The organism is Streptomyces lusitanus (assembly GCF_042647945.1).
In the GTDB taxonomy this organism is placed as follows: Bacteria; Actinomycetota; Actinomycetes; order Streptomycetales; family Streptomycetaceae; genus Streptomyces; species Streptomyces pseudogriseolus.
Window position 1 is genome coordinate 223,641 of sequence record NZ_JBHRWL010000019.1, and the last position, 90,795, is coordinate 314,435.

The 90,795-nt window shown below is 72.5% G+C and carries 85 protein-coding genes (1 of these 85 cut by a window edge); 18 read left to right on the plus strand and 67 right to left on the minus strand.

What is annotated here, in order from left to right:
- The 16 genes from ACFOSY_RS26490 to ACFOSY_RS26565 all read right to left on the minus strand — a co-directional run.
- Window positions 1–591, minus strand: the 5' portion of a protein-coding gene (locus ACFOSY_RS26490; RefSeq protein ID WP_394311302.1) for a 3-deoxy-7-phosphoheptulonate synthase. It extends 630 nt beyond the left edge of the window; the window shows 591 of its 1,221 coding nt (coding positions 1–591); its start codon is at window positions 589–591; its stop codon lies off the left edge, out of view.
- Entirely contained in the window at window positions 588–1,079 is a 492-nt protein-coding gene (locus tag ACFOSY_RS26495; RefSeq protein WP_394311304.1) for a PhzA/PhzB family protein, read from the minus strand. Before ACFOSY_RS26495 ends, ACFOSY_RS26490 begins: the two co-directional genes overlap by 4 nt.
- A complete protein-coding gene (locus ACFOSY_RS26500; RefSeq protein WP_394311306.1) occupies window positions 1,076–2,632 on the minus strand; it encodes a class I SAM-dependent methyltransferase in 1,557 nt (518 codons plus the stop codon). Before ACFOSY_RS26500 ends, ACFOSY_RS26495 begins: the two co-directional genes overlap by 4 nt.
- 44 nt (window positions 2,633–2,676) lie before the next feature.
- Complete coding sequence (locus ACFOSY_RS26505) at window positions 2,677–4,062, minus strand: aldehyde dehydrogenase family protein (RefSeq protein WP_394311308.1); 1,386 nt, start codon at window positions 4,060–4,062, stop codon at window positions 2,677–2,679.
- Window positions 4,062–5,168, minus strand: a complete 1,107-nt coding sequence (locus ACFOSY_RS26510) for a phenazine antibiotic biosynthesis protein (protein ID WP_394311310.1) — start codon at window positions 5,166–5,168, stop codon at window positions 4,062–4,064. The genes ACFOSY_RS26505 and ACFOSY_RS26510 overlap by 1 nt, the downstream gene beginning before the upstream one ends.
- Before the next feature lie 11 nt (window positions 5,169–5,179).
- A complete protein-coding gene (locus tag ACFOSY_RS26515; RefSeq protein WP_394311313.1) occupies window positions 5,180–6,208 on the minus strand; it encodes a 3-oxoacyl-ACP synthase III family protein in 1,029 nt (342 codons plus the stop codon).
- Window positions 6,205–6,486 carry a phosphopantetheine-binding protein gene (locus ACFOSY_RS26520; RefSeq protein WP_394311315.1) on the minus strand — a complete coding sequence of 94 codons (282 nt, stop codon included), beginning with the start codon at window positions 6,484–6,486 and terminating at the stop codon, window positions 6,205–6,207. The genes ACFOSY_RS26515 and ACFOSY_RS26520 overlap by 4 nt, the downstream gene beginning before the upstream one ends.
- Window positions 6,483–8,063: an amino acid adenylation domain-containing protein gene (locus ACFOSY_RS26525; protein ID WP_394311317.1), complete on the minus strand. Its 1,581-nt coding sequence runs from the start codon at window positions 8,061–8,063 to the stop codon at window positions 6,483–6,485. Before ACFOSY_RS26525 ends, ACFOSY_RS26520 begins: the two co-directional genes overlap by 4 nt.
- Window positions 8,063–8,695 carry a flavodoxin family protein gene (locus ACFOSY_RS26530; RefSeq protein ID WP_394311319.1) on the minus strand — a complete coding sequence of 211 codons (633 nt, stop codon included), beginning with the start codon at window positions 8,693–8,695 and terminating at the stop codon, window positions 8,063–8,065. The genes ACFOSY_RS26525 and ACFOSY_RS26530 overlap by 1 nt, the downstream gene beginning before the upstream one ends.
- A gap of 97 nt (window positions 8,696–8,792) precedes the next feature.
- A complete protein-coding gene (phzG, locus tag ACFOSY_RS26535; RefSeq protein ID WP_394311321.1) occupies window positions 8,793–9,446 on the minus strand; it encodes a phenazine biosynthesis FMN-dependent oxidase PhzG in 654 nt (217 codons plus the stop codon).
- Between the two features lie 13 nt (window positions 9,447–9,459).
- Complete coding sequence (locus tag ACFOSY_RS26540; protein WP_394311324.1) at window positions 9,460–10,299, minus strand: PhzF family phenazine biosynthesis protein; 840 nt, start codon at window positions 10,297–10,299, stop codon at window positions 9,460–9,462.
- Window positions 10,300–10,362: 63 nt separating this feature from the next.
- Window positions 10,363–10,692 carry a hypothetical protein gene (locus ACFOSY_RS26545; protein ID WP_394311326.1) on the minus strand — a complete coding sequence of 110 codons (330 nt, stop codon included), beginning with the start codon at window positions 10,690–10,692 and terminating at the stop codon, window positions 10,363–10,365.
- Window positions 10,689–12,578 (minus strand): anthranilate synthase family protein, encoded by a 1,890-nt coding sequence (locus ACFOSY_RS26550; protein ID WP_394311329.1) that lies wholly within the window; start codon window positions 12,576–12,578, stop codon window positions 10,689–10,691. Before ACFOSY_RS26550 ends, ACFOSY_RS26545 begins: the two co-directional genes overlap by 4 nt.
- Complete coding sequence (locus ACFOSY_RS26555) at window positions 12,575–13,198, minus strand: isochorismatase family protein (RefSeq protein ID WP_394311331.1); 624 nt, start codon at window positions 13,196–13,198, stop codon at window positions 12,575–12,577. Before ACFOSY_RS26555 ends, ACFOSY_RS26550 begins: the two co-directional genes overlap by 4 nt.
- A 34-nt stretch (window positions 13,199–13,232) precedes the next feature.
- Window positions 13,233–14,441 (minus strand): acyl-CoA dehydrogenase family protein, encoded by a 1,209-nt coding sequence (locus ACFOSY_RS26560; RefSeq protein WP_394311333.1) that lies wholly within the window; start codon window positions 14,439–14,441, stop codon window positions 13,233–13,235.
- 13 nt (window positions 14,442–14,454) lie between these two features.
- Window positions 14,455–15,267, minus strand: coding sequence for an SDR family NAD(P)-dependent oxidoreductase (locus ACFOSY_RS26565; RefSeq protein ID WP_394311335.1), 813 nt, complete (start codon window positions 15,265–15,267; stop codon window positions 14,455–14,457).
- 290 nt (window positions 15,268–15,557) lie between these two features.
- Here ACFOSY_RS26565 and ACFOSY_RS26570 point away from each other — a divergent pair, with 290 nt between their 5' ends.
- The 3 genes from ACFOSY_RS26570 (at window position 15,558) to ACFOSY_RS26580 (ending at window position 17,822) form a co-directional block, all read left to right on the plus strand.
- The gene (locus tag ACFOSY_RS26570; RefSeq protein ID WP_394311337.1) at window positions 15,558–16,262 is read left to right on the plus strand and encodes a class I SAM-dependent methyltransferase; all 705 of its coding nucleotides are present in this window, start codon (window positions 15,558–15,560) and stop codon (window positions 16,260–16,262) included.
- Entirely contained in the window at window positions 16,259–16,633 is a 375-nt protein-coding gene (locus tag ACFOSY_RS26575; protein WP_394311340.1) for a VOC family protein, read from the plus strand. The genes ACFOSY_RS26570 and ACFOSY_RS26575 overlap by 4 nt, the downstream gene beginning before the upstream one ends.
- A 223-nt stretch (window positions 16,634–16,856) precedes the next feature.
- A complete protein-coding gene (locus tag ACFOSY_RS26580) occupies window positions 16,857–17,822 on the plus strand; it encodes a ParB N-terminal domain-containing protein (RefSeq protein WP_394311342.1) in 966 nt (321 codons plus the stop codon).
- Window positions 17,823–17,914: 92 nt separating this feature from the next.
- Here the strand turns inward: ACFOSY_RS26580 and ACFOSY_RS26585 are convergent, their stop codons facing one another.
- The 3 genes from ACFOSY_RS26585 to ACFOSY_RS26595 form a co-directional block, all read right to left on the minus strand.
- Window positions 17,915–19,294: an FAD-binding oxidoreductase gene (locus ACFOSY_RS26585; RefSeq protein WP_394311344.1), complete on the minus strand. Its 1,380-nt coding sequence runs from the start codon at window positions 19,292–19,294 to the stop codon at window positions 17,915–17,917.
- A gap of 125 nt (window positions 19,295–19,419) precedes the next feature.
- Entirely contained in the window at window positions 19,420–20,961 is a 1,542-nt protein-coding gene (locus tag ACFOSY_RS26590) for a DHA2 family efflux MFS transporter permease subunit (RefSeq protein ID WP_394311346.1), read from the minus strand.
- A 448-nt stretch (window positions 20,962–21,409) separates the two neighbouring features.
- Complete coding sequence (locus ACFOSY_RS26595) at window positions 21,410–22,285, minus strand: LysR family transcriptional regulator (RefSeq protein ID WP_394311348.1); 876 nt, start codon at window positions 22,283–22,285, stop codon at window positions 21,410–21,412.
- A gap of 96 nt (window positions 22,286–22,381) precedes the next feature.
- Between ACFOSY_RS26595 and ACFOSY_RS26600 the strand changes: the two genes are divergently transcribed.
- Window positions 22,382–22,744 carry a YybH family protein gene (locus tag ACFOSY_RS26600; protein WP_394311350.1) on the plus strand — a complete coding sequence of 121 codons (363 nt, stop codon included), beginning with the start codon at window positions 22,382–22,384 and terminating at the stop codon, window positions 22,742–22,744.
- Between the two features lie 7 nt (window positions 22,745–22,751).
- On the opposite strand, the gene ACFOSY_RS26605 is transcribed toward ACFOSY_RS26600, so the two are convergent.
- The 10 genes from ACFOSY_RS26605 to infC all read right to left on the minus strand — a co-directional run bounded on the left by ACFOSY_RS26605 (window position 22,752) and on the right by infC (window position 34,108).
- Window positions 22,752–23,291 (minus strand): NUDIX hydrolase, encoded by a 540-nt coding sequence (locus ACFOSY_RS26605; protein ID WP_394311352.1) that lies wholly within the window; start codon window positions 23,289–23,291, stop codon window positions 22,752–22,754.
- A gap of 178 nt (window positions 23,292–23,469) precedes the next feature.
- Window positions 23,470–24,810 (minus strand): transcriptional regulator, encoded by a 1,341-nt coding sequence (locus ACFOSY_RS26610; protein WP_394311355.1) that lies wholly within the window; start codon window positions 24,808–24,810, stop codon window positions 23,470–23,472.
- A 278-nt stretch (window positions 24,811–25,088) separates the two neighbouring features.
- Window positions 25,089–26,153 (minus strand): PP2C family protein-serine/threonine phosphatase, encoded by a 1,065-nt coding sequence (locus tag ACFOSY_RS26615; protein WP_394311357.1) that lies wholly within the window; start codon window positions 26,151–26,153, stop codon window positions 25,089–25,091.
- 452 nt (window positions 26,154–26,605) lie between these two features.
- Window positions 26,606–29,128, minus strand: coding sequence for a phenylalanine--tRNA ligase subunit beta (pheT, locus tag ACFOSY_RS26620; RefSeq protein ID WP_394311359.1), 2,523 nt, complete (start codon window positions 29,126–29,128; stop codon window positions 26,606–26,608).
- On the minus strand, window positions 29,128–30,249 hold the full coding sequence (pheS, locus tag ACFOSY_RS26625) for a phenylalanine--tRNA ligase subunit alpha (RefSeq protein WP_031065138.1): 1,122 nt from the start codon (window positions 30,247–30,249) through the stop codon (window positions 29,128–29,130). The genes pheT and pheS overlap by 1 nt, the downstream gene beginning before the upstream one ends.
- A 175-nt stretch (window positions 30,250–30,424) precedes the next feature.
- Complete coding sequence (locus ACFOSY_RS26630; protein WP_394311367.1) at window positions 30,425–31,570, minus strand: sensor histidine kinase; 1,146 nt, start codon at window positions 31,568–31,570, stop codon at window positions 30,425–30,427.
- Between the two features lie 91 nt (window positions 31,571–31,661).
- Window positions 31,662–32,510 carry a TrmH family RNA methyltransferase gene (locus ACFOSY_RS26635; protein ID WP_394311369.1) on the minus strand — a complete coding sequence of 283 codons (849 nt, stop codon included), beginning with the start codon at window positions 32,508–32,510 and terminating at the stop codon, window positions 31,662–31,664.
- Window positions 32,511–32,674: 164 nt separating this feature from the next.
- A complete protein-coding gene (rplT, locus tag ACFOSY_RS26640) occupies window positions 32,675–33,058 on the minus strand; it encodes a 50S ribosomal protein L20 (protein ID WP_004933571.1) in 384 nt (127 codons plus the stop codon).
- 100 nt (window positions 33,059–33,158) lie between these two features.
- Window positions 33,159–33,353 carry a 50S ribosomal protein L35 gene (gene rpmI, locus ACFOSY_RS26645; protein ID WP_003977225.1) on the minus strand — a complete coding sequence of 65 codons (195 nt, stop codon included), beginning with the start codon at window positions 33,351–33,353 and terminating at the stop codon, window positions 33,159–33,161.
- A gap of 110 nt (window positions 33,354–33,463) precedes the next feature.
- Entirely contained in the window at window positions 33,464–34,108 is a 645-nt protein-coding gene (gene infC / locus ACFOSY_RS26650) for a translation initiation factor IF-3 (RefSeq protein WP_078540917.1), read from the minus strand.
- A 398-nt stretch (window positions 34,109–34,506) separates the two neighbouring features.
- Here infC and ACFOSY_RS26655 point away from each other — a divergent pair, with 398 nt between their 5' ends.
- Window positions 34,507–34,884, plus strand: coding sequence for a DUF1844 domain-containing protein (locus ACFOSY_RS26655; RefSeq protein ID WP_093765827.1), 378 nt, complete (start codon window positions 34,507–34,509; stop codon window positions 34,882–34,884).
- Window positions 34,885–34,915: 31 nt separating this feature from the next.
- Here the strand turns inward: ACFOSY_RS26655 and ACFOSY_RS26660 are convergent, their stop codons facing one another.
- The gene (locus tag ACFOSY_RS26660; RefSeq protein WP_394311381.1) at window positions 34,916–35,695 is read right to left on the minus strand and encodes an SseB family protein; all 780 of its coding nucleotides are present in this window, start codon (window positions 35,693–35,695) and stop codon (window positions 34,916–34,918) included.
- Window positions 35,696–35,755: 60 nt separating this feature from the next.
- On the opposite strand from ACFOSY_RS26660, the gene ACFOSY_RS26665 reads away from it, so the two are divergent.
- On the plus strand, window positions 35,756–36,439 hold the full coding sequence (locus ACFOSY_RS26665; RefSeq protein WP_394311383.1) for a serine hydrolase: 684 nt from the start codon (window positions 35,756–35,758) through the stop codon (window positions 36,437–36,439).
- On the opposite strand, the gene mycP is transcribed toward ACFOSY_RS26665, so the two are convergent.
- Window positions 36,436–37,602, minus strand: coding sequence for a type VII secretion-associated serine protease mycosin (gene mycP, locus ACFOSY_RS26670; RefSeq protein WP_394311386.1), 1,167 nt, complete (start codon window positions 37,600–37,602; stop codon window positions 36,436–36,438). The genes ACFOSY_RS26665 and mycP overlap by 4 nt on opposite strands.
- Window positions 37,599–38,630, minus strand: coding sequence for a hypothetical protein (locus ACFOSY_RS26675; RefSeq protein WP_394311388.1), 1,032 nt, complete (start codon window positions 38,628–38,630; stop codon window positions 37,599–37,601). Before ACFOSY_RS26675 ends, mycP begins: the two co-directional genes overlap by 4 nt.
- 1,212 nt (window positions 38,631–39,842) lie before the next feature.
- On the opposite strand from ACFOSY_RS26675, the gene ACFOSY_RS26680 reads away from it, so the two are divergent.
- The gene (locus ACFOSY_RS26680; protein WP_394311390.1) at window positions 39,843–41,045 is read left to right on the plus strand and encodes an amino acid deaminase/aldolase; all 1,203 of its coding nucleotides are present in this window, start codon (window positions 39,843–39,845) and stop codon (window positions 41,043–41,045) included.
- A gap of 29 nt (window positions 41,046–41,074) precedes the next feature.
- Here the strand turns inward: ACFOSY_RS26680 and ACFOSY_RS26685 are convergent, their stop codons facing one another.
- From ACFOSY_RS26685 to ACFOSY_RS26700, 4 genes are read right to left on the minus strand one after another with little or no spacing between them, the layout of a single operon-like run.
- Complete coding sequence (locus ACFOSY_RS26685) at window positions 41,075–42,100, minus strand: DUF2510 domain-containing protein (protein ID WP_394311521.1); 1,026 nt, start codon at window positions 42,098–42,100, stop codon at window positions 41,075–41,077.
- A gap of 49 nt (window positions 42,101–42,149) precedes the next feature.
- Window positions 42,150–42,932: a 3-oxoacyl-ACP reductase gene (locus ACFOSY_RS26690; protein ID WP_394311392.1), complete on the minus strand. Its 783-nt coding sequence runs from the start codon at window positions 42,930–42,932 to the stop codon at window positions 42,150–42,152.
- 6 nt (window positions 42,933–42,938) lie between these two features.
- Window positions 42,939–44,324: an aldehyde dehydrogenase family protein gene (locus ACFOSY_RS26695; protein ID WP_394311395.1), complete on the minus strand. Its 1,386-nt coding sequence runs from the start codon at window positions 44,322–44,324 to the stop codon at window positions 42,939–42,941.
- A gap of 8 nt (window positions 44,325–44,332) precedes the next feature.
- The gene (locus tag ACFOSY_RS26700; protein WP_394311397.1) at window positions 44,333–45,703 is read right to left on the minus strand and encodes a glutamine synthetase family protein; all 1,371 of its coding nucleotides are present in this window, start codon (window positions 45,701–45,703) and stop codon (window positions 44,333–44,335) included.
- A gap of 85 nt (window positions 45,704–45,788) precedes the next feature.
- Here ACFOSY_RS26700 and ACFOSY_RS26705 point away from each other — a divergent pair, with 85 nt between their 5' ends.
- The 3 genes from ACFOSY_RS26705 to ACFOSY_RS26715 all read left to right on the plus strand — a co-directional run bounded on the left by ACFOSY_RS26705 (window position 45,789) and on the right by ACFOSY_RS26715 (window position 48,875).
- Window positions 45,789–46,550, plus strand: a complete 762-nt coding sequence (locus ACFOSY_RS26705) for a FadR/GntR family transcriptional regulator (RefSeq protein WP_394311399.1) — start codon at window positions 45,789–45,791, stop codon at window positions 46,548–46,550.
- 179 nt (window positions 46,551–46,729) lie between these two features.
- Window positions 46,730–48,175 (plus strand): ethanolamine permease, encoded by a 1,446-nt coding sequence (eat, locus tag ACFOSY_RS26710; RefSeq protein ID WP_394311401.1) that lies wholly within the window; start codon window positions 46,730–46,732, stop codon window positions 48,173–48,175.
- 19 nt (window positions 48,176–48,194) lie between these two features.
- Window positions 48,195–48,875 carry a gamma-glutamyl-gamma-aminobutyrate hydrolase family protein gene (locus tag ACFOSY_RS26715; RefSeq protein WP_394311404.1) on the plus strand — a complete coding sequence of 227 codons (681 nt, stop codon included), beginning with the start codon at window positions 48,195–48,197 and terminating at the stop codon, window positions 48,873–48,875.
- A gap of 765 nt (window positions 48,876–49,640) precedes the next feature.
- Here the strand turns inward: ACFOSY_RS26715 and ACFOSY_RS26720 are convergent.
- Window positions 49,641–50,582, minus strand: coding sequence for a LysR family transcriptional regulator (locus ACFOSY_RS26720; RefSeq protein ID WP_394311407.1), 942 nt, complete (start codon window positions 50,580–50,582; stop codon window positions 49,641–49,643).
- 70 nt (window positions 50,583–50,652) lie between these two features.
- Between ACFOSY_RS26720 and ACFOSY_RS26725 the strand changes: the two genes are divergently transcribed.
- A complete protein-coding gene (locus tag ACFOSY_RS26725) occupies window positions 50,653–51,834 on the plus strand; it encodes a TDT family transporter (RefSeq protein ID WP_394311409.1) in 1,182 nt (393 codons plus the stop codon).
- Here the strand turns inward: ACFOSY_RS26725 and ACFOSY_RS26730 are convergent.
- The 4 genes from ACFOSY_RS26730 to ACFOSY_RS26745 all read right to left on the minus strand — a co-directional run bounded on the left by ACFOSY_RS26730 (window position 51,746) and on the right by ACFOSY_RS26745 (window position 57,135).
- Window positions 51,746–52,474 (minus strand): helical backbone metal receptor, encoded by a 729-nt coding sequence (locus ACFOSY_RS26730; protein WP_394311411.1) that lies wholly within the window; start codon window positions 52,472–52,474, stop codon window positions 51,746–51,748. The two genes, ACFOSY_RS26725 and ACFOSY_RS26730, sit on opposite strands and share 89 nt — an antisense overlap.
- Complete coding sequence (locus ACFOSY_RS26735; protein ID WP_394311413.1) at window positions 52,471–53,043, minus strand: helix-turn-helix domain-containing protein; 573 nt, start codon at window positions 53,041–53,043, stop codon at window positions 52,471–52,473. The genes ACFOSY_RS26730 and ACFOSY_RS26735 overlap by 4 nt, the downstream gene beginning before the upstream one ends.
- Before the next feature lie 398 nt (window positions 53,044–53,441).
- Window positions 53,442–56,057, minus strand: coding sequence for an ABC transporter permease/substrate binding protein (locus ACFOSY_RS26740; protein ID WP_394311416.1), 2,616 nt, complete (start codon window positions 56,055–56,057; stop codon window positions 53,442–53,444).
- Window positions 56,050–57,135 (minus strand): quaternary amine ABC transporter ATP-binding protein, encoded by a 1,086-nt coding sequence (locus tag ACFOSY_RS26745; protein ID WP_394311418.1) that lies wholly within the window; start codon window positions 57,133–57,135, stop codon window positions 56,050–56,052. Before ACFOSY_RS26745 ends, ACFOSY_RS26740 begins: the two co-directional genes overlap by 8 nt.
- Window positions 57,136–57,363: 228 nt before the next feature.
- Between ACFOSY_RS26745 and ACFOSY_RS26750 the strand changes: the two genes are divergently transcribed.
- From ACFOSY_RS26750 to ACFOSY_RS26760, 3 genes are all read left to right on the plus strand, one after another.
- The gene (locus ACFOSY_RS26750; RefSeq protein WP_394311523.1) at window positions 57,364–58,293 is read left to right on the plus strand and encodes a 5'-3' exonuclease; all 930 of its coding nucleotides are present in this window, start codon (window positions 57,364–57,366) and stop codon (window positions 58,291–58,293) included.
- 43 nt (window positions 58,294–58,336) lie between these two features.
- Window positions 58,337–59,179 carry a siderophore-interacting protein gene (locus ACFOSY_RS26755; protein ID WP_394311421.1) on the plus strand — a complete coding sequence of 281 codons (843 nt, stop codon included), beginning with the start codon at window positions 58,337–58,339 and terminating at the stop codon, window positions 59,177–59,179.
- A 394-nt stretch (window positions 59,180–59,573) separates the two neighbouring features.
- A complete protein-coding gene (locus tag ACFOSY_RS26760) occupies window positions 59,574–60,527 on the plus strand; it encodes an RluA family pseudouridine synthase (protein WP_394311423.1) in 954 nt (317 codons plus the stop codon).
- Here ACFOSY_RS26760 and ACFOSY_RS26765 read toward each other — a convergent pair.
- From ACFOSY_RS26765 to ACFOSY_RS26845, 17 genes are all read right to left on the minus strand, one after another.
- Entirely contained in the window at window positions 60,521–62,122 is a 1,602-nt protein-coding gene (locus ACFOSY_RS26765; RefSeq protein ID WP_394311425.1) for a cytochrome P450, read from the minus strand. The two genes, ACFOSY_RS26760 and ACFOSY_RS26765, sit on opposite strands and share 7 nt — an antisense overlap.
- Window positions 62,123–62,180: 58 nt before the next feature.
- A complete protein-coding gene (locus ACFOSY_RS26770) occupies window positions 62,181–62,801 on the minus strand; it encodes a GTP-binding protein (protein WP_189409163.1) in 621 nt (206 codons plus the stop codon).
- Complete coding sequence (locus ACFOSY_RS26775) at window positions 62,782–63,195, minus strand: DUF742 domain-containing protein (protein ID WP_394311428.1); 414 nt, start codon at window positions 63,193–63,195, stop codon at window positions 62,782–62,784. The genes ACFOSY_RS26770 and ACFOSY_RS26775 overlap by 20 nt, the downstream gene beginning before the upstream one ends.
- Window positions 63,192–63,599, minus strand: coding sequence for a roadblock/LC7 domain-containing protein (locus ACFOSY_RS26780; protein WP_006132309.1), 408 nt, complete (start codon window positions 63,597–63,599; stop codon window positions 63,192–63,194). The genes ACFOSY_RS26775 and ACFOSY_RS26780 overlap by 4 nt, the downstream gene beginning before the upstream one ends.
- Window positions 63,596–65,152: a sensor histidine kinase gene (locus ACFOSY_RS26785; RefSeq protein WP_394311430.1), complete on the minus strand. Its 1,557-nt coding sequence runs from the start codon at window positions 65,150–65,152 to the stop codon at window positions 63,596–63,598. Before ACFOSY_RS26785 ends, ACFOSY_RS26780 begins: the two co-directional genes overlap by 4 nt.
- A gap of 482 nt (window positions 65,153–65,634) precedes the next feature.
- On the minus strand, window positions 65,635–68,493 hold the full coding sequence (locus ACFOSY_RS26790) for a DEAD/DEAH box helicase (protein WP_394311432.1): 2,859 nt from the start codon (window positions 68,491–68,493) through the stop codon (window positions 65,635–65,637).
- Window positions 68,494–68,539: 46 nt separating this feature from the next.
- Window positions 68,540–69,430: a diacylglycerol kinase gene (locus ACFOSY_RS26795; RefSeq protein WP_394311438.1), complete on the minus strand. Its 891-nt coding sequence runs from the start codon at window positions 69,428–69,430 to the stop codon at window positions 68,540–68,542.
- Window positions 69,431–69,461: 31 nt separating this feature from the next.
- On the minus strand, window positions 69,462–70,331 hold the full coding sequence (gene tatC / locus ACFOSY_RS26800) for a twin-arginine translocase subunit TatC (RefSeq protein WP_394311440.1): 870 nt from the start codon (window positions 70,329–70,331) through the stop codon (window positions 69,462–69,464).
- A gap of 92 nt (window positions 70,332–70,423) precedes the next feature.
- Window positions 70,424–70,705, minus strand: coding sequence for a Sec-independent protein translocase subunit TatA (tatA, locus tag ACFOSY_RS26805; protein WP_019521613.1), 282 nt, complete (start codon window positions 70,703–70,705; stop codon window positions 70,424–70,426).
- Between the two features lie 258 nt (window positions 70,706–70,963).
- Window positions 70,964–71,158: a hypothetical protein gene (locus ACFOSY_RS26810; protein ID WP_006132303.1), complete on the minus strand. Its 195-nt coding sequence runs from the start codon at window positions 71,156–71,158 to the stop codon at window positions 70,964–70,966.
- Window positions 71,159–71,168: 10 nt separating this feature from the next.
- Window positions 71,169–71,429 (minus strand): phage terminase large subunit family protein, encoded by a 261-nt coding sequence (locus ACFOSY_RS26815; protein WP_225655776.1) that lies wholly within the window; start codon window positions 71,427–71,429, stop codon window positions 71,169–71,171.
- Window positions 71,430–71,493: 64 nt separating this feature from the next.
- Entirely contained in the window at window positions 71,494–72,489 is a 996-nt protein-coding gene (locus tag ACFOSY_RS26820; protein WP_394311444.1) for a helix-turn-helix transcriptional regulator, read from the minus strand.
- Window positions 72,490–72,507: 18 nt separating this feature from the next.
- The gene (locus ACFOSY_RS26825; RefSeq protein ID WP_394311446.1) at window positions 72,508–73,461 is read right to left on the minus strand and encodes a helix-turn-helix transcriptional regulator; all 954 of its coding nucleotides are present in this window, start codon (window positions 73,459–73,461) and stop codon (window positions 72,508–72,510) included.
- A 123-nt stretch (window positions 73,462–73,584) separates the two neighbouring features.
- A complete protein-coding gene (locus tag ACFOSY_RS26830; RefSeq protein WP_006132299.1) occupies window positions 73,585–73,956 on the minus strand; it encodes an FKBP-type peptidyl-prolyl cis-trans isomerase in 372 nt (123 codons plus the stop codon).
- Window positions 73,957–74,018: 62 nt separating this feature from the next.
- Window positions 74,019–75,020 carry an FKBP-type peptidyl-prolyl cis-trans isomerase gene (locus tag ACFOSY_RS26835; RefSeq protein WP_394311448.1) on the minus strand — a complete coding sequence of 334 codons (1,002 nt, stop codon included), beginning with the start codon at window positions 75,018–75,020 and terminating at the stop codon, window positions 74,019–74,021.
- A 138-nt stretch (window positions 75,021–75,158) separates the two neighbouring features.
- On the minus strand, window positions 75,159–76,520 hold the full coding sequence (gene pafA, locus ACFOSY_RS26840) for a Pup--protein ligase (RefSeq protein WP_006132297.1): 1,362 nt from the start codon (window positions 76,518–76,520) through the stop codon (window positions 75,159–75,161).
- 9 nt (window positions 76,521–76,529) lie between these two features.
- Window positions 76,530–77,789 carry an MFS transporter gene (locus ACFOSY_RS26845; protein ID WP_394311451.1) on the minus strand — a complete coding sequence of 420 codons (1,260 nt, stop codon included), beginning with the start codon at window positions 77,787–77,789 and terminating at the stop codon, window positions 76,530–76,532.
- Window positions 77,790–77,877: 88 nt separating this feature from the next.
- Between ACFOSY_RS26845 and ACFOSY_RS26850 the strand changes: the two genes are divergently transcribed.
- On the plus strand, window positions 77,878–78,876 hold the full coding sequence (locus ACFOSY_RS26850) for a LacI family DNA-binding transcriptional regulator (protein ID WP_394311454.1): 999 nt from the start codon (window positions 77,878–77,880) through the stop codon (window positions 78,874–78,876).
- A gap of 329 nt (window positions 78,877–79,205) precedes the next feature.
- On the opposite strand, the gene prcA is transcribed toward ACFOSY_RS26850, so the two are convergent.
- The 6 genes from prcA to arc form a co-directional block, all read right to left on the minus strand.
- Window positions 79,206–79,946 carry a proteasome subunit alpha gene (prcA, locus tag ACFOSY_RS26855; protein ID WP_031023357.1) on the minus strand — a complete coding sequence of 247 codons (741 nt, stop codon included), beginning with the start codon at window positions 79,944–79,946 and terminating at the stop codon, window positions 79,206–79,208.
- A 43-nt stretch (window positions 79,947–79,989) separates the two neighbouring features.
- Window positions 79,990–80,835, minus strand: a complete 846-nt coding sequence (gene prcB, locus ACFOSY_RS26860; protein ID WP_006132293.1) for a proteasome subunit beta — start codon at window positions 80,833–80,835, stop codon at window positions 79,990–79,992.
- Window positions 80,787–81,023 carry an endonuclease domain-containing protein gene (locus ACFOSY_RS26865; RefSeq protein WP_394311458.1) on the minus strand — a complete coding sequence of 79 codons (237 nt, stop codon included), beginning with the start codon at window positions 81,021–81,023 and terminating at the stop codon, window positions 80,787–80,789. The genes prcB and ACFOSY_RS26865 overlap by 49 nt, the downstream gene beginning before the upstream one ends.
- 132 nt (window positions 81,024–81,155) lie before the next feature.
- Entirely contained in the window at window positions 81,156–81,374 is a 219-nt protein-coding gene (locus tag ACFOSY_RS26870) for a ubiquitin-like protein Pup (protein ID WP_006132292.1), read from the minus strand.
- A 200-nt stretch (window positions 81,375–81,574) separates the two neighbouring features.
- A complete protein-coding gene (gene dop, locus ACFOSY_RS26875; protein WP_369155170.1) occupies window positions 81,575–83,086 on the minus strand; it encodes a depupylase/deamidase Dop in 1,512 nt (503 codons plus the stop codon).
- Window positions 83,087–83,319: 233 nt separating this feature from the next.
- The gene (gene arc, locus ACFOSY_RS26880) at window positions 83,320–85,086 is read right to left on the minus strand and encodes a proteasome ATPase (protein WP_394311461.1); all 1,767 of its coding nucleotides are present in this window, start codon (window positions 85,084–85,086) and stop codon (window positions 83,320–83,322) included.
- Window positions 85,087–85,337: 251 nt separating this feature from the next.
- Between arc and ACFOSY_RS26885 the strand changes: the two genes are divergently transcribed.
- Window positions 85,338–85,637: a ferredoxin gene (locus ACFOSY_RS26885; RefSeq protein WP_394311463.1), complete on the plus strand. Its 300-nt coding sequence runs from the start codon at window positions 85,338–85,340 to the stop codon at window positions 85,635–85,637.
- Window positions 85,638–85,717: 80 nt separating this feature from the next.
- On the opposite strand, the gene ACFOSY_RS26890 is transcribed toward ACFOSY_RS26885, so the two are convergent.
- From ACFOSY_RS26890 to ACFOSY_RS26900, 3 genes are all read right to left on the minus strand, one after another.
- Window positions 85,718–86,296 carry a hypothetical protein gene (locus tag ACFOSY_RS26890; RefSeq protein ID WP_394311465.1) on the minus strand — a complete coding sequence of 193 codons (579 nt, stop codon included), beginning with the start codon at window positions 86,294–86,296 and terminating at the stop codon, window positions 85,718–85,720.
- A gap of 219 nt (window positions 86,297–86,515) precedes the next feature.
- Window positions 86,516–87,418 (minus strand): tRNA (adenine-N1)-methyltransferase, encoded by a 903-nt coding sequence (locus ACFOSY_RS26895; RefSeq protein WP_006132287.1) that lies wholly within the window; start codon window positions 87,416–87,418, stop codon window positions 86,516–86,518.
- Window positions 87,419–87,479: 61 nt separating this feature from the next.
- Window positions 87,480–88,967 (minus strand): site-2 protease family protein, encoded by a 1,488-nt coding sequence (locus ACFOSY_RS26900; RefSeq protein ID WP_394311468.1) that lies wholly within the window; start codon window positions 88,965–88,967, stop codon window positions 87,480–87,482.
- A 163-nt stretch (window positions 88,968–89,130) separates the two neighbouring features.
- On the opposite strand from ACFOSY_RS26900, the gene ACFOSY_RS26905 reads away from it, so the two are divergent.
- Both ACFOSY_RS26905 and ACFOSY_RS26910 read left to right on the plus strand, forming a co-directional pair.
- Window positions 89,131–90,075, plus strand: coding sequence for a RecB family exonuclease (locus ACFOSY_RS26905; RefSeq protein ID WP_394311470.1), 945 nt, complete (start codon window positions 89,131–89,133; stop codon window positions 90,073–90,075).
- A 14-nt stretch (window positions 90,076–90,089) separates the two neighbouring features.
- Window positions 90,090–90,761, plus strand: a complete 672-nt coding sequence (locus ACFOSY_RS26910; protein WP_006132284.1) for a response regulator — start codon at window positions 90,090–90,092, stop codon at window positions 90,759–90,761.
- Window positions 90,762–90,795: the final 34 nt, after the last annotated feature.

Below are 90,795 nucleotides of genomic sequence, written 5' to 3' on the forward strand. Positions count from 1 at the left end.
CTCCTCGTAGTCGAGGAGCAGCGCCTCGTGGCTGGTCCACACCGTGCGGTGTGCGGCGTCGGCCCGGCGTCGTGCGACGTGCCTCATCGCCTCCCGGGCCGCGAGGTAGCCCATCACCACCCGGAGAGGGTCGGGCCGGCGGCTCTCCGGGTCCGGGGCGGGGCCGTTGACCATGTGCCCCCGGTAAACGGGGAGGGTCAGCCCGCCCACCTGCTCGGCGGGGTTCGAGCGCGGCTTGGCGAACTGACCGGCCATCCGGCCGACGGTCAGCGCCGGCACGCCGGTGGCGGTTTCCGCCGCCTCCGCCAGCCGGTCGAGCAACGCGGTCTTGCGGTCGATGTGCTCCCGGGTGCACTCGGCCGGGTCCTCGGCGCAGTCACCCGCCTGGACGACGCAGGACCGGCCTGCGGCGACCCTGGCCAGCAGTCCGCGCAGTGCGAGGACCTCCTCCACGTCCACCAGGTGCGGCTGACGTGCGAGGAGTGCGCGCACCGTGCGGGCCTGACCGGGGTCTTCCCACCGCGGCTGCTGCCGGGCGGCGGGGCCCGCGGTGTCCGCCGCGGGCCCCGCCTTCAGGGGCGAAGTGGTCATGTCGGTATGCCCTCGCGCCTGATCTGCGGGACGGGGATGCCCAGGGCCTCGAACTGCCGGCACGGGTTCATGAACTCCCGCTGCCGCTTGATCTTCCCGTTCTCGAAGAGGAACGAGTGGATGAAGTGGTTCCGGTAGTGGCCCTCCGGATACCCCGGGAAGAGGATCTTTCCTTCCCCGTTGCACTCGACCCAGAACTGGTCGGGGTCCTGGGTGTCGAAGATTTCGACGTCCGTCCACACCCAGTCGGGGAAGCAGCGCAGGGACCACACCGCGTGCTCTCCGAGCCGGTCGCGGCCCCGGATGACGATCGGGGCGCCGCTGTCGGAGGTCCACAGACCCCCGATCCCGTCCTCGGTGAAGAGCAGATGCCGCTTGAGCCGGTCCTGGCCGCGGGTGTTCATGTACTGGGCGACGACGGCCCGGTTGCGGGCGCGCCGCTGTGCCTCGTCGGTGGGGACCTCGGTGTGCGTGGTGTCTGCGGTCATGGCGCCGTTTCCCTTTCGTGCGTCGTGGACGGATGAACCGCGGAGCGGGTGGCCGCGGGAGCGGGCAGGGGCAGCGCGGCCACGTCGGTGGTGCCGTCGGGGCGCGTCGGCATCCTGTCGAGGACGACCACGGCGGCGGGCCGGGCGTGGCCGGGGAGCCGCTCGTCGAGCCAGGCGCGCAGGTTCGCGGCGAACCGGCCGGCCCGGTGGGCGACCGCCGGGATCTCGGTGAGCGCGGGCGCCGGGTCGTCGACGGCGTACCGGTGCACACCGTCGAGAGCGGTGTCCCCGGGAGGTACGAAGACCGCCTCGAAGGCGCCCGGGTCGTCAGGGGCGGGGGTCAGCGCGAGGCGCAGCCCCGCGTCGCCCGCGAGGCGGGTCAGCGTCTCGGGGTCCACCGCTGCCGGGTCCTGTCGGGTCAGCGCCGAGCGAGCGGCTGGGGCGTCGCCCTCGGTGAGGGCCCTGCGGGCGGCGATCTCGCCCGTGAGGCGGGCGTTGGGGATGCCGGTGACCCGGAGCGGCAGGGGGGAGGTCGCCAGCCGTTCGGCCAGTGTCTCCGGTCCGGTGACGTCCTTGCCCCAGGCCAGCGATGGGCAGCCGGACACCTCGGTCACCTCGGCGGGGGCCTTGCGGAGCACCACGTCGTACCGATGCCGCGACATCTCGTTGTGGAAGGGGGTTCGCTGGAGTTGGACGTCGACCGCCGCGACGCCGAGGCCGGCCTCGGCCAGTCGTGCGAAGAAGCCGGGGTGTACGAGGAGTTCCTCGTCACGGACGCGGCTCTTGTCCGCCGAGGCGGCCAGGGCGGCGGCATCGGTCCCCTTGCGGCGGTGCAGGGTGACAGCCGTGTGGAAGTACTCGACGGTCCGCAGGTCGCGCACGTCGCCGACGAAGAGGGCGCCGCCCGGCGCGAGCAGTCCCAGAGCCCCGCGCACAACCTTCTCGAGGTACTCGCCGCTGGGGAAGCACTGGCTGACGGAGTTGAGGACGACGGTGTCGAAGTAGGCCTCGGGCAGCCCGTCGACGACATCGGCGGCCTGGGTGCGCAGGGTGACGCGGTCGGCGAGTTCGCGGCGCTCCTCCACGTGCCGGGCGAGTTCGTCGACGGCCGGGCCGGAGAAGTCCGTGCCCCAGTAGCTTTCGCAGTCGGCGGCGAGCCGGGCGAGGAGCAGTCCGCTGCCCACACCGATCTCCAGGACACGCCGTGGCCTCAGTTCGCGGATGCGGTCGACGGTCGCCGCGCGCCACCGCGTCATCTGCTCCACGCCGATCGGGCGGCCGTCGTAACTGCTGTTCCAGCCCGAGAAGTTCTCACCGAAGGGCTGGGCGGGACCTGAGGTGTAGACCCGGTCGAAGATCTGTTGCCACTCCTCGACCTGGGCGGCCTCCCGCTCCTTGTCGCCGGCCGATGCCGGCACCGCGTAGGCGACGAGCTCGGTCTCCTCCGGACGGCCGGGGCGGGGGCGTGCCACTACGGCCGCCCGAGCCACCGCCTCGTGCCGGGCGAGGACGTCCTCGACCTGGCTCGGTGGGAAGTACGGTGTCGCGGTCATGCCTCTCGCTTTCCTGTGTGCGGGCCCCTGCCGGCGCCCCGTGGTCAGTCGCGGACGACGGACTTGCTGCGCATGAGGAACTCCCCGAGGTACCCGTCGTGGGGAAGGCCGGGGTCCATGAAGTAGGTACGGTGGCTGCCCACGTGAACGTTGGCGATACCGGGCTCCGCCAGCAGCCGGTCGACCAGCGTGTCGTCCCGCGTGATCGCCGTGACGACGAGACTGTCCCGCAGAGGGGCGATGCCGTCCTCGGGGGTCCACGGCGCGACCCAGACGCACGGGAAGGGCAGCTCCACGGCGGCCTGCGGGGCGTCGGGCCGGACCAGCTGATGCACGGCGGGGAGCAGGGCAGCACTGCCGTCGCCCAGATCGTGGACGATGCCGTTCCCCCCGAGCCACGACCGGGTGCCGACCGCCGTGCGGAGCAGGTGCGCCTCGATCGCCCGTGCGGTGCGGAGGGGCTGGACCGGCAGTACCGCCCCGTCGTCCTCGGGCGGCAGGCCGGTCAGCGAGCCGAGCCGCTCGGCGAGGGCGGCGCAGAGCGCGGAGGGGTCCCCCTCGACCAGCACGGCGGTGGCATTGACGCACCCGGCGCCGCCGTGCGCGCTCACCGAGTCGACGATGGTGTCGAGGTGTTCGCGCCAGTCCGTGTCGGCGGTCACCACGATCTTCGTGCGGCCGGGTCCCTGGAGGAGCACGGTCGGACGGCCCGCGTACCGGCGGACCACGTCCGCCCCGCCGTACACCAGGCCGCGGTCCGCGTTCCGCAGCAGGCTGTCCGCCGTGTCGTGCCCGGTGGGGAGGAGGGTGACCTGGTCGAGCCCGAAGCCGGCCAGGTGCAGGGCGGTGACCAGCCGCTGCGGGGTGAAGGGGTCACGGCGGGAGGGACGCACCGCGACCCGGTAGCCGAGGGCCAGGGCCTGGGGCCAGAGGCTGTGCGTGCCGGGGTGGTTGCCGGGCGCGTGGACGGCGAGAACCTCCCCGCGTCGGGCCCACACGGCGGCCCCGGTCAGGGCACGGGGATCGTGCCAGTCGTCGACGGTGCCGGCAGGCCGGGACGCGCGGACGGATTCGTCGACCCGGGCCAGCCGTTCGGCCGTGGAGCGCAGCGCCGCGCGGACCACGGCGACCGGCGTGCCGGCCACCCGGCTGACCGCGTGAGCGTAGGCCTCGGGCGGGAGCCCGGCGACGGTGTCCTCCGCGAAGATGCGGGCCGCCCGCACGATCGCGGCGATCCGCTCGTCGGCGGGCAAGGGCTCCGCCCGGCGCATCGCCCGCAGCGTGCGGTCGGCGAACAGGGCCGGGATCAGGCTCAGTTCGGCCACCTCCCGGCCGCTGACATCGGTGACCGGGCTGCGGTGCAAGGAGCGGTAGGGCCCTCGCGTGCCGAGTGCGTCGATGCCGATCGGCGCGGAGAGCGGAGCGCCCATCAGTAGACCCCCTCGATGACGGTCTCCTGCTCGAACACCTTGACGGGGGCCAGGTCCGCGACCGAGTCGCCGGCGGTGCCCTCCGGAGCGGCGACGCGGGTGGCCAGGTCGCGCTCGAGGTTGTTGGGGAGCAGGAAAGACTTGCTGACGTGGTGGACGACGATCTGCCCGCGCCGGCCGTACTCGACCGGGGACAGTGTGTCCGGGTCGACCACCGAGAAGGTCACCTCGGGTCCGGCGGCATCGAAGACGCAGGGCTCGTCGGGGGCGAGACCAGGGCGTTCGCCTGCCGTTCCCAGCATCATGGTGCTGCCGTAGTTGCCGACGAGGACGGTCCCGGGGAAGACCTCGGTGCGGTAGAGGAACCGCGAGTCCGGGTCGAGCTGGGTACCGCCCCAGCGGATGGCGCGCACCTTCTCGTTGACGAGGGCCACCAGGTCGTCCCGCCGGGCGAGGCGTTCGAGCAGGGGCGGGGTGACGGTGAGCACGCCGATGTCCTGCGTGCGCAGCACGTGAGCGGCCTGGTCGAGAAGGTGTTCGACGTAGGCGTCCGCCTCCTCGTGCGCGCCTCGCGCGATGAGCCGCTTCACCCAGCGCGGGTCCAGGTCGACGGCGAAGCCGTGACGGCCGTGGGAGGTGGCCTGCCGCCGGAAGAACTCGCCGACCAGGTGCGGCCCGCCGGGCACGATGCCCAGCCAGTTGGCGCCGCGGGGGAACCCGTGGGCGTCCAGTTCGGCGTCGCTCGTGGCGAGCGCGCGCTCGAGCCGGTCGCGCAACAGCACCACCCGCTTCGGCGCCCCCGTGGTGCCCCCGCTCTCGAAGACGCCGGCCACGTCCGGGCGCGTGCCGTAGCCCCGCGGGATCAGGTCCTCGACCCGGACGTGCCGCAGTTCGGCGGCCACGTTGGGGAACAGGGCGAGGTCCTCGAGGGTGCGCACGTCCTCGCGTGGATCGAAGTCGAGCCTCTTGGCCCGGTCCAGCCAGAAGGGGCTCCCGGTCTCCTCCCCGAAGTGCCACTCCATCGCCGCCCTGACGAAGGTGCCGGTGTCGGGGCGCTCGTCGCCCGTGGCGTCCAGGATGTGTGCGGCGTCCGTCGCCGTGGTCATGCCCGTCCCTCTCAGATCTGGAAGATGGTGGCGCCCCAGCGCCCGGCGGAGATGCCGCAGAGGACGACCACGTCGCCGGACCGGACCTCGCCGCGTTCGAGCTGGAGGCCCAGGGACAGCAACTGGTCCGCGGCTCCCATGTGCCCGTGGTCGGGGGCGAGCTCCGCGTTGGTGCGCTCCAGGGGTATGCCGAGCGGTTCCGCGATGGCGGCGATGCTCGCCGCGCTGTCGTTGAGGTAGATCAGGTGTGCAAGGTCCTCGCGTCCTATCCCGGCCCTGGCGCAGGCCGCGTCAATCACCTCGGCGAGCAGGGCGTACCGGTCCTCGATGAAACGGTGCAGCTTCTCCGGCCGGTCGGCGAACTGTTCGCGGATGCGGTCGTGTCCTCCGGGGGCTTTCCGGCTGGACCAGCCGGAAGGCGGGAGCGGGGAGGCGGCGCCGCCGAAGTCGACGCGCAGGATGTCGCAGTGCTCCGGATCGGTGAACTGCTCGGTCCCCAGCCACCGGTTGGCCGGGTGGCCGCGCCTGATCACGACGGCCACGGCGGCGTCGCTGAGCACGGTGTTGACCAGGTTCATGCGGTTGCGGTGGAACTCGCTGGTCCGGTTGACCGCGACGAACAGCGCGGTGCGCGTCTCGGGTTGCAGCGCCAGCGTGGACGCCACGTAGTGCAGGCCGTGCACTCCGGCCCCGCATCCCTCGTGAAGCACCAGCGTCTGGGTGCGGGTGATCTTCAGCTCGCGCGCGAGCGCCGCGGCACCGTCCCAGGCCAGATACTCGGGGATGTCCGGCCCGGCCAGCACGAGGAGGTCGATGTCGTCGGGGGTCAGGTCCGCCTGCTCCAGGGCCTGCCGGGCAGCGCCGGCGGCCAGGTCGGTGGCCTGGACATCATGCGGCGCCCGGTGGAAGCTCCGGTAGCCCCAGTGGAGGACGCGGGAGGGGTTGTCGACGTACTCATGGGCGACGGCCGCCACCTCGGTTTCTTCGCCGAACGCGTAGCCGAAGGCGGCGATGCCCATGTCGACGGCGGGCCCGGTCATCGTGCGCCCTCCTCGTTGCCGGCGGCGGACACACGGGAGGCCAGCTCGGCCGCGGCGGTGGCGAGGTCCTCCTCGAAAAGGATCATCAGGTCGTAGTCGGCGCCCAGGAGGTCCATGGCCTTCCGGGTCAGCCTGACCGCGAGGATGGAGTGCCCCCCGAGGTCGATGAAGTTGTCCTCCGGAGTGACGTCCGGCTCGTCGAGGATCTCGGAGACCCATTGCAGGGTCAGCTTCTGGACGACGTCGGTCATCCGGTCGGCGGTCGGTCGTCCGCTCATCGGTCTCGTCCTCTTCTCTCTTCCCACAGCCGGGCGGTCTCCGCCCGGTCAACCTTTCCGTTGGTGGTCCGCGGCAGCCGCTCTACGGCCTCGAATCCGGTGGGCTGCATGTAGCTGGGCAGCAGCTGTCTGACGTGCCGCCGCAGGTCCCGCGGGTCGCACGAGGACTCCCCCGCGGCCGGGACGTAGGCGCACACCAGCCGGTCGTCACCGGGTCCGAAGCTGCGGACCCACACCACCGCGTTCGCGACCTGGGGGTGCGACTGGACGGTCGCCTCGATGTCGCTGAGCTCGATCCGGTAGCCGCGCACCTTGACCTGGAGGTCCGCCCGCCCGTGGGAGACCAGGTCGCCCGCCGCGTCGAGGCTCACAAGGTCGCCGGAGCGGTAGTAGCGCAGGGCCGCGCGGCCGTCGGGGGCTGGACCGTCGACGAACCGTTCCGCGGTCAACTCGGGCCGGTTCAGGTAACCGCGGCTGAGCTGGGGGCCGGACAGCCACAACTCGCCCTGCCGGCCGCGCGGTACGTCGCTCCCGTCGTCGGCGACGACGCGGAAGGTGAAGCCGGGCAGCGGGCGGCCGATGACGGACCGTCCCCGGTCGACGTCGTCCTGGGTCACCTCGTGGTACGTGGAGTGCACGGTCGTCTCGGTGATCCCGTACATGTTGACCAGCGTCGGCCGGGCGAGCCCGTGGAGTTCGACCCACGGCCGCAGAGAGGCGGGCTGGAGCTTCTCGCCGCCGAACACCACGTAGCGCAGGTCCCGCAGGCGCACCCCCTTCTCGCAGGCCACGGCGGACAGCTCGCTGAAGGCGGTGGGGGTCTGGCTCAGCACGGTGATGCCGTGACCGGCGATCCACCGCAGGCACTCCTCGGGCGAGCGCGCCGTCCAGTGCGGCATGACCACCAGACGGGCGCCCGTGGACAGCGCGCCCCAGATCTCCCAGACGGAGACGTCGAAGGCGAGGGAGTGGAACAGCAGCCAACGGTCGTCGGGAAGGAACGCGAACCGCTGCCCGGCGCCCGCGAGCAGTGCCAGCACCGCCCCGTGGTGGACGGGCACCCCCTTCGGCCGGCCGGTGGTGCCGGAGGTGTAGATGACGTACGCCTCGTCGTCCCGCCCCGGCCGCGGCAGGCCGTCACCCGGCACGCCCGGCGCCGGTGTGCCGGACAGCGCGGTGATCTCCCGCGCGCCGACGACCGGCACGTCCCCGTCGGCGCAGCCCTCGGGGTCGCCCACGAACGCGACCACGCCGGCGTCACGCACCAGGAACTCGTTGCGGGCACGCGGGTTGCGGATGTCGAGGGGCACGTAGGCGGCGCCGGTCCGCAGGATCCCGAGCACCGCCGCCACGGCCGCGGCGGTCGGCGGCATCCGCAGGGCGACACGGTCGCCGGGGCGCACCCCGCGGGACCGCAGCAGGGCGGCGATCGAACGGGTCCACTCCTCGAGCCGCCGGTAGGTGAGGCTTCCGTCCTCGGCCACCAGGGCCGTCTCGCGGGCACGGGTGGCGGCGCTGTGCTCGAAGGCCTCGGTGAGGCTCGCCCACCCGTCGTACGCGGTGGCGTCCCGGCCCATCACCGCACCTCCTCGAGCGCGGCGGCCCGCACGGCCGCGGCGAGCCGGACCACTCGCCGCGCCTGGACCCGGGCCGCGTCCCTGGTGACCGCGTCCACCGGGCGGGTGCGTCCCTCGGTGCTGTGCGCCGTTCCGTACGGGTTGCCGTCGACGAACTTCTCCGGACTGGTGTAGCCGGGAGCCACGACGATCCCGCCGAAATGGTGGAAGGAAGTGATCAGGGCGAGCAGAGTGGCCTCCTGGCCACCGTGACGGCTGCTCGTCGCGGTGAAGGCGCTGTACACCTTGTCGGCGAGCAGTCCCTTGCGCCAGGGCTCTCCGAGGCTGTCGAGGAAGTGCTTGAGCTGCGCGGAGACGTTCCCGAACCGCGTCGGGGAGCCCAGGATGACCGCGTCGGCCCACAGCACATCGTCCACCGCCGCCTGAGGTACGCCGAGCGCTGTCCCTGAGGGGGCGGCGGCCGGCGCGGGGCGGGCGACACCGGGCACCGGTAGCTCCCCGATGCCCGCGACCTTCCGCAGCCGGACCTCGGCGCCGGCCTTCTCCGCCGACTCCGCCAGTTCGCGGGCCATTTCTTCCACGGTCCCGGTGGCCGAGTGGTACACGACCGCCAGGCGCACGGGCCTGATCATGTGGTGACTCCGATCGAAGGGAAGGGCGGCCGCCGGGACGTACGGGCGGACGGTCGCCGAAGGCAGGGCCTCCGGGGCCGCGGCGGCCGGAGGAGGGTCAGGGCTGGAGCCGTGTGACCTGCCAGACGCCTGCCTGCTTCCGGTAGCTCAGCCGCCGGTGCAGCCGGTCGGGGGCGGGCGCCCAGAACTCGGTCTCGGCCGGGCGCAGCAGGTAACCGGCGAAGCCCTGCGGGCGGGGCAGCGCTCGTCCGGTACGGGCGAGCCGTAGTGCCTCCAGCCGGAGTCGGGACACGTCCGCGAGCGGTTCGCTCTGGCGCGACGCGGTCGACATGGCGTGCAGCGGCGTGGGCCGGGCGTCCCACAGGGCGTCGGACTCCTCGGCGGACAGTTCGGTGACCGGGCCGGCAAGGGACATCTGGCGGCCGGTCTCCCTCCAGTAGAAGAGCGCGGACGCCCAGTTGTTCACCGCCAGCTCCCGGCCCTTGCGGCTTCCCCGGTGAGTGGTGAACAGCAGCCCGTCGGCGCTCAGTTCGGAGAAGGTGATGACGCGGCTGGACGGCCGTCCCTCGGCGTCGGCCGTGGCCAGGGTCAGGGAGCGGGGCTCACGGGCGCCGCTGCGGACGGCCTCGTCCATCCAGCTCAGCACCAGACCCATGGGGGTCGGCGGAGGGGAGAGGTACTCAGGGAAGTCGAGGTCGGTGTCGGCGGTCAACGACTCAAAACGAGCACTGTCGGCATGGCTTCGCTGCATCGCGTCCTGCTCCCTAGACCCGGAGGACGCCTTGGGCGGCAACGACACCGTGGCCTCTGACATGCACGGTCTCCACATGGTCGTCCGCTCCTTCGGCGGTGGCGGTCATCAGTGAGGGCCGGCCCATCTCGACGCCCTGCAGGATTTCGATGTCCTGGCCGTACTCGGCGAAGCCGTGCCGTGCGAGATGGATCGCCAGTGGCCCCGCGGCCGACCCTGTGGCCGCGTCCTCCACCACCCCGTACGCCGGGGAGAACATCCGCGCACGCCAGGAAGTGCCGTGCCCCGCGAAGCAGTTGGCGGCCATGTCGGGGAACCGGGAGAGGGCCTTGTGATCCGGGTGCAGTGCGGACAGCTCGTCCACACCGGGCAGGCCGACGAACACGTGACGCGGTCCGTTGCGGTAGATCTCCACAGGAGCCGTAGAGGACTGCACGCCCAGCGCCCGCAGGAGTGCGCCGGCGTGTTCGTACGGTTCCCAGACGGGCGCGGGCTGGCGCATCCGCACCGCCACCGGGCCGTCGTCCCGAGTGCCGTCCAGATCGCACGGGATGGTCCCCATGGCCGTCTCGACGGCGAGCCTGTCCCGCTTGAGCGTCACCCCCAGAGCGACCGCGGTGCCGAGCATGGGGTGGCCGGCGAAGGGCAGTTCGTTGACCGGGGTGAAGATGCGGATCCGCACGTCACCGGACTTCTCGGGGGGCAGCACGAAGGTGCTTTCGGAGAGGTTCATCTCGCGGGCGATGGCCTGCATCGTCCTCGCGTCGAGGTCGGCGCAGTCGAGGAAGACGGCCACGGGATTGCCTTCGAGCGGTGAGCGCGCGAAGGCGTCCACGATCAGGTAGTCGTGCATGAGAACTCCCGGCGGGTGAGGAGGGGTCAAGACGCGCGGGGAACGGCGGGCCCGGACCGTCCGTCAGACGAAGACCGGTCCGAGCCCGTGCAGGGCGGGCAGGGAGTGCACCCCCTGCACCGTCGCCTCGACCTCGAACCTCTCGCGCACGGTCGGCGGCCTGCCCACCAGCTCGGCGGCACGGTTGGGCGGCAGCCCCTCGGCCGGGCGGTCCGTCTCCCAGAGCATCACGGCGCCCCAGCGGTTGCCCGGCCGGTCGGCCACCCACGCCTTCAGCAGCAGTCCTGGTACCTCCGCCCAGACCCCGGCCGCCTCCTCCCGCAGGTGTGCGCGCAGCGAGTCGATGGTCTGGCCGGAGCCGTCCAGCTGCCACCAGGCGATGTCGATCATCATGTGTTCAGCACCCCGCGGAGAGCTTCGGCGACGATGCGGGGGCCGTCGACGGTGAAGACGGACTCCGCGTGGAACTGCATGGAGGCGAAGCGCTCTGCGCGCAGCGCGTGCACCTCCTGGGTGATCCGGTCCCGGCTCACCTCGACCGGTCCCACTCCGGGGGGATCGATCTTGTCCTCGGCGCTTCGCGCGGCGTAGGAGTTGTAGAAGCCGATCCGTTCCGTTCTGCCGAACAGGTCGATCTCCCGCTGGACTCCCTGATGGGGGACGGGCCTGGCGGCCACCTCGAGTCCGAGCCGCAGGCTGAGCACCTGGTGGCTCAGACACACGGCGAGGAAGGGGCGCCGGCGGGCCAGCAGGACGTCGACGGCGCGTCCCAGGGCGGCGATCCGCGGATCGTGCCGGGCGCGCGGATCGCCGGGGCCCGGTCCCAGCACGACCAGGTCGGCGTCGTCGACGTCGTACGCCTCGTCGCACCGTCGGACGGTCACGTCGAGGCCGAGTGCGGTGAGCTGCTGGGCCATCATGGCGGTGAAGGAGTCCTCCGCGTCCAGCATCAGTGCCTTCCGGCCGGCCACGCCCTCGGTCCGCCACCGCCGGCCTGGTGCGTCACGCAGCCAGAAGTCCGCGATCCGCGCGTTTCTCCGGGCCAGTGCCGCACGGACGAGGGGGTGACCGGCGAAGCGGGCGCCGCCGTCCGGGGTCCAGGCCGAAAGCAGGCCGGCCGCTTTGGCGCGGGTCTCCGCGACCTCGGAGGCGGGGTCGGAGTGCCGCACGAGCGTGGCCCCCACGTCGATGCGCATCCTGCCGCCGGGGGAGATGTCGGCGGTGCGGATGAGGATGGCGGAGTCGAGTGCGCGCTCCCCGGCGGCGTCGCGGCCGATGAGGGCCGCGACACCCGCGTAGTAGCCGCGTCCGGTCGGTTCGTGGCGCCGGATCACGCGCGCCGCGTTCTCCAGCGGACTGCCGGTCACGGTCGGGGCGAACATGGTCTCGCGGAGGATCTCGCGGACGTCGCGGCTGGTCCGGCCCTCGATGAGGTACTCGGTGTGCGCGAGCCGGGCCATCTCCTTCAGGTAGGGCCCCACCACGCGGCCTCCGCCGTCGCAGATGCGTGCCATCATCTTGAGTTCCTCGTCGAGCACCATGTAGAGCTCCTCGGTCTCCTTCCGGTCGGCGAGGAACTCGGTGATGCCGTCCAGCGTGGGCCCCGTGGCGGGGTAGCGGTAGGTGCCGCTGATCGGGTTCATCACGGCGGTCCCCCCGGTGAGCGAGAGGTGCCGCTCGGGTGATGCGCCCACCAGGGTTCTGTCCGCGGTGCGGATGACGAAGGTCCAGTAGGCGCCCTGTTCGTGGCTGAGCAGCCGGTGGAACAGGGTGAGGGCGGTGCGCGGCGACGGGTCGTGGAGTTCGGCCACGAAGGAACGGCGGATCACGAAGTTGGATCCGGCACCGGTGCCGATCTCGTCGCTCAGGACCCGCCGGACGATGTCGGCGTACTCGTCGTCGGTCGGCTCGAAGCGTCGCCCGGTGAGGCTCACGGGCTCCGCCGGAAGACGCCTCAGCACCTCCCCGAGCGGCAGGGTGTCCTGCCGGTCGACGGTGACGGCCACCAGGGGCACGCCGTCGTCGTGCGCGGCGTATCCCCTCTCGCCGATCTGCCGGTACGGGACGAGGACAAGCGCCTCGTGCCGGGGGCGACCGTGTGAGGAAGGCGCCGGCAGGGGGACGTCCGCCAGGCTGCCTGGCGTGGTCACTTCCCCGGTCAGGACGTCGACGGCCCCCGGTGTCCCCGACTCCGGCCGGTGCAGCAGGGCGAAGACGGGCTCCTCCTGACCGAGAACACGGTCCAGGAGGTCACCGCCTGCCCGGATGGACCCGCTCACCGGAAGACCTCCTCGGTGAGCCGCAGCGTTCCGCACCTCTGGGCCACGTAGTCCATCGCGAGGCGGTGCCGTTCGGCGGAGAAGTCCCCCACCGCGTCGGCCGCCAGGAAGACCTGGATGTCGTGGGTGAACGCCTCGATCGCGGTGGCCAGGATTCCCACGTGGGCGTAGACGCCACACAGCACCAGCTGGTCACGGCCCTCCCCCGCCAGCCATTCCAGGAGTCCCGAACGGTGGAAGGCGCTGTACCGCCACTTGACGAACCTCCGGTCCCCGGGCTCGGGTGCCAGTTCGGGCACCACGTCCCGGTCGGCGGCCTCGGAGCGCATGCCGGGGCCCCAGAAGTCCTTGAGGAGACCGCGCTCCTCCTCCGTCATCCGCCCCGGCTGCGCGGTGAACGCGACAGGTACGCCGAGGGAGGCGCAGCGCTTGCGCAGCAGACCGGCGTTGGCGACGAGGCAGGAGCGCAGCGGCTCGGGGAAGGCGTCCACGAAGTAGCCCTGCATGTCGTGGACGAGCAGCACCGCCCGGTGCGGGTCGAGGGTCCAGTCCACGACGTTCGCCGGGATGTCCTCCCGGGTGGGCAGGGTGTAGGACTCGATGGGCAGGATGTCAGGCACAGTGCCCTCCTTCGTCGGTTGTCCGGCCGGTCGCTCAGACGAGGAGACTGATGTCACGGGGGTCCTGGCCGACCAGTGCGCGGCCGTAGACCTGCTGCGGGATCCCCATGCCGAAGCCCGCGTGCCGGCTGCCGACGTGGACGTCGCGCCAGATGCGCTGCAGGGGGCTGGACTCAGCGAAGGCGGAGGATCCGTAAGCGGTCATCAGGATGTCGACGGCCTCACGGCTGAGTGTCATGACGTGGGTGGACTCCATCCGGGCGCGCGCCCGGGTCACCAGATCGGGATTGGTCCCCGCGGCGGCGTGGGCGTCGATCCGGTCGGTGAGGGACAGGGCCAGCAGCCGGGCGGATTCGATCTTCGCGGCGGCCTCCGCGAGAAGGCTGCGGAAGGCGGGTGAGGCTGCCTGGTTCTCGTAGGAGGAGCCGGCCACGGGGCGGTGCGGCGCCTGCTCGCGCACGTGGCGGAATGCCGCGTCGGCACCGCCCACGACCGACCCGATCAGACCGATGGAGAAGATGCCGGTCAGGCTGTTGCGGTAAGCGTGGCCGGGGTCCACCAGCCCGTCCGTCTCGCCGTGCAGAACCGGCAGGTAAGGCAGCAGGCGGTGCCGGGGCACGAAGACGTGGTCGGCCACCACGGTGTGGCTGCCGGTTCCGCGCATGCCGGTGAACCGCCAGGTGTCCTCGACGGTCAGCTCTCCCATGGGCATCAGGGCGAAGTGGGGCGTCGGACGGCCGGAACCGTCGTCGACGAGGACCAGGCCGCCCATCCAGTCGGCGTGGAGGCAGCCGGAGGCGTACCCCCACCGGCCGTCCACGACGATGCCACCGGGGGCGTTCTCTACGGTGCTCACCGGCCGGCCGAGCACCAGGGCCGTGCGGGCGTCGGGGTTCTTCCCCCACACCTCTTCCTGGGCCCGCTCGGGGAACAGCGACACGACGAAGTTGCCGGCGTTGATCACTCCGGTGACCCAGGCGGCGGAGCAGCAGCCCCGGCCCAGCTCGATGGCGACCTCGATCAGTGTGCGGGCATCGGCCTGGTGCCCTCCCAGTCGCCGCGGTGTCATGAGCCGCATCAGTCCCGCCTCGGTCAGGCCGTGGACGGTCTCCTCAGGCAGCCTGCGCTCCCGGTCCGCCTGCTCGGCGCCCTCCCGGAGCACGTCCCTCAGTACGGCGGCCCGGGCAGTCGGTCCGGCGCCGTCCACGGACGGGGCGTCGAGGGTGTCCTCGGTGTTTCTCATCGCGTTCTTCCTCTCAGTCGCCCTGGGCGGCGCGCGCCAGGGAACTCCAGCGTTCCCAGGTGCCGAGGCGGTCCTCGTACACCGCTTTGACGGTCGGCAGCACTGTGTCGCCGAGCAGCACCCGCAGCGGTGGGTTCGGCGCGTCGACGATGTCGAGCAGGGGGCCCGCGGTCGCCTCGGGATCCCCGGGGGGCGAGCCGGCCGATGGCGGCTTCGCCACGTCCGCGTAGACGGGACCCGGGTCGGCCCACACCGCCGAGTCCCCCCGCCAGTCGGTGCGGTAGGGGCCGGGTTCCAGCAGGGTCACGCGGATGTCGAAGCGGGCGACTTCCTGGGCGAGGGCGTCGGACATCCCTTCGATCGCCCATTTCGACGCGTGGTAGAGGCCCAGCATCGGCCAGGACGCGAGCCCCGCGATGCTCGAAACCTGAATGATGTGCCCGGAACGCTGCTTCCTCATAACGGGCAGCGCTGCCTGGGTGGCCCAGAGGGTGCCGAAGAAGTTCGCGTCCAGCTGGGCGCGCGCCTGTTCCTCGCCGACGGTCTCGACGGGGCCGAAGAGGCCGTATCCGGCGTTGTTGACCAGGACGTCCAGCCGCCCGAAGTGTTCGGCAGCGGCGGCGACCGCGTCCCGGGTGGCCTCACGGTCGCGGACGTCGAGCCGGAGGGGCAGCACAAGGTCCCCGAACACGTCGGAGAGGTCGGCGATGTCGTCGACGTCCCGGGCGGTCGCCGCGACCCGGTCACCGCGTTCCAGCGCCGCTCTAGCCCATACCCTGCCGAACCCACGGGACGTCCCGGTAATGAGCCACACCTTACCGGACAAGGAATTCCTCCCGAATGGAAGTAGGAAAGCAGAAATTCTTCGGAGTCCGGATCGACCGGAGGGACCGACAGCTATTCAGCATGATGACCGCCGTCGTGTCCACACCCCCATGAGGTCCGCACGGCCTCCCATGCCGGGCACCGTGTCCGAGTGGGGAATTTCCCCGGTCGGACACCGACCCCGCCCCCTTTGCACGGAGGGCGCGAGGAGATACCCATGAACGGGTGCGAGGAAATGCCCGGCACCCGGTCCGGCGTCCTGCGCACCGTTTACCAGGAGGTTTCTCGCTCGTGACTGGTTTCGACTACGCAAAGGCCGACTTCAACGCCGTCTACGCGGGCGGCGAGCTGCTGCCGGGCGCCGCCATCAGAAGTGTTCCGTGGGACATCGGCGAGGTGCAGCCCGCCGTGGTGCGACTGGAGGAGGCCGGCCGCTTTCGCGGCGAGGTCCTCGACGTGGGCTGCGGCCCCGGGGACAACGCCGCCTTCCTGGCCGGCCGGGGCCACCGGGTGACCGCCGTGGACGCCGCCTCGATCGTCGTCGAGCAGGCCCGGACCCGCACCAAGGGGTACGACATCACGTTCGCGGTGGCGGACGCGACGGTGCTGGCAGGGTTCGAGGACCGCTTCGACAGCGTGCTGGACAGCGCGCTGTACCACACGCTGAGCGCGCCGGACCGGCGCGCGTACCTGGCGGCGCTGCACCGGGCGACCAGGCCGGGCGCGCTGCTCAGCATGCTCTGCTTCGCGGACGTCCCCGGCGGCATGCCGGCCCCGCTCGCGGTGTCCGAGAACGACCTGCGCGCGGGACTGGCCGAATCGGGCTGGGAGGTGACCGAGGTGTCCGCGGACGAGTACGCGGGCGCCGCGGCCCCGATGGCGACGTTCTTCGAACGGACAGGCATGCGTCCGGAACTGGACGGCAAGGGACGTACGCGGCTGCCGGTCTGGAGGGCCCTCGCTCAGCGGTCGTCCGTGACGGGCCCCCGGTCATGACGCTGCGCGCGTTCCCCCTTCTGACCTCGGCCGATGTGGAGGCTGCCGCGGAGTTCTACGCACTCCTGGGTTTCGTGCGACACCACAGGCACCCGGCCGAGGGGACTGTGTCCTTCGTGACGCTACGGCGCGGAGCGACCGAACTGGCCATCTCCGCGGAGGCGGCGGACGCTTCACCGGACGCCTCGGGGGCCTCCCGGTGGCGGATGTTCGTCTTCGTGGAGGACGTGGACGCGACGGTCGAGCGCCTGGCCGCCCGCGGCGTCGCCGTACTGAGCCCGCCCGCCGACATGCCGTGGGGCGAGCGCGTGGCCCTGGTCGCCGATCCGGAGCACAATCCCGTCGCCCTCGCGTCGACTCCCCACACCTGACAGCGGTCGTTCCCGCGAGGCACCGAAAGGATTCAGCCTCTCAAAGGCCCATCGGCAAATGCTTGAAAATGCGCTCTTGAGGAACAAGTTCGCATCTGCTGAAATAACCCTGCGGGAAGCAAGGAAACCTCAGCGTAACCAAGCGCCGAATTCTGCATGGCCGTACAAGCAGGGGTAAGGAGTTCCGCACGTGGTCCCCCAGGGAAGTCAGCTCGTCCCCCCAGTGACAACCGAGAAGACATTCCGCCAGAGAGCTGCCCCCACGCACCGCATCATCACATCAGGCCGGGTTTATCGGGTTCCCACGGAGTCGGTCGCACAAGGCGAATCTCCCCGCTCGGCGGGCATCGACCGGGAGCATGTCCGGATGTTGGCCAACTCTGGGGAAGGAACCCTTCCCCCGATCCTGGTCCACAGCTCGACCATGGCGGTGATCGACGGCTTTCACCGGCTCGAGGCCGCGCGGCTGAACAGGTCACCGGTCATCGACGTCGAGTATTTCGACGGGTCTTTGCAGGAGGCTTTCCTCCTGGCCGTCGAAACGAACGTGCGACACGGCCTCCCCCTGTCCCTGCAGGACCGCAAGGCCGCCGCCAGGAAGATCCTCAGCGCCTTCCCGGAGTGGTCGGACCGTGCCATTGCCCGCCGCGTCGGGCTGGACCACAAGACGGTCGGCGCCCTGCGCAACCGGCAGCCGAAGGAGGCGGCCGCGACGGGGAGCCGGATCGGTCTCGACGGACGGTCCCGCCCCCTCGACGCATCCGAGGGACGCCTGCGAGCCCAGGAGATCATCGCGCAGAACCCTCAGGCCTCGCTCCGGGAGGTCGCCCGGTCGGCGGGCATTTCGGTGGAGACGGCCCGGGACGTCCGCACGCGCATGCAGCAGGGCGACATACCCCGCGGAGGCAAACAGGGCGGGCCGAACACCGCCCTGCGCCCGCCCTCGCAGGTGGAAGTCGTCAGCGCCCTGAAGTCGCTGAAGAAGGACCCGGCCGTCCGCTACAGCGCCGGCGGACGTGCACTGGTCCGCTGGCTCGAGTCCCGCCTCCTCAACACCGAGGACGCCGAACGCTTCCTGCAGATTCCGGCGCACCAGGTGGCGACGGTCGCGGCCATGGCGCGCGAGGTCGCGGCCCAGTGGACCGAGATCGCCCACCAGTTGGAGAACCGTCGCGACACGCCCCGGTGATGCCGTAGGAGCGGACGCGCCGGAGAGCCCGAGCCGTTCAGTGGCCCAGCCCTCCGGCGTCCCGTCGCCGCCGTCCGCGGCCGGCGCTCCCGTCATCGGGCCGGTTCGACGTTCTGGTTGTTGCGGAACAGGTTGTTCGGGTCGTGCACCGCCTTCACCGCCGACAGCCTCGCCAGAACGGCATCCTCGTAGAGTTCGGACCGGAAGTCGTCGGCGGCCCTCGTGCCGTACACGAAGTTCAGCGCCCGGCCCATCGTCCACGGCGCCACCGCCTTGTCGATCCGCTCATGCGCGGCGCGGACGTCGGACAGCCCGTCCTCGTCCGGCGAGGACAGCACGCGCAGGATGTACTGCGCGTCCCGGAAGGACACCGCGTTGGGCACCTGGGGCTCCCGGGCCAGCGCGCCGCCGAGGTGCCGGAGGTCCACGATGCAGGGCACCGGTGCGTCGGCGCCCGCAAGCTCGCGGACCGCGTCGAGCACCTCCGGGGCGAGTTCCCTCAGCAGCACGCTGTTGCCGTCGTAGTGGTGGGAGAAGTCGGGCTCCCGGTAGATCGATCCCGCCGCGCTGTACGGGAGTTCGCCCAGGTGGTCCAGCAGAACGGGGGCGACCTCCCGCCAGGGCCGGACGAGCTCCGGTCCGGCCGCGAGGTCGGTGGTGGCGAACCGGACGTGCACGACGTGCCTGCCTCGCAGCGCCTCGGGGAAGACCGGGATCGGCGGGTACCCGATCATCCCGACCGAGGAGGTCATCGTCTCCGGCAGCGTCGACGTCCACTCGCGGAAGAACCCGAAGACCTCCTCGGCGTGCTCCGATCCGAAGAACAGGCCACCGCCGTAGATGCGGCCGACGGGCTGCAGGGCGATCTCCAGCGAGGTCACCACGCCGAAGTTGTCCCGGCCGCCGCGCACCGCCCAGAACAGGTCGGGATCGCTGTCGGCGGTGACGTGCCGCAGCTCGCCGTCGGCGGTGACGATGTCGACGGCCTGGACATGGTCGGCGGCGTATCCGAACTCGCGTGCCAGCAGACCCAGTCCGCCCGCCAGCGTGTAGCCCGTCACCCCGACATGGCCCGCGGAGCCGCTGGGCGGGACGAGGCCGTGGGGCTCGGCGGCCTCGACCACCTGCGCCCAGCGCGCGCCCGCCTGGATCGTGGCACTGCGGCTCCCCGGATCGATGGTCACGTCGTGCATCCGCCTCGTGGAGATCACCACGCCGCCCTCGTTGACCACGGTGATGCCGTGGCCGGTGCCGCGGACGGCGAGCGGCAGACCGTGGCCGGCGGCGAAGCGCACGGCCTCCTGCACGTCCCCGGCCGTCTCCGCGCCGACGACGACCGCCGGCCGGTGCGTGAACCCGGCCTGGAAACCCTTGAGTTCCTCGTCGTACCCCTCTTGGCCGGGGACGAACACCGGTCCCTTCGTCCGTCGTGTCAGCCCCGAGACCTCGTCCCGCATCTCTTCCGTCGCCATCCCAGTGTCCTCAGATCGTGCTCGTGCCGGTGCGCTGCGGCATCGGCCTGTCCATTTGGTCGTCATCGGCGCCCGCCGGCCGCCCTTTCGAGGCCTCACGTTCTCCCGGCGCGCGAGAACTGCAGTCAGGAGCCGGACGTGTCCGCACCGCGGTCGCCACCCGCCGTCACCGGGTCCCTCGTGTTGCGGCCGGACCCGGCGGGGGCACCGGTCACGGTCCGCCCGGCCGGTGCCATCGCGAGGCAGGCCACCGCTCCCGCCAGCAGGACCGCGGCCAGCACCAGCAGGGTCGTCGTGGACGCCTCCGCCAGGTCGTCCCGAAAGGCGTGCGCTCCGGGCCCGGTGGGCAGTGCTGCCGTCGTGCCCTCGGCGGAGGCGTGGCCGGAGGCCGACAACCGCGCCTGGAGCAGCACACTGGCCGCCGCGCTGCCGACCACGCAGCCCACCTGGCGTATCGAGTTGTAGGCGCCGGAGGCCGCCCCGAGCAGTGCGGGCGGCGCCTCCCGCATGGCGACGTTGGCCAGCGGGGCGAAGGCCGACCCGCTTCCCGTTCCGCAGACGAACAGCGCGACGGCCAGGAGCCACGGCTCGACATCCGGTTCGGACACGGCCGCGAGCATCCCGAGACCGGCGGCGAAGACGAGGAAGCCGGCCAGGATCACCCACTTGCCGCTGATCCGGTCGGAGAGCGTCCCGGCGAGCGGCCCGGCGACGCCGCCGGCCACCGCCATCGGTACCAGCATGAGTCCGGCTTCCCGTGGTGACAGCCCTGCCACCGGCTGCAGGAGCAGCGTCAGCGGCAGGTAGAAGCCGGTCAGCGAGAACCCGATGGAGGCGGCGGCCACGGAAGCCGCGGAGAAGTTCCGCACCCCGAACAACGACAGCGGCAGCAACGGCTCTCGGGTGTTGTTCCGCTGCCACCAGAGGAAGGCGGCCAACAGGACCGCTCCGGCCACCAGCACGCCGGTGACGGTGACCGGGCCCCGGACGACTCCCCAGTCGTAGTCCTGGCCGTTCTGGAGGCCGAAGACGAGCGCCAGGAGGGCCAGACCGGAGAGAAGGGTACCCAGGACGTCGAAGTGCCGGCGGTTCCTCGGCTGGCCTCCCGGCACCAGCCACACCGTCATCAGCAGTCCGGCGATACCGACCGGAACGTTGAGCAGGAAGATCCACTCCCAGCCGGCGGCATCGACGAGCACGCCGCCCAGCAGCGGACCGACCACCGTTGCCACACCGGCGACGGCGCCCCACACGCCGAGCGCCGCACCCCGACGGCTCTCCGGGAACAAGGTGGTGATGAACGCCATGGACTGCGGCGCCATCAGCGCGGCGCCGACGCCCTGCACGGCGCGTGCCGCGATCAGCATGTCGGCGCTTCCCGACAGGCCGCACCAGAGCGAGGCGGCGGTGAACACGGCCATGCCGCCGAGGAACATCGGCTTGCGCCCGAGATGGTCCCCCAGCCTGCCGGTGACCAGGAGCGGGGCGGCGTACGTCAGCAGGTACACGCTGTTGACCCAGGTGATCCGGTTCAGATCGGCGTCCAGGTCGGCCAGCATGTCGGGAATCGCGACACTCACGATCGTGGTGTCCATCATGATCAGGAAGAACCCGATGCACAGGGCGGACAGCGCCGCCCACGGATTCGCCGTTTTCCCGGAGGACATCGCCCTACGTTCCGAGATCACGTCTGCAGCCCTTCTCGACACCGGTCCCAGCTCACAGGTCCGCGTTCGGGATCAACTCTTGCGGAGCACCGAGTGAAAGTCCAAGAGCAGGCTGTTCTGACGTGCAGAAGCGATGGTTATACAGCCGTCGGCGAGCGGCTCGGAGGCGATGGCCGGAGGCGAGTCCGCGGAGGACCGGCCGGGCGGGCACGTCGGGGTCACCGGCCTCGGAGACCGCCTCCCAGCGATCACGTGGAGGTCCACACCGGGCGGCGTCCCGGGTCGAGTTCACCCGCGTGGAGCAACTCGACGAGCCGGTCGGAGTTCCCGCCACGACGTGCATGCCGGACGCCCCGTCCAGCGCGCCGCGGGCGTGGGCGAGGACGGCCGCGCCCACGTCGGTGAGCCGCACGGCCCGCTCCGTGCAGACTCACTCACGCCGCGCCCCTCAGGCGAACGCCCGCCGGCAGTGGCTGAGCAGGGCGCGTAGCGCCGGGTTGTGGGCGGGGCGCCAGACCAGGGCGAGCAGGGCCGGGATGTCCGCGTCCGCGATGACGTGAGCGGTGAGGCGGTCGCGGTAGGTGTCCGCCATCGACTCGCTGAGGACGGCGACGCCCAGGCCGCGGGCGGCGAGGCCGGCGATCGCGTCGGCCGCGCTCGCCTCGAGCGCGATGGACGGCTGCACGCCCTGTGCGGCGCACGCCTGGTCCAGTACCGCGCGCAGGCCGGAGCCCCGCGGCATGCACACGACCGGGTGCGCGGTCAGGTCGCGCAGGGTGACCCGGCGCCGCTGCTCCAGGGGGTGGCCGGGCGGGACCGCCGCGACCAGGCGCTCGCTGATGACGGTCAGCGCCTCCAGCCCGTCCGGCGTCCTGGCCGCCGCCCCGATCAGCGCCAGGTCGAGGGCGCCCGTGCGGACCCCGTCGGCGAGGCGGTCGGAGGCGTCCTCCAGCAGCGTGATCTCCACGCCCGGGTGGGCGGCGTGGAAGGCGGCCAGCGCCTCGAACAGCGGGGTGATCGTGCAGCCGGTCACCATGCCGACCGAGATTCGGCCGCGGATCAGGTCGGTCACCTCGTCCACGGCCTGACCGACCGCGCCCGCCGCCGCGAGCGCGTCACGCGCGTGCTCCAGCGCGGCCTTCCCGGCCGGGGTGAGGGCGACGGTACGGGCGGAGCGGTCGAACAGCTCGGCGCCCAGCTCCCGTTCGAGCTGGCGGATCTGTGCGCTGACCCCGGACTGGCTGATGTGCACGCGCTCGGCGGCCCGCGTGAAGTTCTGCTCCTCGGCGACGGCGACGAAGTACTCCAGCTGTCTCAGCTCCATGACTGATGATTCTAGTCCGCAGAAGAACCATCCGTTGGACTTCTGATCGGTTACCGGTGACGCTGGAGGTGTCCGAGCGCGACATCAGGAGGAACCGTGTCGGAGTACGAGAAGGCCATGCGGCCCGAGGACCTCACCCGGCTGTTCGTCGAGCGGTCCAACGCCGGTGACGCCGCCGGGGTAGCCGCGCTGTACGAAGAGGACGCGGTGATGGCCTATCCGCCCGGCGAGACGACGGTCGGGCGGGAGGCGATCCGCGCGCTGTGGGAGAAGGTGCTGGCGAACGCCCCCCGGTTCGAGCCGGAGCCGCCGTTGCCGACGCTGGTCAGCGGGGACCTCGCGCTCACGTCGACGCCGCCCAGGGACGGGGCCGGCGCCCGCGCCCAGGTCGCGCGGCGGCAGCCGGACGGAAGCTGGCTGCGGGTGCTGGACCAGCCGGAGTTCGTGCGGCCCGCCTAAGACCCGCTCAAGGCCTGTCCTGGAGGCGCGCATGGTGCAGGAGGAGGAGGGCCGCGGCCATGTTGGCCGCGGGGACCTCGCCTCGTGTGATCAGGTCCGGGACCACCTTCAGGGGCACCCACTCGCGGCGGTCCGACTCGAAGGCGTCGACGGGCTCGCCGACGTACTCGCCCTCGTCGGACCAGAAGATGTGGTGGCGGGCGTCGGTGAGGCCGTTGGACGGCTCCACGGTCATCAGGTGGTGCAGGGGGCCGGGGCGCCAGCCGGTCTCCTCCTCCAGTTCGCGGGCCGCCGCGACGGCGACGTCCTCGCCGTCCTCCACGACGCCGGCCGCGAGTTCCCAGCCCCAGCTGTCGGTGATGAAGCGGTGCCGCCACAGCAGCAGGACCTCGTTGGCGTCGTTGACGACGGTGGCGACGGCGACGGGCCTCAGGCGTATGAGGAAGTGGTCGAGGTGGCGGCCGTCCGGGAGTTCGACATCCGCGAGATTGACGCTGAACCAGCGGTTTGAGTACACAGGCTGTTCGTTTTGTTTCGTCCACTGCATGCTTCTGCCGCCTTCCGAGAGGTAAGGGGCAATATCGCAGCAGCGGCGGCCGTACAGCAGGCGCACGGAGGGCCGCCCGGGACGCATGAGGCGGCGCGGTGGAGGCACGCGCCGGGCGCGGCACGGTGCGAAGGCGGTCACGGCCGCCCCTCGTACGCCGGAGGCGGCGCGCGGCCGCCTACAGCGGTACCCGCAGCGCTCCGTCGATGAGTTCGGCGGCCTCGGCGGTGCCCGCGCACCCGCTGCGGACCAGATGCTCACGCACCTCGCGCAGCCGGTCGCGCAGCCGCTGCGACTCCATGCCGCGGGCCTGTTCGGCCATCTGCACGGCGACGGCCACCGCACGGTCGGCGTTGCCCTGGCGCAGTTCGACGGTGCACAGCATGGCCAGCCGGTGCACCCGGCCCCGGTCGTGCGCCGGGGTGTCCACGGCCGCCGCCGCGTGCTCCCCCGCCGCGGCCAGCTCGCCGAGGCTCAACAGGGCCTCCGCCACCTGTACGTTGACCAGGCCCGGCTGGACATAGCCGGTCTCGTCGGGCTCGTGGCCGCGCCGGATGCGCTCGGCGGACTGCTCGGCCCGCCGGATGCAGGACAACGCGCCTGCCCCGTCGCCGAGATGGGCGTACGCCTTGGCCTGCATCGCGTACAGGTCCGAGGCGAGCGCCGGGGTGATGCGCCCGCCCGCGGCACGCAGCGCGGCCTCGGCGAAGGCGACGGCCTGCCGGAACTCCCGCATGTGCAGGGACTGGTTGACGAGCAGGGCGATCACATAGGCGCCGAGGCCCCGGTCGCCGCTGGCCTTGGCGAGCCGCAGCGCCTGGTGGAAGTAGCGCTGGGCGAGGCCGTGGGCGTCGGAGTCGTAGGCGCAGATGCCCGCGATGGCGACCAACCCGCCGGTGGCGCGGTGCAGTTGCCGGCCGGTGGCGTCGGTGTAGCTGCCGCGCAGCAGCGGGGCGGCCTCGGTGTTGAGGAAGCCGACGATGCGGGCGCGGGTCGCCATGCCGCCGGCCTTGCGGTACATCAGCTCGTAGTGGGCGCGGGCGGCGCGCAGCATGTCCAGGTCGCCGGGGGTGACCCGGTGCGGGCCGCCGCGGGAGACGTCCACGTCCTCGGGCGGGTTCTCCCACTCCCACACGGGCATCACGGCCGGGGTGCCGGTGACGGCGGGGGCGCCGAGGAGGTGCGGGCGGCCCTGCTGGTCGGAACGCCACAGCGCGGTGGCCCGCTCGACGAAACCGGACAGCGAACCGGTGTGCGGGACGGCCGGTTCGCCGTGGACGCCGAGGCCGATGTCGTCGAGGGTGACGGGGCGGCGCAGCCGGGCGGCGAGCACCTCGCAGATCAGGTCGGGCACCTGGCCCCGGGGGCGCTGCCCCTTCAGCCACCGGGCCACGGCGGTGTGTTCGTAGCGCAGGGTCAGACCGCGTGCCCGCCCGGCCTGGTTGACGTGCGCGGCCAAGCCGGCGTGGGAGATGCCGGCCTCGTCGAGGATCGCGTCGAGCAGAGTGTTGGGCTGCATGTCGGGCCCCCCGGTGGCTCGGTGCGGACAGGGTAGTGGCTGGGCGTTCACACGGGGTGTGAACGGAGTGCGCGCATCCGCAGTGTGCACGCGCTGTCGCTGAGCGTGCCCGGCCGGTTGACTGAATTGCCTCGAAAGAGGCCGGCCGGGCCGCCGGCTCCCCCTCGTACAGCGGCGGCCCGTATGTCCGCCGTCCGCCCGGCCGCCTGCCCGACACTCCGTGGCGGGGCGGACGGCCCGCCGGCCTCGCGCGCCATCGGCCGTGGCGGGGCAGGGCGCTATCGGTCGGCGGTGGCCGAGCGGGGGGCGCCGCGGGTGTGCGGCGTGGGCGGGGAGCAGCGTTCGTTCCGGAGGATCAGCAGGGCCACGTCGTCCTTCGGCGGGCCGACGCTGTGGTCGAGCAGGGCGGTGAGGACCGTGCGCAGGACGGCCTGGGGCGTCTGCGGGCGCTCGCGGGCCGCGTCGGTGAGGACGTCCCGGAGCGGGAAGAAGCGGCCGTCGGCGTCGCGGGCCTCCTCGGCGCCGTCGGTGTGCAGGACGAGGATGTCGCCGGGGAGCAGCCGGCCGCAGGCGGTGGTGGGCAGGTCGCCAGGGAGCGGGAACAGGCCGAGCGGCGGGAGGGGATCGGCGCGGGCCAGCAGCTCGGCGCCCGTGCCGGTCAGGCGGTACGGCCAGGGGTGGCCGCAGTTCAGGGCGTGCACCTCGCCGTCCGGGTGGATCTCCAGCAGCAGGACGGTGACGAACTCCTCGGCGGCGGGCGCGCCGTCCGGCGCGGGGTGGTCGCTGTCCGCCCGCTCGCGCAGATGCCGGTCCATGGCGCGCTCCAGGCGGCTCAGCACCCCGGCGAGGGTCTTCTCGTCGTGGGCGGCCTCGCGGAAGCTGCCGAGGACGGCGGCGCCGGCGCGGACGGCGCCGAGGCCGTGGCCGCGGACGTCGCCGATGACGGCCCGTACGCCGTGCTCGGTGGCCGTCACCTCGTACAGGTCGCCGCCGATGCGGGCGCCCGGATCCGCGGAGAGGTGGACGGCGGCCACGGCCAGCCCTTCGACCCGGGGCGGCGGGGGCCGCAGCAGCACGCTCTGGGCGGCCTCGGCGATCCGGCGGGCGTGCCGGACCTCGCGCAGCATGCGGCGCCGGATGTGCAGGACGATGCCGGTGCCGACCGCGCACAGGACGGCGCTGCTGACCAGGCGGGCGCCGAGGGCGTCGCCCCGGGCCAGCGGGCAGGTCAGCCGGTAGGCCACGGCGACGGCGCCCCACGCCGTGGGCACCGCGAGGGAGCTCAGCCGTGACAGGAACCGGGGTGGCCCCCCGCGGGGAGCCCCAGGCTTGAAGCGGATCATGCCGATGGCCCCCCAAATAGGCCCGGACAGCGCAGACCGGCCTCGAGAGGCCGGTCCGATTCTGGCGACCGCGACCCGCGATCCGGCCGCATCACCGGACTCAGTCACTCGAAGGAGTGAGTAACCGAGGGGACTCCGGGGTTCCGCTCACTGACCAGCCCTGACATGCCCGCGCCCACCCCTGCATATGCCCGAACCGGAACCCACCTTCCGCCCCTGCGGGGCACCTCTGTCCCACGCGGTTCCGTGGGCTGGGGTACCGCGTCCGCGGGCTGGGCGACGCGCCTCGGTCGCAGCCCTCGGTGCCGCGCCCACCACATCGTGAACGCGTCCGACGCACCCGGGTCCCTGCCGCGAGAACCAACCCCCGACGCACCACGGGCCGGTTCCCAGGCGTCCTGCCTCGGAACCGGCCCGTGCGTGGCATCCCGTGTGCGGGACAGCGCGCGGCGTCAGCCGCGGAGCACCGCTCCGGTGCGGTCCGCCGCCAGGGCGACCGCGGTCTCCCGGGCCGCCGACGCCTCGTCGACGGTCAGCGTGCGGTCGTCCGCGCGGAAGCGCAGCGCGTACGCCAGGGACTTGCGGCCCTCGCCCAGCTGCTCGGCGTTCTCGTAGACGTCGAACAGGCGGATGGACTCCAGCAGCTCGCCGGCGCCCTCGCGCAGGGCCGCCTCCACGTCCGCGGCGGGCACGAAGGCGTCGACGACCAGGGCGACGTCCTGCGTGGCGACCGGGAAGGTGGAGATGGACGGCGCCTGCGGGACGGTGTCGCCCACCCGCTCCAGGACGTCCAGGTCCAGCTCCATCGCGCAGGCGCGCGCGGGCAGGCCCAGCGTCTTCAGGACGCGCGGGTGCAGCTCACCGGCGTGACCGACGACGCGCTCGGCACCGTCGACGGTGACGGTCAGCTCGGCGCAGCGGCCCGGGTGCCACGGCCCGTACTGACCCTTGCGCATGCGCAGGTCGGCGCCGGCCTCGCGGGCGACGGTCCGGGCGGCCTCGACCGCGTCGGCCCAGTCGGCCGGGCGGCCCTTGCCCCACCAGCCGGCCTGCTCGCGGGCGCCGGCCAGCACCACGGCGACGTGCCGCGGCTGGTCGGGCAGCGCGGCGTTCAGCGCGGCGATGTCGTCGGGGCCCGGGCGCCGGTCGACGGGGAGGTTCGCGGCGACCTCGGCGGCGTCGCGCGGCTGGAAGACCAGGCCGGTCTCGAACAGCGCGAGGTCGTGCGAGCCCCGGCCGTCGTTGCGGCGCAGCGCGGCGAGCAGCCCCGGCAGCAGCGAGGTCCGCAGCGCGGGCTCCTCGTCGCTGAGCGGGTTGGCCAGCTTGACGACGCGGCGGGCCGGGTCGTCGGCCTCCAGGCCGAGCTGGTCGAAGACCTGCTCGCTGACGAACGGGTAGTTCAGCGCCTCGACATAGCCGGCGCCGGCGAGCGCCCGGCCGATGCGGCGGTGCAGGCGCTGGCGGGCGGTCAGACCGCGGCCGGCCGGCGGCCTGGGCAGCGTGGAGGGCAGGTTCTCGTAGCCCTCCAGCCGGATGACCTCCTCGGCCAGGTCGTTGGCGTCGGTGAGGTCGGGCCGCCAGGACGGGACCGTGACGATCAGCTCGTCCTGGCCGTAGACGTCGCAGCCGACCTCCTGGAGGCGCCGTACGACGGTCTCCCGTCCGTAGGTCACGCCTGCGACCTTGTCCGGGTGGTCGGCGGCCACGGTGATGGTGTGCGGCGCGCTCGGGGCGATGACCTCGGTGACGCCGGCCTCGGCGGTGCCGCCGGCGAGCAGCACCAGCAGGTCGACGGTGCGCTGCGCGGCAGCGGCGGCGGCCTGCGGGTCGACCCCGCGCTCGAAGCGCCGGGAGGCCTCGGAGGACAGCTTGTGGCGGCGGGCCGTGCGGGCCACCGACACCTGGTCGAAGTGGGCCGCCTCGATGATCACGTCGGTCGTCGCCCCGGCGCCCTCCTCGGAGGGGTCGTGGTCGGCGATCTCGGTGTCGGCGCCGCCCATGACGCCGGCCAGGCCGATGGGGCCGCGGTCGTCGGTGATGACGAGGTCCTCGGCGTGCAGCTGCCGCTCGACGCCGTCGAGGGTGACGATCTTCTCGCCCTCCTGCGCGCGGCGGACGCCGATGGTGCCCTGGACCTGGTGGCGGTCGTAGGCGTGCAGCGGCTGGCCGAGCTCCATCATCACGTAGTTGGTGACGTCGACGGCGAGCGAGATCGGGCGCATGCCGACCTTCTGGAGGCGGCGCTGGAGCCAGATCGGGGAGCGCGCCTCGGGGCTGAGGCCGGTCACCGTGCGGGCGGTGAAGCGGTCGCAGCCGGCCGGGTCGGAGACCTTCACCGGGTAGCCGAAGGCGTTGGGCCCGGGCACGTCGAGCAGCGCCGGGTCGCGCAGCGGCAGGCCGTAGGCGATGGCGGTCTCGCGGGCGACGCCGCGGATGGACAGGCAGTCGCCGCGGTTGGCGGTGACGGCGATGTCCAGCACCTCGTCGACCAGTTCGAGCAGCTCGACGGCGTCCTTGCCGACCTCGGTCTCCGGCGGCAGCACGATGATGCCGTGGGTGCCGTCGTCGCCCATGCCCAGCTCGTCGCTGGAGCAGATCATGCCGTGGGACGTCTTGCCGTAGGTCTTGCGGGCGCTGATCGAGAAGCCGCCGGGCAGGGTGGCGCCGGGCAGGACCACGACGACCTTGTCGCCGACGGCGAAGTTGCGGGCGCCGCAGACGATCTCCTGCGGCTCGCCCGTGCCGTTGGCCTGGCCGACGTCGACCGTGCAGAAGCGGATCGGCTTCTTGAAGCCCTCCAGCTCCTCGATGGTCAGCACCTGGCCGACCACGAGGGGGCCCTTGAGGTCGGCGCCGAGGTGCTCGACGGTCTCGACCTCGAGGCCGGCCGAAATCAGCTTGGCCTGCACGTCGCGGCCGGTCTCGGTGGCCGGCAGGTCGACGTACTCCCGCAGCCAGGAAAGCGGGACCCGCATCAGATCTCCATCCCGAACGGCCGGGTGAACCGGACGTCACCCTCGACCATGTCTCGCATGTCTTCGACGTTGTGGCGGAACATCAGCATCCGCTCGATGCCGAACCCGAAGGCGAAGCCGCTGTACTTCTCGGGGTCGACGCCGCAGGCGGTGAGCACCCGCGGGTTGACCATGCCGCAGCCGCCGAGCTCGATCCAGCCTTCGCTGGAGCAGGTGCGGCAGGGCCGGTCGGGGTTGCCGACGGACGCGCCCTTGCAGACGTAGCAGAGCATGTCCATCTCGGCGGACGGCTCGGTGAAGGGGAAGAAGTTCGGCCGCAGCCGGGTCTTCATCTCCGCGCCGAACAGCGACTGGACCATGTGGTCCAGGGTGCCCTTGAGGTCCGCCATGGTCAGGCCCTCGTCGACGGCGAGCAGCTCGACCTGGTGGAAGACGGGGGTGTGCGTGGCGTCCAGCTCGTCGGTGCGGTACACGCGGCCGGGGCAGATCACGTACACCGGCAGCTCGCGGTCGAGCAGGGAGCGGATCTGCACGGGCGAGGTGTGGGTGCGCAGCACGACGCCGGACTCGGAGCCGCCCTGGGGGCCCTCGACGAAGAACGTGTCGGCCTCGCCGCGCGCCGGGTGGTCCGGGCCGATGTTGAGGGCGTCGAAGTTGAACCACTCGGCCTCGACCTCGGGTCCCTCGGCGACCTCGTAGCCCATGGCCACGAAGATGTCCTCGATGCGCTCGGAGAGCGTGGTGAGGGGGTGGCGGGCGCCGGCCGGGACGCGGTCGTGGGGCAGCGTGACGTCCACGGACTCCTCGACGAGGACGCGCGCGTCCCGCTCGGCCTCCAGCTCCGCCTGGCGGGCGGCGAGCGCCTTGTTCACGGCGCCGCGGGCCTGCCCGACGCGCTTGCCGGCGTCGGCCTTGGCGTGCGGGGGCAGTGCGCCGATCTCGCGGTTGGCCAGGGCCAGCGGGGAGGTGCCGCCGGTGTGGGCGACCTTCGCCTCCTGGAGCGCGTCGAGGGAGTCCGCGGCGGCGAAGGCGGCGAGCGCCTCGTCCCGCATGCGCTCGATCTCTTCCGGTTTCAACGCCTCGACCTCGACAGGGTCGTACGACTTATTCGGTGCCGACATCTCTTCCCGTGCTTCCGGTTGGCTGGCTGATGGTCCCCGTCATCGACTCGTGGACGAACGGTCCGTCGCGCGCCCGCAGCGGGGCGCGGCGTTCGTCCTCGGGACGCAAAGGTGCCAAAGGCCGAGTCTAACGGGGTGGGTGTACGCGAAGGCGCCCGTGGGGGCCGCAGGCGTCTCAGGTGAGATACGCGGGGGCCGCCACGGGCAACGTAAATCGGAACTCGGCGCCGCCGCCGGGGGCGCGTCCGACCGTGATGCTGCCGCCGTGGGCCTCGACGATGCCCTTGACGATGTAGAGCCCGAGGCCCGTGCCGCCGCGCTTGCTGCCCCGCCAGAAGCGGGTGAAGACGCGGTTCATGGACTCCTCCGGGATGCCGGGTCCCTCGTCGCTGACGGTGACCGACGTGGCTGCGGGTTCGGCGTGCTCGCGCTCGCGCGGGGACACCGAGGGTGTGATGTCGATGGTGACGGTTCCCTCGCCGTGGCGCACGGCATTTTCCAGCAGGTTGCTCAGCACCTGGTCGATCTTGTCGGGGTCGGCCCACAGCGCGGGCAGCGGGTGCTGCACCCGCAGCAGGAACCGGTCGGCGGGCTGGCCCGCGGCGACGTGCGCCTGGATGTGCCGGCCCACGGCGGCTCCGATGTCGACGGGCTGGCGGCGCACCTCGAGGCGCCCGGAGTCGATGCGGGATATGTCGAGCAGCTCGGCGATGAGCCGGGTGACGCGGTCGGCGTCGGCGTCGACGGTCTCCAGCATCAGCCGCTTCTGGTCGTCGGTGAAGCGTTCCCACTTGGCCAGGAGGGTGGCGGTGAAGCCCTTGACCGAGGTGAGCGGCGAGCGCAGTTCGTGCGCGACGGTCGCGATCAGCTCGGCGTGGCTGCGCTCGGTGCGGCGCCGCGCCTCCGTGTCGCGGAGGGTGACGACGACTCGGCGGACGGGCCCGGTGGGGCGGGCGCGGACGTAGCGGGCGGAGACGAGGACCTCACGGCCGCCGGGCAGCAGGAGGTTGCGCTCGGGCTGGCCGACCCGGATGGCGAGGCCGCCGTAGGGGTCGGTGAGCTGCCACCAGCGGCGCCCCTCCAGGTCCTCTAACGGCAGCGCGGCCTCCAGGGCGCGGCCGAGGGCCTGCTCGGCGGGGACGGCGGTGATGCGTACGGCGGCGGCGTTGAAGCAGATCACCCGTCCGTGTTCGTCGGCGACGACGAGTCCGTCGGGGAGCTGGTCGGGGTCGATGCCGAGGCCGGCGAGGTCACCGGGCCGGGGCGCGGGCGGGCGCGCCGTGCGCTTGGCTCCCGGTGCGCTGCTCGTGCCGACGCTCATCCCCGTACCCCACCTCTCGGAACGTCCTCGGGGCGCCCCGTTCCCGGGCCCCGGCCGAGAGCTTGGGGAGGTCCCCGAGCTGGTCAGCCTACTAGCTCTCGGTGACGGAGCGGGACCCTCCGGCGGCGCGCTGTGCACGTGCCGACGCGTAGAGACATACGGCGGCGGCGGTGGCGAGGTTCAGGCTCTCCGCCTTTCCGTGGATGGGGACCCGGACGACGGCGTCGGCGAGGGCGCGGGTCTCCTCGGGCAGGCCCCAGGCCTCGTTGCCGAAGATCCAGGCGGTGGGGCCGCCCATGGTGCCCTTGTCGAGCTCCTCGTCGAGGTCGCGGTCGCCGGCCCCGTCGGCGGCGAGCAGCCGTACGCCGGCGTCGCGCAGACCGGTGACGGCGCGTTCTACGGGCACGCCCACGGCGACGGGCAGATGGAAGTGGGAGCCGACGGAGGCGCGGACGGCCTTGGGGTTGTACAGGTCGACGGAGGCGTCGGTGAGGACGACGGCGTCGGCCCCGGCGGCGTCGGCGCAGCGCAGCACGGTGCCGGCGTTGCCGGGGTCGCGGACGTGGGCGAGGACGGCGACGAGGCGGGGGCGGGCGGCGAGGATCTCCTCGAACGGCGTGTCCAGGAAGCGGCAGACGCCGACCAGGCCCTGCGGGGTGACGGTGGTGGAGATGTCGGCGACGACCTCGTCGGAGGCGAGGTGGACGCGGGCCCCGGCGTCCCGGGCGGACCCGACGATGTCGGCGTAGCGCTCGGCGGCCTCGGGGGTGGTGAACAGCTCGACGAGCGTGTCCCGGTGCCCGGCGGCCTCCCGCACGGCCTGCGGCCCCTCGGCGAGGAACAGCCGCTCCTTCCCCCGGAAATTCCGCTTGGCGAGCCGCCGGGCGGCACTCACACGGGCGGACCGGGGAGAGATCAGCTCAGGTCCGACGGACACCATTTCAGTCACCTTCAGGAAGAACAGCCAGGGGCGCGGGGAACCGCGCGACCGGCCACAACGGACCCGCGGCCGAACGACGGCCGACAAACCGAACGACAGGACCCGCAAGCTTTCAAGCCTGCGGGTCCTGGGAAACTCACGTCGGCTTCAAGCCAACGCGGTGCTCACGCGGCCTTGGGCGCGTTCACATCCGCCGGCAGCGCCTTCTGCGCGACCTCGACGAGCGCGGCGAAGGCGGTGGCGTCGTTGACGGCCAGCTCGGCCAGGATCTTGCGGTCGACCTCGACGTTGGCGGCCTTCAGACCCTGGATGAAGCGGTTGTACGTGATGCCGTTGGCGCGGGCAGCGGCGTTGATGCGCTGGATCCACAGCTGACGGAAGTCGCCCTTGCGCTTCTTGCGGTCGTTGTAGTTGTAGACCAGCGAGTGGGTGACCTGCTCCTTGGCCTTGCGGTACAGGCGCGAGCGCTGACCGCGGTAGCCGGAGGCCTGCTCGAGGATCGCCCGGCGCTTCTTGTGGGCGTTGACTGCCCGCTTGACGCGTGCCACTTGTTAACTCCTTGTAGCGGGGCCGTGGTGGTCTTCACACGGCCCGGAATCGATTGGGTCCCGGTGTTGACGTACGGCGCTCAGTGAGGGCGCCGGGGCGTCACTTGCCGAGAAGCTTCTTGATCTTCGCGGCGTCGCCCGGGGCCATCTCGGCGTTGCCGGTGAGGCGACGCGTCACGCGGGACGACTTGTGCTCGAGCAGGTGGCGCTTGCCGGCGCGCTCGCGGAGCACCTTGCCGGAGCCGGTGATCTTGAAGCGCTTGCTGGCACCGCTGTGCGACTTGTTCTTCGGCATAGCGCCGTTCTCTCCTCGTCGGTGGCGCTCCTGTGCCCGGTCGTGAAACCGGGCACTGTGGAGCGTCGTACTTGTATCGGGTTGCTTCCTGGGGCTCGCGCCCCGGGGAGTCACGCCTCGGCCGGCTCCTCGGCCGCCTGGACGGAGTCCGCGTCCGCGGCGTTCTGCGACTTGCCGGGGTTGGCCTTCGCTTCTGCCTTGCGGGCTTCCTGTGCCTGGCGGGCCTCGGCCATCGCCTCGGTCTTCTTCTTGTGCGGACCGAGGACCATGATCATGTTGCGGCCGTCCTGCTTCGGGTTCGACTCCACGAACCCGAGGTCGGCCACGTCCTCCGCGAGCCGCTGCAGGAGCCGGTAACCGAGCTCCGGCCGGGACTGCTCGCGACCACGGAACATGATCGTGATCTTGACCTTGTCGCCCTGCTTGAGGAACCGGACGACGTGACCCTTCTTGGTGTCGTAGTCGTGCGGGTCGATCTTCGGCCGGAGCTTCATCTCCTTGATGACCGTGTGCGCCTGGTTCTTGCGCGCCTCACGGGCCTTCATGGCCGACTCGTACTTGAACTTCCCGTAGTCCATGAGCTTGCACACGGGCGGACGGGCGTTCGCCGCGACCTCCACGAGGTCGAGGTCGTACTCCTGCGCAAGCTCCAGGGCCTTGGCAAGCGGGACAATCCCGACCTGCTCGCCGCTGGGACCGACAAGTCGCACCTCGGGAACGCGAATCCGGTCGTTGATGCGGGGCTCGGCGCTGATGGATCCTCCTCGGTAGCACCACGCGACGGTCTGGCGGACAGCCGCGTAACGTCTGTGTTCGTTAGACCTAACCGCGCCGAGACACGAAAAATGCCCCGGACGATCACTGGCGGGGCTCCTCGAACTACCGGAACACCGCCACGGAGACCGCGGGGCGCGCTTTCGGGCCGATCGCCGACTCGGGGACGGGATCTGCCTGACCGGTGACCCGCCGCCCTGAGGGCGGCCAGGTGGGAGTTCGAAAGCCTCCACTTGTGGGCCGGGCTCGCGTGCCGTGAGACATACGGGTCCGACCGGTCGTTACACAAGGTTAGCAGCTCCGGGAGACGGGCACCAACCGGCCGTCCGCCCGGCTCCTGGCGTCGGCGGCCCGCGGGGCTGCGCCTATCGTGTGGTGCATGAGTGAGACCTCCCCCTCGGACACCCCCGAGACCCCCGGCAGCCCCGACTTCGACGCCATGGCCCGCGACATCGCGGAGGTCCCGGCGGTCGAGGTGATCGTGACGGTCGCCGTCAACCTGATGAGCGCCGCCGCCGTGAAGCTCGGTCTGACCGAGGAGGGCGACACGTACAAGGACCTGGACGAGGCCCGCAAGCTGGTGCACGCGCTGGCCGGTCTGCTGGACGCCTCGGCGACCGAGATCAGCTCGTTCCACGCGGCGCCGCTGCGGGACGGCCTGAAGTCGCTCCAGCTGGCCTTCCGCGAGGCCTCCCTGGTCCCGGACGAGCCGGGCAAGGGACCGGGCGAGAAGTACACGGGCGCGATCTACGGCTGACGCGGCGGGCGCCCCGGTGCCCGTTCTTCTTTCACCGACGCACGTACAAGGGCTCGCCGGGCGGCGTCGCCTCGACAGGCAGGACTGCCAGGTCGAGGCCGCGCACCAGGCGGGCCCTCAGTGTCTCGTCGGCGGCGAGCCGCTGGGCCACGGCGCGGGCGGCCTCGGCGACCGGGGCGGCCGGGTCGAACACCAGGGCGAGGGTGCCGTCGGCCTGTCCCGGCCCGAGATGGGCGCGGACCACGGAGGGCTCGGCGGCGACGGCGTTCCGCACGGCCTCGACGACGGCGGGGTCCTTCAGCGGGTCGGTGCTGGTGCGGCCCTCGGCGAGGGCCAGCAGCGCGGGCCCGGTCAGCTCGAACGGCACGGGACCTGCCAGGTCCAGGACGACCGTGTCCGCCTTCTCGTGCGCGGCGGCCTGGAGCGCCTGGTGCAGCGGTACGGCGACGGGGCGGGCCGCCGGGTCCCAGCGGGCGAGGGAGTCGGTGGAGGTGAAGGCGGGCAGGGCGGTACGGCCGCCGGCCTTCAGGGTCGGCACGGCCATGTCGCTGGTCTTCTCACGGCGCAACCCGCCCTCCCGTCGCCCGCCACCACCCTTCCAAGGAGCTTCGCGCCCCTCCTCATCGTCCTCCTCGACCTCGCCCAGCACGGCCACCACGGGCACGAGCAGCCGGGCGCCCTTGAGGGCTTCCAGGACCGGTCCGACGGCGTTGCCGTCCTCGGCCCAGGCGGCGAGCGCGGCGCTCAGCCGGGGGTCGGCGGATCCGTCGTCGTCGCGGAAGGGGGAGTCGGGAATGTTCTTGTTCGCCACGGTCACCGACCTTAGCGGCCGTGCGGCGGACGCCCCGACGCGGGCGGGGAGGAGCGCGAGGTGACGGACGGGCCGAGGGTGTCGGCGGCGGCGCTGGATCTGGCGAGCGGGGGGACGTACGCCTCGGGCGAGGGGGTGTTCGTGACGGCGAGCGTGGTGAAGGTGGACATCCTGACCGCGCTGCTGCTGACCGCGCGGGACGCGGGCCGGGAACTCACCGCCGACGAGCGGGCGCACGCGGAAGCGATGATCGTACGCAGCGACAACGACGCGGCGACGGCGCTGTGGCGGGTCGTCGGGCGGGCGGCGGGGCTGGACGCGGCGAACGCCCGGCTCGGTCTCACCCGCACCGTGGCCGACGCGCGCTGGGGGCTCACCCGTACCACGGCCGTGGACCGGGTGACGCTGCTGCGGCGGATCTTCACGCCGGACTCCGTGGTGGAGGGGGACGCGCGGGCGTACGTACGGGAGCTGATGGAGCGGGTCGTGCCGGAACAGGCGTGGGGCGTGCCGGTGTCGGCCGATCCTGGCACGCGGTGGGCCGTGAAGAACGGGTGGCTGCCGCGGGACGCGACCGGACTGTGGGTGGTGAACAGCACGGGGTGCGTGACGGCGGGCGGGCGCGTGTACGCGGTGGCGGTGCTGTCGGACGGCCACGCGTCGATGGCGGACGGGGTGGCGAGGGTGGAGGAGGCGGCGCGGGAGGCGGTGGACGTGCTGGTACGAAGGGATCGGCGCGGCTAGAACGTCTCGTCCTCGGAGCGGCGGCCGCGCCACAGGACGACCGCGGCGACCAGGAGGACGCCGCCGGCGCCGCCGGCCAGGGGGGCCGCCCAGTCGGCCGTGTCGTCGCCGGGGGCGTCGGCGGCCGGGCCCGGGCCGAAGTACTCGTCGCCGTACGCCGCCGCCTTGAGCCCCTCCGGCTTCAGACGGTCGGCGGCCTCGATCGCGGCGGCCGGGTCGATGAACCCGTAGCCGCGCGAGTCGTCGCGTCCGGCGGCGGGCGCGTTGCGGGCGGTGTCCTCCAGGAGCCGCTTGATCTGGGCCGGGGTCAGGTCCGGGTGTGCGGCCTTCAGCAGGGCGACGGCGCCGGAGACGAACGCGGAGGCGGCGCTGGTGCCCCAGCCCTCGTAGTACTTGTGGTCGGGGTCGGCGATGATCACGTCGACGCCGGGGGCGCTGACCGTGGCGTACCAGCGGCGGGTGGAGAAGGGGGCGCGGGTGCCGTAGCGGTCGACGGCGGTGGCGGCGATGACGCCCGGGTAGGCCGCCGGGTAGGAGATCCGGTCGCCCTTCTCGCCGCCGTTGCCGGCCGAGGCGACGACGACCACGCCCTTGCGCAGGGCGTACTGGATCGCCTCGTCCTCGCCCGGCTCCGGGTGCGCGGACGCGGAGTCGTCGCCGAGGGAGAGGTTGATGACGTCGGCGCCGTGGTCGGCGGCCCAGCGGATGCCTTCGGCGAGGGCGTTGCCGCGGGTGCTGCGGGCCTTGGCGCGGGCCGGGTCCTTGTCCTCGAGGATGACGCGGACGGGGAGGATCTTCGCCTCGGGGGCGACGCCCAGGACGCCGTCGCCGTCGCCGGGGCCGTGCCCGTGACCGGCGATGATGCCGGCCATGGCGGTGCCGTGGCGGGCCCACGCCTCGTCGCCCTCGCGCGCGCCGAAGCCGACGAGGTCCTTGCCGTCCAGGACGTTGCCGTCGAGGTCGGGGTGGTCGGCCTCGACGCCGGTGTCCAGGACGGCGACGGTGACGCCCGCGCCGCGCGTGGTGGGCCAGATCCGGTCCGTGTGCAGGGCGTCGAGGGCCCACTGCCGGTCGCGGATGGCGTCGGCGTGCGCGGTGGTCGCGGGGACCAGCACGAGGGCCGCGGCGAGCAGGCCGCCGAGCGCGGCGGGGCGCTTCCTCATGACGGACGCTCCGTGGGAGTGCCGGCCCGCTGGCGCAGGGCGCGTTCGAAGCGGTCGGCGAGACCGCGGGCCTCGTGCCCCAGGCCCGCCTGGGCGGGGGCGGTGGTGGCTCCGGACAGCATGGCGTCCTCGGCGGGCTGCGGCTCGTCGACGGCACGGCCGTCGGCCCAGCCGGAAACGGCGTAGACGACGACGGGGGCGTCGGTGAGCACGGAGATCGCCCAGGAGGCCCGCTGCTCGGGGCCGAATCCCTCGGCCGCGGTGCCCTTCGACCCGTACGGCAGCGGCATCAGGTCGCTGCGGCGGTCCAGGCGTTCACGGTCGAAGCGGCGGGCGAGGGCCTCCATGCCGGCCGCGTCGGCCTCGGTGAACAGCAGGCCGACGGTGGTGACGTAGCTCTGCGTGGCGTCGGTGTAGGTGGCGCGCAGCAGGCGCTCGCAGCCGACGGGCGCGAGGGCGCGGCCGAGCAGGGCGTCGAAGGCGCCCTCGCAGCCGCTGTCGGGGGCGACGGCGATCCGTGTCCAGACGCGGTCGGCCTCTCCGGGGCCCGCGCCCCGGCCCTGGACGGTGGGCGGGAACAGCTGGTCGACGGGGACCTCGTGCCACAGGTCGCCCGCGACCGCGAAGGCGTGCCGGGTGCCCGGGCCCTCCGGGCCGTCGGCGAGCCAGGCTCCGGTGACGGCGCCGCCGATCAGCCCGGTGCCGAGCACGAGACACACGGCCGCGGCGACGACCTGGGCGCGGGTGCGGCGGGCGAACGGACGGAAGTGGGTGTCGGGCCGCCCGAACGTCACGACGGCGGGACGCCCGCCGCCGGGGACGCCGCCCGGGGACATGGGCGCGCTCCAGGACAGCGCGGGGTCGGGCTCGGCGGGCACGGGGCGCAGCCGGGTGGTCGTCTCGGCCGGGGTCTCGGTACGGGGCCGGTGCGCGGGCCGCGGCGGCACGGAGGGGGCGGGCGGCGTGGCGCCGGGGGGCGCGGGCGGCGTGACGGGCACGCGCTGCCCGACGCCGGGGTTCGCGGGCATACCCCGCCCGACGGTGGGCGGCGCGTCCGGGAAACGCGCGGAGGCCTGGGGCGGCGGGGGCGCGGTGCGGTCGTCGGGGGCGTCGGCGCCGATCCGGGGGAACCGGGGGCGCGCCCCGGGGGCGGGACGCTCGGTTGCTCCGGCGGGGGCGGAGGGGGCGGAGGGGGCGTCCGGACGGTACGTCGGGGCGGCGGGGGCTGCTCCTGTGCCGCGCGCGTCGGACGCGGCGGGTGCCGCCGGACGCCGGAAGGGATCGTCGCCGGCCGGACGGTACGGCCGCTCGGCAGTGCCGGCACCGCCTGGTTCACGGTCGTCGAAGGCGCCGGTCCCGGGGCGGGGATGCCCCGCGCGGTCCATGCCGGTGGCGCCGGTGGCGCCGGTCGGACGGTGCGTGCCTTGTGCGGCACCCCCGCCGGTGAGTCCGCGCTCGTCCGCCGCGGTGGGCGTGGTCGGACGGCCGGGGGCAGCATCGCCTGCCGGGCGGAACGTCGGTGCGCCCGTGTCGCGGTCGCTCCAGGTGCCGGGCGCCGGGCGCCGGGGCCCGACGGCGCCCGAGCGACGGTCGGTGTCGGCCGCGCCTGTGCCCCGCGTATCGGCTGATGCGCGGTCGTCCGACGCGCGGGAACGCGCCGTGCCGCGAGCGGCGGTGTCGTCGCCGGACGGTCGGTGCGTCGGTCCGCCGGAGGCCGCGTCCGCTTCCCACGCGCCGGGCGCGTCCGGGGTGCCGGGGCGTGTACCGCCGGCGCGGTCCGGGGCGTCGGACGCCGGGCGTGGGGGGACGACGCCGCCCGTTTCGGCGGCAGCCTCGTCCCCCTCGGCCGGGGACGCCGGAGCCGTGTCGTCCAGTGGGGTCCGGGGGTCGAAGGGTCCCGGGTTGCCCGCGGTGCGGGGTGCGTGGGGTGGGCGCGGGGGGAGGGAGGCGCGGCGCGCTTCCGTGCTCATGCACCCCCCGTTTCCTCGTGCCCGGGCCGGTCCTCGCGTCCGCGGCCGGCGTGTCGCTGCCAGGTGGCCCGGCGCGGACGCGTCCCGGGCACAGATACCCGCACGGCCCGCGCGTCATCCGCCCGGGCGACCGGGCCGGCCACGTGCCGCCGTGCGTGCGCGTCACTCTACGGCGTGCGGCGCGCCGAACGGGAACCGGTTCGCAGGCCCGCGGCATCTGCCCGGAACGTCCCCCTACCCTGCGGTAATCCGGTCTGGCAGGCTGCGGTCATGACTGCGCGCGCCGCCGACCGGGCCCGTTACGACCGGGCCACCGCCCAGCTCGACGCCCCCGTCGCGATCGTGGATCTGGACGCCTTCGACGCCAACGCGGACGATCTGGTCCGCCGCGCCGGGGGCAAACCGATCCGGGTCGCCAGCAAGTCCGTGCGCTGCCGTGCGCTGCTCGAACGGGTCCTGGCCCGTGAGGGTTTCGCGGGGATCATGTCGTTCACGCTCGCCGAGTCGCTGTGGCTGGCCCGCTCCGGTTTCGACGACGTCCTGCTCGCCTACCCGTCCGCCGCCCGCGCCGGGTACGCCGAGCTCGCCGCCGACCCGAAGCTCGCCGCCGCCGTCACCGTGATGATCGACGATCCGGCGCAGCTGGACCTGATCGACGCGGCACGGGCCGGCGGCGGTGAAGTGGTGCGGGTGTGCCTGGAGTTGGACACCTCGCTCAGGCTGCTCGGCGGGCGGGTGCGGATCGGCGCCCGCCGCTCCCCGCTGCACTCCCCCGCCGAGGTCGCCGAGGTGGCCCGCGCGGTGGCCCGCCGGCCGGGGTTCGAGGTGGTCGGGATCATGGCGTACGAGGGGCATGTGGCCGGAGTCGGGGACGCGGTGGCCGGGCACCCGCTGCGGTCCCGCGCGGTCCGGCTGATGCAGGCCGCGGCGCGCCGTGAACTCGCCGAGCGGCGGGCCGCGGTGGTGCGGGCGGTGCGGGAGGTCGTGCCGGACCTGGAGTTCGTCAACGGCGGCGGCACGGGCAGTGTGCAGCACACGGCGGCCGAGGACGCGGTGACCGAGATCGCGGCCGGTTCGGGACTGTACGTGCCACGGCTGTTCGACAACTACACGTCGTTCACGGGGCGTCCGGCCGCGCTGTTCGCCCTGCCGGTGGTACGGCGGCCCGGCGTCGGCGTGGTCACGGTGCTGGGCGGCGGCTACCCGGCGTCCGGTGCGCCCGGCGCGGACCGGCTGCCGGCGCCGTATCTGCCGGAGGGGCTGCGCTACGACCCGCAGGAGGGCGCGGGCGAGGTGCAGACGCCGCTGCTGGGGCCGGTCGCCGACGATCTGCTGATCGGCGACAAGGTGTGGTTCCGGCACGCCAAGGCGGGCGAGCTGTGCGAGCGGTTCGACACGCTGCACCTGGTGGAGGGGGACGCGGTGGCGGCGGCCGTCCCGACGTACCGGGGTGAGGGGCACACCTTCCTGTAGCCGCCCCTGTGGGGGCGCCCCGGGGCGGCTCAGCCGGTCGGGCCGATGCTGCTGCCGACCCCGCCGCCGGACGCCTCGTCGGCGGTGGAGCGGATGCCCTCGGTGATGCGGTCCATGTCGGCCACGGGCGGTCCGTCCGGGCCCGCCTCGAAGACGAACCGGACGAGGACCGGGGACTCGGTGCCGACGCTGGACGGGAAGACGAGGGACTGGACGTAGCCGCCGGAGCCCTTGGCGGTGGTCACCCGCCAGCGCACCAGGTATCCGGCGCGGCCCGCGACCGCGACCGGTCCCGCCTTGACGACCTGGTGGGATGTCATGCCGCCGTAGGGACGGCGGCCGAGGGTGTCCTCGTCGAATGCCTCCTCGGCGGCGTCGGGGACGTCCGCCTCGGCGAGGGCGCGGGGCGAGGACTCGTCGGTGGCGGTCACCGTGCGGGAGATGACGAGGCCGCCGCGGCAGAGGGAGCCCTCGCCGGGGCAGTCGTGGGTGCCGTCGGTGGTCATGACGGCGTCCTCCTCGACCACGTACTGCGGCCGGACCCAGCCGTCGAGGAGCGGGAAGGTGACGCCGTTCAGTTCGTCCACGACCACGCCCTCGTCCTCCGGCGCGGGCTCGGAGGTGGACGGCGAGGGCGACGGCTGCGTGGCTTCCGTGGTGGGCGCCGTGGCGGTCGGGCTGGCGGCGGTACGGGTGTCCGGGTCCTCGCCGTCGCGGGTGAGCGCCACCGCGCCGGCGACGACGGCGGCCACCAGCACGGCCCCGGCGACGGTCAGGGCGACCGCCTTGGCACCGCCCGAGCCGCCGGAGGCCCCGGAGCCGCCGGAAGTGCCACCGCCGGGCACGCCCGGGGCGCCGGAACCCCCCGGCCCCGCGTACGGTCCCGGCGTACCGGGGGCGCCGAAGCCACCCGCCCCTGCCCCCGCCCCCGGTGCCGGCGCCGGAGGGACCGCAGCCGCCGGCGTACGGCGGTGGTCGGTCCACGCCGCGCCGTCCCACCAGCGCTCCAGGTGCGGGGCGTGCGGGTCGGGGTACCAGCCGGGCGGGGGCGTCATGCTCATCCGGGCACTGTAACGACGGGCGCCGTCACCGTGGGACCGGGCACTACAGCGGTGTGACGTACGCCCCGGAGATGCCGCCGTCGACGAGGAAGTCGGTGGCGTTGACGAAGGACGAGTCGTCGCTGGCCAGGAAGGCGACGGCGGCGGCGATCTCCTCGGCCTCGGCGAACCGGCCGAGCGGGATGTGCACCAGCCGGCGCGCGGCCCGTTCCGGGTCCTTCGCGAACAGCTCCTGGAGCAGCGGGGTGTTGACCGGTCCGGGGCACAGCGCGTTGACCCGGATGCCCTCGCGGGCGAACTGCACGCCCAGCTCGCGGGACATGGCGAGGACGCCGCCCTTGGAGGCGGTGTACGAGATCTGGGAGGTCGCCGCGCCCATCCGGGCCACGAACGACGCGGTGTTGATGATCGAGCCCCTGCGCTGCTCCCGCATGTAGGGGAGGGCGGCCTTGCAGCAGAGGTAGACAGAGGTGAGGTTGACCTCCTGGACCCGCTTCCACGCCTCGAGGCCCGTCTCCAGGATGGAGTCGTCGTCGGGCGGCGAGATGCCCGCGTTGTTGAACGCGACGTCGACGCTGCCGTACGTCTCGTACGCGGTGCGGAACAGCGCCTCGACCTGCTCGGGGTCGGTGACGTCGGTGTGGACGAAGATCCCGCCGGTCTCCTCGGCGGCGGCCTTGCCGCGGACCTCGTCGACGTCCGCGCAGACCACGTTCGCCCCCTCGGAGGCGAGCCGCCGCGCGGAGGCGAGCCCGATGCCGCTGCCGGCTCCGGTGACGACGGCGGTGCGGCCGGCCAGGCGGCGGCAGATGATGTCCTCGCTCATGTGCGGTCAGGCCTCCGTGCTGATGAAGACGTTCTTGGTTTCGGTGAAGGCGGTCAGGGCGTCCGGGCCCAGCTCGCGGCCCACGCCGGACTGCTTGAACCCGCCGAAGGGGGTCCAGTAGCGCACGCTGGAGTGGGAGTTGACGGACAGGTTCCCGGCGCGCACGGCTCGGGAGACGCGCAGGGCGCGGCCGACGTCCCGGGTCCACAGGGAGCCGGCGAGTCCGTAGTCGGTGGCGTTGGCGAGGCGGACGGCGTCGGCCTCGTCGTCGAAGGGGAGGACGACGGCGACGGGTCCGAAGACCTCCTCGACGGCGACGCGGTCGTCCGGGCGGACGCCGGTGAGGACGGTGGGCGGGAACCAGTAGCCGGGGCCCTCGGGCGCCTTGCCGCGGATGCCGTCGAGGGTGTCGGGGACGTAGGAGCGGACGCGGTCGAGCTGGGTGCGGGAGATCAGCGGGCCCATGTCGACGTCCGCGTCGCCGCCGGGGTCGCCGACGCGGACGGCCTCGACCGCGGGGGCGAGCAGCTCCAGGAAGCGGTCGTGGGCGGAGCGCTCGACGAGGATGCGGGTGCGGGCGCAGCAGTCCTGTCCGGCGTTGTCGAGGAAGGACATGGGAGCGGCCGCCGCCGCGGCCTCCAGGTCGGCGTCGGCGAAGACGATGTTGGGGCTCTTGCCGCCGAGTTCGAGGGTGACCCGCTTGAGATGCGCGGCGCCCTTGGCCCACACCTGTTTGCCCACGGCCGTGGACCCGGTGAACACGATCTTGGCGACGCCGGGGTGTTCGACGAGGGCGTTCCCGGCGACCGCGCCGTGGCCGGGGAGCACCTGGAAGAGACCCTCGGGAAGCCCGGCCTCCAGGGCGAGTCCGGCGAGGCGCAGGGCGGTGAGGGGGGTGGTCTCGGCGGGTTTGAGGAGGACCGCGTTGCCGGCGGCGAGGGCGGGTGCGGTGCCCCAGGCCGCGATGGGCATCGGAAAGTTCCAGGGGGCGATGACGGCGACGACGCCGAGCGGTTCGAGGAAGGTGACGTCGATGCCGCCGGGGACCGGGATCTGCCGGCCGGTGAGGCGTTCCACTCCCCCGGCCGCGTAGTCGAGCAGGTCGCGGACGTTGCCCGCCTCCCAGCGGGCGTTGCCGAGGGTGTGGCCGGCCTCGCGGACCTCCAGGAGGGCGAGTTCGCCGAGGTGTGCGTCGACGGTGGCGGCGAAGCGGCGCAGCAGGCGGGCCCGGTCGGCGGGGGCGAGGGCGGCCCAGGCGGTCTGCGCGCGGGCCGCGCGGGTCACGGCCGCGTCGACGTCGGCGACGGTCGCGGCCGGGACGGTGGCGACGACCTCCTCGGTGGCGGGGTTGCGGACCTGGAGATCGGCGGACTGCGCGGACGGGTCGGACACTCGGGGCCTCACATGCGTTCGAAGGAGCGGCGCAGCTCCCAGTCGGTGACCGCGGCGTCGAAGGCGTCGGTCTCGACGCGCGCCATGTTGCGGTAGTGGGCGACGACCTCGTCGCCGAAGGCCGCCTTGGCGATCTCGCTGTGCTCCCACAGCTCGGCGGCCTCGCGCAGGGTGGTGGGGACGTGCTCGTAGTCGGCGGTGTAGGCGTTGCCGGCGCACGGGTCGGGCAGTTCCAGCCGCTGCTCGATGCCGTGCAGGCCGGCGGCGATCATGCCGGCCGCGGCGAGGTACGGGTTGACGTCGCCGCCGGGCAGCCGGTTCTCGAAGCGCAGGGAGCGGCCGTGGCCGACGACGCGCAGCGCGCAGGTGCGGTTGTCGTGGCCCCAGGCGACGGCGGTCGGGGCGAAGGAGCCCGGCTGGAACCGCTTGTAGCTGTTGATGTGGGGGGCGTAGAGCAGGGAGAACTCGCGGAGCGCGGCGAGCTGTCCGGCGAGGAAGTGCCGCATCACCTCGGACATGCTGTCCGGGTCCTCCGGGGAGTCGGGCATGGCGCTCTCCCCGCCGAGGTCGGCGAGGGAGAGGTGGATGTGGCAGGAGTTGCCCTCGCGTTCGTTGTACTTGGCCATGAAGGTGAGCGAGACGCCCTCCTGGGCGGCGATCTCCTTGGCTCCGGTTTTGTAGATCGCGTGCTGGTCGCAGGTGACCAGGGCCTCGTCGTAGCGGAAGGCGATCTCGTGCTGGCCGGGGTTGCACTCGCCCTTCGCGGACTCGACGGTGAGTCCGGCGCCCGCCATCTCGTTGCGGATGCGGCGCAGCAGGGGCTCGATGCGGCCGGTGCCGAGCACCGAGTAGTCGACGTTGTACTGGTTGGCCGGGGTGAGGCCGCGGTAGCCGGCGTCCCAGGCCTGTTCGTAGGTGTCCTTGAAGACGATGAACTCCAGCTCGGTGCCGATCCGGGCGGTGTAGCCGAGGGCGGCGAGCCGGTCGAGCTGCCGGCGCAGGATCTGCCGGGGCGCGGCGGCCACCGGGGTGCCGTCCGCCCAGGCGAGGTCGGCGACGACCATCGCGGTGCCCTCGTTCCAGGGGACCCGGCGCAGGGTGTCCAGGTCGGGGTACATGGCGAAGTCGCCGTAGCCGGTCTCCCAGGAGGACATGGCGTAGCCGTCGACGGTGTTCATGTCGGCGTCGACGGCGAGCAGGTAGTTGCAGCCCTCGGTGCCGTGGTGGAGGACCTCGTCGAGGAAGAAGCGGGCGGCGAACCGCTTGCCCTGGAGGCGGCCTTGCATGTCGGGGAAGGCCAGGACGACAGTGTCGATCTCGCCGCCCGCGACGAGGGCGTGCAGCTCCTCGACGGGAAGCGGGGGTGTGCGGTCTGCCACGGGAGGGCCTCCTCGGGCTTCTTCGGTCAGCCGGGAGCCATAAGGTATGACCCGGAACCATTGCCTGGGAAGGGGGCACGACCGGATGCCGGAGGATGCGGTCGGTGCGGTCGGTGCGGGCGGTGCGGGCGGCGCGGTCGGGGACCGGCTGGCGCCGGTGCTGCGGCAGGTCCGTGCGGGCAACGGCTTCGAGGAGGCGCTGGAGCAGATCCTCCAGGTGGTGCGGCTGGGCCTGGTGGCGGGCGGGGAGCGGCTGCCGGCCGAGCGGGAGCTGGCGGAGCGGCTGGGGATCAGCCGGGTGACGCTGCGCGAGGTGCTGAAGGTGCTCCAGGACCAGGGCCTGGTGGAGTCGCGGCGCGGCCGGTACGGCGGGACGTTCGTGCTGCCCCGCCCGTCGGACGCCGGCGAGGAGGAGCTGCGGCGGCGGATCGCCGAGGTGGACATCGAGGACGTGCTGCGCTTCCGCGAGGTGCTGGAGGCGGGCGCGGCGGGGCTGTGCGCGGCGCACGGGCTGACCGAGGAGCAGGCGGAGCGGCTGCGGGAGGCCCTGGCGGGCACGCGTGAGGCGACGCTGGGCGACTACCGGCGGGCGGACACGCTGTTCCACCTCACGCTGGCGGAGGTGTGCGGTTCGCCGACGCTGACCGCGCAGTACGCGGCGGTCCGGGCGACGGTGAACGACCTGCTGGACTGCATCCCGCTGCTGGTGCGCAACCTGGAGCACTCGCAGCGGCAGCACGCGGCGCTGGTGACGGCGGTGCTGGAGGGGGACGCGGACCGGGCGCGGGCGGTGATGCGGGAGCACTGTGCGGGTACGGCGGCGCTGTTGCGGGGGTTCCTCGCCTGACGGTGTGGCGGGCGGCGGGGCCGGGCAGGTTTACCGCGGCCCAACGCACGGGGGTTGCGCGGGCGGCGGGTGCGCCACGAAGGTATGGGCCCACAAAGGTCTGGATCCGTTCCATTGCCTGGGCTCGTCTGTCTCCGCCGTCACCGTCCGCGCCACACCGTCTCCTGGGGAGCCGTGCCGTGAGCCTTCCATCCGCATCCCGTGAACCCTCCGGTGAGCCCGACGACTACCTGGAGCGCCGGAAACTGCGCCGGGGCAGCGCCGGCTGGCTGCTGCTGACCGGCCTGGGCGTCGCCTACGTCGTGTCCGGCGACTACTCCGGCTGGAACTTCGGCCTGGCCGAGGGCGGCTTCGGCGGCCTGGCGATCGCCATGGTCCTGATGGGCGCCATGTACGCCTGCATGGTGTTCGCGCTCGCCGAGCTGTCGTCGATCCTGCCCACGGCGGGCGGCGGCTACGGCTTCGCCCGCCGGGCGCTCGGCCCGTGGGGCGGCTTCCTCACCGGCACCGCCATCCTCATCGAGTACGTCCTCGCGCCGGCCGCGATCTCCATCTTCATCGGCGACTACGTCGAGTCGCTCGGCCTGTTCGGCCTGGAGTCGGGCTGGCCGGTGTACCTCGCGTGCTTCGTCCTGTTCATCGGCATCCACCTGTGGGGCGTGGGCGAGGCGCTGCGGTTCAGTTTCGTCGTCACCGGCATCGCGGTGGCCGCGCTGGTGGTGTTCGCGCTGGCGGCGCTGCCCGAGTTCGACGCGTCCTCGCTGGACGACATCCCGGTGGACTCCTCGGCGTTCGGCGCGAGTTCGTGGCTGCCGATGGGGCTGCTCGGGATCTGGGCGGCGTTCCCGTTCGGCATGTGGTTCTTCCTGGGCGTGGAGGGCGTGCCGCTGGCCGCCGAGGAGACCCGGGAGCCGGCCCGTACGCTGCCGCGCGCGATCCGCTGGTCGATGGGCATCCTGGTGGTGCTGGCCCTGGTCACCTTCCTCACGGCGGCCGGGGCGCGCGGCTCCGCGGCGGTCCAGGACGCGGGCAACCCGCTGGTGGAGGCGCTCCAGCCGGACGGTGAGGCGACGGTGCTGAGCAGGATCGTGAACTACGCGGGACTCGCGGGGCTCGTCGCCTCGTTCTTCTCCCTGATCTACGCCGGCTCGCGGCAGCTGTTCGCGCTGTCCCGGGCGGGGTACCTGCCCCGGTTCCTGTCCCTGACCAGCAGCCGGCGCGCCCCGTACCTCGGGCTGCTGGTGCCGGGCGCGATCGGGTTCGCGCTGGCCGCGGGCTCGGGCAACGGGGCGCGGATGCTGAACATGGCGGTCTTCGGTGCGACGATCTCCTACGCGCTGATGTCGCTGTCGCACATCGTGCTGCGGCGCCGGGAGCCCGAGCTGCCGCGGCCGTACCGCACGCCGGGCGGGGTGCTGACCTCGTCGGTGGCGCTGGTGCTGGCCTGCGCGGCGCTGGTGGCGACGTTCCTGGTGGACGTGACGGCGGCGTTCATCGCGCTGGCGGTGTACATCGTGGCGCTGGCCTACTTCGGGCTGTACAGCCGCAGGCACCTGGTGGCGAAGGCGCCGGAGGAGGAGTTCGCGGCGCTGGCGGCGGCCGAGGCGGAGCTGGCGCGAGACTGAGGAAGAGGGAGGTGCGCGGGTGTCGGGCAGGCCACTGATCGGCATCAGTACGTACGCGGAGCCGGGCGTGCGGTGGGGCGTGTGGCAGCTGGACGCGGCGCTGCTGCCGGCCGGCTATCCGCGGCTGGTGCAGCGGGCGGGCGGACTGGCGGCGATGCTTCCGCCGGACGCGCCTGAGCACGCGGCGGCCGCCGTGGCCCGGCTGGACGGGCTGGTGATCGCGGGCGGGCCCGACGTGGAGCCCGTCCACTACGGCGCCGAGCCCGACCCCCGCACGGGGCCTCCGGCGCGGGCGCGGGACGCGTGGGAGCTGGCGCTGATTGCGGCCGCGCTGGAGCGGGGGGTGCCGTTGCTCGGGATCTGCCGGGGTATGCAGCTGCTGAATGTCGCCCTGGGGGGCACGCTGGTTCAGCACGTCGACGGCCACGCCGAGGTGCCGGGTGTCTTCGGGCAGCACCCGGTGAAGCCGGTGCCCGGCACCCTCTACGGGGGCATCGCCCCGGAACAGGCGTTGGTCCCGACCTACCACCATCAGGCGGTGGACCGGCTCGGCAGGGGTCTGATTCCGTCGGCGTACGCGGAGGACGGCACGGTGGAGGCGGTGGAACTCCCGGCGCCTGCCTGGGCGTTGGGCGTCCAGTGGCACCCGGAGATGGGGGACGACCTACGGGTCATGCGGGCGCTGATCAACGCGGCGTGACTTTGGAGTGCGGCCGGCACGCAACCAGTCGCGCAGTTCCCCGCGCCCCTGACGGGGCGCCTCCGCCGCCTGCGGGCAGTCGTGCCGCAGGGCGGCACCCCGTAAGCGCCGGGCTGAGCAACCCGCCCCCCACGGCCACCGGGGTGCCACAGGCTGTCGCACGCCGGGTGCGGGCATCACGGTGGCTGATAGCGCAGTTCCCCGCGCCCCTGACGGGGCGCCTCCGCCGTCTGCGGGCAGTCGTGCCGCTTGGGGCGGCACGGGTGGGCGCAGGCGGCAACCCGTAAACGCCGGGCTGCGTGACCACCCCCAACGGCCACCAGGGTGCCGGGGACTGTCGCACGCCGGGTGCGGGCAGCACCGTGGCTGATCGCGCAGTTCCCCGCGCCCCCGACGGGGCGCCTCCGCCGCCTGCGGGCAGTCGTGCCGCTTGGGGCGGCACGGGTGGGCGCAGGCGGCAACCCGTAAACGCCGGGCTGCGTGACCACCCCCAACGGCCACCAGGGTGCCACAGGCTGTCGCACCCCGGGTGCGGGCAGCACCGTGGCTGATCGCGCAGTTCCCCGCGCCCCCGACGGGGCGCCTCCGCCGCCTGCGGGCAGTCGTGCCGCTTGGGGCGGCACGGGTGGGCGCAGGCGGCACCCCGTAAACGCCGGGCTGCGTGACCACCCCCAACGGCCACCGGGGTGCCACAGGCTGTCGCACCCCGGGTGCGGGCAGCACCGTGGCTGGGCGCGCAGTTCCCCGCGCCCCTGACGGGGCACCTCAGCCCCGCGTCAATGACAAGAGATCCCGGGCCGGGCCCGTGGGGCGGTGGCCTGTGGGCCAGACCGCACGCAGGTCCCGGGCCAGGGCGACCCCCTGGACCGGGATCCGCACCAGCCGCCGCATCCCCAGCTCCTCCCCCACCGCGAGTTCACTCAGTACCGCCGGCCCCGCCCCACCGACGGCCGCCGCCTTCACCGCCGTCGTCGAGGACAGCTCGATCAGCGGCCGTGCCAGCCCGCCCAGCGCCGCGTCCAGCACCTGCCGGGTGCCCGACCCCTCCTCCCGCAGGACCAGCGGCGTGGCCGCCAGTTCCTCCGCCGTGAGGGGGCGCCTGCGCCGCGCCCACGGGTGCGACGGCGCCGCGACCACGATCAGCCGGTCGTGGGCGATCACCGCGGAGTCCAGCCCCGCCGGCACCGTGAGCCCCTCCACGAACCCCACGTCCGCCTCCCCCGCCAGCAGCCGCTCCGCCACCGCCGCCGAGTTCCCGGCAAGCAGCGACACCGCCGTGTCCGGCCGGTCCGCGCGCAGGGCGAGCAGCCACCCCGGCAGCAGGTACTCGGCGATCGTCATGCTCGCCGCCACCCGCAGCCGCGAGTCCCTGCGGTCCCGCAGCGCCTGCGCGCCCGCGTCGAAGGCCTCCGCCGCCTCCACGATCCGCCGCGCCCAGTCGGTGACCAGCGCCCCCGCGCCGGTGAGCCGCGACCCGCGTGGCGAGCGGTCGACGAGCGCCACCCCGAGCTGTCGTTCCATCGACCGGATCCGGCTGCTGGCGGCGGGCTGGGTGATGCCCAGCTCCCGCGCCGCCCCGCCCAGGCTCCCCAGCCGCGCCACCGCCAGCAGCAGCTCCAGCGCCCCGAGGTCCGGGACCCGGTGGGCCAGGGGTCCCGGGCCCGCGTCGCGGTGCCCGGGACGATCGTGGTCGTCCGTTGTGCTCATAAGCTCAGCTTATGCCGCCATAGGGGACGGCTCCCTGGTGGCGGCGGCCTCCCGACCCGACGGTATGACCATGGTCACCGCAACCCGGCCCCTGCCACCCCTCCCCCGTGCCACCGCACGGCCCCCGCGCGCCACGGCCGTCCGTCACCTCGGACCCAACTGGTACGCCTGCGTGATGGGCACCGCGATCGTCGCCGGATCGGGCGCCGCGCTCCCCGCGCCCGCGACCGTCCCGCGCCCCGTGCTCACCACCGTCTGGGCGCTGTCCCTCGCCCTCCTGGCGGTGCTGCTCGCCGCCCGCGCCCTGCACTGGGTCCACCACCGCGACCAGGCCCGCGCCCACCTCCTCGACCCCGCCGTGGCGCCCTTCTACGGCTGCCTCTCCATGGCGCTGCTGGCCGTGGGCGGCGCCACCCTCACACGCGGACGGGACTGGATCGGACTGCGCGCGGCCGTCGTCCTCGACGCCGTGCTGTTCACCGCCGGTACGGCCGTCGGTCTTGCCGCCGCCGTGGCCGTCCCGTACCTGATGGCCGTACGCCACCGGGTGACGGCGCGGGAGGTGACGCCCGTCTGGCTGCTGCCGCTGGTCGCGCCCATGGTGTCCGCCGCGCTCGGGCCGCGTCTGGTGCCGTACCTCCCTGCGGGCCAGCCGCGCGCGACCCTGCTGCTGGCCTGCGTCGCGATGTTCGGGCTCAGCCTCCTCGCCACCCTGATGACGCTGCCGCTGGTCTTCGGCCGGCTGCTCACGCACGGTCCGCTGCCCCTCGCGCTCACCCCGTCGCTGTTCCTGGTGCTCGGGCCGCTCGGCCAGTCCACGACCGCCGTCGGCGCCTTCGCGGACGTCGCCCCGGGGGTCGTGCCGGCGCCGTACGCCGAGGGCTTCCGTGTGCTGGCCGTTCTGTACGGGGTGCCCGTCATGGGATTCGCGCTGCTGTGGCTCTGCCTCGCCGCCGCGCATGTCGTACGGGCGTGGCGGCGGGGCATGCGCTTCACGATGACGTGGTGGTCGTTCACGTTCCCGGTGGGCACCTGCGTCACCGGCGCCGGAGCCCTCGCCTCGCACACCGGGCTGCTCGCCTACGACGTCCTGACGCTCGCCCTGTACGCCCTGCTGGGCGGCGCCTGGGCGACCGCAGCCTGCTGCACGGCGCGCGGCCTGGTCAGCGGCGCGCTGCTCGCAGGGCCCGCCCCAGCACCTGAGGCGCCTCGGCCAACGACGGGCCGTACCAGGTCAGATGGCGTCCGCTGAGGAGGGCGCAGGGGAGGCCGGGGAAGGCCTCCGGGCCGTCGTCCGCGGTGAAGCGGTACGGCTCGTCGGGGAGGACGACCAGGTCGGGCCGGGCCGCGCGCAACTCGTCGAGCGGGACGCGTGGATACCGCTCGGAGTGGTCCGCGTACAGCGTGCGTACGCCGAGGCGGGCCAGCAGGTCGCCGGCGAAGGTGTCGCGGCCGAGCACCATCCAGGGGCGGCGCCAGACGGGCACCACCGCCGTGCGGACCTCCTCGAACGCGGGCGGCGCCTCCCACGCGGCCTCCGCCTCGTCCAGCCAGCGGGGCCGGGTCCGCACCCCGCTCGCGGACAGCACCCGGTCCAGCTCGCCGAAGGCCTGCGGCAGCGTCCGTACGTGGGTGACCAGCACGTCGAGGCCCGCCGCCCGCAGGGCGTCCAGGTCGGGCGGCCGGTTCTCCTCCTCGTTGGCGATCACCAGGTCGGGGGCGAGGGCGGTGATGCGGTCCACGGCCGGGTTCTTGGTGCCGCCGACGCGGGCCACGTCCAGCCCGGCGGGGTGCGTGCACCAATCGGTGGCCGCGACGAGCGCGCCGGGCGCGGACACGGCCACGGCCTCCGTCAGCGACGGGACGAGGGAGACGACCCGTACGCGGCTCATCGGCGCGGCTTGGTGTCCCGCAGCGCCTCGATGTGTTCGGCGACGGCGACGACCAGCAGCCGGGTCTCCGGCACCGTGGCCCGCCAGCGGTGCCGGACGCCGCCGGTGAGGTAGAGGGTGTCGCCGCGCCCGAGGCGGTAGGCGCGCCCCTCTGCCTCGATCTCCACGGCGCCTTCCGCGACGTACATCAACTGGTCGTTGCGGAACTGAAGTTCACGTCCGGCGTCGTGGTCGCCGGTGAACTCGGAGGCGTGCATCTGGTGGTGGCCGCGGACCAGGGACCGCACCCGTGGCTCCGCCCACTCCTCCGTGCCCTCCGCGCGGACCACGTCCACGCTGCACGCCGGGTCGGCGGCGGCGAGCAGTTCGACCGCGGTGGTGCGCAGCGCGTCGGCGAGCTTCTCCAGGGAGGTCTGGCTGGGACGCGCGCGCTCGTTCTCGATCTGGCTGAGGAACGGGACCGACAGTCCGCTGCGCTCGGCCACGACGGCGAGGGTGAGGTCCAGCGCGCGGCGTCGCCGCCGCACGGCCGCGCCCACCCGCAAAGGCTGTTCTTTGTGGTCGCCCATCGCTCCGGCTCCCTCCTCCGCCGCTCGTCGTACCCGATCGCCTTGAGTTCCGGCGCTCTTCCCCTGCTGGTTTCTCTGCACCCTACGCATGTTCGGCAAACCGTTTCAGGCGCCTGTCACGTCGCCGTGCTGTGCGGCCGGTGCGGACCTCACAGTTCACGCCAGCCGCCCGCCGGGCCCCTCGGCACACCTCCGATGCGAAAAGGGGTGTTCCCGCCATTGTTCACCGAGTTCGCCGGAAGGTCACGGGGAGGTCCGGTGAGGGGTTCGCGCTCTGTGGTTGTCCGGATTCCTACGGTGGCGGCGGGCGGCTCCGCACGGCGCGAGGGGCGGGTCCGGGCGCCCCTGGGGACGCTCCGGGACCCGCCCCTCGCAGGACACGGCCGGTGCGGCGGCGGCTAGTGCGGCGTCATCCGCTCCACCATGTCCGGGTGCTCCTCGAGCCAGGCGGCGACGGCCTCCTCCTCGTGTCCCTGGCCGCGGTCCTTGATCTCCGCCTCCAGGGTGCCGAGCTCGTCCTCACTCATCCGGAAGCCCTTGATCCACTCGGTGAGCTGCGGGTACTGCTCGGGGAACTTCTTGCTGGCGATCGTGCGGATCGTGTTCCCCTCGCCGAAGGCCTTCTTGGGGTCCTTCAGCTTGGTCAGCTCGTACTCGCTGTAGGCCCAGTGCGGCGACCACAGAGTGACGGCGACCGGCTTCTTCTGCGCCAGGGCGCGCTTGAGCTCGGCCAGCATCGCGGGCGTGGAGCCGTCGACGACCTCGTACTCGTCCTCGAGTCCGTAGCCGGGCAGCACCTCGTTCTTCAACAGCTGCATCTCGCCGGTGCCGGGCTCGATGCCGATGATCCTCCCGTCGAACAGGTCGGCCTTCCCCTTGAGGTCGGCGAGCGACTTCACGTTCTTGACGTACGACGGGACGGCGATCTCCAGCGAGGTCGGCTCGTACCAGGTGCCCAGGTCGGTGAGTCTGTCCTTGTTCTTGTCCCAGTAGTTCTTCTGCGCGTACGGCAGCCACGCGTCGAAGTTGAGGTCGAGGTCGCCGGAGGCGAGGCCGGTGTAGACCGGGCCGACGTCCATCTGCTTGAGGTTCAGCTTGTAGCCGCGCCGCTCCAGGACGTTCTTCCACAGGTAGGTGACGGCGATGTCCTCGTCCCAGGGGAACCAGGCGATGTCCAGGGCCCGCTTCGCCTCGGCGGGCGTGGAGCCGGACCCGGACTTCACGGGGGCGAGCTTGTCGACGACGTCCGGGTTGGACTTGAGCCAGGTGCGGACGGCGTCCTGCTGCCTGCCCTTGCCCGCCTTGTTGATCTCGGCCTCGAGGCTGGTGAGTTGCTCCTCGGTCATCGAGAAGTTCTTCAGCCAGTCGCCGACGGTGGGGTTGTCGGCGGCGAATCCCTTGCGGGACAGCGTGTGCACGCCGTCGCCCTCGCCCCAGGCGCCCTTGGGGTCCTTGAGCTTCTTCAGGTCGAGGTCGTTGTACGCCCAGTGCGGGGACCAGAGCGTGACGACGATCGGTTCCTTCTTGCTCATGGCGCGCTTCAGCTCGGCCAGCATGGCCGGGGTGGAGCTGTCGACGACCTGGTACTCGTCCTCAAGGCCGTACTCCTTGAGGACCTTGCTCTTCAGCAGGGCCATCTCACCGGCGCTGGACTCGATTCCGGTGATCCTCCCCTTGAACTGCCCGGCCTTGCCCTTGAGGTCCGCGAGCGAGTTCACGTCCTTCATGTAGGCGGGGACGGTGAGCTCCAGGGACGTCTCGTCGTACCAGGACCCGAGGTCGTCGAGGCGGGAGCCGTACTTCTTCCAGTACTGCTCGTGGGTGGTCGGCAGCCAGGAGTTGGTGACGATGTCGATGTCGCCCTGCGCGAGCGAGGTGTACAGGGGCCCGGCGTCGAACTGCTTGGCCTCCACCTCGTAGCCGCGCTGTTCGAGGATCTCCTTCCAGAGGAAGGTGGAGGCGATGCCCTCGTCCCACGGGACATAGCCGAGGGAGACCTTCTCGCCCTTGCCGACCTTGCCGTCGCCGGCGGTGTCGGCGGAGTCGGCGGAACCGCCGAACAGACCCATGCCGCCGGCCACCAGGGCCAGGACGACGACGCCGATCACGGCGACCTGCGGACGCGGCCGGTACGACCAGATCTTCATGCGGCCCGCGGCCCGGGCGCGGGCGGCGGCCCGCCGGCCCAGCGGGGACACCTGGGTGCCGAGCGCGCTGGTCATGCGGTCCAGGTAGATCGCCAGGATGACGATGGCGACGCCCGCCTCGGAGCCGAGGCCGACGTTGAGCTGGCCGATGGCCTCGTTGACGTCGCCGCCGAGGCCGCCGGTGCCGACCATGCCGGCGATCGCGGCCATGGAGAGGCCCAGCATGATCACCTGGTTGACGCCCGCCATCACCGTGGGCAGCGCCAGCGGGAGCTGGACGCGCAGCAGGGTGTTGCGGGGCGTGGTGCCGAACGCCTCGGCCGCCTCGACGAGTTCCTTGTCGACCTGGCGGATGCCCAGTTCGGTCATGCGGACGCCGGGGGCGAGCGCGAAGATCAGCGTGGCGACGATGCCCGCGGAGGCGCCCGTGCCGAAGAACAGGATCGCCGGGATGAGGTAGATCATCGCGGGCAGCGTCTGCATGAAGTCCAGCACGGGCCGCACCAGCGAGCTGACGCGGTCGGAGCGGGCCGCCCAGATGCCCACAGGCACGGCGACGACCAGCGCTATCAGCGTGGCGACGAGCACCAGCGACAGCGTGATCATCGCGTTCTCCCACAGCTCCATCGACACGATGAACGCGAAGCCGAGGAACGTGAGGACACCGGCGAGCGCGCCGCGCAGCCAGAAGGCGATCACCGCGAAGATGGCGACGAGCAGCAGCGGCTCGGGCGCCTGAAGGACGGCGTTGATGCCGTCGTAGGTGCCGGTGAAGACGGTCTTGAAGAAGTCGAACAGCCAGCTGACGTGGGCGAGGAGCCAGTCGACGGCGTCGTTGACCCAGTCGCCGAGCGGGATCCTAGGCATGGGCCATCACCTTGCCGCCCTGGTCCTTGGGGCTGTCGCAGACGCCGGGGTCCGCCTCCTCGTCGCCGAGGAAGCCGATCAGGCGCTGCCGGGGCACGACGCCGACGAGGTCGCCGTCGTCGAGCACGGCCACCGGGTGCGGCACGCGCGCGCTGATGGCGCACAGGTCGGTGAAGGACGTACCCGGCGTGGCGGTCTCGCAGCCGCAGTCGGCCTCGTCGCCGCGCACCTCGCGGTCCATGACCGCCTGGGCGGTGAGCACGCGGGAGCGGTCGACGTCCTGGGTGAAGGAGGCCACGTAGTCGTTGGCCGGCCGGATCAGGATGTCCTGCGCGGTGCCGATCTGCACGATGCGTCCGTCCCGCATGACGGCGATGCGGTCACCGAGGCGCATGGCCTCGTTGAGGTCGTGCGTGATGAAGACGATGGTCTTCTTCAGCTTCTTCTGGAGCTCGATCAGCTGGTCCTGCATGTCACGGCGGATCAGCGGGTCGAGGGCGCTGAACGACTCGTCCATCAGCAGCAGGTCGGCGTCGGTGGCGAGCGCGCGGGCGAGGCCGACGCGCTGCTGCATGCCGCCGGACAGCTCGTCGGGCCACGAGTCCTCCCAGCCGGCCAGGCCGCACAGGGCGAGCGCCTCGTCGGCGCGGCGTTCGCGCTCGGCGCGGGGCACGCCCTGCACTTCAAGACCGTAGGCAGCGTTGTCACGGACGCTGCGGTGCGGGAAGAGCGCGAAGTGCTGGAAGACCATGCTGATCTTCCGGGACCTGACGTCGCGCAGCTCGCGGTCGGGCAGGGCGGTGAGGTCCTGTCCGTCGAAGCGGACGTGTCCGGCGGTCGGCTCCAGCAGACCGTTCAGCATCCGCAGCAGGGTCGACTTGCCGGAGCCCGAGAGGCCCATGACGACGAAGATCTCGCCCGGCTCCACGGAGAAGGACGCGTCGATGACGGCGGCCGTGACGCCGTCGGCCCGCAGTTCCTCACGGTCCGCGGTATTGGTGCGCAGCCGTTCGACTGCCTGGTCCGGTCGTCTGCCGAACACCTTGAACAGGTGCTCGGCCTCAAGCCTTGATGACACACGTACCTCTCGTCTCGGCGACAGATGCCGGAGCGATGCGAGGCGGGCGGATGGCCCACGACAGGTTGAATCAGCAACCGGCATCGTTCCGCCGCCGCGCCTCCCCGGAATCGAACGGCGCAAACTTTTCGTGGGCCGGCTCACAGATGTGGCGCAGGACGCAACACGTCGCGCGAAGGGACGCGCGGGCGCGCCGCCGGGGCGGTGCTGTCGGTGGGGTGGGGCATGATGCGGGGCGTGACCGGACTGATGCTTCTCGACACCGCCTCCCTCTACTTCCGTGCGTATTTCGGCGTCCCGGAGTCCGTCAAGGCGCCGGACGGCACGCCGGTGAACGCCGTGCGGGGGCTGCTGGACTTCATCGACCGCCTGGTCAAGGACCACCGGCCGGAGCGCCTGGTGGCCTGCATGGACGCCGACTGGCGCCCGCAGTGGCGGGTGGACCTGATCCCCTCCTACAAGGCGCACCGCGTGGCCGAGGAGCAGGAGTCGGGCCCGGACGTGGAGGAGGTGCCGGACACGCTGTCGCCGCAGGTGCCGGTGATCGAGGAGGTGCTCGACGCGCTGGGCATCGCCCGGGTGGGCGTCGCCGGGTACGAGGCGGACGACGTGATCGGCACGTTCACGGCGCGGGCGGACGGCCCGGTCGACATCGTCACCGGCGACCGGGACCTGTACCAGCTGGTGGACGACGCGCGCGGGGTGCGGGTGCTGTACCCGGTCAAGGGCGTCGGCACGCTCCAGGTCACCGACGAGGCGGCGCTGCGCGCGAAGTATGGGGTGGACGGCAAGGGGTACGCGGATCTGGCGCTGCTGCGCGGCGACCCGAGCGACGGCCTGCCGGGCGTGCCCGGCGTCGGGGAGAAGACGGCGGCCAAGCTGCTGGCCGAGTTCGGGGACCTGGCCGGGATCCTGGCGGCCGTGGACGATCCCCGGTCGAAGCTCACGCCGGCGCAGCGCAGGCGTCTGGACGAGGCGCGGCCGTATCTCGCGGTGGCGCCGACGGTCGTCCGGGTCGCGGGGGACGTCCCGCTCCCGGACGTGGACACGGTCCTGCCGCGCGCCCCGCGCGATCCGGCCGCCGTGGAGGCCCTGGCCGCGCGCTGGGGCCTGGGTGGCTCGATCACCCGCCTGCTGGCGACTCTCGCGGAGGGCTGAGTGCTAACTTAGGCAGACCTAACTGCGACCAGGGAGGCCCCTCATGGCAGAGCGACCGGCACGCGCGCCGCGCACCCCGCACACCGGCGTGGTCGTCCGCACCGAGCGGCTGACCCCCCATATGCAGCGCGTGGTGCTGGGCGGCGAGGGCCTCGCCCGCGTCTCGGCGGACACCTGCACCGACCACTACGTCAAGCTCCTGTTCCCGGCGCCCGGCGCGGTCTACCCGGAGCCGTTCGACCTGGAGCGGATCCGCGCCGAGTTCCCGCGCGAGCAGTGGCCGGTGACCCGGACGTACACGATCCGCCACTGGGACCCCGAACACCGGGAGCTGACCCTCGACTTCGTGATCCACGGCGACGAGGGTCTGGCGGGCCCGTGGGCGATCAACGCCCGCCCCGGCGACGTCGTCCGCTTCCTCGGCCCCGGCGGCGCCTACGCCCCCGACCCGGCCGCCGACTGGCACCTCCTGGTGGGCGACGAGAGCGCGCTCCCCGCCGTCGCCCGCGCCCTGGAGTCGCTCCCGCAGGGCGCCCGCGCCTTCGCCTTCCTGGAGATCGCGGGCCCGGAGGAGGAGCAGAAGATCGACTCCGACGTGGAGATCCGCTGGCTGCACCGCGGCGACCGCAGGGTCGGCGAGGCTCTGGCGGAGGCCGTACGCGCCCTCGACTGGCCGGAGGGCCGGGTGCACGCCTTCGTCCACGGCGAGGCGCACTTCGTGAAGGAACTGCGCCGCCTGCTCCGCGTGGACCGCGCGATCCCCCGCGAGGACCTCTCCATCTCCGGCTACTGGCGCCTGGGCCACAACGAGGACGGCTGGCAGGCCTCGAAGAAGGAGTGGAACGCCCGCATCGAGGCGGAGCAGGAGAGCACGCCGGCGCCCTGAAGGGGCGCGAGGAACTGCGCGACCAGCCACGACGTGCCCGCACCCGGCGTACAACATCTCCCGGCACCCCGGTGCCCGCCGGGGGCGCGGGGAACTGCGCGACCAGCCCAGTGCGGTCCGCACCCGGCGTACAACATCTCCCGGCACCCCGGTGCCCGCTGGGGGCGCGAGGAACTGCGCGACCAGCCACGACGTGCCCGCACCCGGCGTACAACATCTCCCGGCACCCCGGTGGCCGTACGGGGGTGTGGCGCAGCCCTGCTGAAGGGGTGCCGCCTGCGCCCACCCGTGCCGCCCCAGCGGCACGACTGCCCGCAGGCGGGAGGGGCGCGGGGAACTGCGCGAGAACCCCCCACCGCCCCGCACCCGCAGGGACTCCGTACCCTTGCCCCACGTGAGACGCCGCCGCACCCCCACCCCTCCCCCGCCCCTGCCGCAACGCGACGGCGTGGACCCGGTCCGGGTGCGTCTGCCCGCAGGCGGCCCCGGCGCCACGGTCCGCGAGCACCTGGTCCAGCGCCTCGCCGCGAACCCCGCGGTGATCGACGACATGTTCGCCGCAGGCGAGATCGTCGGCGCCGACGGCCGCCCCGTCCCCCCGGACACCCCGTACGCCCCGGGCCTCTGCGTCTGGTTCCACCGCGAGATGCCGGCGGAACCCCCCGTGCCGTTCCCCCTGCACGTGGTGCACCAGGACGACCACCTCGTGGTCGTCGACAAGCCCCACTTCCTGGCCACCACCCCCCGCGGCAGCCATGTCCGGCAGACGGCGCTCGCCCGGCTCCGCCACGAGCTGGGTCTGCCGCAGCTGACCGCCGCGCACCGCCTGGACCGCCTCACCGCCGGACTGGTGCTGTTCACCGTGCGCCCCGAGGAACGCGGCGCCTACCAGACGCTGTTCCGCGACCGGCGGGTGCACAAGGTGTACGAGGCCGTGGCCCCCCACGACCCGGACCTGCGCCTTCCCCGCACCGTGCGCAGCCGGATCGTCAAGGAGCGCGGGATGCTGACCGCACGGGAGGTCGACGGGGAACCGAACGCGGTGACCCACATGGAACGGCTCGCGCACCGGGCGGACGGCCTGGCCCGGTACCGCCTGGTGCCCGGCACCGGACAGACCCACCAGCTCCGGGTGCACATGAGCGCCCTCGGGGTGCCGATCCTCGGCGACCCCCTCTACCCCGAGGTGACCGCCCCGGTGCCGGCCGGCGACTTCCGGCGCCCGCTGCAACTGCTGGCGCGGGAACTGGCGTTCACCGATCCGGTGACGGGGGCGGAACACCGGTTCACCAGCGGCCGGGTGCTCGGGGCGTGGGCGTCGTACGAGGAGTGGGCGGCGGGTCAGTAGCCGCGCCACCACCGCAGGAACCGCTGCCAGGCGCCCTTGGGCGGCTCCGGCGGGGCCGGCGGAGGCGGCACGGGCACCGCGGTGGGCGCCGGCCCCGGAACCGGACCCGCGCCCGGGATCCCGCCGCCGCTCGCCACCGCGACCGCACCCACGTCACCGCCCCCCACGGACACAGTGGCCGGAGCGGCCGGAGCGCCGGAAGCACCCGGATCCGCCGCTGCCTGCCGCGGAATCCCCCCGATCTGCCAGTCGTACGCCGCGGGCGACGGCGCGATGACCTCGTGGCTCGGCGCCTGCGTGATGTCCTGCTGCGGCCGGGGCGTGAAGTGCACCGGCAAGGACACCAGATGGCGTGAGGCGATGGACTCGGCGAAGGTCAGCTCCTCCTCGGCACAGCTCAGCTCGACGTCCGGCAGCCGCATCAGCAGGGCGTCGACGCCGACCTCGGCGATGACACGGCCGATGTCCTGGCCGGGGCACTCGTGGGTGCCGCCGCCGAACGCGAGGTGCGAGCGGTTGCCCTGCATGTCGGCGGTCGGGTCGGGGCGGACCCGGGGGTCGACGTTGGCGGGCGCGGGCGCGAACAGCAGGCCGTCGCCCTTGCGGATGCGCTGCCCGCCCAGCTCGGTGTCCTGCTTGGCGTAGTAGGCGAAGATGGTGCTGAACGGCGGTTCGTCCCACAGGAGTTGCTCCACCGCCTGGGGCACGGTCATCTGGCCGCCGTTGAGCTGGGACCGGAAGCGGGGGTCGATCAGCACCTGGCGCAGCACGTTGGCGAGAAGGTTGGCCGTGGCCTCGTAGGCGGCGATCAGCACCACCCGCAGATGCTGGCTGATCTCCTCGTCGGACAGTCCGGCCGGGTGGCTGACGAGGTGGCCGGTGAAGTCGTCCTGCGGTTCCTTGCGACGGCGGGCGGTGAGGCGGTTCAGCGCCTCCATCACGTAGGCGTTGCTCGCGATGGCGGTCTCGGTGCCGCGGATCATGTCGCGGGCGGCCTGCACCATGCGGTCGTCGTACTCGTCGGGCATGCCGAGGACGTGGCACATCACGGCCATCGGCAGATGCTCGGCGTACTGGCTCACCAGGTCGGCCTCGCCGGCCTCGCAGAACCGGTTGACGACCCGCTGGACGCTGCGGTTGACGTGCCGGCGCAGACCGCGGAAGTCGGTGGCGGAGACGGCCGAGTCGATGGCGCCGCGCCAGCGCCGGTGCTGCTCGCCCTCGGTGTGGGCGCACATCGGCTGCCAGGCGATGTGCGGCATGAGCGGGTGGTCCGGCTTGACCAGGCCGTCGCGGAGCGCGGACCAGATGCGGCTGTCCTTGGTGAACTGCACCGGGCTGCGCACCAGTTGCTGGCTCTCGGCGTGGCCGAGCACGATCCACAGCGGCACGTCGTCGTGGACGAGCACGGGCGCCACCGGGCCGTGCTCCTTGCGCAGCCGCTCGTAGAGCTTCTTGAGGTCGTCCGACTCGTGGAGCCGGGCGAGTCCGCCGGCTCCGCGGCCGTGCGCGGGACATCCGGGGGGCGGTGCGGGCCGCGCGTCGTCGTCACCGGCCGGGCGGTCCGGCGTCTGGGAGTGGGATTCAGGCGTCACTGTGGTCGCTCCGAAGAGGGGAAAGCCAGAAGGGTCCGGGGAGGGAGGGTGCCGCGCGTCAGGTGAGCGAGCCCGTCATGGCGAGCGAGTGCAGGAAGCGCATCAGGGTCATCAGCACGTCACGGCTGGAGGCGCGGCGCCGCACGTCGCACTCCACGATGGGGATCATCTCGGACAGGTCGAGCGCGGACCGCAGGTCGGAGAGGGGATAACGGGGCGCGTCGGGGAAGGAGTTGACGGCGACGACGAAGGGCACGCCGCGTTCCTCGAGGCGGCCCATGACGTCGAAGCTGACCTCGAGGCGGCGGGTGTCGACCAGTACGACCGCGCCGAGCGCGCCCTCGAACAGGCCGTTCCACAGGAACCAGAAGCGTTCCTGGCCCGGCGTGCCGAACAGGTACAGGACCAGCTCGTCGGTGATCTTGATGCGGCCGAAGTCCATGGCGACGGTGGTGGCCGTCTTGGACGCGGAGCCGTAGTTGTCGTCGACCCCGATGCCGGCCTGCGTCATGGTCTCCTCGGTGGTCAGCGGTTTGATCTCGCTGACCGAGCCGACCATGGTGGTCTTGCCGACCCCGAACCCGCCGACGATCACGATCTTCACCGCGGACTGCGCCGTGTGGGGCAGCTGGTCCTCGGCGCGTGGGCCCGGGATGGTGTCAGAGCCGTTGAAGTCCATGCATCACCGCTTCGAGAAGGGAACGGTCCGGGAGCGCCTTGCGGACGATCGGGGAGCGCGCCTGGACCAGTTCCGCCGTCAGCAGTTCGGTGATCAGCACGGTCACGACGCTGAACGGCAGACTGAGATAGGCCGACAGTTCGGCCACGGACAGGGGGGCGACGCAGAGCCTCAGCAGCGCCGCCTGCTCGGGGGTCGCGGAGGGCGGGGGGTCGGGGGAGCGCGCCACGATCAGCGTGACCAGGTCGATGTCGGCGCGCTCGCCGTCCGGTCCCGCGACGACGTACAGCCGCTCCGGGTTGCCGCCCTCGCCCTCCTTCTTGGCCGGGGTGGCCGGCTGTGCGGGGGTGCCGCCCTGCCCGGGAGTGCGCCTCTGGCGTTGGGGAGGAGTCATACGGTCTGCCCGTTCCGTCGGGGCGGACTGGTCAGATGGGCGCCGATGCGGACGACGAGGTCGCGCATCATGCCGCCCATGCGGCCGGGTTCGCAGGTCATGTCGGAGAGCACCGCGAGGTAGGCGTTGGCGCCGGCCGCCATCAGGTAGAAGTAGCCCTCGTCGATCTCGATGAGCACCATCTTCATCTCGCCGTCGCCGTGCGGGAGTTCCTGCGCGACGGCGGCGGCGAGGCTCTGCACGCCGGCGCAGGCGGCGGCGACCCGGTCGGCGGCGTCCGGCTCGCCGCCGTAGCGGGCGATGCGCAGGCCGTCGGCGGAGAGCACCACGATCATCTCGACGCCGGGTACGCCGTCGGCGAGCTCCTTGAGCATCCAGTCAAAGTTGGCTCGTTGCTGGATCACTTGAGGTCCCCCTCGTCCTCGGCCTCGGTGCGGGCCGGTTCGTTGATGAGATGCAGGTAGGCGGTCGGGTTCCGGGTGAAGTCGGTGGGGTGGACGTCCGGGTCGAGGTCCTTCTTCAGCCCCTCCCAGAAGGCGTCGACCCACAGCCCGGGTTCGCGGTCGTTCTGCTTCTTCTTCTCGGGCTCGGCCGCGGCCCAGATGTCGTGGTACTCCTCGCCGCGCTCCTTGGCCTCCCGCTCGGCGCGCTCGGCGGCGGCCTGCTCGGCGTAGCGCTGGGTGAGCGGGGTCTTGACGCGGCTGCGGCGCTGCGGCAGGCCGCCCGCGGTCCACTCGGTGACCTCGGGGACGTCGTCCTCCATGGCGGCCGTGGCGGGGATGCGGGGGCTGGTGGGGCGGCGCTTCTTGGGGGCGCGCTGCGGGCCGGGGAGGGCGTCGACCGGGCGGGGCACGGCGGTGGCCCCGATGCCGTGGGCGAGGCCGACGCCGGGCTCGTCGGTGATCATCTCGCTGGGGACGATCAGGACGGCGCGGACGCCGCCGTAGGCGGAGGCGCGCAGTGACACCTGCATGCTGAACTGGGTGCACAGGCGGCCGACGACGGCGAGGCCGAGGCGCGGGTTGCCGCCGATCTCCTGGAGGTCGACGCCGCGCTGGGCGCGCTCGAGGATGCCCTCGATACGGGCGCGGGCCTGCTCGTCGAGGCTGACGCCGGCGTCCTCGATCTCGATGGCGACGCCGGTCTGCACCTCGGTGGCGGTGACGCTGACCTTGCTGGTGGGCGGCGAGTAGCGGGTGGCGTTGTCGAGGAGTTCGGCGGCGGCGTGGATGACCGGCTCGACGTAGATGCCCTTGATGTTGATCTTCGCGATCGACTTCAGGTCGATGCGGCGGTACTCGAGGATGCGGGACATGGCGCCGCGCAGCACGCTGTAGAGCGCGACCGGCTTGGGCCACTGGCGTCCGGGGCGGCCGCCGCCGAGGACGGAGATGGAGTCGGCGAGGCGGCCGATCAGCGCGGTGCCGTGGTCGATGCGCAGCAGGTCGTCGAAGACCTCGGGATTGCGGCCGTGGTCCTCCTCCATCTCCCGCAGTTCCTTGGCCTGCTGGTGGACGATGGCCTGGACGCGGCGGGCGATGGAGACGAAGGAGCGCTGCGAGGAGTCCCGCAGGTTCTCCTCGTCGTCGATGATCTTGAGGACCGTGCGCAGCAGGATCTGCTGGTACTTGGGCAGGTCGCGCCAGGACGGGTTGAGCCGCGGCAGGGCGCGCATCACCTCGTCCGGGTCGTTGCCGGCGTGCAGGTGGTTCAGGCAGGTGGGGAAGACCTGCTGGATGAAGTAGTCGGTCTCCGTGTCGTGGGCCGCGATCCGCGCCTCCAGATACGCACGGTGACGTTCGTGTTCGGCGCGCGCCTCCCGCAGCACGCGGCCGCGGCGCACCGCCTCGGTCCCGGCGGCGGCCACCAGCAGGGTCGCCACGGCACCGCACACGCCGACGGCGATCCGGGCGGGCTCCGTCACCAGGGCGACGGCGGCCCCGGTCGCCGCGGCCATGACTATGGCCGGTAGCAACAGCACGCGTGCGTAAGGAAGTTGGACACTCGCCATGTGAGCCCTCTGAAGCGTGTCGACTGACGGTCGGTAACGTGCACATAAGGGAACAGGCGCACGAATTCATCTCAACTCGGTGCGCTGCGGGCGAGCTTAGTCCGACGGGATCATCGCCATGTCATATTCAGCAAGTGCCGGAAACGGCCCCTGGGGCAGGAGTACGCTCGGGGCCATTTGCACGGTCCGAGACCGTTCGAACACAGCACGTCACGGCGCACAGGCGTACGACGACCACTCACCGTCACGGGTGAACCGGGCCCCCGGAACGGGCGTCGACGGCCCCTCGCGGGCGCTGTCATCCCTGCCCGCGCGGGCGGCGGGTGATGCGGCCGCAGATGGGCGCGCACGGACACGAGGGCGCGCACGGAGCGGAAGCCCGGCGCGCGGGGGGCGCACCGGGCTTCCGGGGAGGGTGTCGAGAGGGGTCAGCCCACGGAGGAGTAGGCCACCACCCCGCGTAGCAGACCGTCCACGGCCCTGCGGGCGTTCTTCGCGACCGTCGAGCCCTCGGCGACCGGGGCCGCCGCGGAGATCTGCCCCAGCACGTCGATGACCTGCTTGCACCAGCGCACGAAGTCGCCGGCCGGCATCTCCGCCTCGCGCAGCACCTCGTCCAGCCCCTTGCCGGAGGCCCACATGTAGGCGGCCCAGGCGAAGCCGAGGTCGGGCTCGCGCTGGCCCACGCCCTCGGTCTGGCTGATCCGGAAGTCCTCCTCCAGCGCGTCCAGCCGGCCCCAGATGCGGACCATCTCGCCGAGCGCCGCCTTCGCCTTGCCCGAGGGCAGCTTGGGCGCCATCGCGTCGTCGGCGACCCGCGACTCGTACACCAGCGCGGAGACGCACGCGGCGAGTTCGGCGGGGCCGAGGCCCTCCCAGACCCGCTCGCGCAGGCACTCGCTGGCCAGCAGGTCGAGTTCGCCGTACAGCCGGGCCAGCCGCTTGCCGTGCTCGGTGACCTCGTCGCCGCGCAGGTAGTCCATCTCGGTCAGCAGCGCCACGATCCGGTCGAAGGTGCGGGCGATGGTGTTCGTCCGGCCCTCGATGCGCCGCTCCAGCTGCGAGGTGTCCCGCAGCAGCCGGTGGTAGCGCTCCGCCCAGCGGGCGTGGTCCTCTCGGTCCTGGCAGCCGTGGCACGGGTGCGCCCGCAGCGCCTTGCGCAGCCGCGCGATCTCCCGGTCGTCGGCGGCCGGCGCCCGGTTCTTGCGGTGCCGGTCCGGCACGATGTGGCCGGCCTTGGTGCGCAGCGCCGAGGCGAGGTCGCGGCGGGACTGCGGGGACCGCGCGTTGAAGGACTTCGGGATCCGCATCCGCTCCAGCGCCTCCACGGGCACCGGGAAGTCGATCGCCGCCAGCCGCTTGACCTGCCGCTCGGCGGTCAGCACCAGCGGGCGCGGGCCGTCGTGGTACTCCACGCCCCGGTGGCCGTTGGTGCGTCCCGCGGGCAGCCCCGGGTCGAGCACCAGCGCCAGGCCGGCGTACTTGCCGGTGGGGACGTGGATGATGTCGCCGGGCTTGAGCTTCTCCAGCGCGACGGCGGCCTCCGCGCGCCGCTGCATCTGCCCCTGCCGGGCCAGTTCGTTCTCCCGGTCCTTCAGCTCCCGGCGCAGCCGCGCGTACTCCTCGAAGTCGCCGAGGTGGCAGGTCATCGAGGCCTTGTAGCCCTCAAGGCCCTCCTCGTTGCGCTGCACCTGGCGCGAGATCCCGACGACCGACTTGTCCGCCTGGAACTGCGCGAACGACGTCTCCAGCAGCTCCCGCGAGCGGTGCCGCCCGAACTGCTCGACCAGGTTCACCGCCATGTTGTACGACGGCTTGAAGCTGGAGCGCAGCGGATACGTGCGCGTGCCGGCCAGTCCCGCGAGGTGCTCGGGGTTCATCCCGCGCTGCCACAGCACCACGGCGTGGCCCTCGACGTCGATGCCGCGGCGGCCCGCCCGGCCGGTCAGCTGGGTGAACTCGCCGGGGGTGATGTCGGCGTGCTGCTCGCCGTTCCACTTGACCAGCTTCTCCAGCACCACCGAGCGCGCCGGCATGTTGATGCCCAGCGCCAGGGTCTCGGTGGCGAACACGGCCTTCACCAGACCGCGCACGAACAGCTCCTCGACGACCTCCTTGAAGGTCGGCAGCATGCCCGCGTGGTGGGCGGCTATGCCCCGCTCGAGGCCCTCCAGCCACTCGTAGTAGCCGAGGACGTGCAGGTCCTCCGGCGGGATGGAGGCGGTGCGCTCCTCGACCAGGTCGCGGACCCTCGCCCGCGCCTCCTCGTCGTTGAGCCGCAGGCCGGCGTGCAGGCACTGCTGCACCGCGGCCTCGCAGGCGGCGCGGCTGAAGATGAAGGTGATGGCGGGCAGCAGGCCCTCGGCGTCGAGCCGCTCGATGACCTCCGGCCGGCCCGGCGTCCACACGCGCGAGCGCTGCCTGCGCTCCCGCTCGCGGTCCGCCTCCCGCATGCCGTTGCGGCCCCGGCGGCGGTCGCCCCAGGACGGGCGGCTCGCCTCCATCCGGGCCATGCGCGTCAGGTCGGGGTTGACGGCCTTCTTGTGGCCCTCCCCCTCCTCGAACAGGTCGTACATCCGGCGGCCGGCCAGCACGTGCTGGAACAGCGGCACGGGCCGGTGCTCGGAGACGATCACCTCGGTGTCCCCGCGGACGGTGTCCAGCCAGTCGCCGAACTCCTCGGCGTTGGAGACCGTCGCCGACAGGGAGACCAGCGTCACCGACTCGGGAAGGTGGATGATCACTTCCTCCCAGACGGCGCCCCGGAAGCGGTCGGAGAGGTAGTGCACCTCGTCCATCACCACGTAGCCCAGGCCCAGCAGGGTCTGCGACCCGGCGTACAGCATGTTCCGCAGGACCTCGGTGGTCATCACGACCACGGGGGCGTCGGAGTTGACGCTGTTGTCGCCGGTGAGCAGGCCCACCTTGCCGGTGCCGTAGCGGCGGCACAGGTCGGCGTACTTCTGGTTGGACAGCGCCTTGATGGGCGTGGTGTAGAAACACTTCTTGCCCTGCTCGAGGGCGAGGTGCACGGCGAACTCGCCGACGATCGTCTTGCCGGATCCGGTGGGGGCCGCGACCAGCACGCCCTTCCCGGCCTCCAGCGCCTGGCAGGCCTCCACCTGGAACGGGTCGAGGCCGAAGTCGTACATCTCGCGGAAGGAGGCGAGCGAGGTGGCCTGCTCGGCAGCGCGCCTGCGTGCTGCCGCGTACCGCTCGGCCGGGGAGAGGTCCTCTGTCATCGTGCATTCGAGCGTACCGGGCCGCACCGACAACAGGACGATCATTATCCGGATCGGCCGCCTGAGGTGGGAGAACGCCGGGGACGTCCGCTCAGGGACCGACGACCCGGACCGCCCCCGGCACGCAGCGGGCGGTCAGCGGCAGCGGGCCCACGTACTCCCCGTCCGCGTAGCCGGTGACGTCCTCGGCGACCAGCTCCACGCTCGCGGCCCGCAACGTCGTCACCACGGGGTGGTCGACGTGCGTCCCCCGGTAGACCCGCGGGAACACCCGCAGCAGCGTGGCCCGGCTGCACTCGCCGACCACCGTGATGTCGAACAGCCCGTCGGTGAGGTCCGCTCCCGGGCATATCCGCATGCCCCCGCCGTACGACGGCCCGTTCCCCACGGCCACCAGGGTCGCCTCGACCTCGCGGACGTCCCCGCCGTCGAGGGTGATCCGGTACGGCAGCGGCTTGAAGGCGGCCAGCTCGGCGACCATCGCCAGGTCGTACTTGAAGCGGCCGAGGGGGGCGCGCATCCGGTTGCCCCGGTCGTTGACCCGGGAGTCGAAGCCGGAGGCCAGCACGGCGCCGAACCAGCGGTCGCCGATCCGGCCGAGGTCGATGTCACGGGAGCGCCCGCTCTTCAGGGCATCGGCGATCATCCGCCCGGCCGTCGCCGGCTCGCGCAGCGGCATGCCGAGCGCCCGGGCGAAGTCGTTGCCGGTGCCCGCGGCCACCAGGCCGAAGGGGGTGCCGGTGCCGACGACGGCCTGGAGGGCGAGGTTGGCCATGCCGTCGCCGCCGACGGCGATCAGGGCCCCGGTGCCCTCCTCGACGGCGGTACGCGCCCGGGACAGCGCGTCCTCGGGGCCGTCGCCCGTCACGGCGGCGACGTGGAAGCCGGCGTCGCGCAGCGCGGAGGCGGCCGACCGCGCCGCGCGGGCGCCCCGGCCGCCGCCCGCGGTGGGGTTCACGATGAGGGTGATCTCGCTGGTCACGGGAGTGACCTTATGAGGTGCCGGCCCGTCCTCAGGTCACGTCGTCATAACCGTTGACGCGGTCCCGGGTGGTCTGCTCGGGCAGCGCGGACACCGGTTCGGCCGGTGCGACGGCTTCGGGGATGTGGTTCAGCTCGGACGCCTCGTCGTCCGCGGGGCCCTCGGCCTCCTTGCGGGCGCGCCGTCGGTCGTTCAGCAGCGAGAAGCCCACGGCGAAGAAGTACAGGACGACGATCGGCCCGGACAGCGCCAGCATGCCGACCGGGTCGGTGGTGGGCGTGGCGACCGCGCCGAAGACGAAGACGCCCATGACGACACCGCGCCACCAGCCCGCCATCCGGCGGCCGGACACGATGCCCACCATGTTCAGCATGATCAGGAGCAGCGGCAGCTCGAAGGCCAGGCCGAAGACGAGCACCATGCGGATGGTGAAGTCGAGGACCTCGTCGAGCGAGAGGATGTTCGCCGATCCCCCGGGCGTGAGGCTGAGCAGCACCTTGATGCTGACCGGGAGGATCACGTACGAGAGGAGCGCGCCGCCGGCGAACAGCGGCACCGCCGCCAGGGTGAAGATGTACGTGTACTTCTTCTCGTGCCGGTGCAGGCCGGGGGCGACGAAGGCCCACAGCTGGTAGAGCCAGACCGGGCTGGAGACGACCAGGCCGGCCATGAGGCTCACCTTGATCGTCGTGGTGAACGGCGACGTCAGTGTGTTGAACGACACGATGGCGCAGTTGCCGCCGTCGCTGTTCGTCAGACTGTCGCACTTGGGTACCGGCTCGGCCAGGAACTGCATGAGCTGTTCGCTGTAGAACGCGGCGACGACCGACACCACGACGATCGCGAGCACGGCCTTGGCCAGGCGGTTCCGCAGCTCACGCAGGTGTTCCACGAGAGGCATCCGCCCCTCGGGATCCCTCTGCTGTTTGCGGGCAGACTTGAGCAACCCACGTTCCCATCTCGTACGGCGGGCCGGACGTCACCGGCCCCGCGTCAGCGCTTGGTCGTGTCCGTCGGCTCCGTGACCGGGCGGGAGCTGGTCACGTCGCCGGGGGCGGCCTGGATGGTGCGCTGCGCCGGGGGCTGCTCGCCGGTCGCCGGCGGGTCGGCCGGAGCGGAGGACGTGTTGTCCTCCTTCATCGCCTTCGCCTCGCTCTTCAGGATGCGGGCGGACTTGCCGAGCGACCGCGCCATGTCGGGCAGCTTCTTCGCACCGAACAGCAGGATGATGACGACGAGGATCAGAATGATCTCGGTAGGTCCGAGCCGTCCCATAAGTCTTTACCTTCTCACCGAGGCGGGTGGGTGGGTGGCTGTCCGACCGGTCGGACAAGCGTCCGAAGGACGGTACAGACAGCGATCGTAACGCCCGGGGGTGAACGTCCGGCAATCCCTGTGCGTACTCCCGTCCGCGGTCCGTGCCTCGTCTCCGGGCCGCGATCAGCAGCGTACCTGCCGGGCCCCGGCCGGTGACAGGGGCGGTGACGGCGCCCGTCCGGACGGCGCGCCCGCGGGTGCGGAGCACCGCAGGGGCTACAGGGCCTCCGCGGAGCGGGCCGTGGCGGTCGCCGCGCGCTCCAGGTCCTCGGCCGCGCGGCCGATACGCCGGGCCGAGTCCGCGACCTGTCTGCCGAGGCGCTCCGCCTCGACGAAGACCCGGACGGCGAGCACTGCGAGCACCGCCAGCCCCAGGAAACCCAGGGCCACGGCGAACATCGGCCAGAACATGGGGCCGAGCCTAGACGGTCGAGTGCAGCCGGAGCGTACGCACCCCGCCGCCGGTCAGCAGCTCCACGATCCGCTCCCCCGCCGGCTTGCGGACGGCGGCGCCGCACCGGGGGCAGGTGAAGGAGTAGAACGTGGTGCGGCTGCTGGCGCCGATGGCCAGCCGCAGCGCGCTCGCGGAGAGTTCGAAGCGCTCCCGGCAGTCCGGGCAGCCCGCCCGGAACATCACCGGGGCCACGCTCCTCATCCCGGCGAACGCGGACGCCGCCGTCATGCCCCGTGCCCCTGGGGTCCCCGACTCGCTCAAAGCCCTCGCTCCTGACTGTCGTCGTGCCCGGTCAATGCGCCGCCCCGGCCCCGTCGTACGCCGCGAGCGCCTCACGCGCCGCCCGGCGGGCGCTCTCGGCCAGCTCCTGCGGCTCCACGATGCGCCCGTCGCGGCCGAGCCGCAGCGCCAGCCGCTTCAGCGACGCGGGGTCGGGGGTGCGCAGGGTGATACGGAGTCCGCCGTCGGGAAGCTCATCCGCGCTGTCGTGGGGGTAGTACTCGGCCACCCAGCGCCCGCCGGGACCGACCTCGACGACCACCTCCGGGTCCTCCGCCGCGGGCTGCACCAGCCCCTCGGACAGGTCGCGCAGCTCCACCTCCGGCGGCGCGGACGGCTCGTCCAGGATCTTGATCTCGGCGACCCGGTCCAGCCGGAAGGTGCGGCGCGCCTCGGAGCGGCGGCACCACGCCTCGACGTAGGTGTGGCCGACGCTGACCAGGCGGATGGGGTCGATCTCCCGCTCGGTGACCTCGTCGCGGGCGGGCGAGTAGTAGCGGATCCACAGCCGGCGGCGCTCGGCGATGGCCCGGTCGACGTCCGCGAAGACACCGCCCTCGGACTCGAAGGTCACCGAGAGCCGGGAGCTGGCGCCGGCCGCCTCGCCGGCCGCGGTCTCCACCTTGGCGGTGGCCCTCAGCAGCGCCTGCCGGTCGCTCTCGCGCAGCCCCGGCAGCGTGGCCACGGCGCGGGCGGCGACGAGCAGCGCGGTCGCCTCGTCGGCCGCCAGGCGCAGCGGCTCGGCGGCGTCGGCGCCCAGGGCGGCCGGGTTGTGCCACCAGATGCGCTCGCCGTCGGTGTCGATGTCCAGCAGGTCGCCGCCGCGGAAGCTGGTGCCGCACATGGGCAGCACGTCGAGGTCGGAGACCAGTTCGTCCTCGGTGATGCCGAAGGCGCGCGCGACGTCCTCGATCCGGGCGCCGGGGCGCTCGCGCAGATACGTCACCAGGGACAGCATCCGACGGGTCTGGTCGATGGCGTTCACGGGCCTGACCGGTTTGCCTGCCACGTTGTCGTCCGCTCCCCCTCAGCCCTTGGCCACGGCACGCAGCCGGTCCACCACGTCGGCCCGCAGTTCCTCGGGCTCCAGCACCACCACGTCCGGTCCGAACTCCACCAGCCAGGCGTCCAGTCCGTGTCCGTACGGGATCTCCAACTCGTCCCAGCCGTTCCCGAGTTCCCGGACGGAGGTGGCCTTGGCGCGGAGCGGGAAGCCGGCGTCGGAGCGCAGCCGGATACGCGCCGAGCGGTCGGCGGTCTCCCCGGCCCAGCCCGCCACGGTCTCCCGCACGGTGACCACGTCCGGCACCGGCACGGTGAACCGGCCGGCCCGCGAGCGCACCTTGCCGGTGATGCGGGACAGCCGGAAGACGCGCTCGGCGCCGCGGTCGCGGTCCCAGCCGGCCAGGTACCAGTGGCCGCGCCAGCACTCCAGCGCCCAGGGCTCGACGTGCCGCTGCTCGGGCTGGGCGGCGTTGGCCTTGCGGTAGTCGAAGACGACCGGGCGGCGGTCGCGGCAGGCGAGCATCAGCGGCTCGAACGCGGCCTCGTGCACGGGGATGCGCGGCTCCAGCGCGCCGTGCGCGCCGTACGGGTCGACGTCCTCGGGGAGTCCGGCGGCGCGCAGCTTCTGGAGGGCGCCGGACGCCGCGCCGGCCAGCCGGGCCTGCTGCCACACCTTCGCGGCGAGCCCGAGGGCGGCGGCCTCCTCGGCGTCCAGGGTGATGGCCGGCAGCCGGTTGCTGTCGCGGCGGGCCAGGTAGCCCGTGTCGCCCTCGAGGTTCTCGACGGTCTCGATGACCAGTCCGAGTTCGCGCAGGTCGTCCTTGTCGCGCTCGAACATGCGGTTGAAGGAGTCGTCGGAGCCCGCCTCGAGGTACGCCTCGATGGACTCCCGCAGTTCGCGCTTGGTGAGCGGCCGCCGCGTCCCGAGCAGACACAGGGCCAGATTCATCAGCCGCTCGGCCTTGGCAATGGCCATCGACGCGCTTCGCCTCCCTATGGTGCTTACGAGCGATGACCGTACCGCCCCGGGGTGGCGTGGTGAAAGCCGAGGGCCCGTGCCCGGACAGGCATGGGCCCTCGGCGATCGACTCCGGTCGGATCAGACGCCGAGCAGGTCGACCACGAAGATCAGGGTCTCACCGGGCTTGATCGCCGGGGTGGGGCTCTGGTTGCCGTAGGCGAGGTGAGCCGGAATGGTCAGCTGGCGACGGCCGCCGACCTTCATGCCCTGCACGCCCTGGTCCCAGCCCTTGATGACCCGGCCGCCGCCCAGCGGGAAGCGGAAGGGGGTGCCACGGTTCCAGCTGGCGTCGAACTCCTCGCCAGTGCTGAAGGCGACGCCCACGTAGTGGACGGTGACGGTCTGACCCGCCTTCGCCACCTCGCCGTCGCCCTCCCAGATGTCCTTGATCTCGAGGTCCGCCGGGGGCTCGCCGCCCGGGAAGTCGATCTCGGGCTTGTCGATGCTCACGTCTTCATGCTCCTGCTTGTCTGCGGAAAGGCGAACACGCACAGTCTTGCATCCCGGCGGGCTCAGAGCTTCGCGAGGATGTCCACGGAGAAGACCAGCGTGGAGTCCTTCTGGATGCCGCTGCCCTGCGGCGGGTTGTCGCCGTAGCCCAGCTCCGGCGGGATGACGATCAGCACGCGGCTGCCGACCTTCTTGCCGGTCAGGCCCTGCGCCCAGCCCTTGACGACCTGCTGGAGCGAGAAGGACGTCAGCTGGCCGCGGCCGTACGTGGAGTCGAACTCCTTGCCGCCGTCCCACAGCACGCCCTTGTACTGCACCAGGACGCTGTCCTCGGCGCCGACCTTCGCGCCGTCGCCCTCGATGACGTAGTTCGCCACGAGCTTCTTCGGGGCCGCCGCGTCGGGCACCTCGATGGAGGGGGCCTTGCCGTCGGTGTTGGTGCCGACCTTCGGCAGGTCGATGTTGTCCTGGGCGACGTCGGTGCCCTTGGCGGAGCTCTTGGCGTTGAACGTGTCCTCCACGTCGACCACGAACACCAGCGTGTCGGTGCCCTTGATGCCCGCCTGCGCGTTGCCCTGGTCGCCGTAGCCCCAGGTGGGCGGGATCGCCATCTGGACGCGGCTGCCGGTCTTCTTGCCCACGAGGCCGTAGCGCCAGCCGTCGATGATGGTGCCCTGGGCGAGCTGGATGGCCAGCGGCTGCTTGCGGTCGTAGGAGTTGTCGAACACCTTGGCGGTGCTCCAGACCTGTCCCAGGTAGTTCGCGACGACGAAGTCGTTCTCGGCGATCGTGCGCCCGCCGCCCGCGATGACCGTCTTGACCGCGAGGTCCTTGGAGGGGTCGCCGCTGCCCTTGGCGACGGTCGGCTTCTCGCCGAACTTCGTCCCCGCCGTGATCGCCGGCAGCGGGCCCTCCACGATCTTCGGCGACGGCGCCGCCGACTCCTCGGGCGCGGAGGGCGAGGCCGTCTCGCTGGCCTTGCCGGAATCGGACTTGTCGTCGCCGCACGCGGCGAGGGTGGCCAGTCCAGCGGGAACGGCAATGAGAAGTGAGCGTCGGCGCACGGTGGGGGCCTCGTAATCATCGATCTTGTGGATGGCGTCCGCGCAACTCTACGGCGTGAGAAGGGCGCCGCACGGTGTAACGTACGGCGCCCGTGTGACGTTCCGGGTGTTTCGTCAACTCCCGGGGGACACGTCCTCTCACATGCCGGCGATCAGCTTCTCCACCCGCTCGTCCACCGAACGGAACGGGTCCTTGCACAACACGGTGCGCTGGGCCTGGTCGTTGAGCTTGAGGTGCACCCAGTCGACGGTGAAGTCCCGGCGCTGCTCCTGGGCGCGCCGGATGAAGTCGCCGCGCAGCCGGGCCCGAGTGGTCTGCGGCGGCACGGACTTGCCCTCGAAGATCTTCAGGTCGTTGCAGATCCGGGCGGCTTGTCCCTTCTTCTCGAGCAGGTAGTACAGGCCACGACGGCGGTGGATGTCGTGGTAGGCGAGGTCTATCTGCGCGACCCGCGGGTGCGACATGGTCATGTTGTGCTTGGCGCGGTAGCGCTCGAGCAGCTTGTACTTCATGACCCAGTCGATCTCGGTGCCGATGCGGTCGAGGTCCTCGGACTCGATCGCGTCCAGCGTGCGGCCCCACAGCTCCAGCACCTGGTCCACGGTGCCGGTGCGGATGCCGCGGCGCTCGCAGAAGTCCAGCGCCTTCTCGTAGTACTCGCGCTGCACCTCCAGCGCGGACGCCTCCCGGCCGCTGGCCAGGCGCACCTTGCGGCGGCCCGTGATGTCGTGGCTGACCTCGCGGATGGCCCGGATCGGGTTCTCCAGGGTGAGGTCGCGCATGACGGTGCCCGCCTCGATCATGCGCAGCACCAGGTCGGTGGCGCCGACCTTGAGCAGCATGGTCGTCTCGGACATGTTCGAGTCGCCGACGATGACGTGCAGCCGGCGGTAGCGCTCGGCGTCGGCGTGCGGCTCGTCGCGCGTGTTGATGATCGGCCGGGAGCGGGTCGTCGCCGAGGAGACGCCCTCCCAGATGTGCTCGGCGCGCTGGCTGACGCAGTAGACGGCGCCGCGCGGCGTCTGCAGCACCTTGCCGGCCCCGCACAGCAGCTGCCTCGTCACCAGGAACGGGATGAGGATGTCCGCGAGCCGGGAGAACTCCCCGTGCCGGGCCACGAGGTAGTTCTCGTGGCACCCGTAGGAGTTGCCCGCCGAGTCGGTGTTGTTCTTGAAGAGGTAGACGTCGCCCGCGATTCCCTCCTCGTGCAGGCGTCGTTCGGCGTCCACCAGGAGTCCTTCGAGAATGCGCTCGCCGGCCTTGTCGTGGGTGACCAGTTCGGTCACGTTGTCACATTCCGGCGTTGCGTATTCCGGATGTGACCCCACGTCGAGATAGAGGCGGGCGCCGTTCCGCAGAAAGACATTGCTGCTTCGGCCCCATGACACGACACGGCGGAAGAGGTACCGCGCCACCTCGTCAGGCGACAGGCGGCGCTGTCCCCTGAACGTGCACGTGACGCCGTACTCGTTCTCCAGCCCGAAAATGCGGCGGTCCATGAGGGAACATTACGCCCGATCCTTCGAGCTGAAACGGGGTTCGACGGCACGGTTCGGATCATTTTCCGAACCGGCCGCGACAACCGCCGTCCTGGCCGGAACCGCCAATACCCGTCCGGTGGCGATCAAAACCAGCAGCGACACGCCGCCCGCCGCACCCGGTACGGCGAATCCCCACAGCGCCCCGCCGGCCTCGACCACGGGCCCGGTCACCCCGGTCCCCAGCGACGCGCCGACGGTGAACGTGGTCACCAGCCAGGAGAACGCCTCGGTGACCGTCCCGCGCGGCGCGTGCCGGTCCACCAGCACGAACGCGCACGCGATCGCCGGGGCCAGGAACACTCCGGCGAGGACGGTGAGCAGCGTCATCGCCACCGGCCCGGGCATCAGCATCAGCGGCAGGTAGAACACGGCCAGCAGCGCCACGATCACCTGGAGGCGCCGTGCGGGCTCCCCGGCCCACTGCCGCGCCCCGTACGCGATGCCGCCGATCAGCGCGCCCAGCCCGATCCCGGCCATCAGCCAGCCGTACACGGTGTCGCCGCCGTGGTCGTCCGCGTACGTCACCGCCGCCACGGTGATGGACCCCAGCGCCATCCCCACGGCCAGGAAGGCACCCAGCAGCGCCAGCAGCCCCGGCGAGCGCAGCGCGCCCAGCCAGTGCGCCTCACGCGGCGCGGAGCGCCAGGCCCGCGAGGGCGGCGAGACGACCACGGACAGCGCCCCCAGCACGCCGATGACGTTCAGCACGAGCAGCGCGGCCTGTGCGGACCACAGGGAGACGCACACCGTCACGAGCAGCGGCCCGACGGCGAACATCACCTCCTGGGCCACGGCGTCCAGGGCGTACGCCCGGTGCACGTGCTCCTCCTTGGGCAGCACCGAGGACCACAGCGCCCGCAGCCCGCCCTCCAGGGGCGGTGTGAAAAGCCCCGCCAGCGCGACGGCCGCGTACGCGACGACCAGCGACCCGGTGCCGGCAAAGGCGAACACACTCATCGCCGCCGCCGACAGCAGGGCGGCCGGCAACTGCACCCGGGGCTGCCCCTTGAGGTCGACCAGCCGCCCCAGCACCGGCTGCCCCACGGCGTTGGCCACGCCGTACACCGCGGCGAGCACCCCGGCCAGGCTGTACGACCCGCCTTCCGCCCGCACGAACAGCACGATCGCGATCGGGGCGGTCGCGTTGGGCAGCCGTCCGATCAGCGTGCCCACGAGCAGCCGGGTGGCGTGCCGCGCCCGGAGGATCTCCAGGTATCCCGTCGCCATGCCGGCCCTCCCGTGGAAGTGTTACGTATAACTAACTCCTCCATACGTACCATGACCGCTGTTCACCAGTCCAGACGAAGGAGCGCCGGTGCCCAGAGCCAGGACCCGCCCCACGAGCCGGGACGTCGCACGGGAAGCGGGCGTCTCCCAGGCCGCGGTGTCCCTGGTGCTCGGCGACAAGTGGCGCGGCCGGGTCTCCGAGGCCACGGCGGAACGCGTCCGCGAGGCCGCCCGCACGCTGGGCTACCGCCCCAACCTCGCGGCGCGCAACCTGCGGCTGGGCCGCACCCGTACGGTCCTGCTGGTGGTTCCCGCCCTGACCACGGAGTTCTTCGCGGGCGTCTACACGGGCGCGGCCCGTGTGGCGTCGCGCCACGGCTTCGGCGTGGTGCTCTACCCCTCCCCGGAGGGCATCGGCCCGGCCCGCGACCCGTTCGCGTCCGCCCAGGCCGCGCTGGACGGCGTCATCGCCTCCTCGATGGCCGCGGAGGCGCTCTCCGCCATCCGCGGGGACCAACTGCCCCTGGTCATGCTGGACAGCGATCCGGCCGCCGGCGGGGTGACGGTGAACCTGGACATCGCGGACGGGGTCCGCCAGGTGACCGAGCACCTGCTCGGGCTCGGCCACCGCCACTTCCTGCACCTCGGTGCGGATGTGCCGTCCTGGACCTTCGAGGTCCGGGCGCGCGAGCTGGAGGCGCGGCTGCGGCGGGTGCCGGGGACGTCGTTGCGGACGGCGCGGTCGCCGATCTCGATCAAGGGGGCGGAGGCCGTGGCCGAGGCGGCGCTGAGCGGGCACCGGCCGACGGCGGTCGTCTGCGACGACGATCAGCTGGCGGCGGGCGTGTACAAGGCGGCGCGGCGTCTGGGACTGCGCGTCCCGGCGGATGTCTCCGTGACCGGCATGGACGACCTGGCGCTTGCCTCGGCAATCGACCCGGAGCTGACGACTGTCCGTCTGGACGCGGAGCTGTTCGGTGAGCGGGGTATGGAGGCGCTCCTCGCCGTCCTGAACGGCGAGAAGCCCTCCGGGACGAGCATCCCGGTCCACCTGGAGGTACGGGGTTCGACAACCCGGGTCCCATGACCACCGGACGCCGGTGCTGGCCGGGGGGTGTCGGCGCACCTCGGCGCCAACGAGGTGCCGCCGCGCCCACCCGTGCCGCCCTAGGCGGCACGAATGCCCGCGGCTGGGGCGCGTACGGCGGGGAGGGGGCGGGGTGGGGGTGGGCGCCCGCAGCGGCTGGCGCGTCCGCGCCCTCCCCGTACCAAGTAGCGCAGTCGCGCCAGACCGAGGACGTCCATCCCCGCCGCGACCCCGCACCACCCACCGTCCGTAGGCGCTACGCCCGCCCCCACCGGGCAGGCCGTTGCGCCGCAGGCATCCGCACCTCAGCCCCCACCGGGCAGTGCCCGCTACTCCACGTCCCCGCCGGACGTCGGCTCCGCGTCCGCCGAGCCGGCCTCCAGCAACCGCACCAGCGCCCGCCCCTCGATCCGCTTGAACTTCCGCTTCTGCGGCCGCGTCCGGTCCAGCACCGCCACCTCCAGCCGCTCCGCGGGAATCTCCCGCTCGCTGCCGTTCGTGTCCCGCGACAACGCCTGAACCGCCAGCTTCAGCGCCTCCGCCAGCGTCATCCCGTCCCGGTGCCGCTGGTCGAGGTACCCGCTGATCTGCTCCGCGTTACCCCCCACCGCCACCGAGCCGTGCTCGTCCACGATCGACCCGTCGTGCGGCAGCCGGTAGATCTGGTCCTGCTCCGGGGTCTCCCCGACCTCGGCCACCACCAGCTCCACCTCGTACGGCTTCTCCCCCACGCTGGAGAAGATCGTGCCGAGCGTCTGCGCGTACACGTTCGCCAGACCGCGCGCGGTGACGTCACCGCGGTCATAGGTGTAACCCCGCAGATCGGCGTACCGCACGCCACCGATCCGCAGATTCTCGTACTCGTTGTACTTGCCCGCCGCGGCGAACCCGATCCGGTCGTAGATCTCGCTGAACTTGTGCAGCGCACGGGACGGGTTCTCACCGACGAACACGATCCCGTCGGCGTACTGCAGCACGACCAGGCTGCGGCCACGGGCGATGCCCTTGCGGGCGTACTCCGCCCGGTCGGCCATCGCCTGCTGAGGTGAGACATAGAACGGCGTCGACACCGGTTACCCGTCCCTTTCTGTCGAAGTCACTGGAGCCCCTGATTCACAACAGCGAGGCCCGCGGACCGTCCGGCTGCTCCAGCCTGCGCTCCAGCACGGACCGGGCGATGTCGGACGACTCGTCCTCGGTGAGCCGGCGGTAGCCGTCCTCGGTGATCACGGTGACGATCGGATAGATCCGGCGGGCGACATCGGGACCACCGGTCGCCGAGTCGTCGTCTGCCGCGTCGTACAGCGCCTGCACCACCAGCGTGGTGGCCTCGGCCTCGCTCAGGTCGTCCCGGAACAGCTTCTTCATCGCACCGCGCGCGAAGACCGACCCGGACCCGGTCGCGGCGAAGCCCTGCTCCTCGGACCGTCCGCCGGTGACGTCGTAGGAGAAGATGCGCCCCTTCTCCCGGTCCACGTCGTACCCGGCGAAGAGCGGCACCACGGCCAGGCCCTGCATGGCCATGCCGAGGTTGGAGCGGATCATCGTCGACAGCCGGTTCGCCTTGCCCTCCAGCGACAGCTGTGCGCCCTCGACCTTCTCGAAGTGCTCGAGCTCGAGCTGGAACAGCTTGACCATCTCCACCGCCAGACCCGCCGTGCCGGCGATGCCGACGGCCGAGTACTCGTCGGCCGGGAACACCTTTTCGATGTCACGCTGCGCGATGACGTTCCCCATGGTGGCCCGCCGGTCACCGGCGAGAACCACCCCGCCGGGGAAGGTGACGGACACGATGGTCGTGCCGTGCGGCGCCTCGATCACGCCCTGCACGGGCGGCAACGTCCTCCTGCCCGGCAGCAGCTCCGGCTGGTGCTCGGAGAGGAAGTCCATGAAGGAGGAGGAGCCCGGCGTCAGGAAGGCAGCCGGCAGTCGCCCGGTGCCAGTCGTATTGGCTTCCACGAAGTTCCTTCCAGGTAGGCAGCTGCCCGACGAACAGCGTCGGGATCATCTCCCAACTTGCCGATGGCCGAATTGCAGTTGAAGCACATTACGCCACGGACCCTACCCGCCCCACAGCAATGATCCACATTTACGACAACAGCTTCTGGAACAACCCTCGGCCCGCCCCGGAGCCGGGCGAACACCACCCGCGGCCGGCCACAGGCCGGCCGCGGACGGCGCCCTCTCCCTACGTCTCAACGCGGCGACCGCCAGTGTCCACTGAGCGCTTACCGCTCACCACGGCGACTGCCGTTGCCGAACCGGCGAAGCCGGTGAGGCTACTCGCCGCCCTTCTGCACGAAGGACCGCACGAAGTCCTCGGCATTGGCCTCGAGCACGTCGTCGATCTCGTCCAGGACGTCGTCCACGTCGTCGCTGAGCTTCTCGTGACGCTCCTTGAGGTCCTCCGAAGCCTGCGCCTCTGCCGCCTGCTCCTCGACCTCCTCGGTGGACCGCGTGGCCTTCTGCTGTCCGCCGCCGGTGTCCTTGGTCGCCATCACCCTCACCCCGCTCGGTTCGCCCGACACAGTTGCTCGGTCAAGATCAGACCCTACTCGCCGGGTCCGACAATGCCCCCGCAGTTGCTCCAACGTACGGGGACCACCTCGATGATTCCCGGACGGGCGGTTTTCCACCCTGTCCGAGCCGGTCCGTCCCGGACACCCGCAGGTACCCGCTCGACGCCGGCTCACCCCGGTCAGCCGCCTGACAGCACCCTGACCAGGTCTTCCGCCGTCCGGCAGCGGTCCAGGAGCGCCTTGACGTGATTACGCGTTCCGCGAAGCGGTTCCAGGGTTGGCACCCGCTGGAGCGAGTCCCGGCCCGGCAGATCGAAGATCACCGAGTCCCAGGAGGCCGCCGCGACGTCGTCCGCGTACTGCTCGAGGCACCGCCCGCGGAAGTAGGCGCGGGTGTCCTCCGGAGGCGCCGTACGGGCGCGCTCCACCTCGGCCTCGTCCAGCAGCCGCTTCATGCGTCCGCGGGCCACCAGACGGTTGTAGAGGCCCTTCTCGGGGCGCACGTCGGCGTACTGGAGATCGACCAGGTGCAGCCGGGCCGCGTCCCAGTCGAGGCCGTCCCGGCGCCGGTAGCCCTCCATGAGCTCCCGCTTGGCGACCCAGTCCAGCTCGCCGGCGAGGCTCATCGGGTCGTGCTCCAGCCGCGTGAGCGTGTCCTCCCAGCGGGCGAGGACGTCCTTGGTCTGCTCGTCGGCGTCGGCCCCGAAGCGCTCCTCGACGTACTTGCGGCCGAGCTCGTAGTACTCCATCTGGAGCTGCACGGCGGTCAGGGTCCGCCCGCTCCGCAGCGTGACGAGGTGCTTCAGGGAGGGGTCGTGCGACACCTGGTGCAGCGTGCGTACGGGCTGGTCGACGGCCAGGTCCACCGCGATGAACCCGTCCTCGATCATGGACAGCACCAGCGCCGTCGTGCCGAGCTTGAGATAGGTCGAGATCTCGGAAAGGTTCGCGTCGCCGATGATCACATGCAGCCGCCGGTACTTCTCGGCGTCCGCGTGCGGCTCGTCGCGCGTGTTGATGATGGGGCGCTTCAGCGTGGTCTCCAGGCCGACCTCGACCTCGAAGTAGTCCGCCCGCTGGCTGATCTGGAAACCGTGCTCGTGGCCGTCCTGGCCGATGCCGACCCGGCCGGCGCCGGTGAAGACCTGCCGGGAGACGAAGAACGGCGTCAGATGGCGCACGATGTCCGAGAAGGGGGTCTCCCGCTTCATCAGGTAGTTCTCGTGCGTGCCGTAGGACGCGCCCTTGTTGTCGGTGTTGTTCTTGTACAGGTGGATCGGCTGGGCGCCGGGAAGCTGCGCGGCCCGCTCCGCCGCCTCCGCCATGATCCGCTCGCCCGCCTTGTCCCAGAGCACGGCGTCCCGCGGGTTGGTGACCTCGGGGGCGCTGTACTCCGGATGGGCGTGGTCGACGTAGAGCCGCGCGCCGTTGGTCAGGATGACGTTGGCCAGGCCGATGTCCTCGTCGGTGAGCTGGCTGGCGTCGGCGGCCTCGCGGGCGAGGTCGAAGCCTCGCGCGTCCCGCAGCGGATTCTCCTCCTCGAAGTCCCAGCGGGCCCGGCGGGCCCGGTGCATCGCCGCCGCGTAGGCGTTCACGATCTGGGACGAGGTGAGCATGGCATTGGCGTTGGGGTGGCCGGGAACGGAGATTCCGTACTCCGTCTCGATGCCCATTACTCGCCGTACGGTCATGCGGCCCTCCTTGCCCGGCGGCGTCCCCGGTCGGGGGCGCCGCAGTACCGCTGGCGCTCCGGTGCGTGTGCGGTGCCCGTCCCCGCACTGCGCGACTCGGCGGTACGGAAGAGCCTAGAACGCCTTTGCGCTGGTGGGGAGATCATTTGCGTCATTGCTGTGCTCCAGCCGTGGCACCGAAAAAGCAGTCGGCTGCGGGTACCCGTGGTGGGCACCCGCAGCCGCCCTCGCTTTTACAGGTACTGACCGGTGTTCGCCACCGTGTCGATGGAGCGTCCGGTGTCCGCGCCCTGCTTTCCGGTGATGAGGGTGCGGATGTAAACAATCCGCTCGCCCTTCTTTCCGGAGATCCGGGCCCAGTCGTCCGGGTTGGTGGTGTTGGGCAGGTCCTCGTTCTCCTTGAACTCGTCCACGCAGGCCTGGAGGAGGTGGGAGACGCGCAGGCCCTTCTGGTTCTTCTCCAGGAAGTCCTTGATCGCCATCTTCTTGGCGCGGCCCACGATGTTCTCGATCATGGCGCCGGAATTGAAGTCCTTGAAGTACAGGACTTCCTTGTCGCCGTTGGCGTAGGTGACTTCCAGGAAGCGGTTCTCCTCGGATTCCGCGTACATCTGTTCCACGGCGGTCTGGATCATGCTCTGGACCGTCATGGCCTTGTCGCCGCCGTGCTCGGCGAGGTCGTCGGAGTGCAGCGGGAGGCGCTCGGTGAGGTACTTGCCGAAGATGTCCTTGGCCGCCTCGGCGTCCGGACGCTCGATCTTGATCTTCACGTCCAGCCGGCCGGGGCGCAGGATGGCCGGGTCGATCATGTCCTCACGGTTGGAGGCGCCGATCACGACCACGTTCTGCAGGCCCTCGACACCGTCGATCTCGGCGAGCAGCTGCGGAACGATGGTGTTCTCCACGTCCGAGCTGACGCCGGAGCCTCGGGTGCGGAAGAGGGACTCCATCTCGTCGAAGAAGACGATGACGGGGGTGCCCTCGCCGGCCTTCTCCCGGGCCCGCTGGAAGACCAGGCGGATCTGCCGCTCGGTCTCACCGACGTACTTGTTCAGCAGCTCGGGGCCCTTGATGTTGAGGAAGAAGCTCTTGCCCGCGGCCTGGCCGGTGACCTCGGCGACCTTCTTGGCCAGCGAGTTCGCCACGGCCTTGGCGATGAGCGTCTTGCCGCAACCGGGGGGCCCGTAGAGCAGGACGCCCTTGGGCGGCCGCAGCTCGTGCTCCTTGAACAGGTCCGGGTAGAGGTACGGCAGCTCGACCGCGTCGCGGATGGCCTCGATCTGGTTGCCGAGGCCGCCGATCTGCTCGTAGCCGATGTCGGGGACTTCCTCGAGGACGAGTTCCTCGACCTCGCTCTTGGGCACGACCTCGTAGACGTACCCGGAGCGGGGCTCCAGGAGCAGGGCGTCGCCGGCGCGGATGGTGACGTCCAGCAGCGGCTCGGCGAGCCGCACCACCCGCTCCTCGTCGGTGTGGCCCAGGACCAGGGCCCGCTCGCCGTCCTCCAGGATCTCCTTGAGGGTGACGATCTCGCCGACGCGCTCGAACTCCATGGCCTCGACCACGTTGAGCGCTTCGTTGAGCATCACTTCCTGGCCGCGCCGGAGCTCCTCCAGCTCGACGTTCGGGCTGACGTTCACCCGCAGCTTGCGGCCGCCGGTGAAGATGTCGGCCGTGCCGTCCTCGTTCGCCTCGAGGAAGACGCCGAAGCCGGCCGGGGGCTGGGCGAGCCGGTCGACCTCCTCCTTGAGGGCCACGATCTGGTCGCGGGCCTCACGGAGGGTGCTCGCCAGCCGTTCGTTCTGGGCGGACACGCCGGCCAGATTGGTCTGCAGCTCGACGATCCGCTCTTCGAGAATTCTCGTGTGCCGCGGAGAGTCGGCGAGCTTACGTCGCAGGACGGCGATCTCCTGCTCAAGGTAGGCGATCTGCCCGGCCGGGTCGTCGGACCCGCGTCCCGGGCGGATGCCGCGGTTCATGTCGTCGTCGTGGGCTGCCACGGTCCTCACCTCCTCCAAGGGGAGCTGGACGCTTCCAGACCCTACCTGGGCGGGTGTCGATTGAAACCCCTAGATCACAAAGACGGTCGGGGTGTGTCCGATCTTCACCCTTGCGCTCTCCCTCACGCCAGGGGAATACCCACCGAGAATGATCGGAACCCAGGCGGCGGTAGGGTCGACGTGTTCAACACCCGTCAGAGCTGGCCAAATTCCCGCACGGCTCGGCGCAGCACACGGCAGGAGAGACGATCGTGCAGCAGGAGGCCGCAACCGCCGCCGAGGCCCTGGAGGTCTGGATCGACCAGGATCTGTGCACCGGCGACGGCATCTGCGCCCAGTACGCGCCCGAGGTGTTCGAGCTGGACATCGACGGTCTGGCGTACGTGAAGAACGAGCGGGACGAGCTGCTCCAGGACAAGGGAGCGGCAACGCCCGTCCCGCTGCCGCTCCTCACGGACGTCGTCGACTCCGCGAAGGAGTGCCCCGGCGCGTGCATCCACGTCCGGCGGGTCGCGGACAGCGTCGAGGTGTACGGGCCCGACGCGGGGTGACCGCCGCCGCACGGCGGGTCACGGCTGTCTGATTTCTCACCCGCCCAGGAGCGCGCGGCCGGCGTGCGCCCGCGCGCGGGTCACACGCTCCGCGCGTCGGACGGCGTGGACCGGACGAACGCGCCGTTCTCCCAGCGCCACTTCACGGTCTCGCGCACATCGGGGCAGCAACTGGGCACGTCGGCGGACGAGTAGCCGAGCAGCGTGGCGGTGACGTTTCCGCCGCGTACGGCGAAGTCGTCGACGTTGGTGCGGTCCTTGGGGTCGACGAGGGTGGCCACCAGGCGCGGCTGCGCGCTGCCGGCCGCCTGCGTGAGCACGTAGACGCCGTCGGGCGGGGTGCCCATCGGGGCGTCGCAGTGGACCGCGACCGCCGTCTCGGGGCGGCCGTCGCCGTCGAGGTCGCCGGACGCCTGCTTCTTCACCACCAGCTTCACGGGACCGCAGTCGAGCGGGAACTCCACGTCGGCCGGGTCCGGCGGCAGCGCCTGCGCCGGGGCGCTCCTGGTGTGCGGGGCGTCCGGCGCCGCGGCGGTGGCGTGATCGGGCTGGAGGACGGAGGAGAGCGCCACGACACCGGCGACGGCCGTGGCGGTGGCCATCCAGTGGATGGGCCGGGCGTGCGTGTGGGCGAGCTCCGGAACGGCGGAAGGCTGCACGAGGAGTGTCTCCTGTGAGGGCTGTGCCGGTGGGGGTGGCCAGCATCGTGCCACACGTCACAGGACGGAGGGAACGGCGGGGTCCGCAGTCGTCGCGCGGGGGGCCCGTGCGTGTCCGGTGCGGGCCCGGACGCCAATGCGTCGGCGCCGTGGCTCAGTTCCCGCTGAGGTACGGGAACTGAGCCACGGCGCCGGAGCGTTGAGGGGGTGCGGACCGCGTCAGCGGCCGGTGCCTCCGTCGGCGTTGGGACCGGAGTAGTCCTCGCCGTAGGCGCCCTTGGCCGGGCGGCGCCGGCGCATGGGCGGCTCGACGCCGTCGGCGAGCCGGCGGGCGGTGAGCAGGAAGCCGGTGTGGCCGATCATCCGGTGGTCGGGGCGGACGGCCAGGCCCTCGATGTGCCAGTTGCGGATCATCGTCTCCCAGGAGGTCGGCTCGTTGAAGCAGCCGATCTCCCGGATGGACTCGACGGTCCGGGCGAGCTGCGTGGTGGTGGCCACGTAGCAGCAGAGGATGCCGCCGGGGACGAGCGCCTTGGAGACGGCCTCCAGGCACTCCCAGGGGGCGAGCATGTCGAGGATGACGCGGTCGACGTCGGTGTCGGACAGATTGTCCTGGAGGTCGCCCACGGTGAGCTGCCAGGCGGGGTGCGGGCCGCCGAAGTAGCGCTCGACGTTCTGCCGGGCGATGTCGGCGAAGTCCTCGCGGCGCTCGTAGGAGTGGAGCATGCCCTGGTCGCCGATGGCGCGCAGCAGGAAGCTGCTGAGCGAGCCGGAGCCCACGCCGGCCTCGACGACGCGCGCGCCGGGGAAGATGTCGGCGAAGGCGAGGATCTGCCCCGCGTCCTTCGGGTAGACGACGGCTGCCCCTCGGGGCATGGACAGGACGTAGTCGGGGAGCAGGGGGCGCAGCGCGAGATAGGCGACGTTCCCGGTGGTGCGGACAACGCTGCCCTCGGGAGCGCCGATCAGCTCGTCGTGGGGGAAGGAACCCTTGTGGGTGTGGAAGTTCTTCCCGGCCTCGAGCGTGAACGTGTAGTGGCGGCCCTTGGGGTCGGTCAGCTGTACCTGGTCCCCGACCTTGAAGGGCCCGCGCCTGCGGGCGGCACCGGTCGGTTCGGACATGTGACCAGCCTACCGGTCCCCGGAGGGCCCGCCGACCACGGACGGCGGCCGGGGCGACGGGTCAGGAGGGGCGTGCCATGGCCTTGACGAAGGCGCGCTCCACGTCGGCGGCGGACAGTACGCCGTAGATCTCGCCGGTCTCCTCGACGACCAGGTACTCGGTGGCGGGCGTCGCGCGCAGCGCGTCCAGCAGCTCCTCCCCGGCCAGTTCCGCGGAGACGCGCATGCCGTGGGTGATGTCCTGGGCGAGGGTGCCGACCGGCACCCAGGGGCGCCGGTGCTCCGGCACGCCGACGATTCCCGCCTCGCGCACCAGGGACATCGGCACGCCGTCGGCGTCGACGACGACCAGGGCGCGGGCGCCGGCCGCGTTGGCCCGGCGCAGGGCCTCGGAGAGCGGGGTGTCGCCCTCCACGGGCACGGCGCGGCGGGTGAGGGTGCGGGCCCGCAGCTCGGGCAGGTGCTCGCGCAGGCGTGCCATGCGCAGGCTGTTCCCGGCGCCGGTCCAGATGATCGCGGCGAGGATGGCGGCGAGCAGGGCGTCCAGGACGGTGTCCATGCCGACGTTGTCCACGGCGTCGGAGCCGAGCGCCCCGGACTGGGTGAGCAGCGGCAGCCCGATCAGCACGCAGACGGCGAGGGCGCGGCCGACCCAGGCGGCGGCGACGGTGCCGGTCATGGGCCGGCCGGTGATCGCCCAGACGACCGCGCGGAGCATCCGGCCGCCGTCCAGCGGCAGTCCCGGCAGCAGGTTGAAGGCGGCCACGATGAGGTTGGACACCATCAGTCCCGCGAGCAGCACGCCGGGCACGCTGCTGGGGTCGACGGCCAGCAGGCCGAGGTAGAACAGCCCGGCCAGCACCAGGGAGAGCAGTGGGCCGACGAACGCCAGCACGAACTCTCTGCCGGGTGTCTCGGCCTCCTTCTCGATCTCGGAGACGCCGCCGAAGAACTGGAGCTGGATGCGGCGCACCGGGAGCTTGAAGCGGAGGGCGGCGAGGGTGTGGGCGAGCTCGTGCACCAGCACGGAGGCGTAGAAGGCCACCGCGAAGAACAGGGAGACCAGGTAGCTGACCGCGCCCAGCTCGGGCAGGACCCGGTCGATCTGGCCGCCGAACACCCAGGTGATGAGGATGGCGACGAGGAACCAGCTGGGCGCGACGTACACGGGCACGCCGAAGGGGCGGCCCATCAGCAGCCCGCCGCGGCGCCGCTCCTCGGGGCGCTGTGGGGCCGGGGCCTGTCCGTCGCCGCTGCCGGAGTGGGCGAAGGGGTGGTCGGGGTGCTCGGGCCGCCCGGCGGGGGCGGTGGAGGGGCGGGCGGGGTGGTCCGCGGGGGGTTCGGGGTGCGCCGGGGCGCGGTCCCGGCCGGGCGCGGGGTCCTCGGTGGAGCCCTCGGGCCGGGCGCCTCGCTCGTCGGCGGGCGTCGGTGCGGAGGGGGGCGCGGGGTGCGAGGGGGCGTCGCCGGGGGTCGGGGCCTCGGGCCCGGTGTGCTCGGCCGACTCGTCGTTGCCGGGCCGCGGCTGTCCGCGCCCGCCGCTTACGTCCACCGGTGTCCCCTCGTTCGCTGCGTCTCCCGCGCCTGCCGGACGGGAGGGTCCTGGGTCGATGGTATGCGCCGTTCGCCGCCCCTTCCGCCCCGCACCCCTGTCTCTACCCCTTCTGTCCACAGGCGCACCGCGATGTCGGCGGCGGGCCGTAAGGTCTGTGGTCATGGAGACGAGCACCGAGGGCGCGACGCGGCCCGACACCGGCCCGGCCGTGCCCGCGGAGGCGGTGGACGCGGTCGTGGCGGCCCCTCCCGCCGCCGCGCCGCCCGCCTCACTGTCGCCGTCCCGGGCGAGCGACTTCATGCAGTGCCCGCTGCTGTACCGGTTCCGGGTGATCGACCGGCTGCCGGAGAAGCCGAGCGAGGCCGCGACCCGGGGCACGCTGGTGCACGCGGTGCTGGAGCGGCTGTTCGACGCCCCGGCCGGCGACCGCACCGTGCCGCGCGCGAAGTCGCTGATCCCCGGCCAGTGGGACCGGCTGCGCGAGAGCCGGCCGGAGGTCGCGGAGCTGTTCGCGGACGACCCGGAGGGCGAGCGGCTGGCGCGGTGGCTGACGGAGGCGGAGGCGCTGGTCGAGCGGTGGTTCACGCTGGAGGACCCGAGCCGGCTGGAGCCCGCCGAGCGGGAGCTGTTCGTGGAGGCGGAGCTGGACTCCGGGCTGCGGCTGCGCGGCATCATCGACCGGGTCGACGTGGCGCCCACCGGAGAGGTGCGGATCGTCGACTACAAGACGGGCAAGGCGCCCCGCCCGGAGTACGCGGAGGGCGCGCTGTTCCAGATGAAGTTCTACGCCCTGGTGGTGTGGCGCCTGAAGAAGGTGATCCCGCGCCGGCTCCAGCTGGTCTACCTGGGCAGCGGCGACGTGCTGACGTACGACCCGGTGCTCGCCGATCTGGAGCGTGTGGAGCGCAAACTGCTGGCGCTGTGGGAGGCGATCCGGCGGGCGACCGAGTCGGGCGACTGGCGGCCGCGTCCGACGAAGCTGTGCGGCTGGTGCGACCACCAGGCCCACTGTCCGGAGTTCGGCGGCACTCCCCCGCCCTACCCGCTCCCCGTCAGGGCGCCTGAGTCCGGCGGGATCGAGCAGGGCAGAATGGGGCCGGACTAGCGAAGGAGACTTACGTGGCCATCCGCGTCCTACTGGTCGACGACCAGCCGCTGCTGCGCACCGGGTTCCGGATGATTCTGGAGGCCGAACAGGACCTCGCGGTCGTCGGCGAGGCCGGGGACGGACTCCAGGCCCTGGACCAGGTGCGGGCGCTGCAGCCCGACGTGGTGCTCATGGACATCCGCATGCCGCGGATGGACGGGGTGGAGGCCACCCGCCAGATCACCGGCCCTGAGCGCGACGGCCCGGCGAAGGTGCTGGTGCTGACGACGTTCGATCTCGACGAGTACGTGGTGGAGGCGCTGAAGGCGGGGGCCAGCGGCTTCCTGCTGAAGGACGCCCCGGCCAACGAGCTGGTGCAGGCGATCCGCGTGGTGGCCGCCGGGGAGGCGATGCTCGCCCCGAGCATCACGCGCCGGCTGCTGGACAAGTACGCCACGCATCTGCCGTCCGGCGAGGAGCCCGTGCCGGACACGCTGCACACGCTGACCGACCGTGAGGTCGAGGTGCTGAAGCTGGTGGCGCGCGGACTGTCCAACGCGGAGATCGCCGCCGACCTGTTCGTCAGCGAGACCACGGTGAAGACGCACGTCGGTCATGTGCTGACCAAGCTGGGGCTGCGCGACCGCGTGCAGGCGGCGGTGTACGCGTACGAGAGCGGGCTGGTGCGCCCCGGCGCCCAGTAGCGCGCGCGTCGTCCGAACCAAGCGTGGGGGCGCC

Excerpts from the sequence above, each read along its gene's own strand:
- ACFOSY_RS26675 (WP_394311388.1), bottom strand. The coding sequence starts at position 38,630 with ATGCCCGCGAACCCCGGCGTCGGGCAGCGCGTGCCCGTCACGCCGCCC.
- ACFOSY_RS26775 (WP_394311428.1), bottom strand. The coding sequence starts at position 63,195 with ATGACTCCTCCCCAACGCCAGAGGCGCACTCCCGGGCAGGGCGGCACC.
- ACFOSY_RS26690 (WP_394311392.1), bottom strand. The coding sequence starts at position 42,932 with ATGAGCGAGGACATCATCTGCCGCCGCCTGGCCGGCCGCACCGCCGTC.
- ACFOSY_RS26845 (WP_394311451.1), bottom strand. The coding sequence starts at position 77,789 with ATGGCGACGGGATACCTGGAGATCCTCCGGGCGCGGCACGCCACCCGG.
- ACFOSY_RS26520 (WP_394311315.1), bottom strand. The coding sequence starts at position 6,486 with ATGAGCGGACGACCGACCGCCGACCGGATGACCGACGTCGTCCAGAAG.
- pheS (WP_031065138.1), bottom strand. The coding sequence starts at position 30,249 with ATGTCGGCACCGAATAAGTCGTACGACCCTGTCGAGGTCGAGGCGTTG.
- ACFOSY_RS26720 (WP_394311407.1), bottom strand. The coding sequence starts at position 50,582 with ATGAGCACAACGGACGACCACGATCGTCCCGGGCACCGCGACGCGGGC.
- ACFOSY_RS26905 (WP_394311470.1), top strand. The coding sequence starts at position 89,131 with ATGGAGACGAGCACCGAGGGCGCGACGCGGCCCGACACCGGCCCGGCC.
- ACFOSY_RS26810 (WP_006132303.1), bottom strand. The coding sequence starts at position 71,158 with ATGTTCTGGCCGATGTTCGCCGTGGCCCTGGGTTTCCTGGGGCTGGCG.
- ACFOSY_RS26560 (WP_394311333.1), bottom strand. The coding sequence starts at position 14,441 with ATGAGAAACACCGAGGACACCCTCGACGCCCCGTCCGTGGACGGCGCC.
- ACFOSY_RS26815 (WP_225655776.1), bottom strand. The coding sequence starts at position 71,429 with ATGACGGCGGCGTCCGCGTTCGCCGGGATGAGGAGCGTGGCCCCGGTG.
- pafA (WP_006132297.1), bottom strand. The coding sequence starts at position 76,520 with ATGGACCGCCGCATTTTCGGGCTGGAGAACGAGTACGGCGTCACGTGC.
- ACFOSY_RS26530 (WP_394311319.1), bottom strand. The coding sequence starts at position 8,695 with ATGATCAGGCCCGTGCGCCTGGCGGTCGTGTACCACTCGGCCACCGGG.
- ACFOSY_RS26540 (WP_394311324.1), bottom strand. The coding sequence starts at position 10,299 with ATGCACGACTACCTGATCGTGGACGCCTTCGCGCGCTCACCGCTCGAA.
- ACFOSY_RS26825 (WP_394311446.1), bottom strand. The coding sequence starts at position 73,461 with ATGGCCATTGCCAAGGCCGAGCGGCTGATGAATCTGGCCCTGTGTCTG.
- ACFOSY_RS26730 (WP_394311411.1), bottom strand. The coding sequence starts at position 52,474 with ATGAGCCGCGTACGGGTCGTCTCCCTCGTCCCGTCGCTGACGGAGGCC.
- ACFOSY_RS26740 (WP_394311416.1), bottom strand. The coding sequence starts at position 56,057 with ATGCCTAGGATCCCGCTCGGCGACTGGGTCAACGACGCCGTCGACTGG.
- ACFOSY_RS26680 (WP_394311390.1), top strand. The coding sequence starts at position 39,843 with ATGACTGCGCGCGCCGCCGACCGGGCCCGTTACGACCGGGCCACCGCC.
- ACFOSY_RS26870 (WP_006132292.1), bottom strand. The coding sequence starts at position 81,374 with ATGGCGACCAAGGACACCGGCGGCGGACAGCAGAAGGCCACGCGGTCC.
- ACFOSY_RS26495 (WP_394311304.1), bottom strand. The coding sequence starts at position 1,079 with ATGACCGCAGACACCACGCACACCGAGGTCCCCACCGACGAGGCACAG.
- ACFOSY_RS26750 (WP_394311523.1), top strand. The coding sequence starts at position 57,364 with ATGCGGGGCGTGACCGGACTGATGCTTCTCGACACCGCCTCCCTCTAC.
- ACFOSY_RS26630 (WP_394311367.1), bottom strand. The coding sequence starts at position 31,570 with ATGAGCGTCGGCACGAGCAGCGCACCGGGAGCCAAGCGCACGGCGCGC.
- tatA (WP_019521613.1), bottom strand. The coding sequence starts at position 70,705 with ATGGGACGGCTCGGACCTACCGAGATCATTCTGATCCTCGTCGTCATC.
- ACFOSY_RS26505 (WP_394311308.1), bottom strand. The coding sequence starts at position 4,062 with ATGGGCGCTCCGCTCTCCGCGCCGATCGGCATCGACGCACTCGGCACG.
- ACFOSY_RS26525 (WP_394311317.1), bottom strand. The coding sequence starts at position 8,063 with ATGGGCCGGGACGCCACCGCGTACGACGGGTGGGCGAGCCTCACCGAG.
- ACFOSY_RS26575 (WP_394311340.1), top strand. The coding sequence starts at position 16,259 with ATGACGCTGCGCGCGTTCCCCCTTCTGACCTCGGCCGATGTGGAGGCT.
- ACFOSY_RS26895 (WP_006132287.1), bottom strand. The coding sequence starts at position 87,418 with ATGTCCGAACCGACCGGTGCCGCCCGCAGGCGCGGGCCCTTCAAGGTC.
- pheT (WP_394311359.1), bottom strand. The coding sequence starts at position 29,128 with ATGCGGGTCCCGCTTTCCTGGCTGCGGGAGTACGTCGACCTGCCGGCC.
- ACFOSY_RS26735 (WP_394311413.1), bottom strand. The coding sequence starts at position 53,043 with ATGGGCGACCACAAAGAACAGCCTTTGCGGGTGGGCGCGGCCGTGCGG.
- ACFOSY_RS26500 (WP_394311306.1), bottom strand. The coding sequence starts at position 2,632 with ATGACCGCGACACCGTACTTCCCACCGAGCCAGGTCGAGGACGTCCTC.
- ACFOSY_RS26590 (WP_394311346.1), bottom strand. The coding sequence starts at position 20,961 with ATGTCCTCCGGGAAAACGGCGAATCCGTGGGCGGCGCTGTCCGCCCTG.
- ACFOSY_RS26610 (WP_394311355.1), bottom strand. The coding sequence starts at position 24,810 with ATGCAGCCCAACACTCTGCTCGACGCGATCCTCGACGAGGCCGGCATC.
- mycP (WP_394311386.1), bottom strand. The coding sequence starts at position 37,602 with ATGAGGAAGCGCCCCGCCGCGCTCGGCGGCCTGCTCGCCGCGGCCCTC.
- ACFOSY_RS26755 (WP_394311421.1), top strand. The coding sequence starts at position 58,337 with ATGGCAGAGCGACCGGCACGCGCGCCGCGCACCCCGCACACCGGCGTG.
- ACFOSY_RS26515 (WP_394311313.1), bottom strand. The coding sequence starts at position 6,208 with ATGACCGGGCCCGCCGTCGACATGGGCATCGCCGCCTTCGGCTACGCG.
- ACFOSY_RS26705 (WP_394311399.1), top strand. The coding sequence starts at position 45,789 with ATGCCGGAGGATGCGGTCGGTGCGGTCGGTGCGGGCGGTGCGGGCGGC.
- dop (WP_369155170.1), bottom strand. The coding sequence starts at position 83,086 with ATGACCGTACGGCGAGTAATGGGCATCGAGACGGAGTACGGAATCTCC.
- ACFOSY_RS26685 (WP_394311521.1), bottom strand. The coding sequence starts at position 42,100 with ATGACGCCCCCGCCCGGCTGGTACCCCGACCCGCACGCCCCGCACCTG.
- ACFOSY_RS26510 (WP_394311310.1), bottom strand. The coding sequence starts at position 5,168 with ATGACCACGGCGACGGACGCCGCACACATCCTGGACGCCACGGGCGAC.
- ACFOSY_RS26725 (WP_394311409.1), top strand. The coding sequence starts at position 50,653 with ATGGTCACCGCAACCCGGCCCCTGCCACCCCTCCCCCGTGCCACCGCA.
- tatC (WP_394311440.1), bottom strand. The coding sequence starts at position 70,331 with ATGCCTCTCGTGGAACACCTGCGTGAGCTGCGGAACCGCCTGGCCAAG.
- ACFOSY_RS26635 (WP_394311369.1), bottom strand. The coding sequence starts at position 32,510 with ATGGTGTCCGTCGGACCTGAGCTGATCTCTCCCCGGTCCGCCCGTGTG.
- rpmI (WP_003977225.1), bottom strand. The coding sequence starts at position 33,353 with ATGCCGAAGAACAAGTCGCACAGCGGTGCCAGCAAGCGCTTCAAGATC.
- ACFOSY_RS26585 (WP_394311344.1), bottom strand. The coding sequence starts at position 19,294 with ATGGCGACGGAAGAGATGCGGGACGAGGTCTCGGGGCTGACACGACGG.
- phzG (WP_394311321.1), bottom strand. The coding sequence starts at position 9,446 with ATGCAGCGAAGCCATGCCGACAGTGCTCGTTTTGAGTCGTTGACCGCC.
- ACFOSY_RS26595 (WP_394311348.1), bottom strand. The coding sequence starts at position 22,285 with ATGGAGCTGAGACAGCTGGAGTACTTCGTCGCCGTCGCCGAGGAGCAG.
- ACFOSY_RS26545 (WP_394311326.1), bottom strand. The coding sequence starts at position 10,692 with ATGATGATCGACATCGCCTGGTGGCAGCTGGACGGCTCCGGCCAGACC.
- ACFOSY_RS26615 (WP_394311357.1), bottom strand. The coding sequence starts at position 26,153 with ATGATCCGCTTCAAGCCTGGGGCTCCCCGCGGGGGGCCACCCCGGTTC.
- ACFOSY_RS26770 (WP_189409163.1), bottom strand. The coding sequence starts at position 62,801 with ATGGACTTCAACGGCTCTGACACCATCCCGGGCCCACGCGCCGAGGAC.
- ACFOSY_RS26785 (WP_394311430.1), bottom strand. The coding sequence starts at position 65,152 with ATGGCCGCGGCGACCGGGGCCGCCGTCGCCCTGGTGACGGAGCCCGCC.
- ACFOSY_RS26605 (WP_394311352.1), bottom strand. The coding sequence starts at position 23,291 with ATGCAGTGGACGAAACAAAACGAACAGCCTGTGTACTCAAACCGCTGG.
- ACFOSY_RS26655 (WP_093765827.1), top strand. The coding sequence starts at position 34,507 with ATGAGTGAGACCTCCCCCTCGGACACCCCCGAGACCCCCGGCAGCCCC.
- ACFOSY_RS26790 (WP_394311432.1), bottom strand. The coding sequence starts at position 68,493 with ATGATCGTCCTGTTGTCGGTGCGGCCCGGTACGCTCGAATGCACGATG.